We start from the raw sequence: 112,804 nt of genomic DNA on the forward strand, positions 1-112,804 counted from the left end.
CGGGCGAGTAGACCTTCATCACCATAAGAGATCCCTCCTACCCGGCCCCTGCCGGGGCCGGGCTCAGAGGTGTCCACCACTCGGGGACAGGTCCCACCGTCCTCGGTACGGCCATGGCCGCCGCGCCGCTGATCCCGCTGGTGCGCGGCCCCACCGGCGAAGCTCCTACGTACCCGCACCGGTGTACACGGTGTACGCGGCCTCCACCCGCCCCGGCGGTGGGCCGGGGTCTGCCGGCGACGACCCTGCCGGGGAGGGCGGCACTGCGGGGGCTGTTCCGCGCCTCTCGAGACGGGTGGGTCCGCCGGCCGAGTTCTGCCGTGTCCCGCGTGCCATAACCTCGGGCGTACAGACGGCGGTTGCCATGGGTGTCCACACCGAGGAGGCGACGGTGCTCAAGAGGGGCGGCTCGCGATGGTTCGCATGCGCCTTGGCCCTGGCCTGCCTGGTGCTGATCGGCCCCAGCGCTCCGGACGGTGCCCTCTCCGGCAGGGCACTGCCCGTCGAAGCCGTCAGGGACGTCGTACCGAACCGGGTCATGACGTGGAACCTCTGCAACCCGTGCGACGCGAGCAACCTCGACCGGGCGGCCGAGATAGCCACGCACGCGCCCCAGGTCGTCGGCATGCAAGAAGCGTGCGCACGCGACGTCGAGAGGATCCGGGACTATCTGGAGGTCTTCCACGGGCTGGTCTACCACGTCGCCTACGGCACGGTTCTCGACGACTGGGGCCGCTGCGGGGGAGCGCCGTGGAATCCGGGCGGCTTCGGACAGGCGATCCTCTCGGCCGCACCGATCAGGGACCGCGTCAACGTCGAATACCCCGAGGGCGGATCCGAGGACCGCGGGTATCTGGCGCTCACCACCGAGGTGGGCGGCCGGTCCGTCCGGGTCTTCGACACGCACCTGGCCCAACGACGTCAGGAGGAGTTCCGCGAAGAACAGGTCGGTGTGCTCGCCGCGGAAGTGGCCCGGCACGACCGCGCCGTTGTCGTCGGCGACTTCAACGCCGTGCCGGACGCTCCCGAACTCGCCCCGATGTGGGCGCTGGCCGAGGACACCGACCCGCGGTGTCATCCCGCGTCCGTCGGCACCTGCGAGCCGACCACCGACTGGCAGAGCAAGTTCGACTACGTCTTCCTGCGCGGCATCGCCCCGCTCGAGCACCGAGTGCTCCCCACCCCGCATTCGGACCACCACCTCCTGTACACCGACCTGGACGTGACCTGAGGCTGGCCGGCTGGAGGCCGACCACCTGAGACGCCGTCACCTGATGTGGCGGGTCCTCCAGGCGGGGCCGGGGCCGGGTCTTGGCCCGTCAGGGACCGGGGGGCGCTCCTGAAGCCGGCGGTGGTGGAGACGCCGTACCAGTGGTCGCGCGCACAGCGCTTGAGCCGTGCAGGTCACCGTGGGACGGTCCGGGGTGCCACGGCGTACGCCCGGCACGACGACGGGGGAGGGCATCGCGGAGGCAGAAGCCTTCGGCGTCGGTCCGGCCTGCCGCCGTGCATGCCGGACGCCGGTTCGGGTAGGACCCCTGCCGTACGGGGCGTCGCGCGAGCGACTGGAGAGCGAGGAGTGCCGGAAGTGATTCGAAAGCTGCAGGCGGTCGCGCTGGACTGCGCCGATGCGGTACGGCTGGCGGAGTTCTACGCGGAGCTGCTCGGCGGGCGGGTGGTCGCCGATCCGGAGGATTCCGACTGGGTCGAGGTGCACGGGTTCGAGGGGACGCCGCTGGCCTGCCAACGGGTGGACGGCTATCGGGCTCCCGAATGGCCCGGCCAGAAGCGCCCGCAACAAGTCCACCTGGACTTCGACGTGGACGACCTCGACGGCGAGGAGGAGCGGGCGCTCGCTCTCGGCGCGACCGTCCTGGAGCGGACGGACCAGCTCCGCCCGGAGGCCAACTGGCGGGTCTACGCGGACCCGGCCGGCCATCCGTTCTGCCTCTGCTTCCACTGAACTGACGGAGTACCGAACGCTCGACGGCCATGTCCAAGAGCTCGTCCGCCGGCCCTGCCCGCGTCCCTGAGCCCCACCACGTGACCGTCTCCGGCGGGCGGTGCGCAGGAGTCAGGCCGACCCGGCCGCCTCAGCCAGGATCCGGGCCAGTTCGGCGGGCTTGGTGATCATGGGCCAGTGGCCCGAGCCGATGTCGGCGAAGTCGACGTGCTTGGCCGGGGCCAGCTCCGGAACCTCACCGCCGCTGATCCACTCCTGCGCCTGTGCGGGCGTGAACTCGGGGCACACGACCACGACCGGGACGTCGAACCGCCGCTCGTCGGTCAGCCGCACCACACCCCTGGCCCGGCCTCGGGCACCGGACATGTACGCCCAGGAATGGCTTGCCCGGATGCCGTTCGCCTTCCGCATCGACGGTGGAGACGAACTGCGTGCCGCGGCCGCCGCGCTCGCGGCGCGTCTCACCGCCGCCGCGACGGCCCCTGAGGCCGCGTCCCCGTCGTCACCAGGGTGAAGGCGTATGCCCGGTCACCGGGCTGATGGGAGCTGAACCGCCGCTCTCCCGCGGCTGGACTTCCGTGGCCGGGGCGAAGCCGGGCCGCAACGGCGGACTCCGGGGTGGCGGCGGACCGGTCCTGCCGGGCGAAGGGTGACCTCCGCCCCGAGAAGCCCCCCGACGACCGGCACCGCGTCCGCCGGGATGCGCACCGTCCCGGCGAGCGGGGCTCCGCACCACCCCGACGCCCCGCCCGCGGCCGGACAGCCAGGGACTGCGTGCGCGGCGGCCGCCGGTCTGGCGGTCCTCTCCCACGCCGACGTGTCCCCGCTGCTCGTACCCGGCAGGACTGGCCGGCGCCCGCGAAGGGTGCCCGGTCCGGAACACGGGGCGGCCCGGGACCGTGTCGTCAGTCCTGCGGCCGGGCGGGCTGGTGCTGCCGGAAGTAGTCGACGATCGCTGGTGCCGGTGGTGCCACATCGACCGGCGTGCCGCCCGTACGCAGGGAGCGGGTCGCGGCGACGGCGGCGGCGACCGCCTCGCGGGCCGCCACCGGTGAGGTCTCCGTCGGACCGCCGACTGAGGCGAAGCGGAGGAACTCGTCGACCAGCGCCCGGTCCGCGCCGCCGTGCTCGTCCTCGGACGGCGTGTCGACGGGGACGGAGAGGTCGGCGTCGCGCCGGTAGCCGGAGCGGCGCCGGTTCCACACCTGGATGGTCGCGGGGTCGCCGTCGATGCCGTCGCCGAAGTTCTCCAGACGCCCCTCGTCCCCGATGACGGTGTAGTTGCGCCAGTAGTCCGGTGTGAAGTGGCACTGCTGGTAGCTGGTGAGGACCCCGTTGTCGAGCCGGGTGAGCATCATGCTGATGTCCTCGACGTCGACGACGGGGTTCAACTCGCGCAGGGCGGAGGGCGGCCAGACCTCCGGGTCGAACCAGTCGGGCATACGGCCGCCCGCCGGCGCCGGGTCGTCGGCCCCGCGCCGCGGGTTGTCGCCGTACACCGACAGGGCACCCTGTGCGACCACACTCCTGGAGTAGCCCCCGGCGAGCCAGTGGATCACGTCGAGGTCGTGGGCGCCCTTCTGCAGGAGCAGGCCGGTGGTGTTGGCCCGCTCCGCGTGCCAGTCCTTGAAGTAGAAGTCCCCGCCGTGCCCGACGAAGTGACGGCACCACACGGCGCGCACCTGTCCTGCGGCCCCGTCGTCGATCAGCTCGCGCATCCGCCTCAGCACGGGGAGATGGCGCAGGTTGTGGCCCACGTACAGGCGGCTGCGGGAGCGGTACGCGGCCTCCAGCAGCGCGTCGCAGTCGTCGACGGTGATCGCCAGGGGCTTCTCCACGAACACCGGTACTCCGGCGGCCAGGAAGAACAGCGCGGGTCGCGTGTGCACGTGGTCGGGCGTGAGGACGAACACGGCGTCCAGGTCGTCGTCGGCCATCTTCTCGTACCGCTCGTGCAGCACCACGTCCGGTCCGAAGAGGGTCCTGGCGTCGTCCCGGCCCCGTGGGTCCGGATCGGCGCAGGACACGACCCGGGCGACACCGGGACGGTTCGCCAGCGCGGCCACGGGCGCGCGCTGGCCGACGCCGATCACTCCGACGCGCAGTTCCGATACCGGTGTCTGGTCACGGTGGCTCACTGGACTGTCCCTTCGGATCCCGGCGGGTGGCGGGAGAGTGGCTGAGTGCTTGAGGTGGAGTGCCCGGCTGTTCCGGAACGGCACCCGGGAGCGGGTCGAGAGCGGTCTGCGCAGAGCACTGTCCGGCTGCCGCGGGTGGGGCGTACGCGATCATGACCGGGTTGGACACTCGATTCGTTGGCATGCCCGAGGTGGCCGAACCCCCGTCCCCCGCGCCCTCGTCGGCGAGCGGTACCTCCGTCCGACCGGCGGACTCGACGGGACGGGGACGTCGGTCCCGCCGCCGGCCCGGCAGGTCCGGCGGTGTGCCCGCCGGACCTGCCGGGCGGCGGAGAAGCCGGCCCTCCGGCGCCCGCCCGCCCGACCGTCGATGTCCGCGAGCAGGACGGTCGACGACCTCACGAGCCGGGGACTCCCGGCGCCGACGTCCGGAAGGGCCGGGCGGGCGTACGACGCCCTCCCGCCAGCACCTGCCGGGCCGCGGCCACCACTTCGGGGTCGGTGACGAGGTGGGTGTCCTGATGGGCGGAGGCTCCCAGGACTCCGAGGGGTGTCCAGGCACCTCCGCGCCGGGGTTCGGCCCGGGTCTTGGCGGAGAGATGCACCGCGGCGACCCCCGCGGCCACCAGGGCCGGGATACCGTCGACGCGCACCCCGCCGCCCGCCATCACCTCCACCGCGGGTGCGGCCGCCACCATCGCGGTCAGCGTGGCCAGCCCGTCGGCCGCGGTGGCCGCGCCACCGGAGGTGAGGACCCTGGTGATGCCGAGCGAGGGGAGCAGCACCGCGGTGGCGACCGGGTCGGCGGACTGGTCGACCGCGCGGTGCAGGGTGACGTCCACGGAGCGTCCGTGGTTCCGTGCGGAGTCATGGGCGGCGTCCGCCAGGCGGGTGACCGCGTCGGTGTCCAGGAACCCCTCGGCGGTCAGCGCACCGACCACCACGCCGGAGGCACCGGACGCGACGACGGAGCGCACCTCGGCGACCATCAGGGCGACCTCCTCCGCGTCGTGCACGAAGTCACCTGGACGGCACCGCACCAGAGCCTGCACCGGCAGCCCGACGGCCGCGGCCGCCTCCACCGCAGCCGCCGACGGGGTCAGGCCGCCCAGTTCGAGCGCGGTGCACAGTTCGACCCGGTCCGCACCGCGGTCGCGGGCGGTACGGGCGCCGGCGGGAGAGGTGACGGCGATTTCGAGGGCGGCCCCCGGCGTGCCCGAGCCGCCCCGGCAGCCGGACGGCACGCCGGTCCGGTCCGGGTGGCGGGCCCGAGTGCTGTGGTCGGTCACTCGTCGTCCCCGGTGAGCGGCTGGTCGGAGGCCGGGATGATCCGGGCCCTCAGGTCCGGGTCGCTCATGTCGCGGTCGAAGGGGAACACGGGCCGGCGGAGGCGGCGGTGGCCGAGGCGCACCAGGTCCTGGTCGACACCGCCCGGCGTGAGTGCCATCTTCCACCCCGCGGCCATGGCGAACAGCTCCGGCTCCAGATAGCCGATCTTCACGACGACGACGTCGGCGGAGCGGGGGTCGAGGTCCAGGTCGGTGAAGTCGTGCTCATGGTGATACGGCTTGCGCAGGCGGGTGAGGACGGCGTACACGCTGCCGACGCGGAGCACGACCTCGGTCTCGGCGTCGCGGTCGCCGTGCCGGACGGCGTGCACCACGCCGGTGAGGGTGACGGGACCGGAGTGCCGGTCGTCCACCTCGGCCCCCGCGGTGACGGTGACGGTGGCACCCACGCCTGCGGCGACGGCGGTGTCGACGGCTGCGGGGCCGGGCACCGAGGCGTACAGGACGGTCGGGCCTTCGTCCGTCCGGAACTCCGGGCGCTCCAGCAACCGGATCAGGCCCCAGGTGACGTCGCCCGCGCCGCCCGCGGTGGGGTTGTCGCCGGTGTCGCTGATGAAGTACGGCCGGTCCGGCGAGCGCAGGGCCTCGTCGAGAATGTCGTCGAAGGTGCCGGTCGGGGCGACGAAGCCGAAGTCGTGGCGGGCCTCCCAGAAGCCCCGTGCGAGGCGTTGCGCACCGGCCGACACGGCGTCCCGGTCGGGCCCGGTGGCGACGACGGCCGCGCGGTTGCGGGGTTCGTCGGCCCAGGCGTAGCCGACCCAGATCGCCGCGTCGGTCACCCCGTCCATGGCCTCGACCTCGTCGACCGCCGCGTACACGCTCCTGGCGGGCTCGATGCGGGTGGAGGTCTGCTCCCCGGCCAGCAGCACCGGCACCGGTACCCACGCCTTGACCGGGCGGGGGGCACCCGAGGCGAGCAGCGCGACCAGATTGCGAACGGCACGCTCCTTGGTCTCCATGTGGTCCTCGTGCGGGGCCGTCCGGTAGCACGTGATGAGGTCGCTGCGGTGGACGAGTTCGCGGGAGACGTTTCCGTGCAGGTCCATCGAGGTGGAGACGATCACACCGGGGCCGACGGTGGCACGGATGCGTTCCAGCAGGACGGCCTCCGCGTCCTCCACGCCCTCCACGGTCATCGCGCCGTGGATGTCGTACCAGAGACCGTCGAGCCGGGGCAGTGCGGCGAGGCGGTCGAGGAGTTCGCTGGTGAGGGCGGACCAGGCGGCGGCGGTGACCATGCCGCCGGGCAGCGACTTGCCCACCAGGGCGCCGTGCCAGTCGGCGGCCTCGCGCAGTTCCTCCCCGGGGGCAAGGAAGGGGTAGCGGTCGAGCACGCCGGTGCCTCGGGAAGGGTGGAAGGCGGAGGCCTCGGTGCGGGCCGGCGAGAAGGTGGACGACTCGATGCCGAGCCCGGCTATGGCGATGACCGGGCGGGCGGCGGGGCGGGATTGCGGCATGGCTCCTCGTCGGGGTGCGGTGCGTCAGGGATGGATGCGCGTGCCGGGGGCGCGACGCGTCAGGTGGCGCGGTGGACGGAAGGACCGAAGGGCTCGGCGGCGGCCCCGGCACCGCCGATGGCGCGAAGGGCGTGCGCCATGGCGCGTTGCAGGGCGAACTGTCCGGCTCCCACGACACCGGCGTCGGCGCCGAGACGGGCCCGTTCGATGGTGAGGTGCTCCGTGACCAGCGGATGGCAGCTCTCGTAGAGCTGGCTGCGGACCGCGGCGACGAAGGGCTCCAGGGTGGACACGATGCCGCCGAGGTAGACGGCGTCCGGGTTGAAGAAGTTGACGTTGGCGGCGAGCACCTGCCCGAGACGGTCTCCCGCGCGACGCACCGCTCGTGTCGCCTCGGGGTCGGCGTCGGCGGCGAGACGTACGACGTCCTCGGGGCTGCTGACGTCGACGCCGCGCTCGCGCAGGATGCGGACCAGGGCGGCACCGGAGGCCACGGTCTCCAGGCAGCCGGTGTTGCCGCACGAGCAGGGGATGTCGGCGGCGCCCTCGATCCGGATGTGGGTGATGTCGCCGGCGGCGCCGGTCGCGCCGCGGTAGAGGCGGCCGTCGAGGATGACGCCGGCGCCGATCGCCGAGCCGATCTTCACCATGATCGACTGCCGGTGCTCGGAGGGCCTTACGGCGTGCTCGCCCATGGCCATGCAGTTGGCGTCGTTCTCGACCGCGGTCGGCAGGCCGAAGCGCTGCTCGAGCCAGGAGGCGACCGGGAAGCGGTTCCACCCGGGCATGCGCGACGGAAGAACGACGCAACCCGCCTCGACGTCGACGGGGCCCGGCAGGGAGAGGCCGACCCCCCGCAGCCGGTCGTGTCCGCGTTCCGCCGCCAGGGCCTCCATGGTCTCCGCGAGCCGCGGCAGCGTCTCCTCGGGCCCGTCGGCGATGACGAGCGGAACGGTGGACACCTTGTCGAGTCCACCACCGGGCAGCACCAGGCCGATCCGGGCGTGCCGGCCGCCGAGGTCGGCGGCTACGGCGAACTCGTCGGTGCCGCCGAGCCGCAGCACCTTCCGGGGGCGCCCGCCGGTGGACGACTGGGTGCCTTCCTCGGCGATCAGCTCGCGCTCGACCAACTGCCCCACGGTGAGGGAGATGGTCGAGGGCGCGGCACCGAGCAGGGTGGCGAGTTCGGCGCGTGACGAAGCCTGGCCCGAGGCCACGAGTTCCAGGACTCGGGCGGCGAGGGAGGACGAACCTCTCGCCGGCTTGGGGTTACGCGCACTTATTTCAGTCATGTACGAAGTAACTTCCGCAACGGTGGATTTGACGAAGACAGTACGCCCGCGCAGCGCGAACGTGAACCGCTTCCCGGATGGCGAGACGGTAGCTCTCAATGGGGCAAACCGTGTTGAACGCGGCGATTTCGACGCGGCCCGTTCCCCTCGAAGGGGTGTGTCGAGTTCGCAGAAACTTACTTTTTACTAATTCTTGTTTGTTCATTCGACGTGTGGGACGTTGACTGTCGTGCGTACAGCGCCGACCCCGCGGCGCCCGCCCCGGACTTCGTCGGGGCGCATCACGGGTCCTTCCACTCCGAGGAGAGTCATGTTCCTTGCTCGTAGGGCGACCGGCCGCCGCTGGGCCCTTGTCGCGGGTGCCGCCGTCACGTCCGGCGTACTGCTCACCGGCTGTACCGGGGGTGGCGCCTCGTCCTCCGGTGGGTCCTCGACGGACACCATCAACTACGCGCTCCCGGCGAACTTCACGCCGAACTGGATCCTCCCGGTCGGCACCGCCGCGCACCTCAACACCAACAACTCCTCGATATCCCAGTCCCTCTGGGAACCGCTGATCGCCTACGACGGCTCCACCGGCGAGGTCGGCTGGAACAAGGACAACTCCCTCGCCACCGCGGCGGACTTCGCCGAGGACAGCAAGAGCGTCACGATCACGCTCGGCGACCGGCACTGGAGCGACGGCAAGCCGATCACCTCCCGCGACGTGGAGTTCTGGTTCAACCTGGTCAAGGCCAACAAGGCCGACTGGGCAAGCTACAGTCCGGGCAAGGCGCCGGACAACTGGACGTCGCTGAAGGCCGTCGACGCCACCCACTTCACCATCACGTTCGACAAGGCGTACAACCAGCAGTGGATGCTCGCCAACGAGTTGAGCATGATCCGCCCGATGCCGCAGCACGTCTGGGACAAGACCGGCGACTCCGATGCCGTCTCCGACCAGGACCGCACCGCCGCGGGCGCCAAGAAGGTCTGGGCGTACCTCAACAAGGCCGCCAAGAACATCTCCGGCTACGCCACCGACCCGCTCTGGAAGACGGTCAGCGGTCCGTACACCCTCAAGTCCTTCTCCACCGCCGGCAAGGTCGAGCTGACCGCCAACGCCAAGTACGACGGCGGCGGCAAGGCCCACATCGAAAACGTCAACCTGCTGCCGTTCACCACCACCGACGCCGAGGCGAACGCGCTGCGGGCGGGCACGGTCGACTACGGCTACATCAACGCCACCGACCTCAACCAGGAGGCGTCCTTCAAGTCGCGCGGCTACACCGTCGAGCCGTGGGCGGGCTGGGCGATCACCTACATGCCCTACAACTTCAACAACCCCGCCATGGGCGCCGTCTTCAAGCAGCTGTACGCCCGCCAGGCGATCCAGATGTCCGTCGACCAGACCAGCCTCTCCAAGGTCATCTTCAACGGCACCGCGGTCCCCACCTACGGCCCGATCCCTCAGGGGCAGGCCTCCGACTTCGTCTCCCCGGAGCAGAAGGAGAACCCGTACCCGTTCGACACCGCCAAGGCGAAGCGGCTGCTGACCTCGCACGGCTGGAGCGAGCAGGACGGCACCATGGTGTGCGCGGACGCGGGCAGCGCCGACGACCAGTGCGGTGCGGGCGTCGCCAAGGGCACCGAGTTCCGGATGCAGGTGCTCTCCCAGTCGGGTTCGGCCGTGACCGACAACATGATGAGCGCCCTTCAGTCCACCTTCGCGAAGACCGGCATCAAGTTCACGATCAAGACGGCTCCGGTCAACTCCGTGCTCTCCCAGGCCGGTCAGTGCACCGCCGGCGACTCGGGCTGCAAGTGGCAGCTGTCCTTCTTCGGCACCGCGGGCAGCTGGTACTTCCCCGCGTACCCGAGCGGTGACGCACTCTTCCAGACCGGCGGCGGCTCCAACTTCGGCAGCTACTCCAACCCCGCCGTGGACAAGCTCATCACCGAGACCACCACCTCCGAGTCCACCGCGGCCGTCAAGGAGTACAGCGCCGCGCTGGCCAAGGACCTGCCGGTGATCTGGCTGCCGGAACCCGACTACCAGGTCTCCGTGGTCAGGGACGGGCTGGGCGGCTTCGCCCAGGACTCGCTGGCCAACTTCCACCCCGCCATGTGGAAGTGGACGAACAAGTGAGCCCGGCCGGTGACCCGGCGAACCCCTGAGCCGAAGCGACCGGAATAACATGAGCACTCCCTCGTACCTGATCAGACGCGTCCTCCAGGCCGTCGCCGTGATCGTGATCGTGACGATCGTCGTCTTCGTCCTGCTGCACGCCCTGCCCGGCGGGCCCGCCCGCGGTATTCTCGGCCCGCAGGCCACGGCGCAGCAGATCGCCCGCTTCAACCACGAACAGGGTCTCGACAAGCCCCTGCCCGTGCAGTACTTCTACTACCTCGGCCAGCTGCTGCACGGCGACCTCGGCACCTCGTACACCCTGAACGCGCCGGTCGCCCAGCTCATCGGGGAACGCCTCCCGAAAACCCTGGTCCTCACCGTCCTGTCGGCCGTCATCGGCCTCCTCCTGGCCATTCCCCTGGGTATGTGGCAGGCCGTGCGGCGCAACAGGCCGGTGGACTACGTCATCACCACCCTGAGCTTCATCGCCTACTCCACGCCCGTCTACTTCCTGGGGCTGATCCTGGTGCTGGTGTTCAGCCAGGTGCTGCCGTGGTTCCCGTCCCAGGCACCGCAAGGGGAAACCCTCGCCCAGGTGTTCTCCGAACCGAAGGCCCTGGTACTGCCGGTGGCCGCCGGGGCCGCTTCCATGATCGCGGTGTTCAGCCGCTACATGCGCGCCGCCACCCTGGAGAACCTCTCCGAGGACTACGTCAGGACGGCCCGGGCCGGGGGCTCCCGTCCCGGCGCCATCCTGCGGCGACACGTCTTCCGCAACTCCCTGACGCCCGTGGTCGCCATGCTCGGCTACTACGTGCCGGTCCTCTTCGGCGGCGCGCTGGTGGTCGAGCAGCTGTTCAACTACCCCGGCATGGGGCTGCTGTTCTGGTCCTCCGCACAGGCCTCCGACTACCCCGTACTGCTCGGCTGTGTGCTGGTCATCGCCGTCGCCACCGTCATCGGCACGCTGCTGGCCGACATCGTCCAGCGGATCATCGACCCCCGAGTGAAGGCAGGCAGCGCATGAGCGCCGTCATCCACCCGGCCAAGACGTCCGGCACGCCTCGCGCTCCCCGTGAGAGTTCCGGCGCCCGGCTCGCCGTCCGGCGCTTCCTGCGCAATCGGCTGGCCGTCGTCGGACTCGGCGTCGTGGTCTTCTTCGTCCTGTTCTGCTTCGTGGGCCCGCTGGTGTACTCCACGGACCAGACCCACACCGCGCTCCAGCAGGTCAACCTCGCTCCGAACGGCGCCCACTGGCTGGGTACCGACGCCGTCGGCCACGACGAGCTGGGCCGGCTGATGTACGGCGGCAAGGTGTCGCTGATCGTCGGTCTCGCCGCGGGCGTCCTGGCCACCGTCATCGGTACGCTGTGGGGCGCGGTCGCGGGATACGCGGGCGGCTGGATCGACGCGGTGATGATGCGCGTCGTGGACGCGGGCATCGCCATCCCCGCCCTCTTCATCCTGCTGGTCGTCTCCGCCATCACCACGCCCGGACTGGCCGGCCTGATCCTCATCCTCGGCCTGGTGTCCTGGCTGGTGCCGTCCCGGCTGATCCGGGCCGAGACGCTGACGCTGAAGAACCGCGACTACGTGCTGACACTGCGGGCCATCGGGGGGACCCACGCCCGCGCGATCCTGCGGCACATCCTGCCGAACTCCGTCTCGACCGTCATCGTCGCCACGACCTTCCAGATCGCCGACGCCATCCTCCTGGTCGCCTACGTCTCCTACCTGGGTCTGGGCGTACAGCCGCCGGACACCGACTGGGGCGGCATGCTCTCGACCGGACTGACCGCCGCCTACTCGGGCTACTGGTGGCTCATCCTGCCGCCGGGCCTGGCCATCATCCTGGTGGTCTGGGCGTTCAACGCGATCGGGGACGGGCTCCGCGACGCATTCGACGTGAGGGGGCGCGGATGACCGCCACCAGGAACACCGCCGGCGCGGACGAGCCGATCCTCGAACTCGACGGCCTCGACGTCGTCTTCACCACCGAGTCCGCGCGGGTGCCCGCGGTACGCGGCGTCTCCCTGTACGTCCGTCCCGGCGAAACCCTCGCCCTGGTCGGCGAGTCGGGCTCCGGCAAGTCCACCGTCGCGCTGGCCGCGATGGGGCTGCTGGCGGGCAACGCCGCCGTCACCGGCCGGGCCGTGATCGCGGGCACCGACGTCGTCGGCGCGGACGAGGCCGGGGTCACCGCGCTGCGCGGCCGTACCGTCTCCATGGTGTTCCAGGAGCCGGCCACAGCCCTCGACCCGCTCACCCGCATCGGCAGGCAGATCGCCGAGGTGATCCGCAACCACCGCGACGTCTCCGCCAAGGACGCCGCCGCCCGGGCCGTCGACCTGTTGCGCAGGGTCGGCATCCCCGAGCCGGACAAGCGAGCGGCCGCCTACCCCTTCCAGCTCTCCGGGGGCCAGCGCCAGCGGGTCGTCATCGCCATGGCCATCGCCAACGACCCCGCCCTGCTGATCGCCGACGAACCGACCACCGCGCTCGACGTCACCGTGCAGGCGGAGATCCTCGACCTGCTGCGCAGGCTCGCCGCCGAGACCGGCACCGGTGTCCTGCTCGTCACCCACAACATGGGCGTCGTCGCCGACTTCGCGGACCGGGTCGCCGTGATGTACCAGGGCCGCATCGTGGAGACCGGCCCCGTCGAGGACGTACTGCTGCGCCCGTCCCACGACTACACGCGGCGGCTGCTGGCCGCCGTGCCCCGGTTGTCGGTCGCCGAGGCCGGCGAGCGCGCTCCGGCCGGGGAGACCCGCCGGGACGACGGGCCCGACGGCGCGGCGGCCCCCGCGCCGGTCGTCGATCTCCGGGACGTCTCGGTGGTGTTCGGCCGGGGCAAGCGCGCGGTGCGTGCCCTGGACGGAGTCTCGCTCGCCGTGCGCCCGGGCGAGACACTGGGCCTGGTGGGCGAGTCGGGCTCCGGCAAGTCCACCGCGGCACGCGTCGCACTCGGTCTGATACCGCCGGCCTCCGGCAGCGTGGCGCTGTTCGGCGCCGACCTGGCCCGCAGCCGCTCCCGGGCCCGCAGGGCACTGCGGGCCGGCATCGGCGTGGTCCTCCAGGACCCGGTCGCCTCGCTGGACGCCAGGATGACGGTCGGCGAGTGCGTGGCCGAGCCACTGCGGGTACACCGCCGTGGACTGTCCGCCAAGGAGCGGCGGGAGCGGGTCGCGGCGGTACTGGACCGGGTCCGGCTGCCCGCCGAGATCGCCCGCCGGGCGCCGGGCGAACTGTCCGGCGGTCAGCGGCAGCGGGTCAGCCTGGCCCGCGCGCTGGTGCTCGAACCGCGGCTGCTGGTCGCCGACGAGCCCACCAGCGCACTCGACGTGAGCGTGCAGGAGACCGTCCTCGAGGTCATCACCGAACTCCAGGACGAACTGGGCTTCGCCTGCCTGTTCGTCTCCCACGACCTCGCCGTCGTCCAGAACTTCGCCCGCCGGGTCGCCGTCATGCGGGCCGGACGGATCGAGGAACTGGGCGACACCGGCCGGACCCTGCTGCACCCGGAGACCGACTACACGCGGCGGTTGCTGGCCGCCGTGCCGGTGCCCGACCCGGTCGTCCAGCGCGGCCGCAGAGCCGAACGTCTGGCCGCGCTCGCGGCCGGGCGCACGGAGGCCGGGGCGTGAGCGTGGACGACCGCACTCTGTTCGCCGGGGTGGACATCGGCGGGACCACGACCCAGGTGGTGCTGTGCGACGACGCTCTCACCGTGCTGGACCGGGCCGGGACCACGACTCCGGCGGCCTCGGGAGGCCAGGCGATGATCGACGCCGCGCTCGGTGTCCTGACCCCGCTGCTCCGGCGTACCGCCGGGAGGCTGGCCGGTGTCGGCGTCGGCGCGGCGGGAGTCGTGGACTCCGTCGCGGGCCGCATCCTGGTGGCCAGCGACTCCTTCCGCGGCTGGTCGGGCTTTCCCGTCAGCGCCGCGGTGGAGGACGTCCTGGGCGTACCGGTGTTCCTCGACAACGACGTCAACGCGTTCCTGCGCGGGGAGGTCTCGCAAGGAGCGGTCCGAGGCGAACCGGATGTCCTCGGCATCGCGCTGGGCACGGGCGTGGGCGGCGCCCTGTGGACCGGCGGGCGACTGTTCGCCGGGCCGCACGGCGCGGCCGGTGAGATCGGGCACGTCCCCGGGTTCGGTGACGCGCCCTGCACCTGCGGCGGCCGCGGCCACCTGGAGACCCTGGCGTCCGGCCGTTCGATCGGGGCCCGTTACGCCCGACGCACCGGCCGGGCGCGCACCGCGCGAGAGGTCGCCGACGCGGCCGCGTCCGGCGACGGGGACGCCGTCGCGGTCTATCGCGACGCCGGTGCCGGGATCGCCCGGGCGATCGTCATGGCAGCCGGACTGCTGGACGTCACCACGGTGGTGATCGGCGGCGGCGTGGCCCGCGCATGGCACCTTCTGGAGCCGGCCATGTCTGCCAGGCTCGCCGAGGAACCCCCGGTCAGCGGCTACCCGGTCAGCGTCTTCCGCGCTCGGCTCGCCGCCGACGCCGTACCCGTGGGCGCCGCCGCGCGGGCCCGTGCGGAGACGACGGCAGGCGGGGAAGCCCCGGCGGCACCCGGAAGCGGAGGGGGTGCCGGGCCGGAGACCTCCCACCCGGCCGGCGTCCGCCGGTGAGCGCACCGGACGACAGGGCCTAGGAGGAACGGATCGCGGAGATGTCGAACTGCAGGCGGACTTTCTCGCTCACCATGCTGCCGCCCGCCTCGAGCCGCTGGTTGTAGACCAGGCCCCAGTCCCTGCGGTCGATGGTGGTGGTCCCGTCGAAACCGGCCCGCTCAAAGCCGAACGGGTCCACGACCGCGCCCAGGTAGTCCAGCTGAAGCTCGACGGGCCTGGTCGTGCCACGGATGGTGAGGTCCCCGGTCATCCGGAAGCTCTCGTCGGATTCGTGGACGGTGGAGGTGCTGCGGAAGGTCATCTCCGGGTAGCGGCGTACGTCGAAGAAGTCCTTGCCGACGAGGTGGGCGTCCCGTTGTTCCACGCCGGTGTCGACGCTGGCGACGCGGATGACGATCTCGGCCCGGGACTCGGTGGGGCGGGCTCCGTCGAAGTAGAGCGTGCTGTCGTAGTCGGGGAAGGCCCCGCGGACCGTGGTGACCATGGCATGCCGCACGGAGAAACCGATCCGGCTGTGCGGACGGTCGATGGTCCAACGCCCGGTGAGTGCGCGAAGGCCCGGGTCGAGCGTGGCCGCCGGTGTCGCGGCCCGGGCGGCGAACCCGTCGGTGTCGGCGGTCGGGGGCGGTGCGACGGCGGCGGTCTGGCGACGGCTGAAGATACCCATGAGTCGTAGGCCCTTTCGAGTTGATCATCTCGTGTTATCACGGAGCCGGCCGGCGGCCCACGGCGAGATGTGCGGCCTCGTCCGGATTCCATGACCCCGACCGCAAAGCTCCACGGGTTCGACATGAGACGCCTCGGTTCCCCGCTCAGACCCGGCGCCCCGGCAGCCGGGGCGCCGGTGAGCGGCCCGGTCGGCGTCGGCCCTCCGGCGCTGCCCGCCGATGCAGCCGCCCGAGCGCCTCCGGCAGCCGTGGCCCGCAGGTGGCGCCCGGCACGAGCAGCACCGGACCGGCGAGGGCCGGAGGCGCCCAGCGGGGGAGCGCTCCGACGACCCGGGCGAGACACGGGGCGAGTCCGTGCGGCACCACCAGCGTGAGCACGTGAACGGCCAACGCGAGTCGGTGGCGATGCCGCGCACAGGCCGAGCCGGCGAAGTGACGGGCGAGCGATGGCTGTCAGGCGGGTACGGGGCACCACTCAGGCGGCGGACTCGTGCAGGATGTCGCCCGGCAGCTACCGGGACCCGGACAGAAGGTCACGCCCAGGACACCCGCCACGTCCCCGCGCCTCGGCCGGTACAGGCCCTTCGGCGCAGCCCCGCGCCTCGGCGGGACGTCACAGCCCGACGCGCAGCACAGCCCAGACCGCGTTGCCACCGGTACGGCTGGAACGGGCGGTCCCCCAGGAGTCCGCGAGCTGCTGCACGATCAACAGGCCCCGGCCGCCCTCGTCGTGCGAGCCGGAGCGGGAACCGGTCGGACTGGCAGACGTGCGTCCGTCGTCGTGCATCTCGATCCGCAACTGCTGGTGCGAGGTCAGCGACAGGCCGCACAGCATGCGGTTGCTCTCCGAGTGGATCACGGCGTTGGTCGCCAGCTCCGAGACGAGCAGCACCGCGTCGGTGCACACGTCGCCGGGGAGCCGCCAGGCGCGGAGCTGTCGGCGGACCGTGTCGCGCGCCGTACGCACGCTGATCCGCAGCGAGGGCAGATCGAACCAGTGTTCCCGGTCCGGACGCGCCGGCGGTAACAGTCCGGGCGAAGGAGTCGTGTGGGGGGTCACGGTGATCGCCTTCCAGTGCGGGCGGGCGCGATGCGGGGAGCGGGTCTGCGCGTACGCGACGGTCTGCCGCCTTCACGCAGGTGGAGGTAACTCCAGTGCGGGGTGACCGGAGTCGCCGGGCTCGCATCCGGTCGGACGGGCCGGCCACACACGCCACTATGCTCGCCGTCCGCTTCAGGCTGCAACCGAATCCCTGATAATTTCAGGAAGACCCGTTCAGTCTGGTGTCATCACCAACTCGCTGCCACAATAACGCCGGTGACGTGCCATCAGGAGGTAGGGCGTGAGTGAAGCTCGGTCCGGCGCGGGCACCAGCGCCCCGACGGTTCTGCGCATGATCCTCGGTCGTCGGCTCCAGGACATGCGGCAGAACGCGGGTGCCTCACTGGCCGACGCCGCCAAGGCACTCCGGGTGACGCCCCTGACGATCCGTCGGCTGGAGAAGGCCGAGGTCGCCCTCAAACCCCTCTACGTGGAGAAGCTCTTACAGACCTACGGCACCGCACAACAGGAGATCGACGAGTTCGTCGCGCTCGCCGAGCAGGCCAACAAACCGGGCTGGTGGCACGCCTACCGCGACGTACTGCCCAACTGGTTCACCGCGTACGTCAGCCTGGAGACCGGCGCCGGCATGTTGCGCACCTACGAACCCCACTACGTCACAGGGCTTCTCCAGACCCACGCGTACGCCCGCGCCGTACTGAGCGGAGGCTTCCCGAACGGTTCCGACGAGGACCTGGAGCGCCGCGTCGACCTGCGTCTGCGCCGGCAGAGCCTGCTGGACCGGGAGAACGCACCCACCCTCTGGGTGGTCATGGAGGAAGCCGTCCTGCACCGCGTCGTGGGCGGCCCGCAAGTGATGCGCGAGCAGATCGACCGGCTCCTGGAGGTTTCCGAGCGGGAGCACGTCAGCATCGACATCCTGCCCTTCGCCGTCGGCGCCCACGTCGGGGCGTGCGCCCCGTTCACCTACTTCCGGTTCGAGGAACCGGAGCTGCCCGACGTCGTCTACAGCGAGATCCTCTCCGCCTCGATGTACCTGGACGAACGGGCGGACGTCGTGGCGCACCTGGAAGCGCACAACAGGATGTCACTGCTGACCTCGACACGGGACAGCACGGCACTCCTGAACCGCATGCGCAAGGAGTACTCATGACCACCACCACCGACGACACCTACTACAACGGGATGCCCGCCTCCGATCTCGGCGAACACGGCTGGGAGCGCCCGTGGAGCGGACCCAACGGCGGCCAGTGCGTGGAGACCAAGCAACTCGCCGACGGACGGGTCGCGATGCGCCAGTCGACGGACCCGGCCGGCCCGGCACTCATCTACACGCCCGAGGAGATCGGCGCGTTCGTCCGAGGAGTCAAGCAGGGGATGGCCGACCACCTCGCGGCCGGCCGGGGCGGACGGGGGGCCTCGGGCGCCGGCGCAGCAGGGGGAGACGACGACGGACGGGACCACGCCCGGTCACCCGCCCGGCACAGGACGGCACACCTTCCGAAGGGAACAGGATGAGCAACACCCCCGCCGCGCGAAGCCTCGACACCAGCAGGCCGCACTCGGCCCGTATGTACGACTACTACCTCGGCGGCAAGGACCACTTCCCGGTCGACAGACAGGCCGCCGAAGCGGTCGCCGAGGCCTACCCGGGCATCTTCACCTGCGCCCGGGAGAACCGTGCCTTCATGCACCGCGCCACTCGCGTACTGGCCCTGGAGCACGGCATCCGCCAGTGGCTGGACATCGGCACCGGCATCCCCACCGAACCGAACGTCCACCAGGTCGCACAGTCCGTGGTCCCCGACGCCCGGGTCGTCTACGCCGACAACGACCCACTCGTCCTCAAGTACGCCGAGCGTCTCATGCGCAGCACCCCGCAGGGCCGCACCACCTACATCGAGGCCGACGTCAACGACCCCGACACCCTGCTGAGCGCACCCGAGCTGGCCGAGGTGCTCGACCTGTCCCAGCCGGTCGCCCTGTCCCTGAACGCCCTGATGCACTTCATCACCGACGCCCGAGACCCGTACGGCATCGTCGACCGGGTGATGGCGGCCCTCCCGCCGGGCAGTGCCCTCGCCCTGAGCCACTGCACACCCGACTTCGACCCGCCCACCTGGGAGAAGGTCACGGACATCTACACCGGCGCGGGTACGCCGGTGCAGTTCCGCTCGCAGAAGGACGTCGCCCGCTTCTTCGACGGGCTCGACCTCCTCGACCCCGGCATCACCGTCGGTCACCGCTGGCGACCGACCGGGCCCGCCGGGCCCGACACCCCCACCGACGCCCAGGTCAGCCTGTGGGCGGGGGTCGGCATCAAGCCTTGACCCCGGCTCCTCGGGCTACGGCCCGGGGGCCCCTGCTTTCCGGTATGAGGTCTCCAGATCCCACGAGCTGCGCCCGCGACGCGTCAGCAGTCCCGGGTGCCCACTCGCGGGTCCTGCCGTGGATGAGTTCACGCGCGACGCCGAAGCGGCCAAGGTGGCGTGCGTACTCATGGAGCGGGTGGAAGAGGACCCGCCCGGGCGAGGGCGCTTGGCCGGGCGTCTCGAGACGGCCCCCGAGAGGCGCCTTGTCGCTCAAGCCGGTCGGCGTCCCGAAGTCCACGGGCGTCACAGCCGTCCTGGCCGGCCCCGTCACCGGGCCGGGCCCCGCGCTGCTTCGGTGGGTGGCCCCAGAACTCGGGCTGCCGCGCGCGGTTCCGCGAGAACACCGTGTTCGTCACGGACGGCACCCTGGTTCCCGCCCGGGACGGCTCCACCGCCGGCTCGCTCGGCCTCCGGCCCGCGGAGCGAGCGGCACTGCGGATGACCAAGGCAGCCCACTTGCCTGCGCTTGCCCGGGTGGCGCAGTGTGGAGAGATGGGTAGCCGGGAGGGCCCCACGCTCATCTCGTCGGTGCAGCGAGCCTTTCGCCTGATGGAGGCCGTGGGCGCCCACGAGGGCGGCGCACCGGCCAAGCAGCTGGCGCGCGAGACGGGGCTGGCCCTGGGTACGACCTACCACCTGCTGCGCACCATGGTCCACGACGGTTACGTGCGCAGACTCGAGGACGGCACGTTCGTCCTGGGGGAGCGGCTGGGCGCACTGCACGCGGGAAGCCGCGATCAGGCGGCGCTCAGCAGGGTCCGTCCCACCCTCACGGAGCTGCGGGACGGCCTCTCGGCCGCGGCCTATCTGACCTTCTACGAAGACGGGGAGATCCGGGTCGCAGAGATCGTCGACGGTCCGCGTGCCCCCCGCGTCGATCTGTGGGTCGGCTTCGAGGACGCCGCACATGCCACGGCGCTCGGCAAGAGCGTGCTGCGCGAGCTGGACGGTGAGGCCCGCGCCGATTACCTCTCCCGCCACGTGATGAACGACCTCACCCCGCGCACCATCACCTACCGGGCCGAGCTGCTACGGCGCCTCGACACCGCCGCAGCACAGGGTCCGGCCGTCACCGACGTCGAGGAGTACCGGCTGGGCACCGCGTGTGTGGCCGTACCCGTCCGTCAGGGCGACACCATCGGATCGCTCGGCATCTCCCTGGACATCGACCGCACCGCCTGCCTCGAAGACGCCGTGACCACGCTGCTCGCCACCGCGGAGCGAGTGTCCCGGGGCCTCTCGCTCACCATCTGAAAACCGGGCCCTTGCGGCACCGCGGCCCTCCCCCTTTTCCTGGATGAGACGGACAAAACGCACAGAGGTGCAGGGGAGCGAAAGCGTGAGTGATCAGGGCGTCGCGGGGCCGCACGTGTCGGTCGGCTGCCGGGTGACGAACGGCTGGACGGTCGTCGAGGCGAAGGACGAGATCGACATCGCCTTCGCCCCCCTCGTCCGGGCCACGGTGGTGCGACTCCTCGCCGAGGGCCATCGGCACTTCGTGCTGGATCTGTGCGGTGCCCCGTTCCTGGACTCCATGGGCCTCGGCATGATCGTGGCCGTGACCAAACGCATCAGGACCCATCACGGGTCGCTGCGGATCGCCTGCGACGACCAGCGTCTATTGCATGTCTTCGCGCTCGGTGGCCTGCGCCCCGTCTACTCCTTCCACGACTCGGTCGAGCTGGCCGCCGAGCAGCCCCCCGGTGCGGAGGGACTGGCCGACTGGCCGCACGTGCGTGGCTGATACGGCCGCCACCGCACGTGCCGCGTCGCGATCACATCGCGCAGACGTACGCGCCTCGTCCCGGAAAGCGATCCACCTGCTGCTCGCGGGGCACCGGTCGTGGGGCGGGAGAGCGGCAGTGCCCCGGCCGAGCCGGGCAGCCGGCGGACCGGAGGCTGCGCCCGGTCGCAGAGATCCTCTCGGTGATGACACAGCGCTTACGGGCCGTTCGCCCGTGCCCCCGGCAGCGAGCATGCCTCGGTCGCCCCGGGCAGCCACGAGCGGTTGTTCGCCACCAGACGGTAGACGGCGTGCCCGGCCCAACGTGCCGGCAGGAGCCTGAGCGCGGCCCCGAGCACACTCCACGCGCCGCCCGCACTCAGCAGCAGCTTTGCCACCGCGTCGGCGCCGCCGTAGACCGTTCCGATCGGTGTCGCCCACAGCACCTCGTGCTGGGCACGCTCCCGTGTCACGCCGAACGCCCCGAGGTCGGCTTGCTGCCAGGGGACGATTTCGCAGCGGGGACGCGCTCTGCGTTCGATCACGCGAACCGCGGTGGTGCAGAAGCCGCAGTCGCCGTCGTAGATGAGCACGGGTCGGGTCCGCATGCGTCCATGGTGCCTGATCGCGGCTTCCCGTGTTCGCGGGCCGGTGGAAAGTCCCGCGCGGGTGCGGATCGGGTGTGACGCACTGATGCTGGAAGCATGTCCGGTCGTCGCCCCGTGGTCGTCGGCCGACCGTCGCCGAGCGGCGGTCGGCGGGTCCGCGCGGCGGGAGAGGTCCTGGGCCTGGCGCACGGGGTGCGCGATGTCGCCGAGTTCCTGCGTCGGGCGGGCCTGGAGGACATCGACGTGGAGACGTCGGACCTGATCGAGTGGCGGGGCGGCGGCCCGGACGTCTGGGCGGAGGAGTCGCGGCAGGGCTGGTGAGTGGCCCTGGGCCGGTCGGTGCGTGCCGGCGTCGATGTCGGCCTCGCTCCCGCTGGGCAGCGAGCAGCGAGCAGCGGAGCGTGGAAACGCGGCGGCTACGGCGTCGCACTTCCGAACAAGCCGCCCCGCCGCGTCGCCGGCACGTCCTGGACCGTGGTCGCCGGGCCTCGCCCGGGCCCGGAACCGAGGGCCTGCAAGATCTCCTCGACGCTCTGCCGGGCGTCGCCGAAGAGCATGCTGCTGTTCTCCCGGAAGAACAACGGGTTCCGCACGCCCGCGTAGCCCGAGGCCATCGAGCGCTTGAAGACGATGACCTGTCCCGCCTCCCAGACCCGCAGGACGGGCATACCCGCGATCGGGCTGGCGGGGTCCTCGGTCGCCGAGGGGTTGACCGTGTCGTTCGCGCCGATGACCAGCACGACCGACGTGTCCGCGAAGTCCTCGTTGATCTCGTCCATCTCCAGGACGATGTCGTACGGCACCTTCGCCTCGGCCAGCAGCACGTTCATGTGCCCGGGCAGCCGCCCGGCGACGGGGTGGACGCCGAAGCGCACCTCGGTACCGCGCTCGCGCAGCCGGCGCGTCAGCTCCGCGACCGGGTGCTGGGCCTGCGCCACGGCCATGCCGTAACCAGGTGTGATCACCACGGACCGTGCCCCCGCCAGCAGGTCGGCCGCGTCGCGCGCACGGATCTCGCGGTGCTCGCCGTGCTCCTCGTCGCCGTCCGGCGCGGCCTCGGTGCCGAAGCCGCCCGCGATGACGGAGAGGAAGGAACGGTTCATCGCCTGGCACATGATGTAGCTCAGGTACGCGCCGGAGGACCCGACCAGTGCGCCGGTGACGATGAGCAGGTTGTTGTCGAGCAGGAACCCGGCCGCCGCGGCGGCCCAGCCGGAGTAGCTGTTGAGCATGGAGACGACGACGGGCATGTCGCCGCCGCCGATGGACACGACCAGGTGCCAGCCCAGGGCAAGCGCCAGGACGGTGACCGCCACCATCAGCGGGAGGCCCGGACTGGCGGTGAACCAGACCGTCAGCACCGCGAACAGGGCCAGCGCACCCAGATTGAGGGCGTTCTTGCCCGGCAGCGTCAGGGGCCGCGACTTGATCCGGGCGGACAGCTTCAGGTACGCGACGACAGACCCGGTGAAGGTGACCGCGCCGATGAAGACGCCGATGAACACCTCGGCGTGGTGGATGCCGATCAGATCCGCGGCGATCCGGGTCCGCGAGCCGTGGGCCTCGACCTCCAGGTAGCCGTTCCAGCCGACCAGGACGGCCGCCAGACCGACGAAGCTGTGCAGCACCGCGATCAGTTCGGGCATCTGCGTCATCTCCACACGGCGCGCCCGCCACAGGCCCAGCGCGGCGCCGATGGTCATGGCCAGCAGGACCAGCACGATCGGACCTGCGGAGACGCTCTGCGCCGAGGCCACGACCGTGGCGGCCAGGGCGAGTGCCATCCCCGCGATGCCGTAGCCGACGCCGGCGTGTGAGGTCCGGTGCCGGGACAGACCCGCGAGGCTGAGGACGAACAGCAGGGCCGCCACCAGGTCGGCGGCGCGGGACGCGGTCATGGACGTCATCGGGGCTCGCCTCTCGAGAACATGGACAGCATGCGGCGGGTGACGGCGAAACCTCCGAAGACGTTCACGCTCGTCAGCAGGATCGCCACGAAGGACAGCACGGTGACGAGCGTGCTCTCGTGCCCGATCTGTACGAGGGCACCGATCACCACGATGCCCGAGATGGCGTTGGTCACCGACATCAGCGGTGTGTGCAGGGAGTGGTGGACCCTGCCGATGACGTAGTAGCCGATGACCACCGCCAGCGCGAACACCGTGAGGTTCTCCGCCAACCGGGCCGGTGCGAAGGCGACCAGCAGGAAGGCCGCCGGCATGCCGAGGCCGATCAGGCCGAAGCGCCCCGCCGGGGTGAGCCGGTGCGGCCTCGGGCCCACCGGCGCGGCGGTGGCCGCGGCCGGCGCGCCGGCCGCCGGGGCCGCGGACACCGCGACCGGTGGGGGAGGCCAGGTGATGGTCCCCGCCCGGACCACGGTCACCGTCCGCTGCACCACGTCGTCGAAGTCGATGACGAGCCGGCCGTCCTCGCCGGGGGTGATCAGCCTGAGCAGGTTGACCAGATTGGTGCCGAACAGCTGCGACGCCTGGGCAGGCAGCCGGGACGCCAGGTCCGTGTAGCCGATGATGGTCACCCCGTTGCCGGTCACCACGCTCCGGCCCGCGATGGTTCCCTCGACGTTGCCGCCCTGGGCGGCGGCCATGTCGACGATGACACTGCCGGGCTTCATCGCCGCCACGTCGGCGGCGGTGAGCAGACGCGGGGCGGGCCGCCCGGGGATCAGCGCGGTGGTGATCACGACGTCCACGTCACGGGCCTGCTCGTGGTACAGGTCCGCCGCGGCCCGGTCGTGATCGGCTGACGTGGCCCGGGCACCGCCGTCGGTGCTCCCCTCCTGGGCCGGGTCCACCGCGAGGTACTCACCACCCAAGGACCGCACCTGATCGGCGACCTCGGGCCGCGGATCGGTGGCCCGGACGATCGCGCCCAGGCTGGAGGCGGCCGCGATGGCGGCCAGCCCCGCGACACCGGCACCGGCGACGAGGACCTTCGCCGGCGGAACCTTGCCCGCGGCGGTGACCTGCCCGGTGAAGAAACGTCCGAAGGCGTGCGCGGCCTCGATCACCGCCCGGTACCCGGCGATGTTCGCCATGGAACTGAGCACGTCCATCGACTGCGCCCGCGAGATCCGCGGCACCGCGTCGAGGGCGAGGACTGTGACGTCACGCGCACCGAGCGCCTCCAGCAACTCGGGTTGCCGCGCCGGGGCGATGAGGGCCACCAGCGTCGTTCCGGCGCGCAGTCCGGTGATTTCCCCGGCCGATGGTGCGTTGACCTTCAGTACGACGTCCGCGGACCAGGCCTCGCCGACACTCGCCCCCGCCTCCGCGTAGGCCTCGTCGCCGAAGCCGGAGGCGGCGCCGGCCCCCGGCTCGACGACGACCTCGTAACCGAGGCCGAGCAGCAGACGGACCGTCGAGGGCGTCGCGGCGACGCGAGTCTCCCCGGCCAGGGACTCGCTGACGACGCCGACGCGTTGAGGGGGATGGTGGGCGGATCGGGTTCCAGTCATGTCCAGTCTCTCGTCAAGGCGTTGTTGACGGCATCCGTACCCACGGGAGGGCGCCGGGGCACCGAAGCCGATCCCGGACCCGCTTTGCCGGCCCCGACGAGCCCGAGGGGAACCAGCTCTCGACGAAGCCGCGTCCGTTGGCACGGAAGACCGCTCGCAGACCCGGAGGAGCCCACATGACCGGCACCGGCACCCGTTACCTCTGTCTTGTCCGGCACGGCGAGGCATCACCGGACGAGAGCGGGCTGACCGAGACCGGTCGACGGCAAGCCACCCTGCTCGGCCGGCGCCTCCGGGACACCCCCTTCACCGCGGTCCACCACGGCCCCCTGCCGCGCGCGGAGCAGACCGCACGGCTCATCGGCGGCGAACTGAAGAAGAGCGTCCCCGCGCACGTCTCGGAAGCCGCCGGTGACTACGTGCCCTACATACCGGAGAAGGCGGAACTCCCGGCCGACTCGGCGGACGTCTACCTCCGCTTTCTCGCCGGTGCCGACGACGAGGAGCGGAAGCGGGGCCCCGAGCCGGCCCGCCGGGCGCTCAATCTGTTCACCGGGGCGGCGGACGGCCGGGAGGACCGGCACGAACTGGTCATCACCCACAACTTCCTACTCGCCTGGCTCGTCCGGGACGCCATGCTCGCGCCGAAGTGGCGGTGGCTCGGACTCAACCACTGCAACGCCGCACTCACGGTCATCCGCTATTCGCCCGGTCGGCTCCCGTCCGTCCTCCTCTTCAACGACATGCGGCACCTGCCCGCCGAGTTGCGCTGGACGGGCTTTCCCCCCGAGCTGCACATCTGAGGGGGAGGCCGTCGTCACCGCCGGCCCGGCACCGGCCCTCCGTCTCCCGGTACGGACCGGCGGAAGACCTCCGCCACGGTGAGGTTCGCGGCTGTCACGGCTCCCACGACCACCGCTCCCACCGGGTGCCCGATCCCGTACAGCGCCGCCGCGCCCCCGCCCAGCACCAGCCCCTTCACGAGCAGGACGCCGGGCAGCGCCGGACGGAGCTTCGCCCGGGGCGCCGCGAACAGCCACCACAGCACCACCGCGACAGCCGGTGCGCCGAGGCCGAGGAGGGCACTGATCGCCGCATGACCGCCGGTGGCGAAACCCCACCAGCACAGCAGCCCCAGCGCGACACACTCGATCAGCAGCGCCAGCACCTCGTTCACCACGTACCACGGTCGCTCGTCGATGACCGCCCTGCCCCGCCCGCCCGCGTCCGTCACGCGCCCCTCCCCGGGATCTGCCACCACGCCCTGAGACTCTCACACGCGAGACCACGTAGAGTCGGAAGGAATGGCCCGAATCGGCTGTTACCAGGCGTCCGGGAGTGGCTACGGTGGCGTCGACTCAAGGGTGATCAGTGGGGGCTGGGATGCGATCGACCGCTCATGGACGACATACGGCCCCGGTGCGCGGTGACACTCGTGAAGCGGCCGGGCGGGCGCGAGCGGGGGGAGCGGGGGAGTGGACGAAGACACGGGGGAGCATCGCGTCGGGGCCGGACGCGGTGGGCCGGTGACCGGCCGGTCGGTGCCCGCCGTGCTGCCCCCGCAACTGCGCGGGTGGCTCGGGCTGACCGCCGCCCTCGCCACGGTGGTGGGCGTCGTGTTCGGGGTCCGGTATGCCGGCGACAGGGAGCCCGGCACGACGGACGCGCGGATCCGTGCGGTGCTGGACGGTGTGGGGCCGCCGTGGCGGTACGTCGCCCTGGTCACGGACTTCTTGGGGGAGCCACTGGGAGCGGTGACAGTGGTCGTGGCCGCCGTGACGGGCTGCCTGCTGTTCCGGCGTCCTCGTGCGGCGGTGTTCGTCGTTGCCGGTGCCGGACTGACCGTGGCGGCGACGACGCTGCTCAAGCCCCTGGTGGGGCGCACCATCCACGGCGGAAACCTGTCCTACCCGAGCGGGCACACCGCCTTCCTCGCCGCGCTCGCCCTCATGGCGGCGCTGCTCGCGGCCGGCCGTCTCCGCCTCGGCAGGACGGCCGGCACGTCGCTCGTGTTCGCCGCGGCGCTGGTGGCCGGCGCCGCCATGGGCTGGGCCCAGGTCGTCCTGGGCTCGCACTACGCCACCGACACCCTCGGCGGCTGGTGCACCGCGCTGGCGGTGACACCGGCGACCGCGTGGCTGGTCGACCGGGCGGCTGACCGGCTGGCCGACCGGAGGGCCGACGCCGGTGGGCGGGAGCCTCGCTGACGTCACGTCACCGCCTCGGCCCCCGCCGCGCGTCACCTCACGCCAGGCGGCGGAACACCGGTTTCACCGGTCGTCCGGCCAGCCAGGGGGTGGGGTCGGCGGCGTCCAGTGCCTTCCGGTACACCGCACATGCCTGGGCCACCACGTCGACGGTGTGGTCGATGTCCGCGTCGCTGAGCGCACTGCTCACCACGAACGACGGGGCCAGCACCCCGCCCGCGAGAAGCCGCCGCAGGAACAGGGTGCGGTACCGCTGCGACGGCTGCCGGTTCTCGTCGAGGGTGGCGAAGACCAGGTTGCTGGCCCGGCCCCGGACCACGACGTGGTCGCCGACGCCCATACCGGCCGCGGCCTGCCGGACGCCGGCGGCCAGCCGCTCGCCGAGGGCGTGCAGTCGCGCGGTGACACCCTCCTCCACGTAGGTGGCCTGCACGGCCATCGCGGCTGCCAGCGCGTGTGTTTCCGCGCCGTGCGTGGTGGACAGCAGGAACACCCGCTCGCCCGAGTGACGTACCCCGCCCCGCTCCATCAGCTCGCGGCGCCCGGCCAGCGCGGAGACGGCGCATCCGTTGCCCAGCGCCTTGCCGAACGTGGAGAGGTCGGGGACGACGCCGTACAGGCCCTGGGCACCCGCCTCGGACCAGCGGAAGCCGGTGATCATCTCGTCGAAGATCAGTACGCAGCCGTGCCGGTCGGCCAGTTCGCGCAGGCCGGCGAGGTAGCCGGGCGGCGGCTCGGTGTGGGTGGCGGGTTCGAGGATCAGGCAGGCGACCTCGTCCTCGTACCGGGTGAGCAGCTCCTTGGCGGCGGCCAGGTCGCCGTAGGGGAACGCCACCGTGAGTTCGCTGGTCGCCGACGGCACACCGGCGGACATCGGCGTGGTGCCGATGAACCAGTCGTCGACGGAGAAGAACGGATGGTCGGCGCAGACGGCCACCCGCGGGCGCCCGGTGGCGGCGCGGGCGAGGCGGACGGCGGCGGTGGTGGCGTCGGAACCGTTCTTCGCGAACTTCACCATCTCGGCGGTCGGCACCGTGGCCAGGAAGCGTTCCGCCGCCTCGACCTCCACGATGGACGGCCGGACGAAGTTGCTGCCGCGGCCCAGTTCCCGCCGCACCGCCTCGGTCACGCGGGGATGGGCGTGCCCGAGGCTGACCGACCGCAGGCCGGAGCCGTACTCGACGTAGCGGTTGCCGTCGATGTCCCACACGTGGGCGCCGCGGCCGTGGCTGATGACCGGGGCCAGATCGGCAGGGTACTGGTCGTCGCCCTTGGCGTAGGTGTGCGCGCCACCGGGGATCAGGGCGTGCAGCCGCTCGTTCGCCGCCCTCGACCGGGGCAGCGCGACCTCCTCGGAGTCTCGGGCGCCCTGGGAGTTCTCGGTGTTCACGCCGGCCTCACCCCTTCCTCTGCTTCAGGACCTCGGCGAGGCTCGGCGCCTCCCGGTCCCGCTGGGACATCGATGTGGGCGGCAGCGGCCAGGGAATGGCCAGCTCCGGGTCGTCGAAGGCGATCGTCACGTCCTCGGCCGGATCGTGCGGGCGGTCGATCCGGTACGAGACGTCGGAGGTCTCGGTCAGCGACTGGAAGCCGTGCGCGCACCCGGCGGGGATGTACAGGGTCGTCTGCCTCTCGCCGGACAGCTCGAAGAAGGCCCGGCCCAGGTAGGTCGGCGAGTCCGTCCGCAGGTCCACGACCACGTCGAAGACCGTCCCGTGCGAGCACCGCACCAGCTTGGCCTCGCCGGCGCCGGAGCGCAGGTGCAGGCCGCGCAGCACGCCCCGGACCGAGCGGGACACGCTGTCCTGGAGGAAAGCGGCCGGGTCGAGACCCACCGAGCGGACCACCTCGGCGTCGAAGGTGCGGCAGAAGAAGCCGCGTTCGTCGGCGTGCGGGGTCGGCTCGAACAGGTACGCGCCGGCGATCTCGGGGACTTCGGTGGTCATCATGGTGTCTCCCGCGGGGCGTGGGGACGGCCGGCCGCCGGGAACAGGGCCGCGGTCAAGGCGGTGAACTGGTGCTCGACGCGCCGGGCGGCGGCCAGATTCCGCTCGGAGAGGGTCTGCCGCAGCTTCGCCGATCGCCGCTCCAGTTCGCGGAACTGCTCGAGCAGCCGGTCGGCGTCGGCCTCTCGGGCCGGGTGGCAGTACGCGCCCAGCCCCATCCGGGCCATCAGCGCGTCACTCTTCGCCGAGTAGCTGAGGGCGAGGGTCGGTGTGCCGACCTTCAACGCGCAGACCAGATTGTGGTAGCGGGTCGCCACCACGGTGTCGGCAGCCGAGATCTCCTTCATCAGGTCGGCCAGCGAAGTCGTCTCCGCGGCGGTGACCAGCGGCGAGTTCACCGCGTCGAGCACCGCGGCGACCACCGGCCGGTCGAGGTCGTCACCGGTGAGCAGCCGCACCGGCCTGCCGTCCCCGGCCAGCGCGCGGACGAAGCGGGTCGTCCCTTCCATGTAGCGCCGATGGATCTCCCGGGCCCGGGCCCGGTCGTCGTCACTGCCGTGGAAGTCCATGACGCCGACGCAGACCGTGCCCTGCGGGGCCGGTGGCCCGCCGGAGTCCCCCGCGGGCGCGGCGGTGTCCGCGGGGGACTCCGGCGGCGTCGGCAGGGCGAACGCCAGGTCCTCGTAGATCTCGTCGCGCGAGGTGTCCACACCCGTCGCCCGCATCGTGTCGCGGGACAGGGCGTCCCGGTAGGACCGGTAGGTGGCCAGCCGCGCCGACCAGCGCGTGAGGGCCCGGGTCAGCCGGTTGCCGATCGGGGCGGCGCCCACACTGACCAGCGCGACCCGGGTGCCGAACAGCCGGCCCGTCGCGCAGAGCAGGAACAGCGAGTACGGGAAGCCCCAGGGCCGCAGCGGCAGCGTGGCCTCCAGGACGCCCGTGCCCGGCACGATCACCGCGTCGTGCCCGCGCACCCAGACGGCGGTGCGGACGGCGTCGACGAGTTTGCCCAGAGCCTTGGCCGCGATCGCGCCCGCCCGTGACGCGGTCCGGTACTCCCCGCGGTACCAGTTCAGCCGCGTCGCGGGGATCCCGTACCGGATCGCGACGTCCTCGGGCCCGCCGCACAGTGCGTCCACGACCGCCCGGGGGTGCTCGCGGCGGAGATAGTCGAGCACGGCCTCCAGCGATCCGTTGTTGCCGGTGTTGCCGGCGCCGAGCAGGCCGAACACGCCGACGCGCACCGGGGTTTCGTTGGACGTCATGCCTGCCTCTTCTCACGGCCGGCGACGAGGGCGTCGACGGAGACGGTGAGCCGGCCCGGGTCGACCGGGGCGCGGTCCTCGACCCGCTCACCGGCGCCCGGACGGATCCGGCTGGCCATCCACGCGGCCAGGTGGCGGTGGCACGCGCGCCGGTCGGCCGAGGACAGCGGCGCTCGCCCGATCGCCGACGCGAAGCCCCAGACGTACTCGGCGAGGAGTCGGGGCGTCGGGTGCAGCGGGCCGGCCCGCCGCGGGTCCAGGTTGACGCACCGGGAGCGCTTGGAGGGGTTCGCCCGCTCGGCGCGCGTGGGATGGTCGCGGCGGAAGTACAGCAGCTCGGGCACCTGGTGGAAGGGCCCGTGGAGGGTGATCTCGGCGACGAACGTGCGGTCGGCGTGGTGGTAGCTGTCGTGCGGCTTCACCCGGCGCAGCACGTCGGCCCGCATCACCCCGTAGAAGTCGTCACCGCCGGGCTCGAACAGCAGACTGCGGAAGCGCTCCGGCGCGCGCGGGGAGTCGGTGGCGAGCCCGTACTCGTAGGGGACCTTCACCCGGCCGTCGCCGTCGATGACCGCCTGGCCGCTGTGCGCGAGGACCACGTCCGGCCGCTCGTCCAGCGCCGACACGCAGCTCCGCAGCAGGTCCCGGGCGTACAGGTCGTCGTGCGAGGCCCACTTGAACAACTCGCCGCGGCACTGGGTGAACACGTGGTTGTGGTTCGGCGCGGCGCCGATGTTCCGGGGCAGCCGGAGGTACCGGATGCGCGAGTCCTTCGCGGCGTAGCGGCGGCAGATGTCCTGGGTCCCGTCGGTCGAGGCGTTGTCGGAGACGACCAGCTCGAAGTCCTCGTAGGTCTGCCCGAGCAGGGCGTCGAGCGCCTCGGCGAGGTACTCCTCGCCGTTGTGGACGGGCAGGCCGATGCTCAGCCTGGGATGGGGGGTCATGGCTTCCTCACTTCGGGAACGGGATGGTGGTGGCGCTCGCGCAGGGCGGCCCGCAGTTGCAGCCACCACACGGCCGAGCCGCACAGGGACGCGGCGGCGACGCCCCAGGCCGAGCCGACCGTGCCGCCCACGACCGCCCCGCCGAGCCCGCCGCCGACATAGCAGGCGGAGGCGAACAGCTGGCAGCGCAGGCTGCGACGGGCCGCGGCGAGCGCGCGCAGGCCGGCCGCAGCGCCGGTGCCGAGGCCGGCGTTCGCGACGCCGAGCGTGACCGGCACGATGAGGGCCGACGCGGAGCTCCAGACGTCACCGAGAACGAGCTCGCCGAGCCGGTCGGGCACCAGCAGCAGCGCCGCGCCCCACAGCAGCGCGGCGACGGCCTGCCCGCCGCCGAGGAGCAGGCAGAACTTCCCGAGCCGCTCCGGGGCCTGCCGCAGCACCCGTGCCGACTCCGCGACGGTGACCAGGGACAGCCCCATCAGCACGGCCAGGAACGGGCCGAGCAGGAGCTCGGAGCCGCGGACCACACCCACCGCGCCGACCCCGACGATCGCGCCGAGCCCGTACGCCCGCAACTGGCTCGCGCCGCTGACGCCGACGTTCTCGAGCAGGTACCGGTGGCCGAGATCGTGGTGCTCGCGATGCCACTCGCGCGCTCCGGTCGGCCTGGGCCGGAGGCCCGACTGGAAGCAGCCGTACCCCGCGGCCACCGTGGCGGACCCGCCCCAGGCGAGCAGGAAGGCGGTCACGCTGCCCACGCGGGCCGCCACCACCATGGCGGGAACGAGGGCGGCGCCCCACACGAGGTCGTTGACGAACGCCTTGCGGCCGGTGCCGGCGGCGAAGAACGAGTACCGCCAGGCGTCCTGCAGCAGCAGCCCCGGCAGCATGACGCCGAGACCGGCGAACGCGGCCCCCACGCGGCCGCCCACACCCAGCCCGGCCACCAGACACACCGTGCCGATGCCGGCACCGACGAGGAGCGCGGTACCCGACGACCGGGCCACCGCCCCACGCCAGGACACGTCCGACACTCCGCTGAAGCGCACCACGAGCGGGTCGGTGGCCAGCCCGCGGGAGACGCTGAGCACCACGCCGTAGGTCACCCAGGCCAGGCTGAACACGCCGAACGCGGTCAGCCCCAGCGAGCGCGCCACGTAGATGCCCACCACGAAGTTGGAGAGGCTGGAGGCCGCCTGGTCGGCCAGTCCCCAGGACAGGCGGCCGACGACGGCCCGCCGCGCCGGCCCGGCGGGTGTCGTCGTCTTCTCCCCCTCGACGGTCATCGGCGTCATGCCTTGATCAGCCCGGCGCCGTGCAGGGCGTCGGCCGCGACGGCGACGGTGTCGAACGGCAGCCCCGACCGCTCGGCGACGTCCAGCAGACTGTGCTCGCCGTCGGAGAGGCTGAGCACCCAGAGCATGGCCATCTGGGCCTGCTGGGCGTCGCTGCGGCCGCCGAGTGAGTCGTACAGGCCACGCCGCCCCAGCTGCGGCTCGCCGTAGGGGCTGAGGTTGACGTACCGCCGGTTGCGGTCCAGGAGGGCGAACGCCTCGCGGCAGACGGCGAGCGTGTCCGCCATCGCCTCCGGGGAGACGAAGTCCAGGTTGTCGGCCGACGTGTGGTACTCGGGGTAGCCCGCGTACGGGGTCCGGGTGAGCGAGCCCACGCCGAGGTCGAACCCGGGCGAGCAGTACTGCCGCTCGTCGTAACCGTAGGGCGTGAACTCGTTGACCTGGTGCGGGCGTTGGGAGGCGGCCAGCACGTGCCGCAGCACCCGGTCGATCTCCGCGTCGCCGCGCCTGCTCTTCTTGTACGTCAGTCGGCCCGGATCGCCCGCGCAGGCCAGCACGAGCCCGTGCTTGACCCGCTCCACCCGCTCCCTGTTGCGGGCCAGCCAGGTGATCGCCCCGATGGTGCCGGGCGCGAAGACGAACCGGTAGGTGTAGTACGGGTTCCGCTCCGCCAGCGCCCGGGCCAGGAACGTCGCCACCGCGATGCCGGCCAGGTTGTCGTTGGCCAGCGACGGATGGCAGACATGGCAGGAGACGATCACCTCGTCGGGGACCTGCCCGGGGACCACGTGCTCGGCGTAGGTGAGGTGGCCGTCCGCCAGGGTGGAGTCGACGCGGACCTCGTACTCGCCGTCCGGCAGCGCGTCCAGGGTCTCCTGGGCCAGGCAGAACCCCCACTGCCGCTTGTAGTAGCTCGTGCGGTACGGCACCCAGGCCGGCCGGTCCGGCAGGGTGTGCAGGTGCTTGCGAAGCTCGGCCAGCGGCATGGTCGCCGACACCGGCACGCTGTAGCCGAGCACATGGAGGCTGGACTCGGCGAAGTCGACGACCCGGCGGCCGGCGGCGTCGGCGATGTACGCGTCCCGGATGTTCCACTCCTGCGGCACCGTCCAGTCGAGCACCTGGGTACCGGTCGGCACCTCGTGCACCCGCAGCGGAAGGTACTCGTCGACGATCTCCAGGGTGGCGCGCACACCGTCGCCGGTGATGCTCCGGCACAGCGGGTACAACCGCTCCACCAGGGCGTACATCTGCGCACCGGCCTCGGTCATCGGCGCCACCGCAGGGTGTCGTCGACGGCGCCGGTGCCAAAGGCCGCGCGCAGTACGGCGAGGCGGGTGAAGCGGTGCTCGAAGTCCTCCCGGGTCAGCCCGTGTCCCCGGTAGGCGTCGGCGAGTTCGAGCGCTCCCTGCTTCACCGTCCACTCGCAGTCGAAGCCGGGTACCGCGGCGCGGAACCGGGAAAAGTCCACCCGGTAGGAGCGCGGATCGGCACCGGTCTCCCCGGTGATCACCACCTTCGAGCCGGCCACCGCCGCGGCGACCTGCTCGGCGATCTCGGCGACCGTGACGTTGTTGACCTCGCTGCCGATGTTGAACGCCCGGTTGTGCACCGCCTCCCTCGGCGCGACCAGCGCGGCGGCGAAGGCCCGGGCGATGTCGGCGGCGTGCACCAGCGGGCGCCAGGGAGTGCCGTCGGAGAGCACGAGCACCTCCCCGGACAGGAGCGCGTGGCCCACCAGGTTGTTCAGCACGATGTCCGCGCGCAGCCGGGGCGAGTACCCGAAGGCGGTGGCGTTGCGCATGTACACCGGGCTGAAGTCGCCGTCCGACAAGGTGTGCAGGTCGTCCTCCACGCGCACCTTGGACTCCGCGTACGGCGTCACCGGGCGCAGCGGGGCGTCCTCGCCCACCAGGTCGCCACCGCCCGCGGCGCCGTAGACCGAGCACGTCGACGCGTACAGGAAACGCTGCACCCCGGCGTCGCGGGCCAGCCGGGCCAGCCGGACGGACGCGTGGTGGTTGATGTCGTAGGTGAGCTCCGGCGCCAGCGATCCCAGCGGGTCGTTGGAGAGCGCGGCCAGATGGATCACGGCGTCCACCCCGGCCACGTGGTCGGGCGTGACGTCGCGCAGGTCCACCCGCCGCCCCGGCGGGTCCGCGGGCGTCGGGCCGAGCACGCAGTCGGCGAACAGGCCGGCGTCGAGACCGACGACCTCGTGTCCGGCGGCGGCGAGCACCGGGGCCATCACGGTGCCCAGATAGCCTTGGTGTCCGGTCAGCAGTACGCGCAAGGTTCAACCCCCCAGGTTGAGAGTGAGTTTGGTGACGGCGAACGCCTCGGCGTAGCGCTCGTGGCATTCGATGCCGCGGATCCGGGCGAGACCGAGGAAGGCCTCCCGGTCGTACCAGGGCCGGTGCCGCTGCGAGGGGTAGTGCTCCTGCAGCAGCCGCACCTTCCGTTCCGCGACCTCCGGCGACAGCGGCTGGTACGCCGACGGACGTCCGAGATCGCCGTCCCACTTGACGATCTCGTAGCGGAGCACGAGGTGGTCGCGGAAGGCGGTGGTCACCAGCTTCGCCAGGCCGCGGTGGTCCTGGTGCGCGTCGTCGGTGCGCGGGGCCAGCACGAGGTCGGGCTCGGTCCGCTCGCGCAGCTCCTCGACCGCGGCCTTGGCCTCCTCCCAGTGCGCGGGCACGCGGCCGTCCGGCAGCTTCAGCACGGTCAGCCGCAGGTCGGCGTCCGGGCAGAAGGCGGCGAGCGCGGCCTGTTCCTCCTGCTCCCGCTCGCTGCCACCGCCGGAGAGCACCAGCGCGTCGACACGGACACCGGGCCGCGCGAGGCACAGCGTCAGCAGGGTGCCGCCGGCGCCGATGGCGATGTCGTCGCAGTGCGCGCCCACCGCGACGATCCGGTCCTGGCGCCCCGCCCCGAGCCGGATCACGCCCTGGCTCCGCTGCCCGCTGCCGCGCCGTCCCGCTCCCACACCGCCCACGGGCGGTCCCCCCGGGTGTAGGCGGTGTCGAGCGCGGCCCGCTCCTTCACGGTGTCGGTCGGCTTCCAGAAGCCCCGGTGCTGGTGCGCCACCAACCGGCCGCGCTTGGCCAGTTGGGTGCACCCGTCGGCGACCAGGTCCCCGTTCTCCGGTATGTGGTCGAAGACTTCCTGGCGGAGCACGAAGTAGCCGCCGTTCTCCCACAGCGGCAGGTCGCTCACCGCGGTGATGCCCCCCACCAGGCCGTCCTCGCCCAGCTCCACGCAGTGGAAGGAGGACTGCGGCGGCACCACCATCATCGACGCTCCGGCGTCGCGCCGGGCGAACCGGTCGATCATCTGCGGCAGCGGTGCGTCGGTGAGCACGTCGGCGTAGTTGGCGAGGAACATCTCGTCGCCGTCCAGGTGGTGCCGCACCCGGCGCAGCCGCTCCCCGATCGGCGACTCGATGCCGGTCTGCGCGAACGTGATCGTCCAGTCGGCTATGTCGGTGGACAGCAGTTCGGTCCGCCCGCCCCGCAGCACGAAGTCGTTGGACGTCGTCTCCTCGTAGTTGAGGAAGAAGTCCTTGATGTGGTGAGCCCCGTACCCGAGGCACAGGATGAACTCCTTGTGCCCGAAGTGCGCGTAGTAGCGCATGACGTGCCAGATCAGCGGTCGCGGACCGACCATCGCCATCGGCTTGGGCACGTCGTCGGCGGCGCCGTCGCGCATCCGCATCCCGTAACCGCCGCAGAACAGTACGACCTTCACGACTCGACCTCGACAATGCTCAGTTCCGGAATGGGAAAGACAAGCCGGCCGCCCCACTCGTGCACGAAGGACAGCTGCTCGACCAGCTCGGCCCGCAGGTTCCACGGCAGCACGAGGACGTAGTCCGGTCTGTCGGCGGCGATCCGCTCCGGCGGCAGGATCGGGATGCGGGTGCCCGGAGTGAACCTGCCGTGCTTGTAGGGGTTGCGGTCGACCGTGTACGCGAGCAGGTCGGGCCGGATGCCGCAGTGGTTGAGCAGGGTGTTGCCCTTGCCCGGGGCGCCGTAGCCGACCACCGACTCGCCGCGCTCGGCCGCCTCGACGAGGAACCGCAGCAGATCCCGGCGCACTTTGGCCACCCGGGCGGAGAACTCGGTGTACCCGGACAGCTCCCGCAGCCCGGCGGCCTTCTCCCGGTCCAGCACGTCGGCCACCCGGCGGGTCGGCTCACCGGCCGCCTCGTCCGGCCGGGCCCACAACCGGACGGAGCCACCGTGGGTGGACAGCAACTCGACGTCCACGAGGGTAAGTCCGCCGCTCGCCAGCGCCCGGATCGCGGACGCGACCGTGTAGTACTGGAAGTGCTCGTGGTAGATCGTGTCGTACTGGTTCTCCTCGATCAGGGTCAGCAGGTGCTGCACCTCGATGGAGACCCAGCCGTCGTCGGCGACCAGTGCGCGCAGCCCCTTGGTGAACCCGACCACGTCGGGGATGTGCGCGTACACGTTGTTGGCCACGACCAGGTCCGCCGGGCCGTGCTCGGCGCGGACGGCGGCGCCCGTGTCCGGGCTCAGGAACTCCGTGAGCGTGGGCACACCCGCCTCCCGCGCCGCTGCGCCGACGTTCACCGACGGCTCGACGCCCAGGCAGCGGATCCCGCGGTCCACCAGGTGCCTCAGCAGGTACCCGTCGTTGCTCGCGACCTCGACCACGAAGGCGTCGGGACCGAGGGCCAGCCGCTCCACGGCGTCGGTGACGAACGTGCGCGCGTGCTCCACCCAGGAGGTCGAGTAGGAGGAGAAGTACGCGTACTGCGTGAACGTCTCCTCCGGGGTGATCAGCGCAGGGATCTGCGCGAGCCAGCAGTCGGTGCAGACCCGCAGGTGCAGCGGGTACGCCGGCTCCGGCCGGTCCAGTTGGTCCGCGGCGAGAAAACTCTCGCACGGCGGGGTCGCTCCGAGATCGACGACGCTTTCCATCGCCGCCGAGCCGCAGAGTCGGCATCGTGTCATCTGCTTTTCCCGTCCCCCCTGCTCGCGCGGGTCTCCCCGCCACGAGCCAGTGCTGACCGCCCCGCGATCGCGGTGCGGTACCCCTCCACCAGGCGCTCCAGCCCGACGTCCGGGCTGAAACCCTGCTCGTAACGGTGCCGGGCCGCCCGGCCCATCTCCTGGTTCCGGCCCGGCTCGGCCGTGATCCGGCGCAGGCAGGACGCGAGCGAGGCGGACTCGCCCGGCCGGTGCAGCAACCCGGTCGCCCCGTCCTCGACGAGTTCGACGAAGGCGCCGTGACCGGCCGCGACGGCCGGGACCCCCGCCGCCATCGCCTCCACGACCACCAGGCCGAACGCCTCCAGCCACGTCGAGGGGGCCACCACGGCCACCGACCGCGCGACGGCCTCCCGGCACTGCGCCGGGTCGTACAGGCCGACGTACCGCACGTCGTCCCGGCCCGCCGCCCAGGCGGTCACCTCGCCCGCCAGCGGCCCGGCGCCGGCGAGGACGAGCGGCACGCCCACCCCGCCGTCCGCGGCGATCTCGTCCCACGCGGCCATGAGCAGCCGCACGCCCTTGGCCTCGGCGAGCCGGCCGAGGTAGAGCAGGTGCTCTCCCGCCCCCGAACGGCGGACATCCGGCTCCGGCACGAAGTTGTGCTTCACCGCCAGCCGCTCGGCAGGCATGCCCGCCCGCACCAAAACGTCGCGCTGTGCCGCGGAGATGCAGAAGAACCGCTCCACACCGGACCACCAGCGTCGCCGGTTGACCGACAGACTGACCGCGAGCGGCACCGTCGCCAGCCGCGAGCCGCGGTAGCAGCCGTGCCGGACTGCGGGCAGCGGTGTCGATCCGACGCACTCGGTGCACGGCCGGCCGTCCCGCTGGAGCGTGCCCGGCGGGCAGACCTGGGTGTAGTTGTGCAGCGTGGCGACGGCGGGCACACCGGCGTCGGCGCAGGCGGCCAGCACCGCGGGCGACAGGAGGGGGAAGACGTTGTGGACGTGCACCACGTCCGGCCGCCCGGCGCGCAGCCGGGCGGCGAGCTCCGTGCGCACCGCCGGGTTCCACGGTACGAGGAGCGGCACCGCCGCCTTCCCCGGCAGCGACCGGGCGGCGATGTCGTCACTGCGCCGCTCGAACACCTCGACCCGGTGGCCGGCGGCGCGCAGCAGCGCCACTTCTCGGTCGACGACGTTGTTCTCCCCGCTCGGCTGCGCCGAGTTGTAGCGGTTGTGCACCACGAGGACGTGCATGCTCAGATCACCTCCGATTTCCGGGCCCAGCGCGGGGCACGCCGCCGAGGGGGTTCGGGCGTCGCGAGGGGCGCGGCCCGGGCGGGTGTCGCCAGCAGTGAGGCGGCCACGGCCAGATGCAGCAGATACGGCGAGGCGTCGCCCAGCCCGGCCTCGGTGTACGACGCGAGCGCGCAGTAGCTGATCAGGAAGATCGCGCAGGCCCTCGCCAGCGACGGTGGCCGCAGCAACGCGACGCCGCCGAGCACGACGATGACCGCCGCCACCAGGACGACGCCGGTCAGACCCTGCTCGTGGTAGACGGCCAGCCAGCTGTTGTCGATCGGCAGCCCGTCGAACGACTTGTCGCCCAGGCCCATGCCGAACACCTTCTCCCCGGGCGTGCGGGGCGCTGCCAGCAGGGCGTCCCAGACCTTGGCCCGGCCGGTGAGGTTGCTGAAGTTCTCCTCGCTCTGGCCGCGCAGGAACCAGGCCTGCAGCGCGGAGGCGAACACCACCGCGGCCACCGCGGCGCACAGCACCGCCCAGGAGAAGAACCGGCGGGCGGCGGCGCTGGTCAGGGTGAGCGAGCCGATCGCGAGCGCCAGACCGACGAGCAGACCGAGCGTGGCCGTCCGGGTGTGGGTCAGCACGAGCAGGACGAGCGACGGCACGATGACCACCGCCGCGCCGCGCCGGTCGGTCCGGCGGCCGAGGACGAGCAGCACCGAGAGCCCGATGATCACCGCGGCGTACTGTCCGATCTGCGGCGGGGTGAGCGGCCACAACGCGCCGACCAGTCGCCCGCCGTAGAGGTCGGGCATGGCCGCGCCCGGTGAGACGAGCGCACCGGCGGCCACCGAGGCGAGGACCACGAAGTACATCCGGATGTGGTGCCGGACGAACGTCAGGCCGCCGTCCCACCAGCGGCTGAGCAGCCACAGCGTGCCGACGAAGAGAGCCAGCCGGGCGCAGCGGAACAGCGCGCCGAACCCGGACTCCGGGTCCGCGCTGGAGAGCACGCTCGGCACGAGCAGCAGGGTGAGCAGGAAGAGGAAGGCTACGGCCCGGATGCGCAGCCGGGCGTTGAGCGCGAGAGCCAGCGCGAAAGCGGCGACCAGCGCGCCCATGGTGACCATCTGGATGAGCGAACGGGGCAGCGGGACGATGGTCTCCGCCCCGGTGGAGCCGAGCGTGTTGAGGACCAGCAGCCCCCAGACGGTCCCGACGGTCTTCGGCGTGCGGTCCATCTCAACCACCGTCCCGTGCGCGGAGGGTGCTGCCCGCGTCCTGCCGGTACGGGGCGCCCTGCCACTGGCCGAAGTCGAGCACCCGGCTCGGGTCGTGGGCGACGAAGGCCCACGGTCCGCGATAGACGTTGTCGTGCCAGCGGTTGTGCTGCTCGCGGGTGATCGCCTCGGCGACCCGCTCGCCCTGGTAGGGCGACCAGTCCGGGTAGGTGCCGTAGTTGGCCAGCACCGCCATGCGGTCGCACTTCACCGTGCAGCCGACGACGGACTTGTCCAGCACGAAGCGGTTGTCGTGGATGTCCACCCGCTGGGTCTTCCACCGGCAGTCGGCGTAGAGCGGCGCGGTGGCGATCGCCGGCTGCGCGCAGCGGCCGGTGTTCTCCACCAGCAGTGTGCAGTCGCCGGACGAGGTGTTGGCCGGGCTGTTGCAGAACCGGTCCGCGTTCTCCCACAAGGTGATGCCGGACCAGTTGTTCTCCAGCACGTTCCGGTAGACCTCGATCCTGTCCGTGCGGGCCCGGACGCGTGGTTCGCCGCCGGACTCGGACAGGTAGACGGTCGCGAACGGGAAGTCGTCACCGCGGTCGGCGTACCTGCGGCCCTCGACCCAGTTGTTCCGCCGGATCGTGTTCTCGCGGATGACCGCGTTGTAGCTGGTCTCGTAGATCAGCGCGGCACCGTCGTTGGCCTCCAGCACGTTGTCCTCGATGCGGAAGTCGTTGTTGTTGGTGTCCGCCCACAACCCGGTGCCGCGGTTGTCGTGCACCCAGTTGCCGCGGATGTCGGCGCCGTCGACGGCCCAGAACTTGACGCCTCCGGTGCAGCCGCAACCCGGCCGTTTCCGCTCCCAGCCGTCGGTGTTGTTGCCCACGATCTCGTTGCCCTCGACCACCAGACCGGTGAGCGAGTCGTCGGCCTTGTAGGCGTTCATGCCGTACTGCCCGTTGCCGCGCAGACAGCTGGCGCGGACCTGCTGGCGGGCGCCGGCCATCAGCCCGGCGCCGGAGTTGTCCTGGATCGTCGCGTGCTCGATCACCCACCCGTCGGCGGAGTCGTGGTTGACCACACCCTCGTCGTGCGGCGCGACGAAACCCTGCACGGTCAGGTGGCCGATGGTGACGTCGCGGGCACTGCCGCCGAACGCGTACTGGTTGGTCTCGCGGCCGTCCAGCACCGCGCCCGGCGCGCCGAGGTAGCTGTTCCCCTCCTTGGGGACGACCTGGGCGTAACGGTCGGCATCGAGGCGGTGCTTGCCCGGACGCAGCCAGAACGTGGTGTTCGCGGGGCTGCTCCTGGTCTTCGCGGCCAGGTCGCCGACGACCGCGGGATCGACCGTCACCGCGCCAGCCGGAGCCTTCGCCGGCCCCGCCGCGGGCTCGGCACACACCCGGGCCACCGACGTGGACGGCGCGGCGGTCGGTTTCGGCCGCGCGTCCGGCGTGCCGCTGCCGTCGCAGCCGGCCGCCAGCAGGGCCAGCGCCAGCGGTGCCGCAGGCCATGCCCGGTGCCGCCCCTTGATCCCCACCCGTCCTCCCCCCTTCCTAGCCGCGGAACCCGAGCACGGTGGTGAACTCCGCGACGCCGTCGGCCGTGCCGGTGCCGATCAGCGTGGTGGCGGGCTCCTTGCGCCCGAAGCCGGGGGAGTACCAGCCCAGCGGCGGGTCGCTCTCGCCGCGATGCGCCTGCCAGGACAGCTGCCCGGGCAGGTCCAGTACCGCGGAGCGTTCCTCACCGCCCCGGGCCCAGGTGAGCACCGCCCGGCCCCCCGCCAGGTCCGCGGTGATCGCCGGGCCGAGGTGGAAGGCCAGGCGCACGGTCCGGCGGTCGCCGCGGACCTGGTCTACGATCCTCAGCTCCCGGCTCGCCGCCGTCAGTTCCACCCGGCGGCGGTGCACGGCCCGCCCGTACCCGTCGTGCTCGGCGCACCAGCGGGGCACCCCCTTGTCGGACGTGTCCACGGTCAGCACCCGGCTGCGGGCGTGCCGGGTCCACAGGAACGGGCCGCCGGAGACGGACTGGTCCTCGCCGTCCAACTGCAGGGTGTTGTGGCCGAGGGTCGACCGGAAGTACTGCCGCCACACGGGCTGCCCGTGGTAGCAGAAGGTCCCCGGGTCGGCGAGCACGTCGACCCCGTCGTGCCGGACCTCCACGGACAGCGCGTCCGCGTGGGCGTGCGCGGCGATGGACAGGAAGCCGTGCGGACCGCCGTCGCAGCGGCACCAGATCCCCGCCGGACCGCGCAGAAGAGTCAGTCCCGCGTCGGCGAAGTGGGCCGGCCGGCTCGCCGGGCGGGCCACGGCCGGTGCCGTTCCCGTCTTCGCGTACGGCCGGATGAGCGCGGCCAGCAGCCAGGTGCGCACATCGGTGCCGGTCACCGTCGGCCACCAGGCGAGGGACCCGAACACGGCGTCGCCGGTGGCCAGCAGCGAGCCCCAGCGGTCGGTGCCAGCGCCGTCCACGACCAGACCGTGCCCGTCGTCGGCGTCCCCCTGGCGGGGCGGCCGCAACCGGTCGTCCACCACGGCCGCGAGCGCGTCGGTCATCCGCAGCAGCACCAGCCGGATCGACGCGGGGACCGGCACACCCGCCGCATCCGCCTCCGCGACCGCCGCCAGCCCTAGTTCCAGCACCAGCCCGTGGTACTCGGTGGCCAGCTCGCGGTTGAGGCCGGAGACGAAGGTGTTGCCGCGCAGGTGACGCTCCAGCGACCGCAGCGCGTCGGCCCGCCAGCGCGCCGAAGAGGGGAACCACCCGAACGCGCTGGCCGCGGCGAACTGCCCGGCTGCCTCGGCGATGACGTGGTTGTTCGCCGACGACCCCCGGCTGGGGAAGGCGGCCAGCCAGTGCTGGTGGTGCCAGATCTGGTTCAGCGCGGCCGGGTTGTCCTCGAACAGGGCGGCCGCGCCCGGCCAGCCGTCGAGCAGCCGGCGGATCCACACCCAGGACAGCAGCCGGATCCCCAGCTCGATGCCGCTCGTCCAGTGCACTCCGCGCAGCGGCGCGTTGGACGTCCACCACGACCGCAGGTGCGCGGCCACGCGCTCGGCGTACCGCTCGTTTCGGGTGACCGCGTAGGCGGCGGCGAGCACGGTGAGGTACTGATGCCGGGACAGCTCCCAGATCTGCTTGATGTCCCCGACCGCGTCCTCGTCGCGGTACGGCACGTCGAAGGCGTGGCCCCACGGGGCCCGGCGCCCGGTCTTCGGGTCGTACCACCAGTCCGGGTCCACCAGGTCGTCGCGGAGCACGCCGAAGTACTCGGCGTGCCCGGCCATCAGGCGGTCCGCCTCGGCGACGAGCCGTTTCGCGGCGTCCGGTGGCACCGCGGCGAGTGTCCCGGCGGGCAGTACCGCGGTGAACCGGGCGCCGGTCACGCGGGGGCTGTCCGGGCGCGCCGACCGCCACCGCCGCCTGCGCACCGCGTCGCCCGCCCGGCCGCCGACCTCCCGCGGTCCCATCCGGGACAACCGCCGCAGATACCAGCCCGCACTCAAGGTCATCGCGCCTCCGCCAGCGTCACCGGCACGCCGCCGGACAGGGCGGTCCGCACGGCGAGGGTGGCCGCCGTCGTGGCGGCCAGCGACTCCAGCGGCACCGGCATCGGCCCGCCGGTGCGCACCGCCCCGACGAACGCGGCCAGTTCGGCGGACTGGCCCTTGTCCCGGGCCTTGGGCAACCGCGAGCTGACCCACCGCTTGCGGCGGCCGTCGTGGACGGAGGCACGGACGAAGTCGTCGAGCCGCAGCACCTTGCCGTCCGCGACCAGGTCCAGCGTCTCCTTGGGGAAGCCGGCCGCACCGGTGGTGACGTAGCTGATGGTGGCGGTGGACCCGTCCGGGTAGCGCAGCACGACCTGCAGGTCCTCGTCGCCGGACGAGGCGACCGCGTACACCGAGACCGGGTCTGCCTCCAGCAGCCGGCTCGCCGTGTCGATGAAGTGCCCGCCCTCGCCGACGAACCGCGAGCCCTCGGTGCCCTGCCGGAGGTACCAGCTGCCGTGGTCGAGCCGGCCCGCGTTGACCAGGTAGCGCACGCTCGCCGGCCCGGTGCGGGCGCCGAACCGCTTCCTGGCCTCCTGGAGCAGCGGCGCGAACCGGCGGTTGAAGCCCACCTGCAGCCGGTCGTTGCCCGACTCCTCCACCGCCGCGAGCACACCGGCCAGTTCGTCCCCGGTGAGCGCCAGCGGCTTCTCCACGAACACCGCCTTGCCGGCCAGCAGCGCCCGCCGGGTCAGTTCGGCGTGCGAGCTGTGGCGGGTGACCACGAACACCGCGTCGACGGACGGGTCGCCGAGCACGGCGTCGAGATCGGTGGTCGCCCCGGCGAAGCCGAACTTGCGCTGAGCGTTGGCCGCGGACAGCGCCGTCGTGGTGACGACCGTCGACAGCTCGACGCCCTCGCGCTGTGCCAGGTGCGGCAGCAGCATCGACGTCGCGTAGTTCCCCGCGCCGACGAACGCGAGACGCACCGGCGTCCTCGCGGCCCGGGCCGGGGCGGACGCCTTTCCGTCGCGCCGCACCGCTGGCACCGTCACCGTCGGAGGCGGTCCCGTTTCCTCCGCCTGCCCGGAGTACCGGAACAGCACGGCCACGGCCTTCAGACCGCCGTCCTTGAGGCGCTGGTACGTCTCGACGGCGTCGTCGAAGTCGGCAGTGTGGGAGACCAGGGGCCGCACGTCGACGCGGCCGCGGGCGACGAGGTCGAGGAAGCACGCCAGATTGCGGCGCTCGGTCCAGCGCACGTAGCCGATCGGGTAGTCCCGCCCCTCGATCTCGTACTCCGGGTCGTAGCGCCCGGGGCCGTAACTGCGGGAGAACCGGACGTCGAGCTCCTTCTCGTAGTACGCGTTCCACGGCAGGTCCAGACGGCACTTGCCGATGTCCACGACCCGGCCGCGGTCCCGGCACAGCCGCGCGGCCAGCTCCACGGGCTGGTTCGTGCCGCCGCCGGCGGCCAGGTACACCTGGTCCACGCCGTGCCCGTCGGTGAGTTCGGCGACGGCACTCTCCACGGCCGCGGACTCGGGATCACCGCAGGCCGCCGCGCCCAAACGCTCGGCGAGCTCACAGCGCGCCGGGTCGGGATCGGCCCCGACGACTCGGACCCCCGAGGCGGCGAGCAGCTGCACCACCAGCTGCCCGATCAGCCCGAGACCGATGACCAGAGCCACCTCGCCGAGCCGTGACTCGCCCTGCCGGACGCCCTGCAGCGCGATCGACCCGACAGTGCCGAAGGCGGCGTGCCGCGGTGCGAGGCCGTCGGGCACCCGGGCGTAGAGGTTCCTCGGTACCCAGTTCAGCTCGGCGTGCAGCGCGTGCTCGTTGCCGGCACAGGCCACGAGGTCGCCGACCTTCACGTCGTCGATCCCGGCGCCGACCTGCTCGACCACCCCGCACAGCGAGTAGCCCAGCGGCGTGTAGGAGTCCAGCTTGCCCATCACCTTGCGGTAGGTGGCGGGCACCCCGTTGGCGGCCACGCTCTGCACGACCTTGGCCACCTGGTCCGGCCGGGAACGCGCCTTGCCCACCATCGACATGCCGGCCTCGGACACCTTCATGAGCTCGGTCCCGGTCGAGATCAGCGAGTAGGCGGTCCGCACCAGCACACCGCCCGGCTTGCAGCCCGGCACCGGCACGTCGAGCAGCGCCAGCTCGCCGCTCTTGTAGTTCTGCACAACCTGTTTCACCCGAAGTCCTCTTGTCTCTATGCCGGTGGGGGCTCACGCCGTCGACGAAGGGTTCTGGCCGGCCCCGGAGGTCGCGCCGCGATACCAGTACTCGAGGGTCAGCACGTGCCACAGATGTTTGGAGAAGTCCCGGTGCCCGGCGGCGTCCTCGGCGACGAGCCGCCGCAGCGCGTCGCGGCGCAGGAACCCGGACCGGACGAGCTCGCCCTCGTTGACCACCTCACGCACCAGCGGGGCCAGGTCCCGGCTCATCCAGGCCCGCAGCGGGGCGCTGAACAGACCCTTGGGCCGGTACACGATCTCCCGCGGCAGGACCGAGGCGGCCGCCTCCTTGAGGACGGCCTTGCCCTGCCGTCCGACGATCTTGCGGTCACCGGGCACCGCGAACGCCGCCCGCACCACCTCGACGTCCACGTACGGCACCCGCACCTCGGTCGACGCGGCCATGCTCGACCGGTCCGTGTAGGCGAGGTTGAGGCCCGGCAGGAACATCCGGGCGTCGCCCAGGCACATGCGGTTGACGAAGTCGTCGAGGTCGTTGTCCTGGTAGACGTCCGCGTGCTCGGTCAGCACGTCGTCGACCGCCGGGGCCAGGTCCGGATCGAGCAGGGCGAGCAGCTCGTCCCGGTCGTACATGGTGTAGCTGCGCCGGAACGCGGTCTCCTCCGGCAGTTCGGCGAAGGAGAGGAACCGCTTCGCGAAGCGCACCGACCGGTACCCCCGGCGGGCCGTGGCGACCGGCAACCGGTCCACCGCCCGGGACAGGCCGCGCCGCAGGGGCCGCGGAACGCGCTGGTAGCGCAGCGCGAGCAGGTTGGCCAGGTGCTTGCGGTAACCGGCGAACAGCTCGTCGGCCCCCATCCCCGAGAGCATCACCTTGACCCCGGCCTCCCGGGCGGCCGAGCAGATCAGGAACGTGTTGATCGCGGCGGGGTCGCCGATCGGCTCGTCCAGGTGGTACGTCATCCGCGGCAGCAGGTCGAGCACGTCGGGGGCGATCTCGATCTCGTGCAGGTCGACGCCGAACCGCTCGGCCACCTGCCGGGCGTAGCGCAGGTCGTCCGGCATCGCCTCGAACCTGGCGTCCTCGGCGCGGAACCCGATCGTGTAGGCGGAGATCCCGGGCCGGTGGCGGGCCGCCAGCGCGGTCAGGTAGCTGGAGTCGAGCCCCCCGGAGAGGAAGGTCGCCACGGGTACGTCGGAGAGCAGGTGCCGTCTGGTCGACTCCTCGACGACGGCGGCCAGATCGGGCTGCTCGCCGTCCCGGGCCCGCTCCCCGCCCTCGGCCGCGACGTCCTTCAGGTTCCAGTACCGGCCGCGCTCCACCCGGCCGTCGGGCCGGCACCGCAGCCAGCTCCCCGGCGGCAGTTTCTCCGCCTCGCGGAACGCGCACCGTGAGTCCGGCACCCAGTAGTACAGCAGCGAGGCCACCAGCGCCGCGTGGTCGACCTCCAGCGACCCGCCGGTCACGGCGGCCAGCGCCTTGAGCTCGGAGGCGAACACCAGACCCTCGCCGCGCCGGAGCAGGAACAGCGGCTTGACGCCGAGCTGGTCGCGGGCGAGCACCAGTTCCCCGGTGCGCTCGTCGAAGACCGCGAACGCGAACATGCCGCGCAGCCTGGGCAGGCAGTCCGTGCCCCAGCGGCGCCAGGCCTTGAGCAGTACCTCGGTGTCGGAGGTACCGCGAAAGCGCACCCCGGCGCCCACCAGCTCGGCACGCAGTTCGGGCGCGTTGTACAGCTCGCCGTTGTACGACAGGGCGAGGCCGTCCGAGACCATCGGCTGGGCGCCGGCCTCGGACAGGTCGATGACGGCCAGCCGGCGGTGCCCGAGGTGTACCTCGCCCTCGCCGGCGGGGTGGCTGTACCGGCCCGCCCCGTCCGGGCCGCGGTGGGCCAGCACATCGGTGAGCCGGTCGGTCACGGCCTTGCCGTCCGGCCAGCGGTACGTGCCTGCGATGCCACACATGTGCTACCGCGCCTCCTGATCGCTGTCCGGCACCCGTGCGGCCGGCATCCACGGCCGCTCCGCCCGGACCCGGCTCTTCCCGTTGTGCCGGCTCGGCCGCTCGTCGTGGCCGCGCAGTGCGGTGCGCGGCCCGTCCCACAGCGTGCCGTCGGTCCGGTCACGCGGATCGGGGTCGATCAGCACCACGCCGAGCACCGCGATGCGCTGGTCCGCGAGCTGTCGCGCCACGGTGTGCAGCCACGCGGTGGTGCCGTGCCCGGCGCGCACGACGAGCACGGTACGGCCGCCGAGGTGCCGGAGGTCGATCCACGCCGTGCCGGGCGCGACCGAGCCGACGCCGACCCGGCGCACCCCGGGCGGCTCGGCCGCGGCGTCCTCGGCGCTGAGCACGGCCGGACCTCCGGGCTTCCGGCGGCCGCGGGCCAGCTCCGGGCCGGGCAGACCGTCGACGACGACCACCGGCCCGTCCGAGGCCAGTGCCCCGGCGACGTCCAGCGCGATCAGGCTGGTGCCGCGCGCACAGCCCAGTTCCAGCAGCGACACCGGTTCGGCGGAGCCGCGCACGGCGCGGGCCAGGGTCCCGGTGAGCCGTTCGCGTGCGGCCCGGCTCCGCCAGGGGCCGCCCGACCGGCGGGGCACCCGGCGCAGTTCCGCGACGACGGAGGCGCCCAGATTCGCCGCGATCTCCCGGCGCAGCACGGGCCGGTCCGCGACCACCGCGCCGACCGCGGCCAGCGAGAGCCCGAGGACGAGCCCGAGAGCGAGGCCGATCGCGGCGTCGGTGCCGACGGCCCGGGGCAGGGAGTGCCGCACGGCGTGCGGGGCGTCCACGATCCGCGTGCCGGACACGACCTCGGGCGTGCCCGTGCGCGCCTCCGCCGCGCGCTGGTCGAACTCGGCGATCCGCGAGTCCAGCTCGGCCCGGCGCGCGAAGAGCGACTCCATGCTCGCCGACGCCTTCGGGTCGCTGTCCGGCGACCGGTCACCGATCGCCTTGTTGACCTCGGCGAGCTCGTCGCGCATGCGGTCACGCTGGTCGAGCAGGGAGTCCGCCTCGGCCTCCGCGGCCTCCCGCATCCGTCGCACATGGTCCGAGACGAACGCCTCGGCCAGTGCCCTGGCCCGGGCCACCGCCTCCGCCTCGCTGTCGCCCGTCACGTCGATCCGCAGCAGGTTGTTGGTCAGGCCGGTGCCCCGGTAGTCCCGCATGAAGTCCTCCGGGTCCTCCCGGGAGCCGAGGGACCCGAGGGCCTTGACGGCGATCCGCGTGGTGTCCAGCAGCTCGACGTCGGTGCGGATCAGCGTTCCGGTGTCGTTCGGCTGGTCGCCCTTGTGCGCGACCAGCACCTTGGCGACCGCGGCCGGCGGTGGCGGCAGCAGCACCGCCACCGCCGCGCCGGCCAGCAGGCCCAGCAGGGCCAGGGAACCCCAGAGACGGCGGCGTCTGCGCACCGCCACCACCAGCGACTGCAGGTCGAGGAGCGGAACGGAGGCCGACGACTGTGAAGTCTCGCTCGTCGTCACGCGGAACCTCCCGTCGCGTGGTCGGGAACCGCGGCCGCCGCAGTGGCCTTCCGCGGAGATCGTCCGGCAGACCGCGTCGGCCGGTCCCGGACCGCTTCGGCGACGACGACGCCGACGACCTGGTGCCCGCCGTCCGCGCAGGCCCCGGCGATGGCGGCGAGCTCCTCCGCGGTCCGGCTGCCCGTACTGAGCACGACCAGGGCACCGTTCTCGGTGCCGCGGTCCGGCACCATCGGCCGGGACACCGGGATGTCCACGACCCGCAGCAGCGCGTCGCCCCCGGCCTCGGCGGCGAGCCGTTCGGCGGCCCGGCGTGCGGTCCCGTCGCCGTCCGGTACGACGACGAGCAGTCGCCGGGGGGCCGGCAGCCGGTCCCGGAGGCGGGCGCACGCCCGCCGGTAGCGGATCCGCCGTCCGGTCTCGTCGCCGGACGCCTGCGGACTCGGGAGGTCCCACCGGGTGTCGACGCCCAGCAGCCGGCGGGCCCGGGCCCGCGCGCCGCGGACTTCGGGCCGCGCCGCGGGACGTTCCTCGGATACGTCGACGGCACCCAGCAGCGCCGAGCCCAGGGCCGCGGCGATCTCCGCTTCGGAGCGCAGCCGCCGGTTCACCCGTGCGGCGGCGAGATGGCCGACGACCGCGAGTACGAAGAACAGCAGCGCCCCGCCGACGACGAGCTGCATCCTCGTCGGCGGCGCCTGACCGGTCGGCCGGGCCGCCGGGCCCATGACGACCATGCCGGCCTGGTTGTTCGCCGGGTCGGCCTCGTCCAGCTTCTGCATGGCCTCCTGCAGTGCGGTGCGCAGCTTCTCCAGTTCGGTGCGGCCCTGCACGCTCTCGACGGTCCGCCCGGGATCGGCCGCGTCGGCCAGGTCGGTGATGCGACGGTTGGTCCGCGTCACCTGCTGCCGCAGTGCCTCGGGACCCGCCGCCGTGTCGGGATCGGTGCCACCGCCCGCGACCCGGGCCGCGAACGTGACGAACTGCTGCGCCACTTCGTCGGAGAGCCGCTGTGCGCGTTCCGGGCTGTCGGCCGTGCCCGAGATCTTGATGATGTTCCCGTCGGCGGCCTCGGCGCCCACCCGCTCGCGCAGCTCGCTGTCGCTGACCCCGCTCCAGCGCAGCGTGTCGGCCGCGCGGTCGACCACCGCGGAACTGGTCGCTATCTCCACCTGGGTCAGCAGTTCGCGCTCCTCCCACTGCCCCGGCAGCAGGACCGATGCCGACGCCGTGTACCGCGGTGGGAACAGCACCGAGGCGCCGTAGCCGACGAGGGCGCCGACCACCGCGAGGACGGCGAGGAACCGCCGACGCCGCCGGAGAATCCGCCCGATCGTGACCAGGCGTATCGTGTCGTCGCTCAACGGCGCGGCCTCCTCCCCGCTCTGACCGGGCCCCTCGCCGACGCCGGTGTGTGGTCACGGCAGGCGGCGGCGTAGGCGGCGAGCAGTGACGCTTGCGAGTTCCGCCAGGAAAGCTGCCCGTTGATCCGCTCCTGGCCGATCCGGCCCATCCGGGCCCGCTGCTCCGGATCGTCCAGCAGCTGCGCGACGAGCCCAGCGAACGCGGCCTCGTCGTTGGCGGGCGCGTAGACGGCGGCGTCACCGGCGGAGACCCGCGCCTCCCGGAGGTCGAAGGAGACGATCGGCCGGCCCATCGCCATGTACTCGAGGACCTTGTTCATGGTCGACACGTCGTTGAGCGGGTTGCGGGGGTCGGGGGAGAGGCACACGTCCGCGGTGGACAGGTGGCGTACCAGGTCGGCGTCCGGGACGCGTCCGGTGAACCGCACCTGCTTCTCCAGCCCGAGCGTCCGGGACAGCTCCACCATCGCGTCATGGGCGTCGCCGGAACCGATGAACACCGCGTGCCAGTCCGTCCGCCCGAGTTCGTCGCGCAGCTTCGCCAGGGCCCGCAGGGCGTAGTCCACACCGTCCTGAGGGCCCATGACGCCCAGGTAGCACAGGAGATGAGGCTTGCCCTGCTTCAACTCCGGTTCGGGCGGCACCGGCTGGAACCGGTCGGTGGCGGGCGCGCTGCGCACCACGAAGACATCCGCCGGACGCCGGCCGCCACGGCGTATCGCGACGTCCCGGTAGCTCTCGTTCGTGGCGAGCACGACGTCCGCGGCCCGGTAGGTCATCCGTTCCAGCGCGCACACGCCGCGGTAGAGCAGGTCCTTGCCGCGGCCGAACCGGGAGAGGTACAGCTCGGGTATCAGGTCGTGCTGGTCGAAGACGAACCGCGCGCCACTCCGCTTCAGCCACAGTGCGGGCAGGAACAGCAGGTCGGGCGGGTTGCAGGCGTGGACGACGTCGACCGGGCCCACCTTGCGGGCCAGCCGGGCCGTGTGCCACAACGCCGCGCCGTACTCCCGCAGATAGCCGGCCGGCCCTCCGGTGGCCGCGCGCAACGGGTAGCGGTGGATCCGCACCCCGTCGATCACCGCCTCCGGCTCCGAGTCACGCTTGCCGCCCCGGGGACAGATGACGTGCACCTCCCAGCCCGCGTCGCGCAGCGTCGTGCACTCCTGCCACACCCGCCGGTCGAAGGGCACCGACAGGTTCTCCACCAGGATCAGCGCACGCCGGCCCGGCCGCTCACCGTCGGCTGTGTCACTGAACGACGCGTCACCAGGCAAGGCCCACGTACCCCGGTTCGGCCCGGCGCGCGTCCGCGTCGGGAAGGTGGATGAGGTCGATCAGCATCGGGCCGTCGCCGTGCGGCAGCGCCGCCAGCACGGCCGGGTCCCTGGTCCCGACCAGGCACACCTCGGCGTGCTCCAACACCTCGTCGACGGAGTCCGCGAGCAGTTGCGCGAGGTGCGGCAGCCGGGTCTCGACGTACTCGCGGTTGGCGCCGAGGAGCCGGGACAGGCTCACGTTGGCATCGTGGATCCGCAGGTCGTAACCCTTGCCGAAGAGCCTCTCCGCCAGCTCGACGAGGGGGCTCTCGCGGAGGTCGTCGGTGCCGGGTTTGAAGGACAGGCCGAACAGCCCCACCCGGCGCTTCCCGGTGCGCTCGACCAGCTCCACCGCGCGCTGCAGATGGGCGGAGTTGGAGGGCAGCACATGGGCGAGGATGGGCACCGACACGTCGGCCCGCTGCGCCGCGTGGACCAGGCTGCGCAGGTCCTTGGGCAGGCAGGAGCCACCGAAGGCGAAGCCGGGCCGCAGGTAGGCGGGGCTGATGTTGAGCTTGCGGTCGGCCAGGAAGACGTCGATCACCTGGTGCGAGTCCACACCTAGCGCCTGGCACACCGCGCCCAGCTCGTTCGCGAAGCCGATCTTCAGGCCGTGGAACGCGTTGTCCGCGTACTTGATCGCCTCGGCCGTCGAGACCGGCACCCGGAACACCTCACCGGGCAGGCTGTCGTACAGCGCCAGCACCGCGTCGCCGCTCGCGGGGCCGAGTTCGCCGATCACGGTCTTGGGCGGGTCGAAGAAGTCCCGCACGCTCGTCCCCTCGCGCAGGAACTCCGGGTTGACCGCGACCCCGAAGTCCACCCCGGCCGTGCCGCCGACGTACTTCTCCAGGATCGGGACCAGCAGGTCCAGGCAGGTACCCGGGAGCATGGTGCTGCGGAACACCACGGTGTGCCGCCCATCCCGCTCGGCCAGCGCGGCGCCGATCTCCTCGGTGACCCGTTCCAAGTAGGTGGTGCACAGGCTGCCGTTGGGCTCCGACGGCGTGCCCACGCAGACCAGCGACACCTCGCTGGCCATGATCGCCTCGCGGACGTCACCGGTGGCGCGCAGGGCTCCGGTCGCCACCACCTCGGCGATCAGCTCGCCGATCCGCTCCTCGACCACCGGGGCCTTGCCGTCGTTGACCAGGTCGACCTTCACCTGGTTGACGTCCACCCCGATGACCTCGTGCCCCATGCCGGCCAGGCACGCGGCCGACACACAGCCCACGTATCCGAGGCCGAAAACGCTGACCCTCATGACCCGTTCCTCCCCCCAGGCAGGCCCTGGCGGCCTGCGGTCCGCGCGCCGGTCCGACGACCGTCGCGCATCAGTAGGCCCCCTGCCCGTGGACCACCGCGCGCAGCGTCTTCCACAGGATCACCGTGTCCAGGGCGAGCGACCAGTCCTCCACGTACCGCAGGTCGAGCCGGACCGCCTCGTCCCACGGCAGGTCGCTGCGTCCACTGATCTGCCACAGGCCGGTGAGTCCCGGCTTGACCAGCAGCCGCCGCCGGATGTCCGGGCCGTACGCCGCGGACTCCTCCGGCAGCGGCGGCCGCGGACCGACGAGCGACATCGATCCGGTGAGCACGTTGAACAGCTGCGGGAGCTCGTCGACGGAATACCGGCGCAGAACCGCTCCCACCCGGGTCACCCGCGGATCCTGGCGGAGCTTGAACAGCAGCCCCGCGCCCTCGTTGCGGTCGGCCAGCGCGGCCCGCGCCCCGTCGGCCCCGGCGACCATGGTGCGGAACTTGAGGATGGTGAACTCGCGGCCGTCCTTGCCGACCCGGCGCTGGCGGTAGAACGCCCCACCCCGGCTGTCCACCAGGACGAGCAGTGCGACGAGCGCCATCAGCGGGGCGAACACCGTCAGCAGGACCGCCGCGCCCATCCGGTCGACGACCGCCTTGACCGCCCGGCGCCCCCCGGTGAAGGCCGGCATACTGACCCGCAGCAGCGGGATCCCGAGCACCGCGTCGACGTGCAGCCGGGGACCGGCCACCTCCATCAGTACGGGCGCCACGACCATCTCGGCGTCGCTGCCTTCGAGGTTCCAGGCCAGCCGCTGCAGCCGGTGCGGTGACCAGTGCGGGTCCGGTGTGACCGCGACGACCCGGTAGCCGTCGCGGCTGACGTGGTCGGCGACGTCCGTCAGCGGGCCGACTATCGGCACTCCGTCCAGTTCGTCACCGTCGAGCCCGGGAGCATCCGTGCACACCGCGTCCACCCGCCAGCCGAGGTGCGGGAATCTTCGGGTCCGGGTGATCAGATCGCGCACGGTGGCCGGGCTCCCGGCAGCGAGCACCGGTCTCAGGCACCGCCCTTCCTTGCGCTGTCTGTGCAGTCGCAGACGCAGCAGATACCGCGTGATCATGGTGACGATCGCGATCGCGGGGACGGCTACGAAGATCCAGAGTTTGATGTTGCGCGAGGTGAGGGCGATTCCGCCGAGCGCCAGTACGACGGTCGCCATGAACAGCGAGCGTCCGAGCCGGCGGAATTCCTCGGCGCCCTGGCCGAGTACCGCCGGGGACCACGACCGGCTCACCGCGAGCGCTCCCAGCACCAGGAGTTCGGTGCCGAATGCGAGAATGCCCCATTTCTCGTGCCAGTTGGCCGCGTCCCGGACCCCGAAGAAATTGCCGATCCCCGCCACCACGAAAGCGGTGGTCACGGTATCGCCGGTGATCACGGTACGGCGGTACCGCTGTTCCCAGTCGACCGCGGGCCGGCTGACAGCCCCGTCCGCCACGTGCCCGCGCGTCGACGGAAACGGGCTGACCAATCCCCCTTGCCGCACAGAACCCCCCAGGTCCCCAGTGGTTCGACGTGTTCGCCTAGCACTGTTCCTCCCCTGCGGAAGGCCCCCGCCTCCCGCGCCGCGCTGTCCCTCTCCCGTGCGAGGCCCCCGCCTTCGCGCACACGATGATCGGGCTGTTTCGCGGCTTCGCAATGCCGGATGCTCCCCGCACCCGAGTCCCCCTCACGCGCTCCAGGAATTGATCACCCCCACCGTCCTGCGCCGGAACGCGGCTGCCGGCTTTTCCCAGTGCCGGACCAGAAGATCATTAGTGATCGCCTCGTGCCCGCACCGCTGAAGCACGGTCAATCTAGACCATCGGGACGGGTATGTAGAGGGGATGTGTCTAATTCGTGGTCAACCTTTGAGAGTTGATCCATCAGGTGAAGAACCGCCCAACGACGGCTTCACGCCACCGGCCCCCGAACCGCCCGAGGTGATTGCCCCGGACACCCCGTCACGAGCGTTTTCGTGCCCATGGTTCAGGCCACGTGCGGCCGGAGGCCGAAATCCCCCGCGCCGGGATCGACGAGGTCGCGGTTGCGCTCGGCCCACCCGCCCGGGGAGCAGCCGATCCTGCCGGCGCCGTACAGCACGAACGGCGGGCTGCGGCCGGAGCACGGGACGCCGTCGGATCAGCTGGCGAGCAGATGCTCCCGGCCGAACGCGGACGCGGCGGCCCGCGCGCTCGGCGTACCGGCGTCCAGATCCGCGCCGGCGTCGCGCAGTACGGTCACCACGTCGTCGGCACCCTTGAACAGAGCACCGGCGATGGGGGACTGGTCACGGTCGTTGCGGAGATCCGCGTCGGCGCCGAGCCCGACCAGGGTCCGCACGGTGTCGGCATGACCGTGGTAGGCGGCGAGCATGAGGAGGGTGTTGCCCGCCGGATCGCGTACGTCCACGGGCAGCCCGTGCTCCACGAACTCCGCCAACTGCTCGGTGCCGCCCTCGCGGGCCAGGTCCATGGCGATGGCCACCACCCGCTCCGTCTGCTCAGCCGTCAGTCCACCGCTGTTCTGCATGCACATGAGAGTCTCCGTGGCGGTACGCCCGCGCCCGCCCCTGCGTGGGCGCATCACATGCGCACGCCGGGCACGGCGCGGGCGTACCGTGTGTCTTCCCGGCCGGGTCAGAGCTTGCCGGCGGCCAGGGCCTCGATCGCCTTGCGGACGCCTTCGCCGTAGGCCGGGTCGGCCTGGGAGCAGTTGCCGATGTGCCGCTCGACGGTCTGCTCGGAGGCGCCGTTGATGGCGCGTGCGGTGTTCTCGAAGAGGACCTTCCGCTGCTCGGGGCTCATGAGCCGGAACAGGTTGCCGGGCTGCTCGAAGTAGTTGTCGTCGTCCTCGCGGTAGTCGAACCGGTCGGCGAAGGCACCCACGGCCTGGCGCGGTTCGCGGTAGGCGGGCTGTTCCTGCCAGCGCCCGTAGGAGTTGGGCTCGATGCCCGGAGCGGCCCCCTGGTTGCCGTCGACGCGCATGCCGCCGTCGCGGTGGTAGGAGTTCACCGGGTTCTTCGGGGCGTTGACGGGGATCTGGTGGTGGTTGACGCCGAGGCGGTAGCGCTGGGCGTCGCCGTAGGAGAAGAGCCGGCCCTGCAGCATCCTGTCGGGGGAGAAGCCGATGCCCGGGACCACGTTGGCCGGGGTGAAGGCGGCCTGCTCGACGTCCGCGAAGTAGTTCGCGGGGTTGCGGTTGAGTTCCCACTCGCCGACCTCGATCAGCGGGTAGTCCTTCTTGGACCAGACCTTGGTGAGGTCGAAGGGGTGGAAGCGGTAGTTCTCCGCGTCGGCCTCCGGCATGACCTGGATGAACAGCTTCCACTTGGGGAAGTCGCCGCTCTCGATCGCGTCGAAGAGGTCGCGCTGGTGCGACTCGCGGTCCTTGCCGACAAGGGCCTCGGCCTCCGCGTCGGTGAGGTTCTTGACGCCCTGCTGGGTGCGGTGGTGGAACTTGACCCAGAACCGCTCGCCCTCGGCGTTGACCAGGCTGTAGGTGTGCGAGCCGAAGCCGTGCATGTGCCGGTACGAGGCCGGGATGCCGCGCTCGGACATCACGATCGTGACCTGGTGCAGGGCCTCGGGAAGGTTGGTCCAGAAGTCCCAGTTGTTCTCCGGGCTGCGGAGGTTGGTGCGCGGGTCGCGCTTCACCGCGTGGTTGAGGTCCGGGAACTTCAGCGGATCGCGGAAGAAGAACACCGGGGTGTTGTTCCCGACCAGGTCCCAGTTGCCCTCGTCCGTGTAGAACTTCAGGGCGAAACCGCGGATGTCGCGCTCGGCGTCGGCTGCGCCGCGCTCACCCGCCACCGTGGAGAACCGGGCGAACAGTGAAGTCTGCTTGCCGACCTCGGAGAAGATCTTCGCACTCGTGTACCGCGTGATGTCGTGCGTCACCGTGAACGTGCCGAACGCGCCCGAGCCCTTGGCGTGCATCCGGCGCTCCGGAATGACCTCGCGGTCGAAGTGGGCCAGCTTCTCGAGGAACCACACGTCCTGCAGGAGCATCGGGCCGCGCGGGCCGGCCGTCATGGAGTTCTGGTTGTCGGGAACCGGTGCACCGGCAACCGTCGTCAGCGGCTTCTGGTTGTTCTCAGGCAAGGCTTGCTCCTCGTGATTCTGCGTGCGCTCAAGGCCTGGCGGCCCCGGTCGGCCGGCGGTCCGGTCGGCCGGCGGTCCGGGGGCGGGAGGACCCCGCGCACGTCTGCCGCCACCCTACATTGGACGCGGTCTAAGGCAAGGTGTCATCTAGATGCATATCGGCTCTTGAGTTGGCATCAGTTCCTGTTAGGGTGTCGCGCATGAGTGATCTCCTGGACCGCCTTCGCGAACGCGGCTGGCGCCTCACCGCGCAGCGGCGCGTGATCGCCGAGGTCCTCGACGGAGAGCACGTTCACCTGACCGCCGACGAGGTGCACGCCCGCGCCGCGGACCGACTGCCCGAGATCTCCCGGGCGACCGTCTACAACACCCTGCGCGAACTCGTGCACCGGGGCGAGGTCGTCGAGGTTTCGACCGACGGCCGCGCCAAGCGCTACGACCCGAACGCGCATCGCCCCCACCATCACCTGCTGTGCTCCCGCTGCGGTTCGATCCGCGACGTGCGCCCGACGGGCGACCCTCTCGCCGACCTCCCGCCGTCCCGGTCCTTCGGCTTCACGGTCTCCGAAGTCGAAGTGACGTACCGCGGTATCTGCCCGGACTGCGCCGCCTGACGTCACCGGAGGCGCCGAGGCTCGGCTCCGTGTGCTCGGGCGCCCTGTCGCAGCGGACCGGACCGACCGACCGGCCCGCTGCGCTGAAGGTCCTCGCCGACGACCCACCCGGCCCCCACCCGGTACACCGACTGGCTCGCCTGACCCGCTCGTACTCCTCGCAGCTCCCTCCGGTCCGGGACCGTCCGGCCCCCGGACGCAGGAGACGTGCACAGAAGGGCGTCGGCGGGGCATCCGCACAGGGCAGGAGTGGTTCGACACGAGGGGGCGCGGTGGGCACCGCTGTGCACGTCCCGCAGACCAGGGACATGATCGGAGAGGAACTTTCCGGCGACGAGGCGTACACCGCTCTGCGCCGGTACGGCGGGCTGCGGTTGCTGACCGACTCCGTCGCGCGGTTCCGTTACGCGGACGGGTTCACCAACGCGCGGGCGCTGGCGTTCCAGGTGGTGCTGGGACTGGTCCCGTGTCTGGTGGCGCTGGTCGGGCTGGCGACGTCGGTCCACACGGAAGGGGTGGGCCGGGTCATCGAACTGACGCTGAGCCGGATCGTACCCGGGGCCAGCGAAGGGGTGGTGGGGGAGGTGTTCGACTCCACCCGGCGTACCGGGGACGGTGACGTGTGGGGCGCGCTCGCTCTGTGGCTGGGCCTGGGCTTCGCGTTGCTGAATCTCGCCTCCGCCATGGGTCAGATCGAACGCGGCGCCAATCGGATCTACGGCATCGAACGGGACCGCCCGCCGCTGCGCAAGTACGGACGCGCGCTGGTGCTCGCCTTCGCCGCCGGTCTGCCCCTGGTGCTGGGGTTCGTCGTCCTCGTCGCGGGTGAGGCCGTGGGGGAGGCCGTGGCGGACTTCTCCGGCGGACGGCACGGCGGGCCGCTGTGGTGGGACGTGCTGGACGTGCCGGTGGGCCTCGCGCTGGCGTGGGTGGCCTCGGCGGTGATCTTCCGGTGGTCACCGAGGCGGGTCCAACCGGGTTACACATGGCTGGCCTTCGGCTCGGCGGTGCATCTGATCCTGTGGGTGTCGGCCACCGGCCTGCTGGCCCTGTATGTCGAGCGGAGCGGTGCTTTCGGCGCCGTGTACGGGCCGCTGACCGCGTTCATCGCTCTGTTGTTGTGGGCGAATCTCACGGCCGTCGCCCTCTTCCTCGGTATCGCGTTCGCCGCCCAGCTGGAAGCGGCCAGGGCCGGCGTCGCCCGCGTCGTCCGGCCGGATCCCGGGCCGGGCGGGTGAGCGGCGCGGCGCGGGTGATCCTCCAGCGCGGTCCCGGGTAGGCGCACGCGCGTGGCGTCGTGCCTCCCGACGCCCCACGGGTGAGCATGGGGTGACCGACTCCTCCTCTCGCACCGAGGCGATGCGATGTCCGACCGCGCCCACCCCGCCCACGCCGAGAACGCCACGCCGAGGGGAATGCTGCGGCACCGGCCGGAGCGGTGGCTGTTCAGGGGAATCTACGGTCTGGTGCTGGCCAGTGCCCTGGTGGCCGCGCTGGACGTTCCGGGCGAGGGAGCCAATCCCGGTCAGGACGCGCTGTGGGTACTTCTCACCGCGCTGACGTCGGGCGCCGCCCACGGGTACGCGCATGTCATCGCCCAGCGCGCGTCCGTCGGCGGCACGGCAGGACCGGGCAGGCTGCGGGCGGTACTCGCCGAGTGGCCGCTGGTCGCCGCGGTGCTGCCGACCGTGGCGATGCTGCTTGCCGCGATGGCCGGGTGGTGGGCAGAGGACACGGCTGCGGACACGGCCCTGCTGTTCAACACCGTCTCCCTCTTCGGCCTGGGTGTCTCAGCGGCGCGCGCCGCCGGGCTCGGCCGGCTGTCGGCGTGCCGCGCCGGGTTCCTGGACATGCTGATCGGCCTGGTGATCATCCTCGCGGATGCGCTGATCGAGTAGCAGGAAGGGCGTGCTGCGCCCGGAGGATGCCGGTGTGGCCGTCCCGCGCGGGCCCGGACGATCGCCGCCTGTCTTAGGTCCGCTTACCGCCGTGCTCAGTCGTGGCTGGCGGCCGGAAGCAGGCGACGACGGTCTTGCCGTAGGGGCAGGGGCGGGCTTCCCAGCTGTCGGCGAGGGCCTCGACGAGCAGCATGCCCCGCCCGCCGACCTGGTCGGTGCTTGGGGGCCGGGGTGCGGGCAGGTCGGTGGAGGCGTCATGGACGGCGACGTGCAGGCAGCGCGTGTCCCACGTCATCACCAGCTGTGCGCTGCTGTGGGCGTGGACATGGGCGTTGGTGACCAGTTCCGAAACGGTCAGCAGCACCGCGTCCACCGTCTGGGGAGCGCTGACGGTCCAGCCGAGTGTGCGCAGGCGTTCGCGTGACCAGTCCCGTGCCGTCTTCACATCGCTGTTCATCGGCAGGGACCGAGCCCAGCCCACCGCCCTGACCGATGATTTGTCCACTGTGGTCGTCCTTCCTCGGCTTGGCCTCGTTGAGCCCCGTTTACCCGCTGGCGCGGAATTGACGCTGCGGCTGCGGAGCGGGGCGGGGGCTGCGGGGCGGGGCGGGGCGCACAGCGTCGAGGCCGACAGGCCGGGACTGTCTACGCCGTACGGGGGGAGTGCGTCCGGACGGCGTGCCTCTCAGGCGCCGAGCGGTTTCCAGGCGTCCGCGGCGGCCTGGGCCGTGGGGTGGGTGGGGAAGACCTTGTCGAGCCCGACGATACGGAGGATCCGGTGGAGACGGTCCGGGACAGCGGCCAGGGCGAGGTCCGCGTGGGCCTGAAGGGTCAGGTTGCGGGCGGCGATCAGTACGGTGATGCCGCTGGAGTCGCAGAAGGTGATTCCGGCGAGGTCGACGATGAGCTGCTGCCCCGCTTCCAGCGATGTGCGGGACAGATGATCGCGGACGTCGGGGGCGCTGTCGTGGTCGAGCTCACCCACCAGTTCGATGAGCGGTCCGCCCGGGACGCTGCGGGTGCGAACGGTCAGGTGGCTCACTGCTGCTCTTCACTGGTTCGCCGGGGCACGGTGATGGCCAGGACCGCGGTGTCGTCGTCCACGCCGGATCCCAGGGTGTCGAGCAGGCCGCTCAGGGCTTCGACGGCGGCGGATGCGGTGGCGGGGGCCAGGGCGCGGGCGAATTCCAGTAGTGCTTCGTCGCCGTAGCGTCCGCCCGACTGGTCGGTGCGGGCTTCGGTGAGTCCGTCGGTGTACAGGAGCAGGGTGTCGCCGGGGGAGAGGTGGACGGTGACGGTGGCGATGTGGGCGTCGGGCAGGACGCCGATGAGCTGACCGCCGGGGGTGGGGAGGTAGTCCGTGCTCCCGTCGGCACGCATCAGGAGTGCCGGCGGGTGTCCGCCACTGGCCAGTGTGATGCCGAAGCCGCCGTGGTCGTCGGTGGTGAGCAGACCGAAGACGACGGTGCAGAACCGCGGGTCGGTGCCGTTGTACTCGTGGTTGAGCACGGTGTTCAGGTTGCCCAGAACGGCGGCCGGGGCGGAATCGTAGACGGCGGCGGCGCGCAGCGTGTAGCGGGCCAGCGAGGTGACGGCGGCTGCGGCGGCACCCTTGCCGCACACGTCACCCAGGAACAGGCCCCAGGTGCCGTGGGTGAGAGGGAAGAGGTCGTAGAAGTCGCCGCCGACCCTGTCGAGGGAGGCGATGTGGTAGTGCGCTGCCACTTCCAGGCCGGGTACGTTCTCCAGCGCGGGCGGCACCAGGGTCTGTTGCAGTGTGGTGGCCAGACGCTGGATCCGTTCGCGCTCGCGGTCGGCTTCCTGCCGGGCACGCAGCAGCTCGGTCTCGTACGCGCGGCGTTCACGGGCGTCGAAGAGGGTGGTGCGGATCAGCAGCGGCTGCCCGTCGCTGCCGGTCTTGACGGTCGAGGTGGCCAGGACCGGCAGTCGGCTGCCGTCAGCCGTCTTCAGCTCGAGTGCGATCCCCCTGAGCTCTCCCTGCATGCGCAGGAGCGGCGCGTAGTGCGTCTCGTGGTAGAGCTTGCCACCGACGGTGAGCAGGTCGGCGAACCGCTTGCGTCCGACGACGTCCTCACGCCGGTAGCCGAGCCAGTCCAGCAAGGTCCGGTTGATCTTGGCGATGTCTCCGTCCAGCAGCGTCGAGAGGTAGCCGCACGGAGCGTTCTCGTACAGGTCCTCGACGCTGTCCTCCAGCAGGGCGGAGAACGGCACCCGGTCCTCGGCGGGCTCGCCGGTCGCATACGTGCCGGGTTCTCGGTCGTCGCCGGATCCGCACGTCACCGCCTCCCTCCCGAGGCGAAGGAGGCGGAGTAGCCGATCGCCGCGGCGGTCGGCTCCGGTGCGCTCAGCCGCGGGCAGTGCCCGGTCGGGGGCAGGGCGACCGGTTCGCTGCCGGGGACCCGCGCACGCACGAACGCGCCCACCTCCGGCGGAGCGATCAGATCGCGGGAGCTCTGTGCCACCGGCGCGGGCCCCGTGGCCCGGACGCGGCCGGCGCGGTTGCCGGACAGGAACGTGACGTGGGCGAAGACGCGGGCGATCATCCTCGGGGCGGTGCGGCAGAAGCCGCTGGTCGGCTCCTGCCCCGGCTCAGGCCGCACCCCGTCACCCACGGTGACCGGTGCCATCGCCACCGGCCGGCCCGGACAGTTCGCTTCCGGCGGTCCCAGCAGTGCCTCCATGTCCGCCGCACCGAACCCGCCCCGGTGCCCGGTCGCCAGATCGTCGTCCACGTGGCCGTCCCGGCTGGTGTGCCCGGCGTCGCTCCATGCCGACGGGCCCGAACGGCCGGCCCCGGCATGGACGGGCGTGAACACCTGGGAATCGCTCCGCGGGATCGGCACGGCCGGGCGCCAGATGTTCTGGTCGCAGCCGAAGCCGTGCGCCGGCGACAGCACCGGCCCGTCCTCCCGGCCGGTCACCGTGACGTGATTCCTGGTCCGTACGCCCATACGACCATCCTCACACTTCGCCCGTACCCACGCGTACCGTCATCGCTCCGGCGGTATTCGGTGGCAGGTGCGGCAGGCGGCTGGCCGGGTCTCGTGCGGTGTTCAGTCGCCGAGGGCCTGTTCGAGCGTGCTGTGGCAGTCGATGAACGTGTCGACACCGACGATGCCGATCGTGCGCTCCACGGCGTGGCGGGCCGCGGCCAGGCGCAACCAGCCTCCTGCCTCGGTGAGGGCGTTGTGCGCGGTGATGAGGACGTTGATGCCGCTGGAATCCATGAACGTGACCTGGTGGAGGTCGACCACGACGCGGGGCCCGGGGCCGCCTGTGGCGTCCAGGGCCCGGCGGAGCGTGTCACTGGTGTGGTGGTCGATCTCTCCGGCCAGGGTCACGACGCGGACGCCGTTGCTGTCGGTGGTGTGGGCCGACAGCTGTCCGGCGTGCTCGGTGCCCGTTGTCTCTGCGTCAGCCATGCCGGTGATCCTGGCACACGTGCGACCACGCGCGCAGCGCCGCCCGGCTTTGTCCGGCGCTTCGGTGTGGCGCACACAACAACAGGGCCGGGTGTGCCTCGCGGATATGGGGGTATGCGCCGTCGACGTGAGGGGGAACGAATGGCGGCCGTGAGGGAACCGGACCCGGTGGGGCAGGACGAGGCGGCATCGGACGACCGAGCCGTACGGACCAGCGTGGCGCTGGACGGTGACGGTGCCTGTATAGCCACGGCTCGTCACCTGGCCGCCAGATTCCTCATCCGGGCGCGGGCCGAGTACGGCGCGGCCGTCTCACAGCGTGCCATGGACCTGACCCAGCTGGTGGTCAGCGAGTTGGTCACCAACGCGCGCAAGTACGCTCCCGGGCCGGCTCTGATGGATCTCCGCCTCGGTGGCGACTCGGTGGAGGTCGCGGTGTGGGACTCCGATCCGGTGCTGCCGGTCGCTCGGGCCGCGGACGCCGGCCGGGTCGGACAGCACGGCCTGGAGATCGTGATGGCTGTCGCCCAGGGCTTCGAGGCGCGACGCGAACCGGTCGGCAAACGGATCACCGTCCGTATCGCCCTGGCCGACGATCCCGGCGACGCCGCTTTCGGGCGTCGCTCCGTGTAGCGCCTCGGCCGCCGCTCCGTGAGACGGGGGCGGTCCTCCGGCGTGACGCACGGCAGCCGCAGGATGTTGTGTACATTCTGCGAGGCGGGTGAGTCCGTCGCAGGGGTTGCGGTCCGAGGGGGCGCTCAGGTCCGTCACCCAGGGCACGACCAGTGGACAACGGGGCGGAAAGACGGAGGCAGGGGTGGCGGCGGCACAGACATGGGCTACCGGTGTGCCCTCACCAGCGGAGGATTCCGCCTCGGCGGCATGGCGATGGAGGGAGCCGTCGGTCCTCCTCATCGAGGACGACCCCGGCGATGCCCTGCTGGTCGAGGAACTCGTGGCCGACAGTGCGCTGCGGATGCGTTTGCGCTGGGTCCGGTCCATGGCCGAGGCACGTGAGGTGCTGGAGCATGAGGCGCCGGACTGCGTACTCCTCGATCTGCACCTGTCCGACGCGCGGGGCCTTGAGGCGGTGTCCATGGTGCACTCCCTGGCCGACCAGGTCGCCGTCGTCGTGCTCACGGGACTGGCCGAGGACGAGACCGGTCTCGCCGCTGTGGCGGCGGGTGCGCAGGACTACCTGGTCAAGGGCAGAGTCGAGCCGGAACTCTTCGTCAGGTCCGTGCGGTACGCGATACAGCGCAAGGAGGCCGAGCAGGCCGCGGCGGCCCTGCGGGCCAGCCAGATGCAGGCGCGGGAGAACGCCCGGCTGGAGCGCGGGCTGCTGCCCCGGCCGCTGCTGCACGGCACCGGGGTGGACGTCGTGGCCCGCTACCGGCCCGGACGCGCCCAGGCGCTGCTGGGCGGCGACTTCTACGACATCGTCGAGAGCGTCGACGGAACCGTGCACGCCGTCATCGGCGACGTCTCCGGCCACGGCCCCGACGAGGCGGCCCTCGGCGTGGCCCTGCGCATAGCCTGGCGCACGCTGGTGCTCAGCGGTGTCACCGGAGCCGAGCAACTGGCCCGGCTGGAGGAGATCCTCGTCGCCGAGCGAGCCCGCGTCGAGGTGTTCGCCACGCTGACGAGCCTCAGCCTCGCGCCCGGTGGACACCGCGTGCGGATGACCCGTGCCGGGCATCCGGGTCTGCTGCTGCGCACCGACGACGGAGAGGTGCGGTGGGTCGAGGTCGCCGGCGGGCCCGCCCTGGGTGTGGTGCCCGGCCTGGCCCGCTGGCCGGTGCAGGAACTGCCGCTGCCCGCGGGCGCGGCGCTGGTGCTCTTCACCGACGGACTCTTCGAGGGCTATGTGGGCCGCGGCAGGGAGCGGCTCGGTGAGGACGGCCTGTTCCTGCTCGCGAAGGAGGTGGCGCGACTGGCGCCGGACGCCTTCGTCGACGGGCTGATCCACCGGGCCGAGGCACTCGCCGAGAGTCAGGGCGGCCTGGACGACGACGTGGCCGTGCTGCATCTGCGCCGGAACGCGGCGGAAGCGGACGAGAACGAGGGTGGCGAAGAACGCAGTGGGTGACAGGACACGCAGGCCGTGGGGCATCGGCCGGCTGACGGTGCCGGGCTGGTTCCATCTGGTACTGGCCCTGATGGTCCTTTTCGTGGTGGTCGGATCGGTGGTCGGTGCCCGGGTGCAGGACCGGACCACGGAGGTCACCGATCAGCTGACCGACCGTGTCCAGCCCGCCCAGACCGAGGCATACCGGTTGCAGGCCGCCCTGGTCAATCAGGAGACCGGTGTGCGCGGCTACGCCATCGCCGCCGACCGGCAGTTCCTCGCCCCCTACGAGCAGGGCAGGAAGGACGAGGCCCGGGCAGCCGCCCGGCTGCGTGAGCTGATCGGCGACCAGCCCGCGCTGCTGGCGGACCTGGAGACGGTGCAGCGGCAGGCGGAGAGCTGGCGGCGCACCTACGCGCGCCCCCTCGTGGAGGGTGTGGACCCCGGTGAGCCCCGGACCGTGGACGAGACGACCGTGGCACGGGGCAAGGAGGTCTTCGACCGGATGCGCACCGGGTGGGCCAGGCAGAACGGCGATCTCGCGGGCGTCGTCGAGGACGGCAAGACGGAACTGGAGGACGCCCGGACGCTCCGCAACCTGACCTTCGGCGGCATGGTGGCGGCGTTCCTGCTGGCCGGCGTGGCCCTGGCGATCGTGGTACGTCTGCTGGTGGCCCGGCCCCTCCAAGCCCTGCGCGAGGCCTCGCGCAGGGTGGCACGGGGAGAGTTCGAGTACACCATCCCCGCCGAGGGCCCGGCGGACCTCACCGCGGTGGCGGGCGACGTCGAGGACATGCGGCAGAGGATCGTGGCCGAACTCGGGGCGTCCCGCAGGCAGCAGGACGCCCTGACCCGGCAGACCACCGACCTGGACGCCCAGGCCGTCGAACTGCGCCGCTCCAACGCCGAACTGGAACAGTTCGCCTACGTCGCCTCCCACGACCTCCAGGAGCCCCTGCGCAAGGTCGCCTCCTTCTGCCAGCTCCTGGAGAAGCGGTACAGCGACAAGCTCGACGACCGGGGCCGTCAGTACATCGACTTCGCCGTCGACGGCGCCAAGCGCATGCAGATCCTCATCAACGACCTGCTCACCTTCTCGCGTGTCGGGCGGTTGAACGACGCCCGTGTGGAGGTCGACCTCGACCAGGTGCTGTCCAAGGCGCTCGCCAACCTGGACACCGTCGTCACCGAGGCCGGGGCACAGGTCGAACGCCCCGAGCAGCTTCCCCGGGTCCTCGGAGACCCGACGCTGCTGGCCATGCTCTGGCAGAACCTGGTCGGCAACGCCGTCAAGTTCCGTCATCCCGACCGGGGCCCGCAGATCCGGATCACCTGCGACGGCGACCCGGACCACCCCGGCACCTGGCTGCTGTCCGTCACCGACAACGGCATCGGCATCCCGCACGAGTTCGCCGAGAAGGTCTTCGTCATCTTCCAGCGACTGCACAGCCGCGACTCGTACGGCGGCACGGGCATCGGTCTGGCCCTGTGCAAGAAGATCGTCGAACACCACGGCGGCCGCATCTGGATCGACACCGCCCGCACGGGCGGCACCCGCCTCTGCTTCACCCTGCCGTCCGGAGAGAACGACACGGACGGCACCGACTCCCGCACCGAGGAAAAGGCTCTGGCATGACGACACCCGCCACACCGATCGACGTCCTTCTCGTGGAGGACGACCCGGGCGACGAGCTGATGACCCGTGAGGCCTTCGAGGACAACAAGATCGGCAACACACTGCACGTGGTCCGGGACGGCGAGGAGGCGCTCGACTTCCTCTACCGCCGAGCCGGCCACACCGCCGCGCCCCGCCCGGACCTCATCCTCCTCGACCTCAACCTCCCCAAGTACGACGGGCGGCAGGTCCTGGAGAAGATCAAGTCCGACCCGGAGCTGAACGACATCCCGGTGGTCGTCCTCACCACCTCGGCGGCCGAGGAGGACATCCTGCGCAGCTACCGACTGCACGCGAACGCCTACGTCACCAAGCCGGTCGACCTGGACCAGTTCATCGCGGCGGTACGCCAGATCGACGACTTCTTCGTCCAGGTGGTACGCCTGCCCCGGCGCGGCCACTGAGACCAACCCGCTTCAGGCGCCCACCGCCGCTCCCTCCTCCCGCACCTGCCGGGGGAGTTGGACCCCGCCCGGGAGGCCCCTGCGCCGGCATCAGCCCGGTCCACAGCGATCAAGTGAGGCACGGACCCGGTCGAGCCCCTCCACTCTCCGGCGGTCACGGTCCGGCATCTGGTCGCCGCGACGCCAGCGCCAGGCCGAGAACATCGCCCAGTTCAGGGCGCGGCACCGGTGGATCAGGTCCTGATCGGCGCCCGCGCAGTGTCGTCCCACTTCCTCGGGCGCGTGGGCGAGGTCGAACTCCACCGGCCCACGGCAGCACGTGGCGAGGTCTACGAAGAGCGGCCCTTCTTCGTGCTGAGGAGGTTGCCCGGATGCGGCTCGCCGTGCAACAGCTGGTCGCCGCCCTTGTCGTAGATGCTCGCGGCACTCACCCGGCTGAGCGTGTCCCTCAGGAGTTCCCGGTCGGAGTCGGGCAGGTCGGGGGAGCGCTCCCGGTCGTCGACCTCTTCCAGTGCCCGGGCGACACGATCGGTGAAGTGCGGTGCGTCGAGTTCGATCTGCCGCAGGGCGGCATGGTGGCGCGTGAACGCGTCCGCGTAGGCGGCCGGCGCGATCTCCCGTTCCACAGGCTCGTAGTACGTCCAGAACGAGAGCGCGAAGGAATCACGCACGTGGACTCGGGGATCGATCCGGGGATCGAGCTCGGCCACGGGAGCCCCGGCCTCGGCGAGATGCCGGGCGACCTCCACCTCGAACCCGGAATCAGCCAGTTGTCCCGGGGGAGCGACCCGAACCAGAACGTCACAAGGGGTCAGGCGCAGTGCGAGACGGTCCGAGTTGTGGACGACGACTGCGCCGTTCACCTGAACCCCCAGCTCCGACGCGGTCGCCCGTCCTGCCTCGACCGCGCGGCGAAGTTCCGACGGCTCCATGTGGTCCTCCCTCGGTCTTGTGTACACCTGCCTTCCCCCGGTCAAGAGCATCTTGATCGTTTGAGCCGGCCTTCCGCCGACGAGGAGGAGGTGCTGATGTCGCCGCATGCGGCGTTGCTCACCCGCGCCCGTCGCTGACCGCCGGAGCCGGCCGCTCACCCACGAGCGGGACAACCCCTTGCGACGCGGTCCGGGGGTGACGGCATTGTCACGGGGTCGGCCGATCGCCGATCCGAGACCGGTGCCCGAGGAGAGCCGGTCGCTCAACGATCCTTGGGCGTGTCCTTCACCTCGGCAGTCCCGCCGAGTGCGTCGGCCATGGCGTCGAGGTCGGTCAGCAGTGCGGTGAGGCGGTCTGCGGGCACATGGGTGATCATGCGTTCCTCGATGGTGTAGACGGCGCTGCGGGCGGCGTGCAGGCGGTCCCGTCCGGCCGGGGTGAGGTGTACGGGCAGGGCGCGGCCGTGTTCCGCGGACGTCGGCCGGGTGACCAGACCGGCGTCCTCGAGGCCGCGCAGGACCACGTTGGCCGACTGCCGGGTGACGAAGGTGCCGCGGGCGAGATCGGCGTTGGACAGGCCGGGTTGCCGATCGAGGAGCTCCAGGCAGGAGTACTGGGGGACGGTCAGCTCGTGCTCGCGCAGCGCTGTGTCCATGGCGGTGCGCAAGGCGGCCGAGGCGCGCTTGAGGCGGTACCCCACGTGCTCGGTGACGTTCTGGGCGGGGTGCGGCAGGGGTACGGGTGTCCGATCTTCCATGTCAGTATTTTGACATGTGGGGCGGCGTGTGCCTACAGTCCCGTATGTCAAAGTACTGACATACCAGCCCCTGGAGGAACCATGACCGCCACCGTCGAGGGCCCCGATTTCATCGCTCTGCAGGTCACGGACGTGCCCGCCGCCGCGGCCTTCTTCGAGGAACACCTCGGCCTGCGCCGCGCCCCCGTCTCGCCGCCCCGTGCCGTGGTCTTCGCCACGACCCCGATCCCTTTCGCTGTCCGCGAGCCGCTTCCGGGCACCGACCTCACCGGCGGCTCCGTCCCGGGGCTGGGGGTGGCCCTGTGGCTGCGCACCGATGATGCCACCAAGCTGCACGCGCGGCTCGTCGCGGCGGGGGTCCAGGTCGAGGGCCCGGTGCAGGACAGTCCCTTCGGGCCGACGTTCACCTTCACCGGCCCCGAGGGCTACCGGCTCACCGTCCACGGATGACGCGCCCGGGCCGTCCGCAGGCCGTCCGGCCGCCCCTGCCCGGAGCCTGCTCGGGCAGGGAGCGGGCAGATCTCCGGGCGGGACGGCGGACCGTGGCGGCCCGGCCTGTCGGGACGGCACTGCCGTGACCGACGTCAGGCCTCGACGGTCAGGCGAAAGCTCTGGGCGGGAGAGCCGTCGCACGGACGTTGCACCAGATGCACACCGCTCGCGGAACTCCCGGCCGCACTCAGCCACTTGTCACTGTGGCGTGCCACGAAACGATGGTCGCCCGAAGCCTCGCGTACGGGTCACCACTGCTGGACCAACAGCCGTGCCGCGAGCCGCGTCACGGGTAGCTCACCAGGTTGGCGACGTTGGTGGACGAGTCGGACGGGCCGCCCCGGTCGTTGACGACGTGCCGGATGGTGCCGGTCCCGCCGAGGGAGACCGTCACCATGTTGCTGAAGCGCACGTTCGGGCTGTCGGGGACCTCGAAGGCGTGCTCGGCCGTGACGCCCGGATTCACGTTGAAGAAGCAGTAGCTCCCGAGGCCGTATGCCTCGTGGCTGGTGACGGAGTCCGCGACCTTGTAGGCGGCGTAGCCCTCGGTGGAGCCGTCCATCCAGGCGCCCTGGCTGGGCGGGTCGTAGGGCATCTCGTTCTGGTAGAAGTACGTCCGGCCGCCGTTGCCGTTCCACAGGGTCTGATGCTTCTGGTAGTGCTCGACGAACAAGCCGTACACGGTCACGTCGTCGCCATTGACGACGAGTCCGGTGTCGGCCGTGTTGCTGGTCCAGCCGACGCCGCTGCCGTGGTCGGCGCGCCAGATCCACATGTGGTCGCCGATGACGTCGTCGCTGTTGACGACAAGGCTGGTGGTCGCCTTGCCGACGGCGGCCCCGCCCACCCGGAAGTACACGTCGTGCAACGAGGTGGGGTCCGCCGAGTGGTCGGCGGCGGCACCGGTCGGGCCAACCTCCATGAGCGTACGCGAGTTGGTCGTTCCGGCGTCGAAGAGGACGCCCGCGACCTTCACCCCGTCGACGTCGGCGACGGTCATCGCCGTGACGCCGTTGTCCGGGACGAACGTGGCCAGGCCGAGACCGAGGACCACCGTGTCGGGGCGGGTCACGCGTAGCGTCTCGTCGAGGTGGTAGACGCCGGGGGTGACCAGGAGGTTCTTCCCCTCCGCCAGGGCGGCGTTGATCTGAGCCGCGGACGCGCCCGGCTTGACGACATGGAACTGGTCGATGCCGAGCGAGGTTCCGGCCGGGTTCCCGTTCGCCCAGCTGGTGGCCGAGGAGTTGTCGCGCAAGGAGGGGACGAACACCTTGTAGGCGCCCGAGCCGTCCACGTACAGGAAGGGCTTCTCCCGCACGGTGGGAGTCCGGTCGACGGTGGTGTAGGGCGGGTCGGGGAAGCTGGTGCCGGGCACTCCCTGGCTGCCGACGAAGACCATGTTCCAGTTCGATCCGGTCCAGCCGCCGAGCCGGGAGTTGCGGGTCAGCCACTGCTGCTGGGTGCCGGAGCGGACCTGGCCGTCGATCCTGGTGTCGGCCATGAAGCCGCCGCTCGACCACCCGCCGTCGCTGAGTTCCAGGTTGCCGCGCACGTGCATCCGCCGGTACGCGGACGCCTGGGAGACGGCCCACCGGTCGGTGCCGCCGGTCGGGTTGACGGAGAGGTTCTCGGCGCCGCGCCAGAAGTTCTGGGTGGCGTTCTGCGGCGGGAACCAGTCGGCTTCCACGTGCACGGCGCCGTTGATCGTCACCGAGTCGGGTGACTGACCGAGGCCGGCGACCTGGGTGTAGAAGCCGACGTTGACGTCGTTGTTGTACGTGCCCGGCTTGAACAGCACCGCGTAGCGCTGCGAGCCGAACTGGTTGGTCTCCTGCTGCCGGAAGATGGAGTCCAGCCGGCTCTGGATGGTGGACGACGGCATCGACGGGTCGAACACGGCCACGTTGGGGCCGAGGTCGACGTCTGCGGGCGCGGTGCTGACAGGCGTGACCCGGAAACGCTGGGCGGCCGTGCCGTTGCAGGCGTACTGGACCAGTTGGACGCCGTCGGCACTCGACGCGGAGGGGACGTCGAGACATTTGCCACTGTGCCGGTTGACGAAGCGGTACGCGCCTGCGCCCTCGTCGACGGCCTGCCACTGCTGGTTGTCACCACCGCCGTACGTCCACAGGTGCACGGCGGCGTTGTCCGCGGAGGACACGTTGCTCACGTCGACCACCTGCTGCGCGTCGTTGCGGCTGGCGATGCGCACGAAGCCGTCGCCGGTCGGTGTGAAGCTCCATTGCTGAGCGGTGCTGTTGTTGCAGGAGTACTGCTGCACCACGGTGCCGTTGGCGGTCCCGGCCGCCGCGGCGTCGAGGCATTTGCCGCTGCCGGTGTTCACCACGGTGGACCAGCCGGCGGGTAGGGCGGCGGCCACCGCCGGGGCGCCCGAGGGGGCACCGGCGTGGGGTGCGACGGCGGCCTGTGCCGGCTGCGCGGTGGTGAGGAGCGAGGCTGTGAGGACGGCGGCCGGGGCGATGGCGGTCCACGGGCGGGCGGCGCGGCGCACCGGGGGTCTGCGGGAGGCACCGTCGACGGGCGGGCGCGGGGGTCGGAACATCGTGTCTTCTCCTGTGAGGCCGGGGCGCTCGAGTGGGGGGAGGGGGAAGGGCGCGCGTCAGCCGTTGTACTGCGCGAGGACGCGGGTGAAGTCCCAGGGCTGTTGGGAGACGCCCGAGCAGGTGTCGGCCCCGCCTCCGGTGCACGGCCGGTCGCGGTTCACCGACCAGAAGGTCAGCCGCGCCAGGTGCCGCTGCCGGGCGTAGGCGAGGATGGTGCGGAAGTCGGCGACGGTCACCGTCTCGCCGTTGTCGGTGACGCCGTTCATCGAGGAGATCCCGGTGTGCCGGTAGGCCTGGTCGTCCGTGTATCCGTAGGCGTTCTGCACCGCTGTCTTGAGGCCCTCCGCGGCACGGACGGTGAGCCGGCCCATGTCCTGCCCGGCCCCGCCGAAGTTGAACGGCATGATCGTCCAGCTGTCGACGGTGAGGCCGGAGGCGGCGGCTTTGCCGATGAGGCTGTTGTCGGGGCCGTTCTGTCCGGTGCCGAAGGTCACGTACACCTTGAGGCCGGGGTTGTCGGCCTTGACGGTCCTCAGCGCGTCGACGGTGCGTTGCTGCACGGTCGGGCTGTCGTAGGCCGCGGCCTCGATGTCGATGTCGATGGCCTTGAGCCCGTAGGCGTTGATCACCTTCTGGTACGCGGCGGCCAGCTCCCCCGGACTGCCGCAGGAGCTCTCCAGCTTGTTGCCGCTCCAGCCTCCGAAGGACGGGATGACGTCGCCGCCTGCCGCGCGGACGGTGTTGACGGTCTGCTGGTCGACCCCTCCGGTCAGGGGGCGGCCGCCGTCCCACTGCGGGTTGCAGTAGCCGTTGCTCAGGACGAACGCGAGTGTGAACCACTTGACTCCGGTCGCGTTCATCACCGTGGTGGGGTTCGGCGGGCTGCCCCAGCCGTTGTAGAGGTACGGCGCGACGGCCATCGCCCCCGGCCCGGGTGTCGGCGGCTCGCCGGATCCGGCCGGCGCCGTCCACTTCTGGTTGGCGGCTCCGGTACACGTCCAGATCTGCAGCGGCGTGCCGTTGGCCGAGCTGTTGCCCGTCGCGTCCAAACACTTGTCGGCCTGGGGATTGACGATGTCTCCTGCGGCGGTGACGGTCCACCGCTGGGCGGCCGTGCCGTTGCACTCCCACAGCTGGGTACGGGTTCCGTCGGCGGTGGCTCCGGAGGCGACGTCCAGGCACTTGCCGAGTGCGCGGATCGTGCCGTCCGAGCCCCGGGTCCACTGCTGGGCGGCGGTGCCGTTGCAGTCGTAGAGCTGGACGGTCGTTCCGTCAGCCGTGGCGGCGCCTGCGACATCCACGCACTTGCCGCCGACACCGGTGATCTGCCCGGTGGCCGAAGCGGCGGCGTCGGCGGGGAAGGAGCCGATGCCCGCGAGTAGGGCGGCCGCAGCCGTGGTGCCCAGCACAGCACGCACCGTCGGGGTGCGCGGAGAGGTCGTGATCACGAGTCACTGTCCTGTTCTTCTGTCGTCGGAACCGGCACAGGACCTCTCGGACTTCTCCGTCGACGGACATGACGGACACATCTATTGGCATGCGCATGACATGTCTTGACATGACGGGCGGAGGAGACGCCGAAGTTCGGTGACGGCTGCTCGAACGAGGAGGTGGGGGTGCAGGAAGTTACTTCAGTACGTGATTTAAGGAGTGATGGAAACGTGCTGTCAAGGGCTTGGTGTAGTCCAATCCGGCGTCGATCGCCCGGGAGCGGGGTTCGTCCAGCCGGTTGACAACCTCGTGCGGGGGCGCCACGATGCAACTCGCCTGCAGCTCGATCGAACCGGCGGACAGCACCCCGCCCGCCGGCCAGGATTACCAGACGTACGACGGAGCCTACGGGCTGACCGGCCCGGCAGCCGAGACCGCCTACCTGAACCGGACCGCCTACTGGGCAGAGCGGTTCCACAACGCGCGCGACTGACCCTGGACGCGGCGAGTCCTCCGACCGGCCCCGCTGCGGTGCCCGCCCCGGCCGAAAGCGGGGCGGGCGCCGCGGCGGGGCCGGTCCGTCGCTTCGGACCCGGGGGAGGGGGGTGGGGCGCCCGCCTCCTTGGCCCGCCCCGCGGAGTCGACGCCGTGACGCGACGGACGGACCCCCTGTCGCCCGCTGGGCTCGACGGCGTGTCCCATGACGGCGATCCGGGGCCCGCACCCGAGGGAGCACAGCAGGAACAACCAGGGCCACTGCAAATCGGGTGCGTGTACCGCGCGGCTCCCCCTAGGCTGCGCCCGCGGGGCGGGGGAGGCACCGCCTGGGCCGTCGGTGGATCGGAGATGCTCGGGGTATGACCAGTCACCTGTTCGCGATCTGCTTCCACGCGACCGGGCCCGCAGGCCTGGCACGGTTCTGGGCCGGTGTCCTGGGCTGGGAGTTGGCGGAAGGCCCCGAAGGCGACATCGCCGTCGTGGCCCCCGACCCCACCGGGTTCCGCATCCGTTTCCTGCCGAGCCGGGAGCCGAAAGTCGGGCAGAACCGGGCGCACTTCGACCTGACCAGCTCCTCCCCGGAAGACCAGCGGCAGACGGTGGCCAGAGCGCTGGAACTCGGCGCGAAACACATCGACGTGGGCCAACTCCCGGAAGAGGGGCACGCGGTACTCGCCGATCCGGACGGCAACGAGTTCTGCGTCATCGATGCGGGCAACGAGTTCCTCGCCGACACCGACCGCATCGGAGCGCTGGCCTGCGACGGCACGCAGAGGGTCGGCCACTTCTGGAGCGAGGCTCTGCGGTGGCCGCTGGTCTGGGACCAGGACCAGGAGACCGCGATCCAGTCCCCGAACGGCGGTACGAAGATCACGTGGGGTGGCCCGCCCGTGGCTCCGAAGACAGGCACCAACAGGCTGTACTTCGAACTGGCGCTCCCCACCGGCGCCGACTGGGACGCGGAGGTCGAACGGCTGGTCTCGCTCGGCGCGACGCGCACCGACACCGGCGGGGACGACGGCCGGGTGCTCATGCTGGACCCCGACGGCAACGAGTTCTCCGTACGGGGGACCCGGCAGCGCCTTAAGGGGAGCCGTCGAGCCGCGCCGGCGATCCGGTCGTGTGCTCCGTGAGGAACTGCGGCACGCGCGGAGGCGAACCCCCAGGCGACGGCAAGCAGAGATAGCGCCCGGACGTTACGCCCGGCGCAGGCCGATTGACCTCCCGGCCTTCTGAATACCAGAACTCGTAGCTGTTGGATTTCTGGATCTGTGCTTCCTAGAGTGAGCACGCGGCGTCGCACGGCAAGCGTGGTCACCAGGACGTCCAGAGAAGGAGACTCATGCAGCAGCGCACCATCGGCGACCGGACCGTCTCCGCGATCGGCCTCGGCGGGATGCCGATGTCGATCGAGGGACGTCCGGACGCGGAGCGTTCGGTCGCCACCGTCCACGCCGCGCTCGACGCCGGCGTCACCCTCATTGACACGGCCGACGCCTACCACCGCGACGCGAACGAGGTCGGCCACAACGAGGAGCTCATCGCCCGTGCGCTGCGCGAGTACGGCACGGGCGCCGCCGACGTGCTCGTCGCCACCAAGGGCGGTCACCTGCGTCCCGGCGACGGGCGGTGGACGCGCAATGGTGACCCCGAGTACCTCAAGGGTGCGGCCAAGGCGTCCGCCCGCCGGCTCGGTGTCGACGCGATCGGCCTCTACCAGTTCCACCGCCCCGACCCCGCCGTGCCCTACGCCGACTCGATCGGTGCGATGCGCGAACTGCTCGACGAGGGCGTCATCCTGATGGCCGGCATCTCGAACGCCGACGTCGCGCAGATCGACGAAGCCCGCCAAGTGCTCGACGGTCGGCTCGTGTCGGTGCAGAACCAGTTCTCACCCGCGTTCCGCTCCAGTCAGGGAGAACTCGAGCACTGCGCCGAGCTCGGCATCGCCTTCCTGCCGTGGAGCCCCCTCGGGGGCATCGCGAAGGCCAAGGACCTCGCAGGGCGGCACGGCGCGTTCCAGCGGGTCGCCGACGAGGTCGGCACGAGCGTCTACCGGGTCACACTCGCGTGGGAGCTCGCACTCGCGCCCGTCGTGATCCCGATCCCCGGCGCCTCGCGTCCCGCGAGCATCCGCGACTCCGCCGCCGCTGCCGACCTCGAGCTCACAGCCGACCAGCTCGCGCTCCTGTCCGCCTGATCCACCCGAGTCACAGCGAAAGAGGCACATGAAGACCTTCACCCTGCCCGGCACCGACATGGTGGTCCCCAACGTCGTCCTCGGCCTGATGCGCATTCAGGACATGGCCGACGAGGAGGTCCGCACGCTCGTGAACACGGCGCGCGACACCGGCATCACCTTCCTCGACCACGCGGATGTGTACGGCTCGGACACCCACGGCTGCGAGCGCCGGTTCGCGGAAGCCCTGAAGCTCAGCTCCTCGGAGCGCGAGCAGTTCGTCATCCAGTCGAAGGCCGGCATCGTCAAGGACGGCCCGTACTTCGACTTCTCCCACGAGCACATCGTGGAGTCGGTGAACGGGTCGCTCGATGCACTCGGCACGGATTACCTCGACGTCCTGCTGTTGCACCGTCCCGACGCGCTCGTCGAGCCGGAGGAGGTCGCCCGCGCCTTCGACGAGCTGTCGGCGGCGGGCAAGGTGCGCGCTTTCGGCGTCTCCAACCAGACGCCCGGGCAGCTCGAACTGCTGCGTAAACACGTGACGCAGCCGATCGTCGCGAATCAGCTGCAACTGTCGATCACGCACGCGCCGATGATCGCGCAGGGCATCGCCGCGAACATGCAGGGCCTCGACCAGTCGGTCGTGCGTGACGAGGGAATCCTCGACTACTGCCGCCTGCACGACATCACCATCCAGGCGTGGTCGCCTTTCCAGGCGGGATTCTTCGACGGCCCGTTCCTCGGCTCGCCGCGCTATCCCGAGCTGAACGCGGTCGTCGACCGGCTGAGCGAGAAGTACGACGTGCCGGCCGAGGCGATCGCGGTCGCCTGGATCACGCGTCATCCCGCCCGGATGCAGGTCGTGCTGGGCACCACGACGCCGGAGCGCGTCGCGGCCGCCGCGCTCGGCTCCGACCTTCCGCTCACCCGCTCCGAGTGGTACGAACTGTTCCGCGCCGCCGGCTACACGGTGCCGTAACCCGTAACGGGTGACCCGTAACCCGCACCCACCCGGACAGCCGGATCGGAGCAGGCCGCGGTGGCGGGCACTGTCCGTCCCGGTGTCGGCGCAGGCGCCGGCGGCACGCGGCCGTCGTGGCGGCGGTAGCCGTCCGGCCCTCACGAGAACGACGTGGGCGAGAGCTTGCGGATCATCGTGCGTGACGTCCGTGCCGGGCGGCTGCGCGGTGACACAGCCCTGGGGATGCGCGCCGCAAACGCCGGGCGTACCGACCCGGTTGTCCGCCGAGAGGGCCCGCTACGGCTTGTGCGCCAAACCCGACTGCCACGCCGCGAATACTGGAGTCCACGCTGCCCGGGCTTCCGGTCCGGGAGACAGGAGCCCGCCCGGCGCGCACGGGTGTTCCCTTTCCGCTCGCGGGCCTCGGCGCGCTGAGCGGAACGTGACAGGTCTCGGACGGCGTGGTGGCATGGGGGCATGGAGTTGCGGGAGCTGCGGGCGTTCGTGGCGGTGGTGGAAGAGGGCGGGCTGTCGGCTGCGGCGCGGCGGCTGCGGATCAGTCAGCCGGCCCTGTCCCAGACGGTCGGCGGTCTTGAACGGCAGCTGGGGGTGAAACTTCTGGTACGCGGCAGCACCGGGGCACGGGCGACCGAGGCGGGCACGGCTCTGCTCGGGGAGGCGCGCGCGGTCCTCGCCCGGCATGATCAGGCGGTGCGGGCGATGGCCCGGTACACCGGTCCCGGCGGTGGGGCACTGCGGATCGGGATTCCCCTCGAACTCCCGTCCGGACTGCTGGATCCGGCGCTGGCCGAGCTGTCGCAGGCCCATCCGGAGACCAGCGTGCAGGCCCGGCACCTGTCCTCGTCCGAGCAGTTGGCGGCTCTGCGGGCCGGTGAGCTGGACGTCGGATTCCTGCGGGAGCGTCCGTCGGGTCCGGAGTTCGACGCGCTGCTCGTCGTACGGGAGAGGCTGGGTGTCCTGGTGGCCGCGGAGCAGGCCGCCGAACTCGCCGGGGCGGACGGCATCGCGCTCGATGCACTGGTGGGTCTGCGGTGGGTCGGTTTTCCGCGTGCCGGCAGTCCTGCCTGGTACGACGAGCTGACCGCGGTCCTGCGTGGTCACGGACTGGACCTGGGTCCGGAGGCCCCGCAGGGGCAGACGCTGATCGCTGATGTGAAGCTGGCCGCGGTGGCCTCCGGGCGAGCCTTCACGCTTGCTCCGCCGAACTGGCAGCAGCCGCTGCCCGACCATGTGACCTGGTCGCCGCTGGTCGGGCATCCGCTGGTGCGGCGCACCTGGGCGGTGTGGCCGGCCGACTCGCGCCGTCGCGACGTCGGCCGGTTCATCGCCGCGCTGGACCGGTCCGTGTGTGGCTGAGCCCGGCCGGTTGCGGTACGGCGGGGGCTGCGGGCCCGAGAGCCCGGAGCCCCGTGGGCGAGGGTGTCAGACTGCCGTACGGCCGCCGTCCACCGGCAGGATGGCGCCCTGCACGTAGCTCGCCGTGTCGCCGGCGAGGTAGGCGATCGCCTCGGCGATCTCCCGGGCCGCGGCGGGCCGGCCGGCGGGCGCCTGGGCGGCGAGCGCGTCCAGGCCCTCGCCCATGGCAGCCGTGCCTCCCGTACGGGTCGGGCCGGGCTCCACGGCGTTGACCCGCACCCCCTGCGGGCCGAACTCGTCGGCCCATGCCTTGGTCAGCAGGTTCAGCGCCGCCTTGCTGGAACCGTACAGCGCCATCCCGGCGACACCGTACTCGGCGACCATGGTGCTGACGTTGACGATCGCGCCGGATCCACGCCCGGCCATCGCCGGGGCGAGCCGCGCCACCAGGTGGAACGGCGTCTTCACGTTCAGGTCGTAGACGGCGTCCACCTCGGCGGGTGACGCCTGAGCCGTCGGACCGAACGGGAAGATGCCCGCGCTGTTGACCAGGATGTCGACGTGGCCCCCGCCCAGCTCGGTGGCCTCCTGCGTGAGCTGCCGCGCCGACTCGGCGTCCGCCAGCGCGGCGGCGAGGAAGTCCGCCTTGCCGCCGTGCTCCCGGATACCGGCGACGACAGTCCCACCGCGGGTTGTGTCGCGCCCGGCGACCAGGACATGCGCGCCGCGCTCGGCGAGCAGCTCGGCCGTCGCCGCGCCGATGCCGCTGGTCGCCCCGGTCACCAGAGCCACACGCCCGGCCAGATCAAGAAAACCCATGAGAACCGTCCTTCGTATCCAGACGTGCGGGTCGAGCGGAGGCGGTGGCCGCTCTCCGTCGACCCGTCCCCTCGTCCGTGAGGTGACGGGATTCCCAAGCACCGCCGCCTTCGGGGGATTCCGGCCGGGCCATAGGCGCCGCCGATGCCCGTTGTCGGCACGGACCGGGCTGTGCCGTTCGCAGGGGTGCCCGTGCTTGCGTGGTCGGCAGACGCCGGTCAGGGCGTCCCTGTTGGCCCAAGGCGGTACTTATGGCCGCTCTCGGCGAGGTGAATGGCCCGGCAGAGATGAGTCGAGGGTGCTGTGGGGTTGTATGACCCGTACGGCCCACGGACGGGGCCCTTTCAACAGCTCACCGACAGCACCGATCGTGATGCGAGGAAGACCATGAGCGAGTCGCACACCACCGAGGAAACCGTTGCCTACGACGTGATCGTGCTGGGTGCCGGGCCGGTCGGGCAGAACGTCGCCGACCGCGCCCGCGCCGCCGGCCTCTCCGTAGCCGTCGTGGAGCGGGAACTCGTCGGCGGGGAATGCTCGTACTGGGCCTGTGTTCCCAGCAAGGCGCTGCTGCGGCCGGTCATCGCGGTCGCCGACGCCCGCAGGGTGGACGGTGCCCGCCAGGCCGTCACCGGCCCTCTCGACACCGAGGGCGTCTTCGCTCGCCGTAACCGCTATGTCACCGACTGGGACGACTCGGGCCAGGCCCGGTGGGTCAAGTCCATCGGCGCCGACCTGTTCCGCGGCCAAGGCCGTCTCGACGGAGCCCGGCGGATCACGGTCACCAGGGACGACGGCGTCCGCCATGTCCTGACGGCCCGGCACGCGGTGGCCGTCGCCACCGGCAGCAGGCCGGTGCTGCCCGCCCTCCCCGGCATCCAGGAGGCCCGGCCCTGGACCAACCGGAACGGCACCGACTCGAGCCGGGCCCCGGCCCGGCTCGCCGTCGTCGGTGGCGGCGGAGTCGGCGTGGAGATGGCCACTCTCTGGCAGGGCCTCGGCTCGAAGGTCACCTTGCTCGCTCGGCATCGGCTGCTGCCCAGGATGGAATCCTTCGCGGGAGAGCTGGTCGCCCAGGGGCTGCGGGAGGCGGGCGTGGACGTACGGATCGGTGTGCAGGCGACGGCCCTGCGCCGCCCCGACGCCGCCGGACCCGTCACGATCACCCTCGACGACGGCCGCGAACTGGAAGCCGACGAGGTGCTGTTCGCCACCGGCCGTACTCCCGCCACCGCCGACATCGGGCTGGAGACGGTCGGTCTCACCCCGGGCTCCTGGCTGGACGTCGACACCACCTGCCTGGTCCAGGGCGTCGACGGCGAGTGGCTGTACGCCCTCGGCGACGTGAATCACCGCGCCCTGCTCACCCACCAGGGCAAGTACCAGGCCCGCACCGCCGGAGACGCGATCGGCGCCCGCGCCGCCGGCCGTCCGCTGGACGACGACGCCTGGGGAGACCACGCGACCACCGCCGATCAGCACGCCGTGCCACAGGTGTTCTTCACCACCCCCGAGGCCGCCGCGGTCGGCCTGACCGCCGAGCAGGCGACCGCCGCCGGCCGCCGGATCAAGACCGTCGACCTCGACATCAACGCCGCCCAGGGCGCCAACCTCTACGCCGACGACTACCAGGGCCACGCCCGGTTGATCGTCGACCTCGACCGGGAAGTGCTGCTCGGCGTGACCTTCGTCGGCCCCGGCGTCAGCGAACTCCTGCACTCGGCGACGATCGCGGTCGCGGGCGAAGTCCCGCTCAAGCGGCTCCGGCATGCGATCGCACCCTTCCCGACCGTCAGCGAGATCTGGCTGTTCCTCCTCGCGGCCTGCCAACGGGACCGCGAGACGCCGCCCACCGCCTCCGCGTGATCACGGGCGCCGCCCCGCCCGCCCGACGTGACTCCCCGTCGGCTTCCGGCCCCGGCACCGGTCACCTGAACCGTTCACCGACCAAGCTCCGCGGGTACTCGGCCGGTACCGCCGACGGCACGCCGGGCGCCGACCGCCGGGTCGTCTATCTCGCGTCGTTGACGTCGACCAAGGACGGCGACGGAACACGAGATTCCCTCGAGCGGTCGGTTTCGTCCTGTACGAGCAGGGAGAGCAGCGAGGCCACGGTCAGGCCCGCTTCCGCCGGGTGGCGCAGGACCTTGTCCGGCTGGATGCGGTAGGTGTTGGTGCGCCCGTCGCGGGTGTGGGAGAGGTACCCGTCCTGCTCCAGGTCGGAGATGATCCGCTGGACGGCCCGCTCGGTGAGCCGGCAGCGGGCGGCGATGTCACGGATCCGGATGTTCGGATTGTCCGCGATGGCCGCCAGCACGCGCGCGTGGTTGGTCACGAACGTCCAACCGGTATGAGACTCGGGCACTCCAACCATGCACAGCATCCTACGGATCACCTTGACTGACGCCAAATGCATGACATAGTTTTCACGTAATTGAGGGCATGTCGCCGCGGTGGAGCCACAGGAGGGCCCGAGGTGTCGTTGAACGAGGCGAACCCACCGGCGCACGCGAGCAACGTCGGCGGCAGTCGGTCCACTGAGCGGGACGCACAGGTCCCGGCTCAGGCAGCTTTGGGGCAGTACGAATACTGCGGCTCCTGGATCGTCGTCGCCCGTGGCGACTACGACGCGCACTCGGTCAAACCCCTCGCGGACGCGCTGGCCGACGCGGCTGCGAAGCATTCAAGGGTGGTGGTGGACGCCTCCGGGATCACTTTCGCGGACTCGGCGCTGCTGAATCTCCTGATCCTCACGCGTCGAACGGCTGACGTGCGCCTGGCTGCGCCGACGCGGCAGTTGAGGCGGATCCTGGAGATCACCGGCGTCGACACCGTCCTGAAGGTGGGAGCGACGGTGGAGGAGGCCGCCTGCGAGCCCGGGTGACGCCACCCGGCGGCCTCGCCCACGGCCCGGCGCAGGAGAACACGCACCGCCCGGTCTCGGTTGGGGCGTGTGCAGCGGGGCCGGGAGTCTGCCCCGCCGAGCTGTTCTCGAGCGACGAGTCGGACACTCCGGCGGCGAGTGCTTGGTCGACGTACTCGTCCGGGACGGACTTCGTCGGCATGTCCGCCCGAATCCGGCCGGGGCTCAGCAGACTTCGGCGGCCGAGGTCGGTCAGCGCCCTGCGCCCGGTGCGGCAGGGCATGAGGAGCACGTACGGGGGAGGAGCGTCAGGTGCGCCGAGGCCGTGACGCGCACGACGCCTGCCCTGGAGGAGCGCGGCAGCCGATCCGGATCGCTCGCGATGTGACTGCGCGGACCCGGGTTCCGAGTGCCGACCGCCGGCACGCCGACGGCTCCCGCCTGACGCAGTGGGCGGGAGCCGTCCGGAGAAGTGCCGGTGTGTGCGCTGTTCGTGGGTCACGCGTGACGGTGCGAGCGTCGGTTTCCGGTGACGAGCCGGTAGAGGGCGAGCAGGATGAGCGAACCGACGATCGCGGCTATCCAGGTGGAGAGCTCGAAGAAGCCGTCGACGGAGTCGACTCCGAAAATCACCTTGCCGAGCCAGCCGCCGAGCAGACCTCCGGCGACACCGATGAGCATCGTGATGATGATCCCGCCCGGGTCCTTGCCCGGCATGATGGCCTTTGCGATGGCGCCGGCGAGCAGGCCGATGATGATCCACGCGATGATGCCCATCCTGTGTCTCCCTTTCCTCGTATAAAGGTTGTGTCAGTTCATCTTGTGTACCGTTCGGGCTCCCGCAAACGTCTCCTCCGGCCCGGATCGCTGACGACTTCCGGCGCGGGGAGCGGCGCCGTCGACGCCTTCACCGGAGCCGTCCGCCGAATCAATGACGGTCTCCCGGGCACTCGCCGAACGTCCCGTCCAGTTCACGACGTCCGGAGGACCGTATGACGCAGCCAGCCGAAGGCCAGGCCGGCAACCGATACTGCAAGGCGTGCGGTACCCCCGCCGGAGACGGAGAGCTGTGCGAGCGCTGCGGCGCCGTCCTGGAGATACCGGATGGCTCCGGGCTGACGGAGGACCAGGGCGCCGTGATCCGGAGGAACTTCGAGGGACGCGACAACTAACCAGGCGGATTCCGGGTACGCGGCCCGGCATGGCACCGAGGACTGAACACCCCACACCCCTGGAGACCGTTCGCCGGCTCCGCCAGCTCCGCCACCTTCGGGGCTTCTACCTGATGGGCTTCTTCCTGTGGGCGGTATCCACTGCCTGGACGGGGTGGGAGGCCCCTGGCAGCCGGCAGATGTGGGCTGCCGTATTCCTTCTGTCCGTCTTCACCGGCCTGTTGGTCATGGCATCCCTGTGGGTGCGACGCCTCGAGAAGGCCGGCCCGGCCAGGCCCCAGCACCACGCCGCACGGCGCAGGGCACCCGCTCCGCACCAGGCGAGCACCTGAGACCCGGCGTCGGCTTCCCCCTTGCCCCTCGCTGCGGGCCCCGTGCGGAGAGGACGCCCACAATCCCAAAGACGGCGTCGCCCGCCGCCGGATCCCTTACCGGGACCCGGCGGCGGTGCGCTCCGACCGTCGCCCCGCCCTCGTCGACACCCGAACGCCGTGCGGCCCGACCGCAGCCGGGGCGGAGGGCCGGGGACGTTGCCCCCTCTGCGGCAAGTCCGGTCCACACGCCCTGAGTTTTGCCAGTGGCAACGCACCGGGGGCCCGTCCGACGTGCCCTGCCTTCATGCCGACACCGATCACCTCGATCCAAGCGGCCGCGTCGGCGCCCTGGTTGCGCAGGGCCCGACAGGACCACCTCCGGCCCGCCGTTCGCCGTGCCGGGCCCACCACGCGCACGGGCTCATGTGCATCCACGGCTCGGACCTCGCACCGGGCGGACAGGCTGCCACGCCCACGTTCCCGCTCGACTCGACACCGTGCCACGCTGCCTGTCTCCGGGCTGCCAGATTCCGGGCTGGCTGATGCCGGGCTGCCTGATGCCGGTCGTCGCGCGGAGCAGGTCCGGGCGGCTGACGGAAACGTGGCGAACGGCATCTGCTTCGTGCTCGACGCGGATGCGGAAGTCCTTCGACGCGGTCCGCTGCCGCGTACGCCGTCAGGTCAGCCCCGGCCGGCCGCACGGCGGGCGGACCGGCGGCGGAGCCACAGGGGAAGGGCGTACCACGACAGGGCGAACCAGATCATCACGCCGCCGACGAGCAGCTTCGCCACGAGGCCCGGTACCACGACGTGCAGGATCAGTAGCAGTGTGCAGCCGATGGTCACGGCCATCAGGAGCATGCCGCACATCATCAGCCGGTGCGCCACCTCCAGCATCTCGTCCTTCATCCGCTGCCCCGACAGGAAGCGGTGGATGGAGACCGGGGCGATCAGGCAAGCCGTGGCCGTGGCACCCGAGATCACGGTGATGACGTAGACGGCATGGTCGAACGTGCCCAGGTCGTGGAAGAGAGGCGTGAACGCGACACTGAGCAGGAAACCGAAGAGGATCTGCACGCCCGTCTGAGCGACGCGCGTCTCCTGCATGATCTCGTTCCAGCGGCGGTTGACGCGCTCACGAGGCGTCTCCGGCGCCTCGTCCGGAGGGACGGTGCGGTGTTCCCCGCACGCACAGCACTTGTCTGTCGTCGCCTCCGACCACTCGATCGAATCCGTCGCCATGCCTGTCCTTCCCCTCCCGTCGCGGACCGTTCATCTGCCCGTTGCAACCGTCCGCATGCCGGGAACACCCGACGGCGGTGCTCAGTGGGGGCTCCCGGGGCTCTCCTGCCGACCGGGTGTGAAGGTGCCGGGTGGGGAGTGAGGTGATCCGGGCCTGTGGCAGGGTGGTGAGCGGGACCTGAGAGGGTGGTGGGTATGGACATCGATCGCAGGAACAATGTCACCGTGACGGGGAACCCGCTGGGACGGACGGTGGTGCTGGCCCACGGGTTCGGTTGTGACCAGAACATGTGGCGGCTGACGGTGCCTGCTCTGGCCGACGACTACCGTGTGGTGCTGTTCGACTACGTGGGTTCGGGCCGCTCGGATCTGTCCGCGTTCACGGAGGACCGTTACGCCTCCCTCGACGGCTACGCCCAGGACGTCGTGGACGTCTGCGAGGCGCTCGACCTGCGCGAAGCGGTGTTCGTGGGGCATTCGGTGAGCGCGATGATCGGGGTGCTGGCCGCCGGGATGGCGCCGGAGCGGATCGGAGGCCTGGTGATGGTCGCGCCGTCCCCGCGTTACATCGACGAGGAAGGTTACCGGGGCGGCTTCAGCGCCGAGGACATCGACGAGTTGCTGGCGTCCCTGGACTCGAACTATCTCGGCTGGTCGGCGGCGATGGCGCCAGTGATCATGGGTAACGCGGAGCGGCCCGAGCTGGGTGAGGAGCTGACGAACAGCTTCTGCGCCACGGACCCGGACATGGCGCGGGTCTTTGCCCGGACGACGTTCCTGTCGGATTCGCGCAACGACCTGAAGGGGGTGAAGGTACCGACGCTGATTCTGGAGTGCACCCAGGACGTCATCGCCCCGCGCGAGGTCGGTGCCTTCGTGCACCAGGCGATCGCCGGATCGACGCTGGTCACGCTGGACGCCACCGGACACTGCCCGCACCTGTCCGCGCCCGAGGCCACCAACGAGGCGATCACCGCGTTCCTGGCTCGCCTGCAGTGATGTGCCGTACCGGGCAGCAGCCCGACCCGCCGGGCGCCGATGACGGGGAGACCTCGAGCGCTGTATTCGCCTCGCTGTTGGAGGACAGTGCCGAGGAACTGTACGAGAGCGCGCCGTGCGGGTATCTGTCGACGCTGATGGACGGCACGATTGCCAAGATCAACAGCACGCTGCTGAACTGGCTGGGCCTTCAGCGGAAGGCGGTGGTGGGCCGGATGCGGTTCACCGACCTGCTGACCGTGGGCGGCAAGCTGTACCACGAGACGCACTTCGCACCGCTGCTGCGGATGCAGGGTGAGATCAGTGGTATCGCCCTCGAGATCAAACAGGCCGGCGGCGGCCGGGTACCCGTGCTGGTCTCCTCCGTCGTCAAGCACGGCAGCACCGGCGAGCCCCTGCTCATTCGCACCACCGTGTTCGATGCCCGGGACCGGCGCGCATACGAGGAAGAACTCCTGCGAGCCCGCAAAGCAGCCGAAGCGGCGCGCAAACAGGCGGAAGCCGACCGTGCCAGGTTGCAGGACGCCCTCGCGGTCCTCCAGCAGTCGCTGTTGCCCGCCAGCCTGCCGTCCGTGCCCGGCGTGGAAGCGGCCGCCCACTACCGCACCGCATCTCCCGACCGGCTCGGGGGCGACTTCTACGACCTGTTTCCCATTGACGGCGGGCGCTTCGCCTTCTTTCTCGGCGACGTGTGCGGCAAGGGACCCCAGGCCGCCGCTGTCACCTCACTCACCCGCTACACCCTGCGTGCCGCGGCCCTGCACGCATCGGATCCCGTCTCCGCCCTGACGACCCTCAACCGGGTACTTCACGAGCGCTACACCGCCGACGATCCGCGCTACTGCACCGTGATCTTCGGTCTTCTCGAGCCCGACCCCGTCACAGGACAGGTCACCGTGCGCATCGCCTCGGGCGGGCACCCCTCGGCTCTCGTCCTGCGTGCCGACGGCGCAGCGGACTTCCTGCCCACTCCGGGCGGACTCCTCGTCGGTGTCCTGCCCGCCGCCGGCTTCACCACCGCCACAACGGTCCTTGGCCCGGGTGACGCACTTCTGCTGTACACCGACGGTCTCACCGAAGCCCGCACCGGTGAGGACCGGACCACCCTCTACGGCGAACAGGCCCTCCGCGCCTTCGCCGCGAACCACACGGGCAAGTCGGCCCACGCGCTCATCCAGGCTCTGACCGGCCTGCTGGACGAATTCGGCGACGGTCTCGACGACGACACCGCCCTTCTCGCCCTGGGCGTCCCCGTTCCCGGCCGCGAGACCGAAGCACCCGAATGAGCCCGTTGAAGATCACCACCCGCGACGCCCCCACCGGTCCCGTTCTGGAGATCCATGGCGACCTCGACTTCGCCACTTCCGGCCGGCTGCGGGAACTGCTCACCGGTCTCGCCCTCCGGCCGGGTCAGCGCCTCGTCCTGGACCTGGCGGGTATGGAGTTCTGCGACTCCAGCGGTCTCACCGTCTTGATCGTTGCCCGCCACCACGCTCAGGCCGCCCAAGGCGACATCGCGCTGGCCGCTGTGCCCGACCACACGCGGCGCGTGCTGCAGATCGTCGGTCTGGATCAGATTTTCCCGGTCTTCCCCGACAGCGCCGCCGCCACGCAGCCCTGACCGGCTGAGGGGTTGACCGGCTGACGGGCCCCCAGTCGCGTGTCTTGTCCCCGGCGTGGACAGCATGGCCTCCCGCCCCGGCCTGGCAGGCGATTCGGGCGGCGCCCCCGCCGCGGTGCGCGGCCGTCGTCGGTCCGACGGCGCGCAGTGCCCGCGACCTCACGTTGCTGCTCGATGTCATGGCCGGACCGGACCCGCTGACGCTCGGTGCGGCGTACGACCTGACGCTGCCGCCCGCACGACACGAGCGGCTCCGCGACTTCCGGGCGCAGGTCCTCGACGAGCATCCGCTCATTGCGACCGGGTCCGCCGGGCGGGCGGGTGTGGACCGGGTGGCCGACGTGCTCGTCGGCGACGGCGCCCGCGTCGAGCGGCACAGCCCCCTGCTGCCCGATCTGACCGAAGCCGCGAAGAAGGGCCCCGACGGTCAGCAGTCCGCCGACCAGGAAGGTGTCGCGCACGTCGTTCGGCCGCGAGGCCGGGCTCCCGAGGGCGTCCCGCCGTACCGGCGTTGTACGAGTCGGGATGCAGGAGGAGCGTGCCCACCGTCCGGATGGCCAAGGCGGTGGTGAGCGCAGTCCGCGCGAACCGGTCCAGCGGCGGGGTCGACACCATGGCGGCCGCGGACCGGGGTGGTGGGCCACGACTCCGTGTCCCACCACCCCGACATCACGGGGGAGCCGCTCAGGGTGCCCAGGGCGCCTCGACGGCCCAGGTGGTGTCCTCCGGAACGGCGCCGGGTTGTCCCAGGCGTGCGTACCTCCGGGCGTGGCCGGCCACACCTCGGAGTCGATGTGGCGCGGCTGGCGCAGGTACTGGCGGTGGAAGTCGGACGCGGTCAGCCGGACTTCGCCGTCGCCCCGCAGCGCGCTCCAGGTGGCATGCGGCCTTGAACAGGGCGCTGCCGTCGTTCGCGTCCTTGCGGACGCGGACCGCGAGTCGTCCCGGCGGCAGCACCCACCACTTGGGCCGAATCGCCGTCACCGGCCGACCGCCCACCTGCCCGCGGAAGCCCTGCGGCCCTCCCTCATGTCATGTGCCACCGCTCAGGACGGTCGAGTGTCGCGCCCCTGTGTCCAAGGGGCGGTCGGCTGGAGTACGGCCTCGGCGAGCGCGCCGGTCCGCAGCGTGGTGATCTGCTGGTACTCAGGGTCCGCCACCATCGCGCTGAACGCCTCCCGGCTGGGATAGCGCACCAGCAGCACCGCGTCCCACGCCTGCCCCTGCTCGGCCACCAGGGGTGTACCGCCGTCTCCCGCGTAGAGCAGTTCGCCTCCGTACTTGCGCAGGAAGACGGCCGCACGGCGTGAGTACTCCTCGTAGGACGCACGGCCGTCAGGCGAGAACCGGAGCAGGTTGAGCATGACGAAGGCCTCCTCTGGGCCCTGCGAGCCGAATGCGTCCATGTCCTCTTTGCGTGGATCCACAGCCACTGGCATCTCCTGTCGGTCGGTGGGTGAAAGACGTGGTGCGCCCGTACGGGAGCGGGTGGCAGGAGGCTAGGCGATGAGGAACCCCTGTGCATACCACCCAGTCGGTCTGTTCGCCGGCGGCGGAGCGCGCGCCCCGGGCCGGTCGCCTTCGAGCGCGGTGGCGGTGAACGGGGCCGGCTGCACTTGCGTGCCTCGGGCGACCGCCCAGAGAGTGCACGGCGACTCCGACGCGGAGATCGCCGCGGTCCTGGACGACATCGGGCGGGTGGCCGCCGAAGGACGGCTGCGGCCGTGACACACAAGGCGCTTCGCGTTCTCCCGGACGATTTCCCGCTCTGCGGCGGCGGCCTGCGCCGAGGCGCCGTCTTCGGCGGCCGTGAAGCTCGGTTGGCGCTTGGGCGCCCGTATTGAAGGGCGATGGGGAGAGACCGGCCCCGAGCCGGCGTTGCCCGGAACTCGTTCAGGCCGGCATGGGTCCGGTACCGAGCACAACGTGCGTGACATGACACGTCCGGGGTAGGCGATCGAGCGGCCCCGGGCCATCACGTCCGGGACCGTCCGATCGCGGTCGGCCGGGCGAGGCGGAGCGCGCGCCGGGTGCCGCGGGTCTGCGCTCTGCCACTGCGGTGGCGTTCGACAGGACCGTTCGACGGGACCTTCCCCGTCCTCGGAATCCCGCCTCGGCGCGGCGCGCCGCACCCCCTTCGCGGCCCGCAGTCGGAATCCTTCTGGGCAACGTCCGGCCGACTTCCTGATTGCCCATGCCCCCGGGGGGTACGCGGCCGTCTCGAGGCCGCAGCAGAGAGGAGCACGCCGATGGCCGCGCAAGCCACCACTCCCGATGGCGGACGCCCCGGGCATCCGGCCCGGCGGGACCGAGGGCGCCTGCCGCTCGCACGTCCGGATGGCGGGGCACGGTGAGCGGTACGACGGCGGTGCTGTCGCTGCTGGGCGTCGCCCTGTTCGCAGTCGTCGGCGTCCACGGGGCGGCGCGGGCTGCGCGGTTGTCCTCGGAGCCGGTTGCCGCCGCGCCGTTCGGATCGGGGCTGGAACCGGTCGAGCATGCGGTGAGCCGGTTTCACGTGCGCTGGTACACCGTGACGATGCTGTTCCTGGCCTTCGACATGGAGATGGTGTTCATGTACCCGTGGACGCGCGTGATCTCCGCCATGGGGACCGGCGCGGTGGTCGAGATGTTCGTCTTCCTGGCGGTTCTGCTGGCCGGGGTCGTCTACGCCTGGCGGGAGGGCGCTCTGCGATGGACGTGACCGCTCTCGCTCTGCGGGCTGCCGCCGCCAGGCCCCGTGTGCTGCTCGCCGTCCTGCCGGGCGGAACGGCCGCGCGCCTGGAAGCCGAGCGCATGCTGAGGCAGCGGGACTGGCCCCTGGCCGCCACCCCGGCCCAGGCGGACGTGCTGCTCGTCGCAGGACCCGACTGCCCGGACCTGCACGAGGCGGTGAACCGGCTGTGGCAGGACCTGCCGGTGCCCCGCGCCCGTGTCCACGCGCCCGGCGCCGACGACGTACGGGGGGCGCTGGCGACCGGACAGCTCCGGCTCGGCTCGCTCGCCGATCAGCGCCTGGAAGCCGGGACATCGGGTGCGGCGGCCCAAAACGGTGACGACGGCGGTTCGCAGCACCAGGAGGGCCCCGGTGAGATGGACCGCGGCAAGGGGGACGGCGACATAAGCGGCCCGCACGACGAGCACGGCGGCGGCAGCGGTAGCCATCAGGATGCGGAGGTGCGGCACGAAGATGGTCGTGCCGATGCGCGGGACGAACACCCCGAACACCACGAAACCAACGACGGTGGCCACGGCCAGGGCGACCACGGCCACGGCGGCCAGAGCCACGGCGGCCACGGCGGCCACGGCGGCCACGGTGGCGGCGGTGACATGGAGATGCCGGGCGGTCTGCCGATGGCCGGGCAGGGCGAGGATCGTGACGGGTTGACGCTCGATCAACTGCATGTCTCCTTGGGTCCGCTGCTCGCCGACTGGCCGTCCGGACTGACCGTCCGTGTGACCTTGCAGGGCGACGTGGTGCGGGAAGCCGAGGTCGCGGAGCCGTGCCGGCCCGCCCCGGCCGTGCCGACGGCGTTCTGGGCGGAGCCGTGGGTGCGCGCGGCGGCGGGGGAGCCGGTCAGCAAGGGCGTGGCGGCCCGGAGGCGGGCCGCCGCGCATCTGGACAGTCTGGCCCGACTGCTCTCGGTGGCCGGCTGGTCCGCCGAGGCGACCGTGGCCAGGCGGCTGCGCGACGACCTCCTGGAGGGTGCGCCCGGCGAGGCCGTCGTTCCCCGGATCGAACGATTCACCCGCCGGATCGGCCGGTCGCGGACGTTGACCTGGCTGACCCGTGGCATCGGCCGCGTGGGCACGCGGAACGCGCGTGATGCCGGGGTGAGCGGGCCGGCCGGACGGGCCGGCGGGGACGTGACCGATCGCTACCGGCAGTGGCTCGCCGACATCCGCCGCGATGTGCGGAACCTGGAGGAACCGTCACCGCTTCGTCCGCAGGTGGACGACAGCCCTCGTGGCCGCTGGCGGGACGACGCCCCGCCGTCGGCCGCGCTGGTCAAACTCCTGCCGGGCCTGCTGACGGGAGCGGAGCTGGCCGCTGCCCGTCTCATCGTCGCCAGCCTCGACCCCGACCTCGACGAACTCACCGTCGCGCCGAACGGGGCGGTGGCCCGTGACTGAGGCGGGGGCGTGGTGGACGTTGCTGGCGGCACCGGGGCTGCTGTTCACTCTGGCGGGCCTGGCGGTGGCCGGCAACGCGGTGCTCGAAGCCCGCGACGCGGGCCGGCCCGTCGGCATCGCGGCCCTGGGCCGGCCGTTCCTCGGTGTGCCGCGGGCGCTGCTGGCGCAGCCGCGGCGTCTGCCGGCCCCCGACGTGCTGCTGTGGCGGGCCGGGGTGATCACCGTCCCGGTGGCAGCCGTCCTGTCCACGCTGGTGATTCCGTTCGGGGGCGTGGCGGTGGCCGACCTTTCGGTCGGGGTGGTGTGGTTCAACGCCATGGAAGTGCTGACCTGGGCCGGACTGTGGCTGGCCGGGTGGGGTCCGAACGCGGCGTTCTCCCTGGTCGGCGGTTACCGGTTTCTGGCCCAGGGCCTGGCGTACGAATTGCCGCTGATGTTCGCGCTGATCTCGGCCGCGACCGGGGCGCAGTCCCTGCGTGTGACCGACATCGCCGCCGCCCAGCACGGTCTGTGGTACGCGGTGTGGATGCCGTTCGCCTTCGCGGTCTACCTGGGGGGAGTGCTCGCCTTCAGCTTTCTCGGTCCCTTCGCCTACCCGGCCGGGCGGGACATCGCCGACGGCGTGCTGGGGGAGGCGTCGGGAGTGGACCGGCTGCTGTTGCAGACCGGTCGATGGCTGTGGCTCGCGGCCGGCGCGGCGATGGCGGTGCCGCTGTTCCTGGGCGGTGGCGCCGGTCCGGGGCTGCCGCCGTGGGCCTGGCAGGCGGTCAAAACGCTGCTGGTGCTGGGGTTCCTGGTGTGGATGATGCGGCGATTGCCGGTGCTGCGTGCCGACCGGTACGTGGAGCTGGCCTGGGTGGTGCTGCTTCCGCTGGCGGTCCTGCAGACGCTGGTACCGGCTCTCGTCGCCCTCGACTAGCAGAGGGACTCGATCTGTGGAGAGGAGCGAGCCGTGGATGTGACGAGTGCCGTACTCCTGTGGGTGCTCGGCGTACTCGCCCTGGCCTGCGGTGTTCTGGTGTTCACCCTGAACTCGATGGCCCGGGTGACCTTCGCGCTGCTGGGGTCCCTGGTGTGCGTCGGTGGGGTGGTGACGGTGCTGGGACTGCCGTACCTCGGCGTGGTGATCGTGCTGATGATGGTCATGGAGATGGTGATCATGGCCGTGTTCATGATCGCTTTCATGATGAACCCGGCGGGTCTGATGCCGATGTCGATGCTGCACAACACCCGTGGCGCCCTGGTGATCAGCGGCGTGGTGTTCGCCGGGCTGGTCGCCGGGATCTTCGTGGTGCCCTGGCCCGAGCGCCCGGCACCGCGGCCGAAGGACACGACCGTGCAGGTCGGCATGTCGCTCATGGGGGGCCAGATGCTGACCATGGTCACGCTCGGGTTCGTGCTGCTGGCCACCATGATCGGCGCCACCCTGCTCGCCACCGGCCGCGGTCGCTACGACCGCCTCGGTGACGAGCTCGACCAGCGGCCCGCGAAGGACCCCTCGGGCGGGGGTGTGGGCCGATGACGTTCGAGCTGCTCCTGGTCCTCGCCGCGGGACTGTTCTGCACCGGCCTGTTCGGTGCCCTCTCCCAGCAGTCCATCGTCATGATCATGATGGGGATCGAGCTGATGATCGGTGGGATCATCGTCGCCGCCGCGGACTTCTGGCACTTCCTGGCACCGGCCGTCGGCAGTGGACAAGTGGTGATCGTGGCGGCCGTGGTGGCGATGGCGGTGGAGATGGCCATGGGGTTCGCCGTCACCACTGCCATCTACCGCGCCCGCCAGGTCGACATGACCGACATGGCCGAGGAGCTGAAGGGATGAGCGCGGTGCTCTGGCTGCTGGTCGCCCTTCCCCTCGGCGGAGGAGCCCTGCTCGCGGCGACCGGACCACGCCTCGGCCGGCACGTTCCCGTCATCGGTGTGTCGATCGCCGTCGGGACGCTGGGTGCGGCGCTCGCCGCCGCGGTGACCCGCCCGGCGGCCGGCGCGCCGCTGTTCGCGGGGATCGAGGCGGGACTGGCGGTGGACGGCCTGTCCGCGGTGATGGCGGTCACCGTCACCGTGGTCACCGCCGCCGTCCTGGTGTTCGCGGTGGGGGAGCTGGGCAGTGAGGAGAACCGGGGACGGTTCTTCGGTCTGATGCTGCTCTTCGCCGGCGCCATGCTGGTCACGGTCACGGCGACCACGCTGCCGTTGCTGCTGATGGCGTGGGAGCTGATGGGCGCCACCAGTTGGGCGCTCATCGGATACTGGTGGCGTCGGCCGGAGCGGGTGGCAGCCGCCGACGTCGCGTTTCTGACCACCCGCACCGCCGACCTCGGCCTTTATCTGGCGGCCGGCGCAGCCGTGGCCGGAGGTGTCGGCAGTCTGCGGCTCGACGCTCTGGAGGGGGCGGCGTCGCCGTGGCTGCACGTCGTCATCGCGGGTGTCGTCGCGGCGGCACTGGGCAAGTCGGCACAACTGCCGTTCTCCTTCTGGCTGTCACGAGCCATGCAGGGCCCGAGCCCGGTGTCCGCCCTGCTGCACTCGGCGACCATGGTCGCCGCCGGCGCCTACCTGCTCCTGCGGCTGGACCCACTTCTGACGGCGACCGGCTGGGCCGGGCCGCTGGTCGCCTGGACCGGCGCGGCCACCGCCCTCGCGCTGGGCCTGGTCGCCGTGGCCCAAACCGACCTCAAACAGCTGCTGGCGGCCTCCACAGCCGCCCAGATCGGCTTCATGGTACTGGCCGCGGGCAGCCACGGTGTCGCCGCGGGCACCACGCAGCTCGTCGCGCACGCCGCCACGAAGGCGGCACTGTTCCTCGCCGCAGGGGCGTGGCTGACGGCACTGGGCACCAAGCGACTGACCGCCTTGCGTGGCGCAGCACGCACCTACCGGACCGTCGGCGCGGCCTTCACCGTCGCCGCTCTCACCCTGGCCGGGCTGCCGCCCCTTTCACTGTGGGCGGCCAAGGACGAGGTCCTCGCCGCCGCCCGCGTCCAGGGAACCGGGCTGTACGCCGTGGGCCTGGCGGCGGCGGCCGTCGCAGCCGTGTACAGCACCAAGGCGGTCTGGTACGTCACCCGCCCGCTCCCCCCCGACCCGGGGGCCGGCTACGACACGGAGCGGCACGGGACTCGCAGGACCGCCCGCACGACACCGGTTGCGCTCCTCACGCTCACGCTCGCCGCCGCCGTTCTGGGAGTGCTTGCCCTGCCCGGGCCCGCGTCCTGGATGAGGCAGCTGCTCGGCGCCGGCCACTCCCCGTCACCGAAGCCGTGGGAACTCGGCCTGTCGGCCGCGGTCGCCCTCGCCGCCGCCGGGCTGGCCTGGCGGCGGGCGTCCGGTCCGGTGCCCGCACCGCGCGCCTCCGTGCGCTGGGCACACGGGTGGCTCGGTCTGGAACAGGCCGCGCACCTCGTCGTGGTCCGCCCCGTGATGAGGGTGGCCGGCGCCCTGGCGGTCTTCGACGACCGCGTCGTCGACGGCACCGTACGGCAGACCGCCCGCGGCGCACTCGCGGTGGCACGTCTCGCCCGTCGCGTGGACGACGGTGGAGTCGACGGTGCCGTCGCCGCCGTAGCCTCCGGCGCGCGGAGCCTGGGCCGCCGGGCGCGCCGACCGCAGACCGGCCTGCTGCACCAGTACTACGCCCAGGCCGCCGTCGGCTTCGCCGTACTCGTCCTGATCATCCTGTTGGTGAGGTAACCTCCTGTGCTCAGCGTCGTCACCTTCCTGCCGCTGCTGGTCTGCGGTGTGCTGCTGTTCCTGCCGCGCGCCCTCCCCGACCGGGCGTATGCCTGGACATGGATCGCCACCGCAGCCGCCGACCTCGCTCTGGCCGTCGCGGTCTGGGCGGGTTTCGACACCGGCGGCGGGATGCAGTACGAGCAGCGCGTGCGCTGGATGCCCAGCGCCGGCGTCGGCTACCACGTGGGCGTGGACGGACTCTCCCTGCCACTGGTGGCGCTGACCTGCCTGCTGTTCCTCGCCGTCGCGGTCTACTCACTGCGCGAGCGACGGCGCGTGCGTCCCTACGTCTGCCTCTTCCTCTTCCTCCAGACCGTCAGCCTCGGCCTGTTCGTCGCCCTCGACCTGATCCTCTTCTTCGTCTTCTTCGATCTGTCGATCGTCGGCATGTTCTTCGTCATCGCGGGATGGGGGCACGGCGAGCGCGCCCGCGCCGCGGCGCTGAAGTTCTTCCTCTACACCTTCGTCGGCTCCCTCGCCCTGCTGCTCGGCTTCATCGGGCTTTACCTGGCCGCCGACCCGCACACCTTCGACATCGTCGACCTCGCCCGCGCCGACCCACTGTCCGGCCACGGCCTCTACGCGGGTCTGGTGCTGCTCGCCATCGGCCTCGGGCTGGCGGTCAAGACCCCCACCGTGCCCTTCCACACCTGGCTGCCCCCGGCCCACACCGAAGCCCCCGCCGCCGGCTCGGCGATCCTGGCCGGAATCCTCCTGAAGATGGGCACGTACGGGTTCGTCCGCATCGCCATGCCTCTGCTGCCGGGGAGCTGGCGCCACTACGCACTCGTCATCGTGATCGTCGGCGCCGTGTCCGTCGTCTACGGGGCCCTGGTGGCGCTGGCCCAGACGGACTTCAAACGCATGATCGCCTACACGTCCGTCAATCACATGGGCTACGTCGTACTGGCGGTCGGCGCCGCCGGGACACTCGCCGGAAGCGACACCCAGGCCCGTTCCCTCGCGGTGACCGGCGCAGTCACCCAGATGGTCAGCCACGGCCTGATCACCGGGGCACTGTTCCTGCTCGCCGGCGTGCTCTGGGACCGCGGTGGCACCTACACGATGGACGCCTATTCCGGTCTGGCCGCCCACACCCCGCGCTTCGCGGCCGTCACGGCCGTCGGCGCGTTCGCCGGTCTCGGCATTCCCGGATTCTCCGGCTTCATCGCCGAGTTCCAGATCTTCACCGGCAGCCTCGCCTCCCGGACCATCGCCACCGCCGTCGCCCTCACCGGCGTCGTCCTCGTCGCGGCCGTCTTCCTGACGGCCCTGCGACGCGTGTTCCTCGGCACCCCGCGCCTGCCGCCGACGCTCCCCACCGGCGGCATCGCGGACCTCAAGGCCACCGAGACACTGTCCACCGTGACGTTGCTCGCCGCAGCCCTCCTCATCGGCGTCGCGCCGCGCTGGCTGCTGGACGTCATCGAACCGGCCGGCCGCACCCTGACCGGTCTGGTGGCACGATGAACGAGAACCTGACCGCCCTCGTCCCCGAACTCGCCCTCCTCGGCGCCGCCGTCACCGGCCTGCTCGCGGGGTCCTGGCTGCCCCGCCGCCGTCAATGGATCGTCGCCGCGCTCGCGGCCGCCGCCTGCGCGGCCGGCCTGACGGCCACGGCCGTCACCATGGCCACTCACGGCGAACAGACAGTGTTCTCCGACACGTTCGCCGTCGACACCGCCACCGGCGCCGGCCGCATCATCGTCCTCGTCGCCCTGCTGCTCATCATCGGCATGTCCACCGAGACCGTCCGCGGCCATCGACGCGAGACCGAGTACTGGGTCCTCCTGCTGCTCACGGGAGCAGGCACCCTCGCCCTCATCGGCGCGAACGACCTTCTCATGCTCTTCGCCGCCTACCTGCTGGCCGGCATCCCCGCCTACGCCCTCGCCGCCTTCGCCAAGGACGCCTCCGGCACCGAGGCCGCCCTGAAGTACTACCTGATGGGCGCCCTGCTCGGCACCACCATGCTCGCCGGCGTCGCGCTGCTGTACGGCGCCGGACGCGCCACCGGGTACCGCGGGCTCGCCGCCGCCCTGACCGACGCTCCCTACGGACTCGTCGCGGTCGGGCTGACCGGCGTCCTGGCGGGCCTGCTGTTCAAGGCCGGAGCGGTCCCGGCCCACTTCTGGGTGCCCGACGTCACCGACGGGGCCCCCACCCCCGTCGCCGCCTACGTCACCACCCTCCCCAAGATCGGCGCCCTGATCGCCGCCTACCGCCTCCTGCACCAGGCACTGCCCGGCAGCGACGTCAACTGGCCACTGCTGCTGGCCGTGGTCGCCGCCGTCACCATGACCCTGGGGAACCTGGCAGCGTTCTTCCAGACCTCCGTCAAGCGGCTCCTGGCCTACTCCACGATCAGCCAGGTCGGCTACCTCCTCATGGCCGTGTCCGTCGCCACCCGCACCGACCTGGCCCAGAGGAGCCTGCTGCTCTACCTGGCCGCCTACGCGGTCACCAACCTGGGGGCCTTCGCCGTCGCCACCGAACTCCCCGACGCCCGCACACTGTCCGACTACCGCGGCCTCGCCCGACGCCGTCCCGGCCTCGCAGCCGTCCTCGTCGTCTGCCTGCTCGGCCTGGTCGGCACACCGCCCACCGGGGTCTTCCTCGGCAAGCTGGAGGTCTTCAGCGCGACCATCGACGGCGGCTGGACCTGGCTGGCCGCCCTCGCCGTCGCCAACACCGTCGCCTCCCTCTTCTACTACCTCCGCTGGCTCGGCCCCCTGTTCCTCACCAGCGACGCCGCTCCCGCGCAGGCACACGCGGTCCAGGGGCGATGGTCCGCGGCCACCGCTTACGCGGCTGCCGCTCTCTCCTTGGCCGTCGGTGTCGCCGCAGAGCCGGTCCTCTCGCTGGCGGACGGAGCGCTGCTGCGGTGAAACGCCTCGCGTTCCTCTTCCAGGGGGAGCGACCCGCGACGCTCGTCGGACGCTCCACGTCTGATCCGCGGGCTGCACATGACCGCTGACAGCGATGATGTTCGTGGTGACGCCGTTCAGGCAGGGCCGGTCCCAGGCGACCTGTCCCAAGGGGCCGGTGATCGTAGGCGATCACTGAGCGCAGGACGGTGCGTCCGGTGGCGTCGTTGTGCCGGATCGCGGCCGATCAGCGCGAGGAGGCGTCGCATGACGCGGGCTGTGACATCTCAGGGCCGAGGTGGTGGCCAGGATCCGGTTGACGTTCAGCATGTTGTCGGTCGTCGCATGGAGTGCTGTCGCGAGGGTGTCCACGTCGTTCGTCACAGAACGATCCTGGACACCCTCGTTATCGTCTTCGCAGGCGCCCATGGGCCACACCACCGGGAGGAACCCGTGTCATACCCGCGACTGCTCGCCTCCGAGGAGAAGCTCGCCGACGCGAAGAAGCTGTTGAGCCTCCCGCGTATCGTCGTGATCTGCGGCTCCACCCGCTTCATGACCGAGATGAACGAGGCCGATCTGCGGGAGACCAAAGCCGGAAAGATCGTGGTCAAACCGGGCTGTGACATGAAGTCGCCGCACGAACTTCGGTCCGGTGCTGTCGAGGCCGAGGCGCTGAAGGGCCGACTCGACGATCTGCACCGGGCGAAGATCCGGCTCGCTGATGAAGTGCTCGTAGTCGGCGACTACATCGGAGACAGCACCCGAGCCGAAATCGCCTACGCCCGGTCGCTGGGCAAGCCCGTGCGGTTCACGCACCCCGAAGTCGACCCTGGCGCCTGACCGCCCGCCGCCACCTCGCCAACCCTGGGCCGACAGTCCGCCGCCCGACCCTCTCGCGGTGGCTTCGGCAGCCGCCCGTCCCGCAACCTCCGCAGGTGTCCCGTGGATTGATCGTCCAGGGTGTCCACCGGCCGCCGCCTCCGCGGGCGCCGGATGCACCGCGGCGAGCATGCCGATCGCGAGGGTCGCCGCCACCACGGCGGCGACCCGGGGCCGTCAACGGTGTCTTACAGGAGGAGTGGGAGGAACTGCACCGCAGCCGTCACCGGTTCCCCCTGTTGTTGGCGGCAGGTCCCGTCAGCCGCGGGTCCAGCGTTGGTTGCTGCCGTTCGAGCAGGAGTAGAGCTGGATCAGGGTGCCGTTGGCGGTGCCGCCTGAGACGGCGTCGAGGCAGAGGCCGGACTGGACGCCGACGATGGATCCGTCGGAGTTGAGGCGCCATTTCTGGTTGTCGCCGCCCCAGCAGCTGTAGATCTGGACTTTGGAGCCGTTGCCGGTGCCGGCGGCGTCGAGGCACTTGTTGCCGTAGACCCTGAGCTCGCCGACGTCGGTGTATGCCCACTGCTGGTTGCTGCCGCTGTGGCAGTCCCACAGCTGGAGCTGGGTGCCGTCGGTGGTGCTGGAGCCCGGCACGTCCAGGCAGCGGCCCGAACCGACGCCCTTGAGCTGTCCGGAATCCGCAGGGGGCGTGGTGGAGCCGCCGTTGAGTGCGTTGAGGACGGCGGTGTAGGCGGGCTTCTTGCTGCCGCCGCCGTTGAACAGCAGCGGCGTCTGCTCCGATCGCCAGGAGTCTGTGTCGCGCACGCCCCAGACGGTGATGCCGAGGCAGCGCGGGACGGACAGGCAGTCGTTGGTCACGTTGGCGTAGGTCGAGGCCGGGGCGCCCTGGATGTCGAGTTCGGTGATGGCCACGTCGACGCCGAGGGCGGCGAAGTTCTCCAGGGTGGTGCGGAAGTTGCTGTTGTAGGGGCTGCCGCTGTTGAAGTGCGACTGGAAGCCGACGCAGTCGATCGGCACACCGCGCTGCTTGAAGTCCCGGACCATGGAGTACATGGCCTGGGTCTTGGCCCAGGTCCAGTCCTCGACGTTGTAGTCGTTGTAGCAGAGCTTGGCGGACGGGTCGGCGGCACGCGCGGTGCGGAAGGCGAGCTCGATCCAGTCGTTGCCGCTGCGCTGCAGGTTGGAATCGCGCCGGGCTCCCGAACCACCGTCGGCGAAGGCCTCGTTCACGACGTCCCACTGAGCGATCTTGCCCTTGTAGTGGGCCATCACGCCGTTGATGTGGCCGATCATCGCCTGACGCAGATCGTTGCCGCTGAGACTCTGCATCCAGCCGGGCTGCTGGGAGTGCCAGGCCAGGGTGTGGCCGCGCACCTGCTTGCCGTTCTGCACCGCCCAGTTGTAGACGCGGTCGGCGGCGCTGAAGTTGAACTGGCCGCGCTGCGGTTCGGTGGCGTCGATCTTCATCTCGTTCTCGGCCGTCACCATGTTGAACTCACGGCCCGCGATCGAGGTGTACGTCGAGTCGTTCAGCCTGCCCGAGGCGATGGCGGTGCCGAAGTAGCGGCCGCTCTGTGCCGCAGCGGCACCGAGCGTGCTCTCGGCCGCGTGTGCGGTCGGCGGGGCGACCAGTGCGGCGACGGTACTGAGGACGCCGACGACCAGCGCCAACAGCAGGCCGCGGATTTTCCGGCGGACGACGGGTCTGGGAAGGGCATACGAGCCCATGACTGTGCCTCCAAGGTAGAGATGACGGAAGGATTGAAGGGCAGGGGATTGCGTAGTCGGCTCCCATTCGGCAGACGGGCAGACGGGCAGACGGGCAGACGGGCAGACGGGCAGACGGGCAGACGGGCAGACGGGCCGACGGGGCGGGCCGGAGCCGGGGCAGCACGGAATCACCGGACATCGCGGCCATGGGACGGGACGAGCTTCGACACGGGCACGGCGGTACTCCATCGCGGCTCGGCCGGGGGACCGCCACGCAGCGGCGCGTACCTCTCCAACCGCGTGAAGAGCCTGGACGCGCTGGTGCGAACCTCACCGGAACGAAACGGGGTGGCGCAGGTGCTTTGGTGCGCGGATCCGTAGTGCGGTTGTGTGTGGACCTGCCGGCGGCACGGATTGTCCAAGGCCGGTGTGGTGCGAGATATCGAGCTGTGGCCGGTATCTCAGACAGGAATGATTGAGGTGTGGGCGATGATGGTCAAGACTTCCCGCGAGAAAAGTTTCTGTTTGTCGTCCGAAACTTTCGGGAGCGGGGTCGGCTGGGTAGTCCGCTCGCAGAGGCGGGCTGCGTACTCGCGGCCTGCGAACCGCCGTTCGTCGCTCCGGGGCGGGAGCTCATCAACGGGCGGCCCCGCACGTTGGAGCCTTGGCCGTGAAAGGCGGCGCATCCCGTCGGGTCCGTCCGGTGCGGCCGGTGGGCCGGCAGGTCATACGTCGGCCGTGGACCAGCGGATCCATGATGCCGCGCCGGGTGTGACGTGCGACGTTTCACGCATGGATTCTCCAAATGTTTCGGCATCGGTAGCGATACATGCGAGAGGTATTGACGCCGTTCAGCGGCTCCCTATCATTCAGGTTGCTCGAAGCTTCGACCCTTGTTCGAAATCACGAACGCATCGAGTCGCTCCATCGCACAGCAGGGAGGGTGACTCCGGGTCGCACCGCCCGAACGCGCCGAGCCGCAGGGAGTCTTGCCGCATGAGGATGTCATGTACCGGTCAGAGATTGGCCAATTCCGTGCCGTCGCCCTTTTCGACCGTGCCACCCGGGCGCTCGGCCGTCCAGGCCTCCACCCCTGGGCGCCCATGCCGCCCTCAGACGCCGGCGCCACCGGTATCGAGAGGTCGGGCAGGACCGGGAAGTCACAGGCGGTGTGCCGTGGTCCTCACGGACCGCTGCACACCGCCGCACCACACCGGCAGTCCGGGCAACCTCTGACGAGGTCAGCCGGAACCGTCTACTCAAGCTGAGGAAGTCTCCATGCGCAGAGGAAGTTTCAGCCGCAGGCATCCGTCTGCGGTACTCGCCGCCGTGGTCGCGGCCCTGGCCGCGTTGGCGGCGATGCTCGTAGCCACCCCGGCTGAGGCGGCTGCCAGTGGCGCCTTGCGCGGTGCCGGTTCGGGCCGGTGTCTCGACGTGCCGGGCGCCGTCCAGACCGACGGCACGTACCTGCAGATCTACGACTGCTGGAACGGAACCAACCAGCAGTGGGCGTTGACGGACGCCAACCAGCTGACCGTGTACGGCAACAAGTGCCTGGATGTTCCGGGCCACGCCACCACGGCCGGTACCAGGGTGCAGATCTGGAGCTGCTCCGGCGGTGCGAACCAGCAGTGGCGGGTGAAATCCGACGGCACGGTCGTCGGCGTGGAGTCCGGACTGTGCCTGGAGGTCGCGGGCTCCGGTACGGCCAACGGCACCGCGGTGCAGCTGTGGACGTGCAACGGCGGCAGCAACCAGAGGTGGACCGGTCTGACCGGGACGCCGCCGACGGACGGCACGTGTTCTCTTCCGTCGGCGTACCGCTGGACGTCGACGGGTGTGCTGGCGCAGCCGGCGAACGGGTGGGCCGCGGTGAAGGACTTCACCACCGTGACGCACAACGGCAGGCACCTGGTCTACGCGTCGAACGTGTCTGGATCGTCGTACGGCTCGATGATGTTCAGTCCCTTCACGAACTGGTCGGACATGGCGTCGGCCGGCCAGACCGGAATGAGCCAGGCCGCGGTGGCGCCCACGCTGTTCTACTTCGCGCCCAGGAACATCTGGGTGCTGGCGTACCAGTGGGGAGCGTGGCCCTTCATCTACCGCACGTCGAGCGACCCCACCAACCCCAACGGCTGGTCGTCCCCGCAGCCGCTGTTCACCGGGAGCATCTCCGGTTCCGACACCGGCCCGATCGACCAGACCCTGATCGCCGACGGCCAGAACATGTACCTGTTCTTCGCCGGTGACAACGGCAAGATCTACCGGGCGAGCATGCCGATCGGGAACTTCCCGGGCAACTTCGGCTCGTCGTACACGACGATCATGAGCGACACGAAGGCCAACCTCTTCGAGGGCGTACAGGTCTACAAGGTCCAGGGCCGGAACCAGTACCTCATGATCGTCGAGGCGATGGGCGCGAACGGGCGCTACTTCCGCTCCTTCACGGCCTCCAGCCTGAACGGGTCGTGGACTCCGCAGGCCGCCAGTGAGGGCAACCCCTTCGCGGGCAAGGCCAACAGCGGCGCCACCTGGACCAACGACATCAGCCACGGTGACCTGGTCCGCGACAACCCCGACCAGACCATGACCATCGACCCCTGCAACCTGCAGTTCCTCTACCAGGGCAAGGACCCCAACGCGGGCGGCGAATACAACCGACTGCCGTGGCGGCCGGGCGTCCTCACCCTGCGACGCTGACCTTCCCGGCTCACGGTGACGTGATGTGGTGCGGTCTGCGGGCGGCCGGCCGAGCGGTTCACGGCGGGATCGGTTCCATCCGCTGACCGTCACCACCGCCTCGAGGGATCCCGGCCGTGGGGCGGCCGGGATCCCTCTCACCTCCCCGTGCGGGCTCGCGGGAGCGTACTCGGCGCGGTTTCGTGACCGGGCACCCGTCGTACTCGGCCCTGGTCCGCGGCATCGAGGAGGGCTTGCCGTTCACCGTGCGCCGCCACGACGTCGGCGCTCTCGCCGACAGCCCGCGCTCCGGTCGCTACCGCGAGCACGACACCGAGGGCCCGTCTCCGCGGTACGCCCCCCGGGCCCGCTCCGACATGAGAGCCCCGGCAATCGCGCAGTCCCGACGCCGTCGAGCAGTTGGCCGTCCTGGCGGAGCGAGCAACCCTCACCTTGACCGAGTCGACCGTCGCCTTGGCCGTCAACCACCCCGCGCCACCTCGGCGATCACCGGACCGCGCACCATGGCGCAGCCGGAGGCCGCGGCCGACCAGCGGCGCCGATGGGGTGAGGCGAATCGGCGGCAGCCGGTAGACCGCTGCTGAGCAGCAGATGTGGCGGAACTCCCGGGATGCCTCCTTCTGATGACAACACGCGTGGAATGCGTAGGGAACCAAGTCCGGCACGGGCGTCCTGCCGCACCTCCGCAGCGGCGGCATGAGATGCCGCCTCGGCCCGCGTGGCGGCCGTGTGCCGGTGATGTCAGTGGGCGCGGTAGAAAGGAGGCATGCGTGAGAGCGAGAGCCCCGTGAGGGCGATGGACGACGTGGACGCCGTGACCCAAGCGGTGCTGACCGCCTCACGCCTGCTGGTCGCGGTGTCGGCCCGCTCCCTGGCCGCGGTCGAGGAGCGGGTGACACTGCCGCAGTTCCGGATGCTGGTGGTACTGGCCACTCGTGGAGCGACCAAACTGGTGACGCTCGCCGATCAGCTCCAGGTGGCGCCGTCCACGGCGATGCGGATGGTCGACCGCTTGATCGCAGCCGGTCTCGCGGACCGGCACGCCAATCCCCACAACCGTCGGGAGACGCTGCTTCAGCTCACCGAGGAGGGGCGCCGCACGGTCGAGGACGTCACGGCCCGGCGGCGTACCGAAATCGCCGCGATCGTGGAACGGCTCACCTCCGTGCAGCGGTTGGCCCTCGTCGAGGCCCTGGCCGCCTTCAACAGGGCCGGGGCCGAGCCCTTGGCACCGGCCCTCGAGGAGTTGGAACGGCACCCGATGGGCTGGGTGGCCGATCTGCCCGATACGTCGTGAGGTGGGACTCGTGACGGCTCGGGTCGGGCCCGGAGCCGGCCTGTCACCGCCTGGCCCGGTGGCTGCGCCGGACGCCGGGCGCGCCGTACTGGTGCCGGCGGCACGGCGCTACGAAGCGTGCGTGAGATGCACCGCCTGCAGCGCGCCTCGAGCGCTGAGCCAGCCCACCGGACTGCCCTCCGCCCGATCGAGTACCGGAAGACCGGTTCCCGGAGTGGCAACCAGGGCGTGCACGGCCTGAACCAACGGCTGATCCGCGTGGACGGGCGCGGTGGGCGCGGCGAGCGCCCCCACGGTCGCGGGCGCGGCGTCGGGCTCTTCCGCGAGCGCCTCAGCCACCGCCTGGGCGGTGACGACGCCGACGTACGTGCCGGCCTCGTCCACCACGGGAAGCCCGTCCCGACCGGAGAGGGTCAGCAGACCGGCGGCGTCCGCGAGCTTCGTGGCAGCGGGCAGGGGAGTGGGCAGCGCCTCCATGACGGAGTCGACGCGTTGCGCGCCGATCCGCGCACCATGGGCGGGGCCTTCGAGGTCGATGCCGCGGCGGCGCAGTTTGAGCGTGTAGATCGTGTCCTTCGACAGCAGGCGGCTGACCGCGGTCGACAGGACGATGGCCAGCATCAGGGGCAGGATGATGGAGTACTCGCCGGTGAGTTCGAAGAGGATGACCACGGCCGTGATCGGCGCGCGGGAGGATCCCGCGAAGACGGCTCCCATGCCGACGAGCGCGTAGGCTCCCACCGCGCCGGCCGTGCCGGGCAGCAAGGTCTGGACACCGGTGCCGTACGCCATGCCGAGCATCGCCCCGATGAACAGGCTGGGCGCGAAGACACCGCCGGAGCCCCCGATGCCGATGGTCAGGCTGGTCGCCAGCATCTTGCCGGCCAGGAGCAGGAGCAGGAACCCGACGGCATAGCCGCCTTCGGTGGCCTTTTCCAGTACCGGGTAGCCCACGCCGTACATCTCGGGCAGGGCGAGCAGCAGCAGACCGAGGACCAGCCCGCCCGTCGCCGGCCGCAGCCACTCCGGACCGCGCCACAACCAGTCGCAGGCGTCCTCCACCAGGTACAGGAACCGGGCGAAGCCCACTCCGACCACGGCGGCGACAACGCCGAGAAGTGCGAACAGTCCGTACTGGGCGAGGTGGTCGACATGGAAGTCGGGCAGGACGAGGAAGGCGACGTCACCGAAGGCTGCGCGCCCGATGACGCTCGCGGTGACACTGGCCAGCACCGTCGCGCCGAACGCCTCGGCGCTGAAGGTGCCCAGGATCAGCTCCATGGCGAAGAAGACACCGGCCAGCGGGGCGTTGAACGTGGCGGCGATGCCCGCCGCCGCACCACAGGCGACGAGCAGCTTCATCCGGCTCTCGGTCACCTTGGCCGCGCGGCCCAGCGTGGAGCCCAGCGCCGCACCGATCTGCACGATGGGGCCCTCCCTGCCGACCGAGCCGCCCGAGCCGATGGTCAGCGCCGAGGCGAGGGTCTTGACCACCGCGACCTTGGCGCTGATCCGGCCGCCGCGCTGGGCTACCGCGAGCATCACCTCGGGCACCCCGTGTCCGCGCGCCTCCTTGGCGAAGCGATGGACCAACGGCCCGTACAGCAGACCGCCGGCCACCGGTGTCAGAAGCACGAAGCAGGGTCCGAGCCATGACAGGTGGGGATGGTCGGCCCCGGGGGCGGCGGCGTAGTCGGCGTGACCGCTGAAGAGGCGGGTGAAGGCGGTGATGCACCAGCGGAAGACGATCGAGCCGAGTCCGGCACCCACACCGATCAACGCCGCCAGTGCCATCAGCCCCCAGGGGGACGAGCGCGGGCTCGTCATGCCGACCGCACTCGCGAACCGCGTCGCGGCGGCCCGGGGTGAACCCTCCGCGGGGCTGTGAACCGTACTCATTCTTTCCCCTCTCTTATTTTTGCATTATGCAACACATTTCAGGGTGTGCTGACCGCCGCCCTCTGCGGCGAGCGCTTGCTGATCACCGGTTCCGCCGGGACGATTCTTATTGCACTATGCAAGAGAGGTGTCGGTATCGAGGGGCGGAACGGGGGGCCGACGTGGGAGACCGCGGCCGGCAGGTGGTTCGGGGCAGGGTGCACCACAGGCCACAGGGGCCGGGACCCGGTCCGTGGGACTGCCCTCGTCCCCCCGGGGGGCGAAGGGGCAGGGGCGCACCCGTGGTCGTGCACCAGCCGATGGGTGACGGCTGCCGCCGGGTGTCGCTGCGGGACCAGCCCGTGGGGGCGGCGCGAAGCCTGGCAGAGGTGCTGGCCGTCGTACGGGCGGTCGGCATCGCTCCGGGGGCCGACGAGGCCGCTGCATCACCGCTGATCGAATGGCGGGGCGCAGGGGTCGACGTGTGGGCGTAGTCGTACGGGCGCGCCGAGGCTCTCGCTCCGTCCCGGGCTCGGTGATCTCCGTGCGCCCGGACTGGAACCGCGGCCCGGACCGTACGCGTCGCCGGGGTCACCTCGCCGGTGACCGTCCCCGACCCGTCGAGGATGCGGAACAGGAGGTCCGCCTCGCTGGTCAACGCGCTGCCCACGTACGAGGCCAGCCACCCGCAGGGTTGCAGGGCGACCTCCATGAGGACGGCGAACGGCATGGTGCGGCCACCGTTCTCCTCGAAGTACCAGGCCCGGGCAGGGACGTCGTACTCGGCGACGACGACGCTGCCTTCCCGCATCCCGCCCTGCGGCCCCTCCACCGAGACGATCCGGCTCATGAAGTGGTACGGCGGGCCGGGAAGCCGGGCCACCCTGCGCGTGCCGTCGAAGGGCTCGTACATGGCGCCGAACGCCTCGCTCGGCCGGCCCCAGGCGCACGCCAGCAGCGAGGCGTAGTCGAAGGGGGAATCCGTCGGCCGCCGCAGCCACCGGCTTCTTCTCCCGGTGCCCGCTCAGCCCGCCGAGCCGCGAGAGCGGCACCGGGGACGCATCGGTCTGCACGGCGGGCGGGCCCGAACGCCGCCAGTGCGACAGCGGCCAGTCGGGGACCAGCCGGAGCGCCATGTCGCGGCCCAAGAACGCCTTCGTCCCGTCCACCGAGCCGAGGATGTCGGCGTGCAGCGTCGGCACCGGCCCGGCCGAGACGCCGCGTACGAACACCTCGTAGACGACCCGCCCGTCCTCCGGAGTCGCCTGGCCCCGGCACATCGCCCTGGAGGGGTGCTCGCCGACCGGTTCGAAGCGCCAGCCGTCCCGGTCGGCGGTGAAGCCCATGGCCGCCAGGTAGAACGCCATCGCCCGGAGACCACCCTGGAGCATCAGGGTGCCCGGCATACAGGGGTCGTTCTTGAAGTGACCTGCCTCGCGGTCCAGGCCGGACATGCAGCGTTCCCGTCCCGTCCCGGCGTGCACCACACTCTGGATGTCTGGTACATCTGACGTCGTTGTCATGCGACCGCTGACCAGACGGACGGAAGTTCGCACGGGTCGGCGGGCGGCGGACGGGGCCCGCGCGTGCGGGCGGACGGGGGAAATGGACGATGGCGCATCGGCGTGTGCTCGCACCCGCGGTCTTCGGGGCGCTATCGCTGGCGGGACTGCTGTGGTGGGCGGGGACCAGTGCCCACGCGCTCAGCCTGCCCGGCGCCGCACGGTTCTTCGGCCCCGACCAGGCGAACCGCCTGGCCGCGTGGACGATGCCCTGGTCGACCGACCCTCCGTCGTCGGCCCAGTTCACCGACCCCGCAGGCGCACCCGGCCACGGCGCGGACTACGCGGCCCTGAGAGAGACCGCCATGCGGGTGCGCTACGCCGCGCTCGTCCTGCTCTTCGCGTGCGGCGCGGTGCCACTGCTGCGCCGGCTGCCGGATCGCGGCGCCGGGCGCGCGGCCGTCGTCGTGGCGGTCCCGTGGGGCTGGGGCATCGTCGCGGCCATGCTCGCCGTCACTGTGTCCGCGCCCTGGATGGCCGCCTCCGGCGGCTCCGCCGCGTTCCGGCTGCTGCCCCGCCTCGCGAGCGCCATGTCCCAGGGCCGCGAACTGCCGGTGGCCGCCGCCCTGGCCGCCGCCGCGGCCTCGGTCGGCCTCATGACGCTGCTGCAACCCGGGGCGGCTCCCCCACGTGGCCGGTCCGTGCCGACCGCGGCCACCACGCGGCTCGCCGCGACCCTAGGCACCGCCGTGGTAGCCCTCGCCCTCGCCGTCCTGTCCAACGACCGGGTGGCCGCACGCCTGCAGACCGGTTTCACCGGTACCGGGCGGCTGTCCGAACCCGGTGACCTGCTGCGGCAGTGGATCCAGCTCGGCGCCTGGAGCCTGCCCACGGGTTCCGATCCCGGGCGCTGGCTCCTGTACCGGCTCGGCGACATCGCCCTGCTCGCCCTGGTCTGGTGGGGGCTGCGGCTGCTGCCCGTCCTGCTCGACCGCGTCACCTACTCCGCGTACTCGCTCGGCGCCGTCGCCGCCACCACCCTGGGCGTGGTGGTGAGCGGAGTCTGGAACTCGCTCCTCTCCTACCAAGGCAGCACCGGCGGACCCCTGCTCTACTACGTCTCCGTGGGCTCCGGCGTGTCCGCGGCACTCGTCTTCGGCACCCTCGCCGGCTGCGTCGGCGTGGTGACCATCCGGATACGCGGCCGCGCACAGCAGCCCGTCCCTCCCGCACCGCACACCCAACCGGTCTGACCGGGCCGGCCGGACGACGGGACAGCGCAGGCGGCGGTCGCCGCTGCCTTGGTCCGCCACGAGTTCGGATGCACGCGTTCCTCGCGTCGCTCGACCGCCACCGCGGGAAGCCCGTGCCGGTCCGCTCGCCGGTGTGACCCGAAGCCGCGCCGGATCCCCACGTCGACCACGCCGCCGCTGGGTGACCATGCCGAGGTACGAGGCCGGCCTGCACGGGCGCCTCGGTGCGTGTCGGACGGTTCGGGCCGGCCTCTCAGGTCTGCTCGGCCTGCGGCGCCGAGGACGGCCCGAAGCCGCTGCAGGTCCGGGAGCGGACGTGCAAGCAACGAGGGACCGTCCTCGATCGAGACATCAACGCGGCGGCCAACGTCGCGAAGAGGGCCGGAGTGGCCCTTGTCAGCCCGTCGAGCGCAGGCGAGACCGGTAATCCGTCCCGGTACGGCGCTATGAAGCGGGAACCCGCCCGGGGCCACGCCCCACGACGGCGGGGCAGACGGGAATCGCCCTCCTTCAGGCGGGCGAGGACGTCACTGCATGAACGGTGTGACGGAGCGGGCGTGCCCCCACATGCCGTGCAGCTGCGCAAAAGGACGCTGCTGTTCGCCGTGGAGGGCGTTGAGCACCACCAGGCATCCCGTCAGTGCCGGCACCGTCCATTGCGCGTAGGCCAGGTGACGGCGGGCCTTGTCGAGGTCGATGGGGTGGCGCTCGGCCTTCTCGGTGTCCTCCGGGGCGGAGGAAGACGCCAGCTCGACCTTCTTGCCGAGCACGCGGGCGTAGGCGGTGGCGGCCAGGGCCGCCGCGGTCACGACCGTCTTGGCCGTGGTGGAGGCGGCCACGCCTTTCTGGGAGGAGACCCGGTGGGCGTTGGCGGCGAGCAGGCCGCCCCCACCGAACAGGTGCGCGCCGATCGCCGCGGCATTGACCGGAACCCACTTCGCCCACCCGACCGAGGCGATGCGGGCACGGGCGGCGACCGTGGAGCCCTCGTTCTGTGCCGCCCCGTTCAGGCCGACGGCGCCCATCAGGGAGCCTCCGAACCATGCTGCCAGGCCTACATCGTGCAGGCTGCGGATGACGGTGTTGCGTCCGGACATGAGAGTGCTCCTTCGCCCAAGGGGGGTCACTGGCCGGCGAAGTGCCGAGCCTTCCCCACTCTCGCCGTCACGTGCCCGTACCGCTATCGCGGCTGGTCCAGTCGGGTGGGCGCCGGCTGGGGCACCGGGGGCTCCGGACACGGCGAGTCGGACGGCGGCCGACGCCGATGGAATTCGACGCTCGGGTCGGTGTCCAGTGCGAACAACAGGACCGGGCGGACCCTCGACCGGGACGTGTGCGCAGGCTCAAGGCCGAGGCCGATCACGACCTCACTGCCGACGGCCCCGACTTCGCGGCCCAGGCGATCGCGGCCGGCCCGGTGGACGAGTACCACCTGTTCCTCACCAGGAGCGTGGTCGCCGGCGGCAAGCGGGTCTTCCCCGACGGCGCGCACCTGGTCTCGTGCCGACCGAGGAGCGTGCCTTCGCTTGTGGACTGTTCTACGCGCGCTACCGGACCCGCCGAGCCGCACCGGCTTCGACTGCCTCACCAGCTATGACACGACTTCGGGATCCCTGATGGAGTCTCACCGCGTCGGACCGAGGTGCAACCTGGCCGAAGGAGAGGGGGAGTCGGCGGCGCTGGACTGTGGCCGGGACCGGGGCCGGGGCCGGGGGCCAGGCCAGGCGGCCAAGCCGCTGCCCTCGCCACCCGCAGAGAGCGGGCTATCCCAGCTGTGTCCTGACGTGGTCGATCACTTCGTCGAATTCCTGAGTCGGTGAGAAATCCACGTATTCGCAATCCTCCAGAGCCTCCGGGGCGTGGCCCGGCGCCCAGTAGAAGGCCTCACCGGCCTCGTACATTTCCTCCCCGTCCTTCGTGTGCATCTTCAGCCGCCCCTTGAGAAGGTATCCCCAGTGGGGACACGGGCACAGATCGTCGGTCATGCCCTGGAAGGCCGGTGTCATGTCCGTGCCCTTCGCGAACCGCACGAACGAGACGCTCATGCTCCCTCCGAGCTCCTGTTTCCGCAGCTCCGCGCCGACACCTTGGATTTCGACCGGTGCGTCGTTCCTGTTCGTCGCCGTCATGACTCCTCCAACGGTTCTCGCACAGTGCGGCCACGCCACCAGTTTCCGCCCGGTCGGAGGCCTCCGCGACTGGTGGCAGAGCCGCAGCAGGCTCCGGTGGAGGGCCCGCGCCCGGTACCGCCTTGGGCCGAGGTGAGTGCTCCCTGACCGCCTCCAGCAGATTGGGACACTCGGTGGTCCCCTCTGGCGCGAGAACGCACGGCTGAGGCGTGTGGCTGTCGTCGTCCTGTGTCTCGTACGGTTCGGGCGGCGCAGGGAGGATGCCGGTGACCTCACCGGCGGAACACCAGAACAGCGCGGTCCGGAGTTTGTACCCCGGTGGGTGCTCGAAGGGACATCAGGGATCCGGAGTACGTCGGCCCCGCCGGAAGAAGGCAGCAAGGGGCACGCCGCGCACGTACAACTGGGCCATGGGCAGTAGGGCGTCCGGATGCTCGTGCCAGTCGTGTGGCGCGGCGCAGTACGGCCGCGGCTCGTCGGCGGGCCGTAGCAGCGGCCCCTCGCCGGAACTGTTGTGGGGTGACGGCGTCCCGGGGCGGGGGCGGGCCGGCATCCACCACCTGCTTCAGGCGTGAGCGATGAGTCCGGGCAGCGGATCGGGTCTGCCTTGACGTGAATCGAAGTATCGCTGACATCTGGTTCCCTATCGACGGCTTCGTCGCCGAGTCTCGCCTCAGCCCGGACAACGGTCCGGAAGCCGGCGGCGAGGTCCTGCACACACGGGCCCGTTCCAGCGCCCCCGACGACCGACGGGTCCCGCACGGGGGCACCCGCGGGTCGGGCGCCGTCGTCCCCGTCGGTCGCCTCTTCGACGTGGCCGACGGGCCGAAAGGCTGGGACGCGACGTCCGGCTACGGCGTCCGCGAGGCCGGTGAGTCCGCGTTCGTCGTCGCGACGAGTGCGCCGCCGGACCCGGTGCGGACGGCCCACATCGACTGGACGCTCGTCACCACCGGTCAGTCCGACGCCGTCATCACCGCGCGCGAGCGAGCCGAGGCGGCGCCGTCGGACAGCGGCAAGGACCTCGACGCCATCCTCACGTGCGGCGGCGCCGCGATCGGCTCCGTACCCGGCGCTCGGCACAGAGCTGGTCGACGCGCCGACGCCGCACCTCGCACCCACCCTGCTGGGCGCCGGAACACCCCTGTGCACCGGCGGGGCGCCGCGCTCGCCGGTGCAGTGGAGCGTGAGTTC

General features: G+C 71.5%; 100 protein-coding genes and 9 pseudogenes (1 of these 109 cut by a window edge). 54 read left to right on the plus strand and 55 right to left on the minus strand.

Annotated elements, in window-relative coordinates; all coding sequences use genetic code 11:
• Positions 1–364 precede the first annotated feature (364 nt).
• A complete protein-coding gene (locus ACGFYH_RS24295; RefSeq protein ID WP_393805270.1) occupies positions 365–1,231 on the plus strand; it encodes an endonuclease/exonuclease/phosphatase family protein in 867 nt (288 codons plus the stop codon).
• A gap of 357 nt (positions 1,232–1,588) precedes the next feature.
• Positions 1,589–1,963, plus strand: coding sequence for a VOC family protein (locus ACGFYH_RS24300; RefSeq protein ID WP_393805271.1), 375 nt, complete (start codon positions 1,589–1,591; stop codon positions 1,961–1,963).
• Positions 1,964–2,074: 111 nt separating this feature from the next.
• Here the strand turns inward: ACGFYH_RS24300 and ACGFYH_RS24305 are convergent.
• Positions 2,075–2,325, minus strand: a pseudogene (locus ACGFYH_RS24305) (alpha/beta hydrolase); the annotation flags it as partial.
• Between ACGFYH_RS24305 and ACGFYH_RS24310 the strand changes: the two are divergent.
• A pseudogene (locus tag ACGFYH_RS24310) lies at positions 2,316–2,477 on the plus strand (ArsR family transcriptional regulator); the annotation flags it as partial. The pseudogenes ACGFYH_RS24305 and ACGFYH_RS24310 sit on opposite strands and share 10 nt — an antisense overlap.
• Before the next feature lie 391 nt (positions 2,478–2,868).
• Here ACGFYH_RS24310 and ACGFYH_RS24315 read toward each other — a convergent pair.
• The 4 genes from ACGFYH_RS24315 to ACGFYH_RS24330 all read right to left on the minus strand — a co-directional run bounded on the left by ACGFYH_RS24315 (position 2,869) and on the right by ACGFYH_RS24330 (position 8,199).
• On the minus strand, positions 2,869–4,101 hold the full coding sequence (locus ACGFYH_RS24315) for a Gfo/Idh/MocA family protein (RefSeq protein WP_393805272.1): 1,233 nt from the start codon (positions 4,099–4,101) through the stop codon (positions 2,869–2,871).
• A gap of 398 nt (positions 4,102–4,499) precedes the next feature.
• On the minus strand, positions 4,500–5,345 hold the full coding sequence (locus tag ACGFYH_RS24320) for a copper homeostasis protein CutC (RefSeq protein ID WP_393805370.1): 846 nt from the start codon (positions 5,343–5,345) through the stop codon (positions 4,500–4,502).
• Between the two features lie 41 nt (positions 5,346–5,386).
• Positions 5,387–6,907: a M81 family metallopeptidase gene (locus tag ACGFYH_RS24325; RefSeq protein ID WP_393805273.1), complete on the minus strand. Its 1,521-nt coding sequence runs from the start codon at positions 6,905–6,907 to the stop codon at positions 5,387–5,389.
• A gap of 59 nt (positions 6,908–6,966) precedes the next feature.
• On the minus strand, positions 6,967–8,199 hold the full coding sequence (locus ACGFYH_RS24330; protein ID WP_393805274.1) for an ROK family protein: 1,233 nt from the start codon (positions 8,197–8,199) through the stop codon (positions 6,967–6,969).
• A 310-nt stretch (positions 8,200–8,509) separates the two neighbouring features.
• Here ACGFYH_RS24330 and ACGFYH_RS24335 point away from each other — a divergent pair, with 310 nt between their 5' ends.
• Genes ACGFYH_RS24335 through ACGFYH_RS24355 form a run of 5 tightly spaced genes read left to right on the plus strand, consistent with a single transcriptional unit; the run spans position 8,510 to position 14,954 of the window.
• Positions 8,510–10,327, plus strand: a complete 1,818-nt coding sequence (locus ACGFYH_RS24335; RefSeq protein WP_393805275.1) for a peptide ABC transporter substrate-binding protein — start codon at positions 8,510–8,512, stop codon at positions 10,325–10,327.
• A 49-nt stretch (positions 10,328–10,376) separates the two neighbouring features.
• Complete coding sequence (locus ACGFYH_RS24340; protein ID WP_393805276.1) at positions 10,377–11,336, plus strand: ABC transporter permease; 960 nt, start codon at positions 10,377–10,379, stop codon at positions 11,334–11,336.
• The gene (locus ACGFYH_RS24345; RefSeq protein WP_393805277.1) at positions 11,333–12,232 is read left to right on the plus strand and encodes an ABC transporter permease; all 900 of its coding nucleotides are present in this window, start codon (positions 11,333–11,335) and stop codon (positions 12,230–12,232) included. Before ACGFYH_RS24340 ends, ACGFYH_RS24345 begins: the two co-directional genes overlap by 4 nt.
• Positions 12,229–13,956: a dipeptide ABC transporter ATP-binding protein gene (locus ACGFYH_RS24350; RefSeq protein ID WP_393805278.1), complete on the plus strand. Its 1,728-nt coding sequence runs from the start codon at positions 12,229–12,231 to the stop codon at positions 13,954–13,956. The genes ACGFYH_RS24345 and ACGFYH_RS24350 overlap by 4 nt, the downstream gene beginning before the upstream one ends.
• 2 nt (positions 13,957–13,958) lie before the next feature.
• A complete protein-coding gene (locus tag ACGFYH_RS24355) occupies positions 13,959–14,954 on the plus strand; it encodes an ROK family protein (protein ID WP_393805371.1) in 996 nt (331 codons plus the stop codon).
• A gap of 19 nt (positions 14,955–14,973) precedes the next feature.
• Here ACGFYH_RS24355 and ACGFYH_RS24360 read toward each other — a convergent pair whose 3' ends face one another.
• Both ACGFYH_RS24360 and ACGFYH_RS24365 read right to left on the minus strand, forming a co-directional pair.
• Positions 14,974–15,624 carry a YceI family protein gene (locus ACGFYH_RS24360; protein ID WP_393805279.1) on the minus strand — a complete coding sequence of 217 codons (651 nt, stop codon included), beginning with the start codon at positions 15,622–15,624 and terminating at the stop codon, positions 14,974–14,976.
• Positions 15,625–16,238: 614 nt separating this feature from the next.
• The gene (locus ACGFYH_RS24365; RefSeq protein ID WP_393805280.1) at positions 16,239–16,685 is read right to left on the minus strand and encodes an ATP-binding protein; all 447 of its coding nucleotides are present in this window, start codon (positions 16,683–16,685) and stop codon (positions 16,239–16,241) included.
• Positions 16,686–16,968: 283 nt separating this feature from the next.
• Between ACGFYH_RS24365 and ACGFYH_RS24370 the strand changes: the two genes are divergently transcribed.
• The 5 genes and pseudogenes from ACGFYH_RS24370 (at position 16,969) to ACGFYH_RS24390 (ending at position 20,804) form a co-directional block, all read left to right on the plus strand.
• Complete coding sequence (locus ACGFYH_RS24370; RefSeq protein WP_393805281.1) at positions 16,969–17,841, plus strand: helix-turn-helix domain-containing protein; 873 nt, start codon at positions 16,969–16,971, stop codon at positions 17,839–17,841.
• Positions 17,838–18,089, plus strand: a pseudogene (locus ACGFYH_RS24375) (DUF397 domain-containing protein); the annotation flags it as partial. The gene ACGFYH_RS24370 and the pseudogene ACGFYH_RS24375, both read left to right, overlap by 4 nt.
• A 113-nt stretch (positions 18,090–18,202) precedes the next feature.
• On the plus strand, positions 18,203–19,018 hold the full coding sequence (locus ACGFYH_RS24380; RefSeq protein WP_393805282.1) for an SAM-dependent methyltransferase: 816 nt from the start codon (positions 18,203–18,205) through the stop codon (positions 19,016–19,018).
• Positions 19,019–19,552: 534 nt separating this feature from the next.
• Positions 19,553–20,314: an IclR family transcriptional regulator gene (locus tag ACGFYH_RS24385; RefSeq protein WP_393805283.1), complete on the plus strand. Its 762-nt coding sequence runs from the start codon at positions 19,553–19,555 to the stop codon at positions 20,312–20,314.
• Between the two features lie 85 nt (positions 20,315–20,399).
• The gene (locus tag ACGFYH_RS24390; RefSeq protein WP_393805284.1) at positions 20,400–20,804 is read left to right on the plus strand and encodes an STAS domain-containing protein; all 405 of its coding nucleotides are present in this window, start codon (positions 20,400–20,402) and stop codon (positions 20,802–20,804) included.
• A 197-nt stretch (positions 20,805–21,001) separates the two neighbouring features.
• Here ACGFYH_RS24390 and ACGFYH_RS24395 read toward each other — a convergent pair whose 3' ends face one another.
• A complete protein-coding gene (locus ACGFYH_RS24395) occupies positions 21,002–21,391 on the minus strand; it encodes a thiol-disulfide oxidoreductase DCC family protein (protein ID WP_393805285.1) in 390 nt (129 codons plus the stop codon).
• A gap of 96 nt (positions 21,392–21,487) precedes the next feature.
• Here ACGFYH_RS24395 and ACGFYH_RS24400 point away from each other — a divergent pair, with 96 nt between their 5' ends.
• Positions 21,488–21,712: a hypothetical protein gene (locus ACGFYH_RS24400; RefSeq protein WP_393805286.1), complete on the plus strand. Its 225-nt coding sequence runs from the start codon at positions 21,488–21,490 to the stop codon at positions 21,710–21,712.
• 95 nt (positions 21,713–21,807) lie between these two features.
• Here the strand turns inward: ACGFYH_RS24400 and pntB are convergent, their stop codons facing one another.
• Complete coding sequence (gene pntB / locus ACGFYH_RS24405) at positions 21,808–23,298, minus strand: Re/Si-specific NAD(P)(+) transhydrogenase subunit beta (protein WP_393805287.1); 1,491 nt, start codon at positions 23,296–23,298, stop codon at positions 21,808–21,810.
• The gene (locus ACGFYH_RS24410) at positions 23,295–24,866 is read right to left on the minus strand and encodes a Re/Si-specific NAD(P)(+) transhydrogenase subunit alpha (protein WP_393805288.1); all 1,572 of its coding nucleotides are present in this window, start codon (positions 24,864–24,866) and stop codon (positions 23,295–23,297) included. Before ACGFYH_RS24410 ends, pntB begins: the two co-directional genes overlap by 4 nt.
• Before the next feature lie 176 nt (positions 24,867–25,042).
• Here ACGFYH_RS24410 and ACGFYH_RS24415 point away from each other — a divergent pair, with 176 nt between their 5' ends.
• The gene (locus tag ACGFYH_RS24415) at positions 25,043–25,669 is read left to right on the plus strand and encodes a histidine phosphatase family protein (protein WP_393805289.1); all 627 of its coding nucleotides are present in this window, start codon (positions 25,043–25,045) and stop codon (positions 25,667–25,669) included.
• Between the two features lie 14 nt (positions 25,670–25,683).
• Here ACGFYH_RS24415 and ACGFYH_RS24420 read toward each other — a convergent pair whose 3' ends face one another.
• A complete protein-coding gene (locus tag ACGFYH_RS24420; protein ID WP_393805290.1) occupies positions 25,684–26,100 on the minus strand; it encodes a YrdB family protein in 417 nt (138 codons plus the stop codon).
• 292 nt (positions 26,101–26,392) lie between these two features.
• Between ACGFYH_RS24420 and ACGFYH_RS24425 the strand changes: the two genes are divergently transcribed.
• Positions 26,393–27,073, plus strand: a complete 681-nt coding sequence (locus ACGFYH_RS24425; RefSeq protein ID WP_393805372.1) for a phosphatase PAP2 family protein — start codon at positions 26,393–26,395, stop codon at positions 27,071–27,073.
• A gap of 37 nt (positions 27,074–27,110) precedes the next feature.
• Here the strand turns inward: ACGFYH_RS24425 and ACGFYH_RS24430 are convergent, their stop codons facing one another.
• The 23 genes from ACGFYH_RS24430 to ACGFYH_RS24540 all read right to left on the minus strand — a co-directional run bounded on the left by ACGFYH_RS24430 (position 27,111) and on the right by ACGFYH_RS24540 (position 57,236).
• Positions 27,111–28,463, minus strand: a complete 1,353-nt coding sequence (locus ACGFYH_RS24430; protein WP_393805291.1) for a glutamate-1-semialdehyde 2,1-aminomutase — start codon at positions 28,461–28,463, stop codon at positions 27,111–27,113.
• 7 nt (positions 28,464–28,470) lie between these two features.
• Complete coding sequence (locus ACGFYH_RS24435; protein ID WP_393805292.1) at positions 28,471–29,022, minus strand: dTDP-4-dehydrorhamnose 3,5-epimerase family protein; 552 nt, start codon at positions 29,020–29,022, stop codon at positions 28,471–28,473.
• Positions 29,019–30,284: a polysaccharide pyruvyl transferase family protein gene (locus ACGFYH_RS24440; RefSeq protein WP_393805293.1), complete on the minus strand. Its 1,266-nt coding sequence runs from the start codon at positions 30,282–30,284 to the stop codon at positions 29,019–29,021. The genes ACGFYH_RS24435 and ACGFYH_RS24440 overlap by 4 nt, the downstream gene beginning before the upstream one ends.
• Positions 30,281–31,228, minus strand: coding sequence for a glycosyltransferase family 2 protein (locus tag ACGFYH_RS24445; protein ID WP_393805294.1), 948 nt, complete (start codon positions 31,226–31,228; stop codon positions 30,281–30,283). Before ACGFYH_RS24445 ends, ACGFYH_RS24440 begins: the two co-directional genes overlap by 4 nt.
• The gene (locus ACGFYH_RS24450) at positions 31,225–32,514 is read right to left on the minus strand and encodes a hypothetical protein (RefSeq protein ID WP_393805373.1); all 1,290 of its coding nucleotides are present in this window, start codon (positions 32,512–32,514) and stop codon (positions 31,225–31,227) included. The genes ACGFYH_RS24445 and ACGFYH_RS24450 overlap by 4 nt, the downstream gene beginning before the upstream one ends.
• Before the next feature lie 5 nt (positions 32,515–32,519).
• Positions 32,520–33,794, minus strand: a complete 1,275-nt coding sequence (locus ACGFYH_RS24455; protein ID WP_393805295.1) for a DUF4910 domain-containing protein — start codon at positions 33,792–33,794, stop codon at positions 32,520–32,522.
• Entirely contained in the window at positions 33,791–34,816 is a 1,026-nt protein-coding gene (locus tag ACGFYH_RS24460) for an NAD-dependent epimerase/dehydratase family protein (protein ID WP_393805296.1), read from the minus strand. Before ACGFYH_RS24460 ends, ACGFYH_RS24455 begins: the two co-directional genes overlap by 4 nt.
• A gap of 3 nt (positions 34,817–34,819) precedes the next feature.
• The gene (locus tag ACGFYH_RS24465; protein ID WP_393805297.1) at positions 34,820–35,467 is read right to left on the minus strand and encodes a PIG-L deacetylase family protein; all 648 of its coding nucleotides are present in this window, start codon (positions 35,465–35,467) and stop codon (positions 34,820–34,822) included.
• Positions 35,464–36,270: a glucose-1-phosphate cytidylyltransferase gene (locus tag ACGFYH_RS24470; protein ID WP_393805298.1), complete on the minus strand. Its 807-nt coding sequence runs from the start codon at positions 36,268–36,270 to the stop codon at positions 35,464–35,466. The genes ACGFYH_RS24465 and ACGFYH_RS24470 overlap by 4 nt, the downstream gene beginning before the upstream one ends.
• A complete protein-coding gene (locus ACGFYH_RS24475; RefSeq protein WP_393805299.1) occupies positions 36,267–37,502 on the minus strand; it encodes a class I SAM-dependent methyltransferase in 1,236 nt (411 codons plus the stop codon). The genes ACGFYH_RS24470 and ACGFYH_RS24475 overlap by 4 nt, the downstream gene beginning before the upstream one ends.
• Positions 37,499–38,740 (minus strand): glycosyltransferase, encoded by a 1,242-nt coding sequence (locus ACGFYH_RS24480; RefSeq protein WP_393805300.1) that lies wholly within the window; start codon positions 38,738–38,740, stop codon positions 37,499–37,501. The genes ACGFYH_RS24475 and ACGFYH_RS24480 overlap by 4 nt, the downstream gene beginning before the upstream one ends.
• Positions 38,741–38,742: 2 nt before the next feature.
• Positions 38,743–39,969: an O-antigen ligase domain-containing protein gene (locus ACGFYH_RS24485; RefSeq protein ID WP_393805301.1), complete on the minus strand. Its 1,227-nt coding sequence runs from the start codon at positions 39,967–39,969 to the stop codon at positions 38,743–38,745.
• 1 nt (position 39,970) lies between these two features.
• On the minus strand, positions 39,971–41,494 hold the full coding sequence (locus ACGFYH_RS24490; protein WP_393805302.1) for a right-handed parallel beta-helix repeat-containing protein: 1,524 nt from the start codon (positions 41,492–41,494) through the stop codon (positions 39,971–39,973).
• A 16-nt stretch (positions 41,495–41,510) separates the two neighbouring features.
• The gene (locus tag ACGFYH_RS24495) at positions 41,511–43,469 is read right to left on the minus strand and encodes an alginate lyase family protein (RefSeq protein ID WP_393805303.1); all 1,959 of its coding nucleotides are present in this window, start codon (positions 43,467–43,469) and stop codon (positions 41,511–41,513) included.
• A complete protein-coding gene (locus tag ACGFYH_RS24500) occupies positions 43,466–45,655 on the minus strand; it encodes a bi-domain-containing oxidoreductase (protein WP_393805304.1) in 2,190 nt (729 codons plus the stop codon). The genes ACGFYH_RS24495 and ACGFYH_RS24500 overlap by 4 nt, the downstream gene beginning before the upstream one ends.
• A gap of 33 nt (positions 45,656–45,688) precedes the next feature.
• Positions 45,689–47,623 (minus strand): asparagine synthase (glutamine-hydrolyzing), encoded by a 1,935-nt coding sequence (asnB, locus tag ACGFYH_RS24505; RefSeq protein ID WP_393805305.1) that lies wholly within the window; start codon positions 47,621–47,623, stop codon positions 45,689–45,691.
• Between the two features lie 3 nt (positions 47,624–47,626).
• Complete coding sequence (locus ACGFYH_RS24510; protein WP_393805306.1) at positions 47,627–49,147, minus strand: Wzz/FepE/Etk N-terminal domain-containing protein; 1,521 nt, start codon at positions 49,145–49,147, stop codon at positions 47,627–47,629.
• Positions 49,144–50,511, minus strand: coding sequence for a Wzz/FepE/Etk N-terminal domain-containing protein (locus ACGFYH_RS24515; protein WP_393805307.1), 1,368 nt, complete (start codon positions 50,509–50,511; stop codon positions 49,144–49,146). The genes ACGFYH_RS24510 and ACGFYH_RS24515 overlap by 4 nt, the downstream gene beginning before the upstream one ends.
• On the minus strand, positions 50,508–51,788 hold the full coding sequence (locus ACGFYH_RS24520) for a glycosyltransferase family 4 protein (protein WP_393805308.1): 1,281 nt from the start codon (positions 51,786–51,788) through the stop codon (positions 50,508–50,510). The genes ACGFYH_RS24515 and ACGFYH_RS24520 overlap by 4 nt, the downstream gene beginning before the upstream one ends.
• A complete protein-coding gene (locus tag ACGFYH_RS24525; RefSeq protein WP_393805309.1) occupies positions 51,778–53,094 on the minus strand; it encodes a nucleotide sugar dehydrogenase in 1,317 nt (438 codons plus the stop codon). The genes ACGFYH_RS24520 and ACGFYH_RS24525 overlap by 11 nt, the downstream gene beginning before the upstream one ends.
• A 70-nt stretch (positions 53,095–53,164) precedes the next feature.
• Positions 53,165–54,640 carry a sugar transferase gene (locus ACGFYH_RS24530; protein ID WP_393805310.1) on the minus strand — a complete coding sequence of 492 codons (1,476 nt, stop codon included), beginning with the start codon at positions 54,638–54,640 and terminating at the stop codon, positions 53,165–53,167.
• 635 nt (positions 54,641–55,275) lie between these two features.
• Positions 55,276–55,671, minus strand: a complete 396-nt coding sequence (locus ACGFYH_RS24535) for an ankyrin repeat domain-containing protein (protein ID WP_393805311.1) — start codon at positions 55,669–55,671, stop codon at positions 55,276–55,278.
• 101 nt (positions 55,672–55,772) lie between these two features.
• Positions 55,773–57,236 (minus strand): catalase, encoded by a 1,464-nt coding sequence (locus ACGFYH_RS24540; protein ID WP_393805312.1) that lies wholly within the window; start codon positions 57,234–57,236, stop codon positions 55,773–55,775.
• Positions 57,237–57,436: 200 nt separating this feature from the next.
• Between ACGFYH_RS24540 and ACGFYH_RS24545 the strand changes: the two genes are divergently transcribed.
• From ACGFYH_RS24545 to ACGFYH_RS24555, 3 genes are all read left to right on the plus strand, one after another.
• Complete coding sequence (locus ACGFYH_RS24545) at positions 57,437–57,850, plus strand: Fur family transcriptional regulator (protein WP_393805313.1); 414 nt, start codon at positions 57,437–57,439, stop codon at positions 57,848–57,850.
• Positions 57,851–58,122: 272 nt separating this feature from the next.
• On the plus strand, positions 58,123–59,088 hold the full coding sequence (locus ACGFYH_RS24550) for a YihY/virulence factor BrkB family protein (protein ID WP_393805314.1): 966 nt from the start codon (positions 58,123–58,125) through the stop codon (positions 59,086–59,088).
• A gap of 126 nt (positions 59,089–59,214) precedes the next feature.
• Positions 59,215–59,748, plus strand: coding sequence for a hypothetical protein (locus tag ACGFYH_RS24555; protein WP_393805315.1), 534 nt, complete (start codon positions 59,215–59,217; stop codon positions 59,746–59,748).
• A 73-nt stretch (positions 59,749–59,821) separates the two neighbouring features.
• Here ACGFYH_RS24555 and ACGFYH_RS24560 read toward each other — a convergent pair whose 3' ends face one another.
• From ACGFYH_RS24560 to ACGFYH_RS24580, 5 genes are all read right to left on the minus strand, one after another.
• Positions 59,822–60,253, minus strand: coding sequence for an ATP-binding protein (locus ACGFYH_RS24560; protein WP_393805316.1), 432 nt, complete (start codon positions 60,251–60,253; stop codon positions 59,822–59,824).
• A gap of 180 nt (positions 60,254–60,433) precedes the next feature.
• Positions 60,434–60,790 carry an STAS domain-containing protein gene (locus ACGFYH_RS24565; protein ID WP_393805317.1) on the minus strand — a complete coding sequence of 119 codons (357 nt, stop codon included), beginning with the start codon at positions 60,788–60,790 and terminating at the stop codon, positions 60,434–60,436.
• Positions 60,787–62,049, minus strand: a complete 1,263-nt coding sequence (locus ACGFYH_RS24570) for a PP2C family protein-serine/threonine phosphatase (RefSeq protein WP_393805318.1) — start codon at positions 62,047–62,049, stop codon at positions 60,787–60,789. The genes ACGFYH_RS24565 and ACGFYH_RS24570 overlap by 4 nt, the downstream gene beginning before the upstream one ends.
• Positions 62,046–62,720, minus strand: a complete 675-nt coding sequence (locus tag ACGFYH_RS24575) for an alpha/beta fold hydrolase (protein ID WP_393805319.1) — start codon at positions 62,718–62,720, stop codon at positions 62,046–62,048. The genes ACGFYH_RS24570 and ACGFYH_RS24575 overlap by 4 nt, the downstream gene beginning before the upstream one ends.
• A gap of 102 nt (positions 62,721–62,822) precedes the next feature.
• On the minus strand, positions 62,823–63,191 hold the full coding sequence (locus ACGFYH_RS24580) for an STAS domain-containing protein (RefSeq protein WP_393805320.1): 369 nt from the start codon (positions 63,189–63,191) through the stop codon (positions 62,823–62,825).
• 141 nt (positions 63,192–63,332) lie between these two features.
• Here ACGFYH_RS24580 and ACGFYH_RS24585 point away from each other — a divergent pair, with 141 nt between their 5' ends.
• From ACGFYH_RS24585 to ACGFYH_RS24600, 4 genes are all read left to right on the plus strand, one after another.
• Positions 63,333–63,824: an ATP-binding protein gene (locus ACGFYH_RS24585; RefSeq protein WP_393805321.1), complete on the plus strand. Its 492-nt coding sequence runs from the start codon at positions 63,333–63,335 to the stop codon at positions 63,822–63,824.
• A gap of 214 nt (positions 63,825–64,038) precedes the next feature.
• The gene (locus ACGFYH_RS24590) at positions 64,039–65,280 is read left to right on the plus strand and encodes a PP2C family protein-serine/threonine phosphatase (protein ID WP_393805322.1); all 1,242 of its coding nucleotides are present in this window, start codon (positions 64,039–64,041) and stop codon (positions 65,278–65,280) included.
• A 70-nt stretch (positions 65,281–65,350) separates the two neighbouring features.
• On the plus strand, positions 65,351–66,895 hold the full coding sequence (locus tag ACGFYH_RS24595) for a CHASE3 domain-containing protein (RefSeq protein ID WP_393805374.1): 1,545 nt from the start codon (positions 65,351–65,353) through the stop codon (positions 66,893–66,895).
• The gene (locus ACGFYH_RS24600; protein WP_393805323.1) at positions 66,892–67,338 is read left to right on the plus strand and encodes a response regulator; all 447 of its coding nucleotides are present in this window, start codon (positions 66,892–66,894) and stop codon (positions 67,336–67,338) included. Before ACGFYH_RS24595 ends, ACGFYH_RS24600 begins: the two co-directional genes overlap by 4 nt.
• A gap of 90 nt (positions 67,339–67,428) precedes the next feature.
• Here ACGFYH_RS24600 and ACGFYH_RS24605 read toward each other — a convergent pair.
• Positions 67,429–68,270 (minus strand): annotated as a pseudogene (locus ACGFYH_RS24605) (aminoglycoside phosphotransferase family protein).
• A 263-nt stretch (positions 68,271–68,533) separates the two neighbouring features.
• Entirely contained in the window at positions 68,534–69,028 is a 495-nt protein-coding gene (locus tag ACGFYH_RS24610) for a MarR family winged helix-turn-helix transcriptional regulator (protein WP_393805324.1), read from the minus strand.
• 81 nt (positions 69,029–69,109) lie between these two features.
• Here ACGFYH_RS24610 and ACGFYH_RS24615 point away from each other — a divergent pair, with 81 nt between their 5' ends.
• A complete protein-coding gene (locus ACGFYH_RS24615) occupies positions 69,110–69,478 on the plus strand; it encodes a VOC family protein (protein ID WP_393805325.1) in 369 nt (122 codons plus the stop codon).
• Positions 69,479–69,612: 134 nt separating this feature from the next.
• Here the strand turns inward: ACGFYH_RS24615 and ACGFYH_RS24620 are convergent.
• The 3 genes and pseudogenes from ACGFYH_RS24620 to ACGFYH_RS24630 all read right to left on the minus strand — a co-directional run.
• Positions 69,613–69,744, minus strand: a pseudogene (locus ACGFYH_RS24620) (RICIN domain-containing protein); the annotation flags it as partial.
• Between the two features lie 62 nt (positions 69,745–69,806).
• Entirely contained in the window at positions 69,807–72,083 is a 2,277-nt protein-coding gene (locus ACGFYH_RS24625) for an RICIN domain-containing protein (RefSeq protein WP_393805326.1), read from the minus strand.
• A gap of 57 nt (positions 72,084–72,140) precedes the next feature.
• Complete coding sequence (locus tag ACGFYH_RS24630; protein WP_393805375.1) at positions 72,141–73,529, minus strand: lectin; 1,389 nt, start codon at positions 73,527–73,529, stop codon at positions 72,141–72,143.
• A gap of 311 nt (positions 73,530–73,840) precedes the next feature.
• Between ACGFYH_RS24630 and ACGFYH_RS24635 the strand changes: the two genes are divergently transcribed.
• The 5 genes from ACGFYH_RS24635 (at position 73,841) to ACGFYH_RS24655 (ending at position 78,533) form a co-directional block, all read left to right on the plus strand.
• Positions 73,841–74,008, plus strand: coding sequence for a hypothetical protein (locus ACGFYH_RS24635; protein WP_393805327.1), 168 nt, complete (start codon positions 73,841–73,843; stop codon positions 74,006–74,008).
• Positions 74,009–74,372: 364 nt separating this feature from the next.
• On the plus strand, positions 74,373–75,146 hold the full coding sequence (locus tag ACGFYH_RS24640) for a VOC family protein (RefSeq protein WP_393805328.1): 774 nt from the start codon (positions 74,373–74,375) through the stop codon (positions 75,144–75,146).
• A gap of 209 nt (positions 75,147–75,355) precedes the next feature.
• Complete coding sequence (locus tag ACGFYH_RS24645; protein ID WP_393805329.1) at positions 75,356–76,213, plus strand: aldo/keto reductase; 858 nt, start codon at positions 75,356–75,358, stop codon at positions 76,211–76,213.
• A gap of 28 nt (positions 76,214–76,241) precedes the next feature.
• Complete coding sequence (locus ACGFYH_RS24650; RefSeq protein WP_393805330.1) at positions 76,242–77,174, plus strand: aldo/keto reductase family oxidoreductase; 933 nt, start codon at positions 76,242–76,244, stop codon at positions 77,172–77,174.
• Between the two features lie 459 nt (positions 77,175–77,633).
• A complete protein-coding gene (locus ACGFYH_RS24655; protein ID WP_393805331.1) occupies positions 77,634–78,533 on the plus strand; it encodes a LysR family transcriptional regulator in 900 nt (299 codons plus the stop codon).
• Between the two features lie 66 nt (positions 78,534–78,599).
• Here the strand turns inward: ACGFYH_RS24655 and ACGFYH_RS24660 are convergent, their stop codons facing one another.
• A complete protein-coding gene (locus ACGFYH_RS24660) occupies positions 78,600–79,352 on the minus strand; it encodes an SDR family NAD(P)-dependent oxidoreductase (RefSeq protein ID WP_393805332.1) in 753 nt (250 codons plus the stop codon).
• Between the two features lie 387 nt (positions 79,353–79,739).
• Here ACGFYH_RS24660 and ACGFYH_RS24665 point away from each other — a divergent pair, with 387 nt between their 5' ends.
• A complete protein-coding gene (locus tag ACGFYH_RS24665; protein ID WP_393805333.1) occupies positions 79,740–81,218 on the plus strand; it encodes a dihydrolipoyl dehydrogenase family protein in 1,479 nt (492 codons plus the stop codon).
• 145 nt (positions 81,219–81,363) lie between these two features.
• Here ACGFYH_RS24665 and ACGFYH_RS24670 read toward each other — a convergent pair whose 3' ends face one another.
• Positions 81,364–81,726 (minus strand): helix-turn-helix transcriptional regulator, encoded by a 363-nt coding sequence (locus tag ACGFYH_RS24670; RefSeq protein ID WP_393805334.1) that lies wholly within the window; start codon positions 81,724–81,726, stop codon positions 81,364–81,366.
• 102 nt (positions 81,727–81,828) lie between these two features.
• On the opposite strand from ACGFYH_RS24670, the gene ACGFYH_RS24675 reads away from it, so the two are divergent.
• Positions 81,829–82,236 carry an STAS domain-containing protein gene (locus ACGFYH_RS24675; protein ID WP_393805335.1) on the plus strand — a complete coding sequence of 136 codons (408 nt, stop codon included), beginning with the start codon at positions 81,829–81,831 and terminating at the stop codon, positions 82,234–82,236.
• Between the two features lie 477 nt (positions 82,237–82,713).
• Here the strand turns inward: ACGFYH_RS24675 and ACGFYH_RS24680 are convergent, their stop codons facing one another.
• Positions 82,714–82,992, minus strand: coding sequence for a GlsB/YeaQ/YmgE family stress response membrane protein (locus ACGFYH_RS24680; protein WP_393805336.1), 279 nt, complete (start codon positions 82,990–82,992; stop codon positions 82,714–82,716).
• A 215-nt stretch (positions 82,993–83,207) separates the two neighbouring features.
• Here ACGFYH_RS24680 and ACGFYH_RS24685 point away from each other — a divergent pair, with 215 nt between their 5' ends.
• Positions 83,208–83,387 (plus strand): hypothetical protein, encoded by a 180-nt coding sequence (locus ACGFYH_RS24685; protein WP_393805337.1) that lies wholly within the window; start codon positions 83,208–83,210, stop codon positions 83,385–83,387.
• 29 nt (positions 83,388–83,416) lie between these two features.
• Entirely contained in the window at positions 83,417–83,719 is a 303-nt protein-coding gene (locus ACGFYH_RS24690; protein WP_393805338.1) for a hypothetical protein, read from the plus strand.
• A gap of 663 nt (positions 83,720–84,382) precedes the next feature.
• Here the strand turns inward: ACGFYH_RS24690 and ACGFYH_RS24695 are convergent.
• The gene (locus ACGFYH_RS24695) at positions 84,383–84,943 is read right to left on the minus strand and encodes a DUF6328 family protein (protein WP_393805339.1); all 561 of its coding nucleotides are present in this window, start codon (positions 84,941–84,943) and stop codon (positions 84,383–84,385) included.
• 195 nt (positions 84,944–85,138) lie between these two features.
• Between ACGFYH_RS24695 and ACGFYH_RS24700 the strand changes: the two genes are divergently transcribed.
• From ACGFYH_RS24700 to ACGFYH_RS24715, 4 genes and pseudogenes are all read left to right on the plus strand, one after another.
• The gene (locus ACGFYH_RS24700) at positions 85,139–85,942 is read left to right on the plus strand and encodes an alpha/beta fold hydrolase (protein WP_393805340.1); all 804 of its coding nucleotides are present in this window, start codon (positions 85,139–85,141) and stop codon (positions 85,940–85,942) included.
• A complete protein-coding gene (locus ACGFYH_RS24705) occupies positions 85,942–87,228 on the plus strand; it encodes a PP2C family protein-serine/threonine phosphatase (RefSeq protein ID WP_393805341.1) in 1,287 nt (428 codons plus the stop codon). Before ACGFYH_RS24700 ends, ACGFYH_RS24705 begins: the two co-directional genes overlap by 1 nt.
• Positions 87,225–87,563 carry an STAS domain-containing protein gene (locus tag ACGFYH_RS24710; RefSeq protein ID WP_393805342.1) on the plus strand — a complete coding sequence of 113 codons (339 nt, stop codon included), beginning with the start codon at positions 87,225–87,227 and terminating at the stop codon, positions 87,561–87,563. The genes ACGFYH_RS24705 and ACGFYH_RS24710 overlap by 4 nt, the downstream gene beginning before the upstream one ends.
• Before the next feature lie 119 nt (positions 87,564–87,682).
• Positions 87,683–87,973 (plus strand): annotated as a pseudogene (locus tag ACGFYH_RS24715) (amidase); the annotation flags it as partial.
• A gap of 274 nt (positions 87,974–88,247) precedes the next feature.
• Here ACGFYH_RS24715 and ACGFYH_RS24720 read toward each other — a convergent pair.
• Both ACGFYH_RS24720 and ACGFYH_RS24725 read right to left on the minus strand, forming a co-directional pair.
• A pseudogene (locus ACGFYH_RS24720) lies at positions 88,248–88,493 on the minus strand (AbfB domain-containing protein); the annotation flags it as partial.
• A 116-nt stretch (positions 88,494–88,609) separates the two neighbouring features.
• The gene (locus tag ACGFYH_RS24725) at positions 88,610–88,990 is read right to left on the minus strand and encodes a DUF1330 domain-containing protein (RefSeq protein WP_393805343.1); all 381 of its coding nucleotides are present in this window, start codon (positions 88,988–88,990) and stop codon (positions 88,610–88,612) included.
• A gap of 923 nt (positions 88,991–89,913) precedes the next feature.
• Between ACGFYH_RS24725 and ACGFYH_RS24730 the strand changes: the two genes are divergently transcribed.
• The 9 genes from ACGFYH_RS24730 to ACGFYH_RS24770 all read left to right on the plus strand — a co-directional run bounded on the left by ACGFYH_RS24730 (position 89,914) and on the right by ACGFYH_RS24770 (position 99,138).
• Entirely contained in the window at positions 89,914–90,264 is a 351-nt protein-coding gene (locus tag ACGFYH_RS24730) for an NADH-quinone oxidoreductase subunit A (RefSeq protein WP_393805344.1), read from the plus strand.
• Positions 90,255–91,694, plus strand: coding sequence for a hypothetical protein (locus tag ACGFYH_RS24735; protein WP_393805345.1), 1,440 nt, complete (start codon positions 90,255–90,257; stop codon positions 91,692–91,694). Before ACGFYH_RS24730 ends, ACGFYH_RS24735 begins: the two co-directional genes overlap by 10 nt.
• The gene (locus ACGFYH_RS24740) at positions 91,687–92,613 is read left to right on the plus strand and encodes an NADH-quinone oxidoreductase subunit H (RefSeq protein ID WP_393805346.1); all 927 of its coding nucleotides are present in this window, start codon (positions 91,687–91,689) and stop codon (positions 92,611–92,613) included. Before ACGFYH_RS24735 ends, ACGFYH_RS24740 begins: the two co-directional genes overlap by 8 nt.
• Positions 92,614–92,652: 39 nt before the next feature.
• Positions 92,653–93,216, plus strand: a complete 564-nt coding sequence (locus ACGFYH_RS24745) for an NADH-quinone oxidoreductase subunit J (RefSeq protein ID WP_393805376.1) — start codon at positions 92,653–92,655, stop codon at positions 93,214–93,216.
• Positions 93,213–93,518 (plus strand): NADH-quinone oxidoreductase subunit NuoK, encoded by a 306-nt coding sequence (locus ACGFYH_RS24750; protein WP_393805347.1) that lies wholly within the window; start codon positions 93,213–93,215, stop codon positions 93,516–93,518. Before ACGFYH_RS24745 ends, ACGFYH_RS24750 begins: the two co-directional genes overlap by 4 nt.
• Entirely contained in the window at positions 93,515–95,386 is a 1,872-nt protein-coding gene (locus tag ACGFYH_RS24755; protein WP_393805348.1) for an NADH-quinone oxidoreductase subunit L, read from the plus strand. The genes ACGFYH_RS24750 and ACGFYH_RS24755 overlap by 4 nt, the downstream gene beginning before the upstream one ends.
• A 6-nt stretch (positions 95,387–95,392) precedes the next feature.
• The gene (locus ACGFYH_RS24760; protein ID WP_393805349.1) at positions 95,393–96,898 is read left to right on the plus strand and encodes a NuoM family protein; all 1,506 of its coding nucleotides are present in this window, start codon (positions 95,393–95,395) and stop codon (positions 96,896–96,898) included.
• Positions 96,895–98,316, plus strand: a complete 1,422-nt coding sequence (locus tag ACGFYH_RS24765) for an NADH-quinone oxidoreductase subunit N (protein WP_393805350.1) — start codon at positions 96,895–96,897, stop codon at positions 98,314–98,316. Before ACGFYH_RS24760 ends, ACGFYH_RS24765 begins: the two co-directional genes overlap by 4 nt.
• A 432-nt stretch (positions 98,317–98,748) precedes the next feature.
• The gene (locus tag ACGFYH_RS24770) at positions 98,749–99,138 is read left to right on the plus strand and encodes a hypothetical protein (protein WP_393805351.1); all 390 of its coding nucleotides are present in this window, start codon (positions 98,749–98,751) and stop codon (positions 99,136–99,138) included.
• 297 nt (positions 99,139–99,435) lie between these two features.
• On the opposite strand, the gene ACGFYH_RS24775 is transcribed toward ACGFYH_RS24770, so the two are convergent.
• Positions 99,436–100,866 carry an endo-1,4-beta-xylanase gene (locus tag ACGFYH_RS24775; RefSeq protein ID WP_393805352.1) on the minus strand — a complete coding sequence of 477 codons (1,431 nt, stop codon included), beginning with the start codon at positions 100,864–100,866 and terminating at the stop codon, positions 99,436–99,438.
• Positions 100,867–102,126: 1,260 nt separating this feature from the next.
• Between ACGFYH_RS24775 and ACGFYH_RS24780 the strand changes: the two genes are divergently transcribed.
• Positions 102,127–103,551, plus strand: a complete 1,425-nt coding sequence (locus ACGFYH_RS24780; protein ID WP_393805353.1) for a non-reducing end alpha-L-arabinofuranosidase family hydrolase — start codon at positions 102,127–102,129, stop codon at positions 103,549–103,551.
• Between the two features lie 766 nt (positions 103,552–104,317).
• On the plus strand, positions 104,318–104,848 hold the full coding sequence (locus tag ACGFYH_RS24785) for a MarR family winged helix-turn-helix transcriptional regulator (protein ID WP_393805354.1): 531 nt from the start codon (positions 104,318–104,320) through the stop codon (positions 104,846–104,848).
• Positions 104,849–104,956: 108 nt separating this feature from the next.
• Here ACGFYH_RS24785 and ACGFYH_RS24790 read toward each other — a convergent pair whose 3' ends face one another.
• Positions 104,957–106,642: a chloride channel protein gene (locus ACGFYH_RS24790; protein ID WP_393805377.1), complete on the minus strand. Its 1,686-nt coding sequence runs from the start codon at positions 106,640–106,642 to the stop codon at positions 104,957–104,959.
• Between the two features lie 386 nt (positions 106,643–107,028).
• Here ACGFYH_RS24790 and ACGFYH_RS24795 point away from each other — a divergent pair, with 386 nt between their 5' ends.
• Complete coding sequence (locus ACGFYH_RS24795) at positions 107,029–107,220, plus strand: hypothetical protein (RefSeq protein ID WP_393805378.1); 192 nt, start codon at positions 107,029–107,031, stop codon at positions 107,218–107,220.
• Positions 107,221–107,352: 132 nt separating this feature from the next.
• Positions 107,353–107,694, plus strand: coding sequence for a hypothetical protein (locus ACGFYH_RS24800; protein ID WP_393805379.1), 342 nt, complete (start codon positions 107,353–107,355; stop codon positions 107,692–107,694).
• Positions 107,695–107,934: 240 nt separating this feature from the next.
• Here the strand turns inward: ACGFYH_RS24800 and ACGFYH_RS24805 are convergent.
• Positions 107,935–108,249 (minus strand): annotated as a pseudogene (locus ACGFYH_RS24805) (hypothetical protein); the annotation flags it as partial.
• A gap of 89 nt (positions 108,250–108,338) precedes the next feature.
• Between ACGFYH_RS24805 and ACGFYH_RS24810 the strand changes: the two are divergent.
• Both ACGFYH_RS24810 and ACGFYH_RS24815 read left to right on the plus strand, forming a co-directional pair.
• A complete protein-coding gene (locus tag ACGFYH_RS24810; protein WP_393805355.1) occupies positions 108,339–109,481 on the plus strand; it encodes a hypothetical protein in 1,143 nt (380 codons plus the stop codon).
• Between the two features lie 224 nt (positions 109,482–109,705).
• Positions 109,706–109,801 (plus strand): annotated as a pseudogene (locus ACGFYH_RS24815) (hypothetical protein); the annotation flags it as partial.
• Between the two features lie 207 nt (positions 109,802–110,008).
• Here ACGFYH_RS24815 and ACGFYH_RS24820 read toward each other — a convergent pair.
• On the minus strand, positions 110,009–110,578 hold the full coding sequence (locus ACGFYH_RS24820) for a hypothetical protein (protein ID WP_393805356.1): 570 nt from the start codon (positions 110,576–110,578) through the stop codon (positions 110,009–110,011).
• A 236-nt stretch (positions 110,579–110,814) separates the two neighbouring features.
• Here ACGFYH_RS24820 and ACGFYH_RS24825 point away from each other — a divergent pair, with 236 nt between their 5' ends.
• Positions 110,815–111,078: a hypothetical protein gene (locus ACGFYH_RS24825; RefSeq protein ID WP_393805357.1), complete on the plus strand. Its 264-nt coding sequence runs from the start codon at positions 110,815–110,817 to the stop codon at positions 111,076–111,078.
• A gap of 166 nt (positions 111,079–111,244) precedes the next feature.
• On the opposite strand, the gene ACGFYH_RS24830 is transcribed toward ACGFYH_RS24825, so the two are convergent.
• The gene (locus ACGFYH_RS24830) at positions 111,245–111,610 is read right to left on the minus strand and encodes a hypothetical protein (RefSeq protein WP_393805358.1); all 366 of its coding nucleotides are present in this window, start codon (positions 111,608–111,610) and stop codon (positions 111,245–111,247) included.
• A 612-nt stretch (positions 111,611–112,222) separates the two neighbouring features.
• On the opposite strand from ACGFYH_RS24830, the gene ACGFYH_RS24835 reads away from it, so the two are divergent.
• Positions 112,223–112,804 carry the 5' portion of a dihydrofolate reductase gene (locus tag ACGFYH_RS24835; RefSeq protein WP_393805359.1) on the plus strand. The gene runs 51 nt beyond the window's last position, so only the first 582 of its 633 coding nucleotides appear in the window; the start codon lies at positions 112,223–112,225; its stop codon lies beyond the right edge, outside the window.

This window comes from Streptomyces sp. NPDC048392, from assembly GCF_043200575.1.
In the GTDB taxonomy this organism is placed as follows: domain Bacteria; phylum Actinomycetota; class Actinomycetes; order Streptomycetales; family Streptomycetaceae; genus Streptomyces.

Excerpts from the sequence above, each read along its gene's own strand:
- ACGFYH_RS24755 (WP_393805348.1), top strand. The coding sequence starts at position 93,515 with ATGAGCGCGGTGCTCTGGCTGCTGGTCGCCCTTCCCCTCGGCGGAGGA.
- ACGFYH_RS24785 (WP_393805354.1), top strand. The coding sequence starts at position 104,318 with ATGCGTGAGAGCGAGAGCCCCGTGAGGGCGATGGACGACGTGGACGCC.
- ACGFYH_RS24650 (WP_393805330.1), top strand. The coding sequence starts at position 76,242 with ATGAAGACCTTCACCCTGCCCGGCACCGACATGGTGGTCCCCAACGTC.
- ACGFYH_RS24535 (WP_393805311.1), bottom strand. The coding sequence starts at position 55,671 with ATGTGCATGCAGAACAGCGGTGGACTGACGGCTGAGCAGACGGAGCGG.
- ACGFYH_RS24810 (WP_393805355.1), top strand. The coding sequence starts at position 108,339 with ATGGCGCATCGGCGTGTGCTCGCACCCGCGGTCTTCGGGGCGCTATCG.
- ACGFYH_RS24585 (WP_393805321.1), top strand. The coding sequence starts at position 63,333 with ATGGCGGCCGTGAGGGAACCGGACCCGGTGGGGCAGGACGAGGCGGCA.
- ACGFYH_RS24595 (WP_393805374.1), top strand. The coding sequence starts at position 65,351 with ATGGTCCTTTTCGTGGTGGTCGGATCGGTGGTCGGTGCCCGGGTGCAG.
- ACGFYH_RS24325 (WP_393805273.1), bottom strand. The coding sequence starts at position 6,907 with ATGCCGCAATCCCGCCCCGCCGCCCGCCCGGTCATCGCCATAGCCGGG.
- ACGFYH_RS24445 (WP_393805294.1), bottom strand. The coding sequence starts at position 31,228 with ATGACCCCCCATCCCAGGCTGAGCATCGGCCTGCCCGTCCACAACGGC.
- ACGFYH_RS24765 (WP_393805350.1), top strand. The coding sequence starts at position 96,895 with ATGAACGAGAACCTGACCGCCCTCGTCCCCGAACTCGCCCTCCTCGGC.
- ACGFYH_RS24685 (WP_393805337.1), top strand. The coding sequence starts at position 83,208 with ATGACGCAGCCAGCCGAAGGCCAGGCCGGCAACCGATACTGCAAGGCG.
- ACGFYH_RS24340 (WP_393805276.1), top strand. The coding sequence starts at position 10,377 with ATGAGCACTCCCTCGTACCTGATCAGACGCGTCCTCCAGGCCGTCGCC.
- ACGFYH_RS24345 (WP_393805277.1), top strand. The coding sequence starts at position 11,333 with ATGAGCGCCGTCATCCACCCGGCCAAGACGTCCGGCACGCCTCGCGCT.
- ACGFYH_RS24330 (WP_393805274.1), bottom strand. The coding sequence starts at position 8,199 with ATGACTGAAATAAGTGCGCGTAACCCCAAGCCGGCGAGAGGTTCGTCC.
- ACGFYH_RS24600 (WP_393805323.1), top strand. The coding sequence starts at position 66,892 with ATGACGACACCCGCCACACCGATCGACGTCCTTCTCGTGGAGGACGAC.
- ACGFYH_RS24705 (WP_393805341.1), top strand. The coding sequence starts at position 85,942 with ATGTGCCGTACCGGGCAGCAGCCCGACCCGCCGGGCGCCGATGACGGG.
- ACGFYH_RS24660 (WP_393805332.1), bottom strand. The coding sequence starts at position 79,352 with ATGGGTTTTCTTGATCTGGCCGGGCGTGTGGCTCTGGTGACCGGGGCG.
- ACGFYH_RS24295 (WP_393805270.1), top strand. The coding sequence starts at position 365 with ATGGGTGTCCACACCGAGGAGGCGACGGTGCTCAAGAGGGGCGGCTCG.
- ACGFYH_RS24480 (WP_393805300.1), bottom strand. The coding sequence starts at position 38,740 with ATGCACGTCCTCGTGGTGCACAACCGCTACAACTCGGCGCAGCCGAGC.
- ACGFYH_RS24610 (WP_393805324.1), bottom strand. The coding sequence starts at position 69,028 with ATGGAAGATCGGACACCCGTACCCCTGCCGCACCCCGCCCAGAACGTC.
- ACGFYH_RS24435 (WP_393805292.1), bottom strand. The coding sequence starts at position 29,022 with ATGATGACCACCGAAGTCCCCGAGATCGCCGGCGCGTACCTGTTCGAG.
- ACGFYH_RS24735 (WP_393805345.1), top strand. The coding sequence starts at position 90,255 with ATGGACGTGACCGCTCTCGCTCTGCGGGCTGCCGCCGCCAGGCCCCGT.
- ACGFYH_RS24525 (WP_393805309.1), bottom strand. The coding sequence starts at position 53,094 with ATGAGGGTCAGCGTTTTCGGCCTCGGATACGTGGGCTGTGTGTCGGCC.
- ACGFYH_RS24335 (WP_393805275.1), top strand. The coding sequence starts at position 8,510 with ATGTTCCTTGCTCGTAGGGCGACCGGCCGCCGCTGGGCCCTTGTCGCG.
- ACGFYH_RS24485 (WP_393805301.1), bottom strand. The coding sequence starts at position 39,969 with ATGGACCGCACGCCGAAGACCGTCGGGACCGTCTGGGGGCTGCTGGTC.
- pntB (WP_393805287.1), bottom strand. The coding sequence starts at position 23,298 with ATGACGTCCATGACCGCGTCCCGCGCCGCCGACCTGGTGGCGGCCCTG.
- ACGFYH_RS24380 (WP_393805282.1), top strand. The coding sequence starts at position 18,203 with ATGAGCAACACCCCCGCCGCGCGAAGCCTCGACACCAGCAGGCCGCAC.
- ACGFYH_RS24440 (WP_393805293.1), bottom strand. The coding sequence starts at position 30,284 with ATGACGTCCAACGAAACCCCGGTGCGCGTCGGCGTGTTCGGCCTGCTC.
- ACGFYH_RS24800 (WP_393805379.1), top strand. The coding sequence starts at position 107,353 with ATGCGGAACAGGAGGTCCGCCTCGCTGGTCAACGCGCTGCCCACGTAC.
- ACGFYH_RS24680 (WP_393805336.1), bottom strand. The coding sequence starts at position 82,992 with ATGGGCATCATCGCGTGGATCATCATCGGCCTGCTCGCCGGCGCCATC.
- ACGFYH_RS24665 (WP_393805333.1), top strand. The coding sequence starts at position 79,740 with ATGAGCGAGTCGCACACCACCGAGGAAACCGTTGCCTACGACGTGATC.
- ACGFYH_RS24545 (WP_393805313.1), top strand. The coding sequence starts at position 57,437 with ATGAGTGATCTCCTGGACCGCCTTCGCGAACGCGGCTGGCGCCTCACC.
- ACGFYH_RS24670 (WP_393805334.1), bottom strand. The coding sequence starts at position 81,726 with ATGGTTGGAGTGCCCGAGTCTCATACCGGTTGGACGTTCGTGACCAAC.
- ACGFYH_RS24575 (WP_393805319.1), bottom strand. The coding sequence starts at position 62,720 with ATGGGCGTACGGACCAGGAATCACGTCACGGTGACCGGCCGGGAGGAC.
- asnB (WP_393805305.1), bottom strand. The coding sequence starts at position 47,623 with ATGTGTGGCATCGCAGGCACGTACCGCTGGCCGGACGGCAAGGCCGTG.
- ACGFYH_RS24415 (WP_393805289.1), top strand. The coding sequence starts at position 25,043 with ATGACCGGCACCGGCACCCGTTACCTCTGTCTTGTCCGGCACGGCGAG.
- ACGFYH_RS24615 (WP_393805325.1), top strand. The coding sequence starts at position 69,110 with ATGACCGCCACCGTCGAGGGCCCCGATTTCATCGCTCTGCAGGTCACG.
- ACGFYH_RS24750 (WP_393805347.1), top strand. The coding sequence starts at position 93,213 with ATGACGTTCGAGCTGCTCCTGGTCCTCGCCGCGGGACTGTTCTGCACC.
- ACGFYH_RS24775 (WP_393805352.1), bottom strand. The coding sequence starts at position 100,866 with ATGGGCTCGTATGCCCTTCCCAGACCCGTCGTCCGCCGGAAAATCCGC.
- ACGFYH_RS24395 (WP_393805285.1), bottom strand. The coding sequence starts at position 21,391 with ATGCGGACCCGACCCGTGCTCATCTACGACGGCGACTGCGGCTTCTGC.
- ACGFYH_RS24820 (WP_393805356.1), bottom strand. The coding sequence starts at position 110,578 with ATGTCCGGACGCAACACCGTCATCCGCAGCCTGCACGATGTAGGCCTG.
- ACGFYH_RS24695 (WP_393805339.1), bottom strand. The coding sequence starts at position 84,943 with ATGGCGACGGATTCGATCGAGTGGTCGGAGGCGACGACAGACAAGTGC.
- ACGFYH_RS24495 (WP_393805303.1), bottom strand. The coding sequence starts at position 43,469 with ATGACCTTGAGTGCGGGCTGGTATCTGCGGCGGTTGTCCCGGATGGGA.
- ACGFYH_RS24700 (WP_393805340.1), top strand. The coding sequence starts at position 85,139 with ATGGACATCGATCGCAGGAACAATGTCACCGTGACGGGGAACCCGCTG.
- ACGFYH_RS24455 (WP_393805295.1), bottom strand. The coding sequence starts at position 33,794 with ATGACCGAGGCCGGTGCGCAGATGTACGCCCTGGTGGAGCGGTTGTAC.
- ACGFYH_RS24555 (WP_393805315.1), top strand. The coding sequence starts at position 59,215 with ATGTCCGACCGCGCCCACCCCGCCCACGCCGAGAACGCCACGCCGAGG.
- ACGFYH_RS24635 (WP_393805327.1), top strand. The coding sequence starts at position 73,841 with ATGCAACTCGCCTGCAGCTCGATCGAACCGGCGGACAGCACCCCGCCC.
- ACGFYH_RS24710 (WP_393805342.1), top strand. The coding sequence starts at position 87,225 with ATGAGCCCGTTGAAGATCACCACCCGCGACGCCCCCACCGGTCCCGTT.
- ACGFYH_RS24475 (WP_393805299.1), bottom strand. The coding sequence starts at position 37,502 with ATGACACGATGCCGACTCTGCGGCTCGGCGGCGATGGAAAGCGTCGTC.
- ACGFYH_RS24400 (WP_393805286.1), top strand. The coding sequence starts at position 21,488 with ATGTCCGGTCGTCGCCCCGTGGTCGTCGGCCGACCGTCGCCGAGCGGC.
- ACGFYH_RS24410 (WP_393805288.1), bottom strand. The coding sequence starts at position 24,866 with ATGACTGGAACCCGATCCGCCCACCATCCCCCTCAACGCGTCGGCGTC.
- ACGFYH_RS24830 (WP_393805358.1), bottom strand. The coding sequence starts at position 111,610 with ATGACGGCGACGAACAGGAACGACGCACCGGTCGAAATCCAAGGTGTC.
- ACGFYH_RS24790 (WP_393805377.1), bottom strand. The coding sequence starts at position 106,642 with ATGGCACTGGCGGCGTTGATCGGTGTGGGTGCCGGACTCGGCTCGATC.
- ACGFYH_RS24350 (WP_393805278.1), top strand. The coding sequence starts at position 12,229 with ATGACCGCCACCAGGAACACCGCCGGCGCGGACGAGCCGATCCTCGAA.
- ACGFYH_RS24655 (WP_393805331.1), top strand. The coding sequence starts at position 77,634 with ATGGAGTTGCGGGAGCTGCGGGCGTTCGTGGCGGTGGTGGAAGAGGGC.
- ACGFYH_RS24580 (WP_393805320.1), bottom strand. The coding sequence starts at position 63,191 with ATGGCTGACGCAGAGACAACGGGCACCGAGCACGCCGGACAGCTGTCG.
- ACGFYH_RS24385 (WP_393805283.1), top strand. The coding sequence starts at position 19,553 with ATGGGTAGCCGGGAGGGCCCCACGCTCATCTCGTCGGTGCAGCGAGCC.
- ACGFYH_RS24645 (WP_393805329.1), top strand. The coding sequence starts at position 75,356 with ATGCAGCAGCGCACCATCGGCGACCGGACCGTCTCCGCGATCGGCCTC.
- ACGFYH_RS24450 (WP_393805373.1), bottom strand. The coding sequence starts at position 32,514 with ATGACCGTCGAGGGGGAGAAGACGACGACACCCGCCGGGCCGGCGCGG.
- ACGFYH_RS24640 (WP_393805328.1), top strand. The coding sequence starts at position 74,373 with ATGACCAGTCACCTGTTCGCGATCTGCTTCCACGCGACCGGGCCCGCA.
- ACGFYH_RS24360 (WP_393805279.1), bottom strand. The coding sequence starts at position 15,624 with ATGGGTATCTTCAGCCGTCGCCAGACCGCCGCCGTCGCACCGCCCCCG.
- ACGFYH_RS24625 (WP_393805326.1), bottom strand. The coding sequence starts at position 72,083 with ATGTTCCGACCCCCGCGCCCGCCCGTCGACGGTGCCTCCCGCAGACCC.
- ACGFYH_RS24690 (WP_393805338.1), top strand. The coding sequence starts at position 83,417 with ATGGCACCGAGGACTGAACACCCCACACCCCTGGAGACCGTTCGCCGG.
- ACGFYH_RS24780 (WP_393805353.1), top strand. The coding sequence starts at position 102,127 with ATGCGCAGAGGAAGTTTCAGCCGCAGGCATCCGTCTGCGGTACTCGCC.